This window comes from Bacillus sp. OV322 (assembly GCF_900112495.1).
Classification (GTDB): Bacteria; Bacillota; Bacilli; order Bacillales; family DSM-1321; genus Peribacillus.
The window spans coordinates 57,672-173,014 of record NZ_FOMA01000007.1 but is presented as its reverse complement, the minus strand read 5'-3'; the positions used below and the strand labels follow the sequence as shown (position 1 = coordinate 173,014).

The following is a 115,343-nucleotide window of genomic DNA, read 5'->3' as shown; positions in this document are numbered from 1 at the left end:
CGGGCAGTTCGAGTCATTTAAAAAGGAACTTGCCAAGATTGGCGTGAGCGGTATTACTGTTTCTGAAGTGAAGGGAACAGGCCTTCAAAAAGGCTTCATTGAGTCCTATAGGGGGGTAAAGCGCGAAATTACTCTTCATGACCGCATAAAGATAGAAATTGTGGTATGCGAAGTGCCTGTAAGTGATGTTGTGGATCTTGCCCGGAAGTTATTGAATACAGGAAAGCCTGGTGACGGAAAAATCTTTATTTATGAGCTTTCAAATGTTATCAAAATACGCACAGGAGATGAAGGGCATGCGGCATTGAAAAATGAAAACTGACAGCGGATGGCCATTCTCTGATGCTTTGGGAAGTTTATGATAAGCAGGAGGTATAAAATGGGGAGACTGGTGAAGATTATTGAGGCTAAGAAACATAGAATCATTAATATCCTTATTGCAGAGAATGCATATCAAGCATCTGACAGAATGTATTTATCCAATTTGCCGCTGAAAAACCTTGAAGAAATATTGAAATATCGACCTGTTAAATCAGTAAATGACAAAGAGAATAATAGCTGAAGCTGCTTTGAACGGCGTTCTGTTAACAGGAACGCTTTTTTTTTAGGGACTAATTGAAGCCGGCGGAAGTAAATCTTCATCGCATGAGACGGACATGAGGACAATGCAGCCTTATTATTGCAAAAAATGCTGTTATGGTTTTCTTCCTATTAAAAAGGATGTAAAATAGCACTGTACTTTATAGGGCAGGCACGGGCAATCGGGCTTGCAGTTTCTTTTTTACAAAATAACCCGAGGTGATTTTCATGGATCCATTTACAATGTCGTCTGTAATGAATGTAATCAGTGAATTCTTTCCGAAAGATACCTCGATTGCAGTGGCGAATGATCAAAATTTTATATACTATCAGCCGAGCAAAAAGGTTGATTTAAAAATTAGGCCAGGTGACAGAGTAAGTGAAGATACAGTGACATATAAGGCATTGACCGTACACAAAAAAACGTCCGAATTCATTGAGAGAAATGGATTCGGTGTTCCCTATTACGGGATGTCTGTTCCAATCCTTGACAATGGAAGCACAAGAGGCGTTGTTACAGCCATCTTGCCATCAAAGCCTTCTTTCATGCCTTCATCTTTTTTGACTATTAAAACCATTGACCGGTGGATACCGGTTCCATACGGGGAGGTTATGTACCTCGAAGCCCAGAATCGAAAGACAAGCGTTGTTTCAAAGCGGATCAGCGGATCGCATAAACTGAATTTGAGTGAAATTGAATGGTTTTTGCCAAATGAATTATTCATAAGAGTCCATCGCTCTTATATTGTGAATATCCATTTTATTGAAGAAATCTTGCCGGATTTCCACTCGACTTTCTTACTTGTGATGAAGGATGCTACTAGAATCCAAGTCAGCCAGACCTACGCCAGTCAGTTCAGGCGGGCACTTGGTTTTTAGATGCTCTGTGTAAGGCGGGTTTTTTTCTGCTTTATCCCTTAATTAAGGCTTTTCATTCCAAAACGGGTGAGGATACTATTCCTGGTTGGTAATATAGAAAGAAAAGCCGGAATGGGGGATACATATGGAAGGGAACATTTCTAAACTGATTAGGAATCACGATTTATTGAATAAGGTGGTAACTGCTGAGCAGGCCGCTTCATGGATTAAAGATGGGATGACACTGGGATTGAGCGGCTTTACACGTGCGGGAGATGCAAAAGCAATACCTTTGGCTTTAGTGGAACGCTCAAGAAACGAACCGCTGAAAGTGAATGTATACACAGGCGCATCTTTAGGTTCTGATGTTGATCGTTTCATGGCTGAAGCAGGTATTATTAATAAACGGCTTCCTTTCCAGGCGGATTCCTCCATGCGGCAAAAAATAAACCAGGGAGAAATGATGTATGTTGATCAGCATTTGTCACATACAGCTGAAATGATCCGCGGTGATATTTTGCAGCCCATTGACTTTGCGATTGTAGAAGCTCTTTCCATAACTGAAGATGGTATGATCATTCCGACGACTTCTGTTGGGAATTCCTCTATTTTTGCAGAAAAAGCAAAAGAGGTCATTGTTGAATTAAATTTGGCCCATCCCACAGGGCTTGAGGGAATTCATGATATATATTCGCCGTCAAAGCAGGGTGAGCGCCAGCCTATTGGAGTGACGAAGGTGAACGATATCATCGGCAGCAAGGGAATCAAAGTCGAAATCGGGAAAATTAAAGGGATCGTGATTACTAATCAGCCCGACTCTCCTTCTAATATTGTCCCCCCTGATCCGGAGACCGCCATGATTGCCAGTCATTTAATTGACTTTCTGCGCCTGGAAATCAGGCAGGGAAGGCTGACAAAAAGCCTGGCGCCGCTTCAGTCAGGAATCGGGACTGTTGCAAATGCTGTATTCCACGGATTGCTGGAATCGGAATTCACCGATTTAGAAGTGTATTCAGAAGTGCTGCAGGATTCTGTCTTTGACCTTTTGGATGCAGGGAAAGTAAAGTTTGCTTCGGGCTGCTCAATTACTCTCTCTGAGGAAAAAATGAAAGAAGTCTACAGCAATATGGACCGATACCGGGACAAGCTTGTTCTTAGACCTCAGGAGATTTCCAATCATCCTGAAATTATCAGAAGGCTTGGCTTGATTTCTATTAATACTGCTTTGGAAGCGGACATCTACGGCAATGTTAATTCCACCCATGTCTGTGGTACTAAAATGATGAATGGAATAGGAGGTTCAGGTGACTTTGCCCGAAATTCCCGTCTCGGCATTTTTGTTACGAAATCTATTGCTAAAAATGGGAAAATTTCAAGCATTGTACCATTTGCTTCACATATTGATCATACCGAACATGATGTGGATATTCTCGTTACGGAACAGGGATATGCGGACTTAAGAGGACTGGCCCCAAAAGAAAAAGTGTCTCTTATTATAGAAAATTGTGCACACCCCATGTACCGCAAGCAGCTTCACAGCTACTTTGCGGAAGCATTGGAGAGCGGGGGCCAAACCCCGCATGTGCTTGAAAAGGCATTTTCATGGCATACTAATTATTCAATTAATGGAACGATGCTTAAAGAAGAAGCCCAAAAACTGCAGCTTACATAAGTGGCATAAAGGGCAATTCCCCTAATATAGGAGCGGCATACAAAAAAACCAGCAGAATTGTTTAAGCCTGCTGGTTTTTGTCATGATAAAGTTTTTTATAGACCGAGAGAAATATACTTTACTTCAAGGTACTCTTCAATTCCGTGGTGCCCGCCTTCGCGTCCGAGCCCGCTTTGTTTGAAACCGCCAAATGGTGCCTGCGGAGTGGATGGAAGGCCATCGTTTAAGCCGACGATTCCAAATTCAAGGGCTTCGCAAACCTTGATCCCGCGGGTAATATTTTCAGTGAAAACGTAAGCGGCCAGTCCAAATATAGAATTGTTGGCACGCTCTATGGCTTCTTCTTCTGTTGTAAATGTTGCAATTGGAAGAAGGGGGCCGAACGTTTCTTCATGCATACAAAGCATATCATCGTTTATATTGGAGATTACTGTAGGCTCCATATAAAGCCCTCCCTTGGATTTCCCTCCTGTTTCCAGCTTGGCTCCAAGACTGATGGCATCATCTATATGCCTTTGGACTTTTTTTACTGCATGTTCATCAATCAGCGGGCCAATCTCGACGCCTTCTTCCATACCGTTGCCGATCTTAAGGGCCTTGACTTTTGGCAGCAATTTTTCAATGAAAGCTTGGTAAATATTTTCATGAACATAAATCCTGTTGGAACAAACGCAGGTCTGGCCTGCATTGCGGAATTTTGAGCTGATTACACCATCTGCTGCCTTATCAAGATCCGCATCTTCTATTACTATTGCAGGAGCATGGCCGCCAAGCTCCAGGGAAATTTTCTTGACCGTTTCGGCTGATCCTTTCATCAATTCCTTGCCTACTTCGGTTGAACCTGTAAACGTAAGCTTCCTGACCCGTTCATCCTCCATCCAGGCATTTCCGATTTCTTTTGACTTCCCTGTCACTACATTAATGACGCCTTTGGGTATGCCCGCTTCTTCAGCCAGTTCAGCCATTTTTAGGGCAGTAAGAGGGGTCAGGCCGGCCGGCTTGATTACGACTGTACATCCGGTAGCCAGTGCTGGAGCTACCTTGCGGGTAATCATGGCCGCCGGAAAATTCCATGGTGTAATAACGGCAACCACACCTACTGGCTGCTTTGTTACAAAGAGCCGCTTATTCTGGGCAGATGCTGGAATCATTTCGCCATAAACCCGTTTTCCTTCTTCGGCATACCAGGAAATAAAACCATTCGCATAGCTCATTTCTCCTATTGCTTCCTTAAGCGGCTTGCCTTGTTCCGCCGTCATAACACGGCCTAATTCTTCTTTGTTATCCTCAATCAAACGATGCCACTTTGACAGCAGTTCAGATCGTTCGTAGGCTGAGAGGGCAGACCAGCTTTTGAAGGCCTCATAAGCTGCGTCAGCTGCCTTTTTAGCTTCGTTGGTGCCGCCATTAGGAACAGTGGCAATCACTTCATCCGTCGCCGGGTTTTTTACTTCAATTTCCGGCAGTCCAAAATCGGACCATTCTCCGTTGATATACAAACCATACTTTTTCATAAAAAAACCTCCCCGAATAAAGTGGCGTCGCCGCAGGTGCATACGCTTTTTTTTCTATTATATACAACTTTGTCTTATCTCTTAAATCTTCTGCCTGTATGAAGCCTATTCCTTTTTATATCCCGCATTTTTATTCTGCAATGCAGGCTAGGTCCCTGTGTTTTGCTTAAACTGCAATTTCCCTTTTCAGGCAAACAGATATCAAGTATAGTTACTATATACATATAGTGAGGTTTGCCATTTGAAATTTAAAGCGAGCGGAGGGGATTTTTTGTTCAAATCAAAGCTCCACTTTTGGACATTTGAGCTTTTAATGATTTCTGTCCTGATTTATGTCAGCACAAAAATTTCTTTTTTCTTTGAACCGGTTGTCATATTCATTTCGACGCTTTTTTTCCCGATACTGATATCGGGTTTCCTTTACTTCATGTTTAATCCGGTTGTCAAGTTCCTGGTTAACAGGAAAATCCCAAGAAATGCAGCGATATTATTGATATATGTCGTATTTATTGGACTTATTGGATTGCTTGCTGCACTTGTGGGGCCGCCATTGTCGAGACAGATTACTGAGCTTGTAAATAACGTGCCAGCTTATATTCAGGAGCTTAGGCAGCTGACTGATCAATTTTCACATTCAAGCTGGTTCAAATGGGGAATGCAGCAGGAATATGTTTCTCTTGATAAAGTAGAAACAGCTCTGCAAAGATATGCTACACAGCTTCCGGGCAATATTTCCAACAGCCTGTCATCCATTTTGAGTGTAGTGACCAATATTACCTTAATAGTCGCAACTGTTCCTTTTGTTTTGTTTTATATGCTTAAGGATGGGAGCAAGCTGCCGCAGGCCATCATGAAATTTGTTCCATCTTCTTATCAAAAAGAAGGACTAGTCATTCTTGAAGAAACATCTGAAACTCTGGCGACTTATATTCAAGGGCAGCTTCTTGTTTGCTTGTTTGTAGGAATTGCCACATTTATCGGCTATTTGGCCGTTGGACTGCCGTATGCCATTTTATTTGCCATCATCGGCGCAGTTACAAACATTATCCCTTATGTCGGCCCATTCATCGGTGCAGCACCGGCAGTCATAGTGGGGCTGCTGCATTCGCCTACACAGGCCCTGCTGGTCATCGTTGTCGTAGCCGTCGTTCAGCAGCTGGATGGAAATTTCATTTCGCCATTGGTCATCGGCAAGAAATTGAATACCCATCCGCTCACCATCATTATTTTATTGCTTGTTGCCGGAAATATTGCAGGCATTTTAGGCATGATCCTTGCAGTTCCAGCCTATTCTGTCACAAAAACAATTGTTCTGAACATTGTCAGGTTTATTGCATTGAAGAAAAGATCTAAAGTTGTCCTTGAAGAGTGAAGGCCTTGCTGAATACAGCAAAGCCTTTTTTTTAGGCTTTTTTCGTAAATTATGTTGCTGAGGAACAAGGCGGTTGATCCCCGTTCCATGATGCTCGGTTTCCGCGGGGAGGGCGGTGAGCCTTCTCAGCTGCGCCTGCGGGTGCTCATATATCCCGCTGGAGTCCTGCATTTTGCGCTGCATTCTAACCAAAACAGAAAGATGCCTGCTATTTTAATAGTGAGAAATGCCAGGAGCCATGAACATATACACTTTTAATATAAAAAACTGAAGCAGGTGAGGCAAAAATAGGGTGGGACCTTGTGAATATAAAAAATTTGTACTTGTTCCAAAAGATTTTTTGTATGCAGGTCTACCAGGAGAGCAAAAAATCGGCGAATTTTCAGTGAACATGAAAAAACAGGGTCTCCCTAAATTATTTAAGATATTTCCATGCTTTTGAGGTTAAATGCACCATCCGCAAAAGGCCAGGACAGTCATCCTATTTTACAGCTTCTTTTTCATAACCATTAACAATTTGCCCCGATAATCTCTTTCTTCATAAACAGCGAAGCCTCGTTTGGCCCAGAATTCCAGTCCAACAGCATTTGCAGCAAAACAGCCTAAATGAACTTCTGCCACATTCCGCAGCTTCATCAAATCTTCATAATGCTGATAAATCTGCACTGCATATCCTTTTTTTTGATAATTTTTATGTAGAATAAATAGTCCCAGCCAGGGGTTTTTATCACGAGGGTTACACATAATGAAATCAGCAATGGCTGCGGGATTTTCATTTTCCAAAATCAGATATCGTTCCTTCTCGATTTCTTCTTCATGTTCTGCCAAGATATCCTCTTTTGTTAAAAAAGACTTATCTTCAGAAAGCTTAACAAATTCAGGGTTGGAGTTCATTACAGCCATTTCGTAAAGAATGGTATCATAATCACATGTTTTCCAAATGAACATTTCATCACCTCTCAATTATTATTTTTATTATTATTAAGTGAAACCAAATGTGGGACATTATGATTCTTTTGTTCATTGTAACTAAGAAAAAGACCCCGGAATACCAGAGCCTACTTAAAAGGTCTAAGAAAGATGCTAAATATTATAGGCTTTAGACCAATGAAATGGTTGTATTTCCTTCAGTGTTTTATATTCAAGCTTCTCACCTGAGTTAGTAATTGCTGCTTTTAAATTAGGACCCCAATAAAGCAGCCTTTCTTGACAAACCCCACAAGGTGTTAAAACTTTAAATTCAGCCTTTTCGTCATCTCTTACTACACAAACAGAATGAGTTACTTTTTTATTATGCTTATGAGCTTCAAGGATCGCCCCAGTTTCAATACACAATTCTGTCGATGCATTGATAACCTCAGGAGCAACGCTTGTGAAAATTTCACCATCTTCCGTATACATAGCTGCTGCACCGCTCCAGCCAAAAGGGTATCTTTTTTTTAGGCTGTTTTCGTAAACTTTGTTGCTATGAAACAAGGTGGTTGATTTCCGCTCCAGGATGCTCGCTTTCCGCGGGGCAGCCGGTGAGCCTCCTCGGCTACGCCTGCGGGGTCTCACCAGTTCTGCTCATCCCGCAGGAGTCTCGCACCTTACGCTCCAATCAACCTGATTTGACAATGGGAACGCCTCACATAACAAATTAAATAAACTTTCTTTAAGAAAAGAGCCTTTTTTTATCAATTCAATAGCAGCTTGGTATAGTCTTTGTTCAATGTTCATTCATCCTCGCCCCAAGTCCTTTAGCTTTAAATTTAACAGAATCTAATAGAATTTTCTTGCCAATTCGGCCTATTAGTTTAATGAAAACCATCTTATAGAAACGGGTGTTTTTTATGATAGCAAGACAGCAATCAATCTAGTTTCAATCTCAGAAATGGAAAGGTGTTCAGTCACCGACGCGATCAGGTCCTTAATTTTCAAAAGGCTTGATGATGCTATATAAAATTTCTGTGACAGGAAGTCTGATGCCCGTTCTTTCCGCGAGCCTCAATGCCCCTCCCTGGATATGTTCCAATTCAAGAGTCAGCCATTTTCTTCTGTCTTGATGCATAGAGGAGGTGGCCCCATCTGGAAGTCTCCTAAATTGTTCGAGGGCCTGCCCGACTTTATCGCTGCTGATGGAGATGCCGTTTGCTTCAGCAAGAGAACGCATTTCTTCCAGGACCCTTGTTAGCAGTTCAAAGGTTTCGGGATATTTTCGAATGGTGCCAATTGGAAGATTTAACGCAGTAGTCACTCCAGAAAACGCTGTAATAAACATATATTTGTTCCACATTTCATCTAAGATGCTGTCAGTGAGCTTTCCATTGAGATTGGCCCCTGTTAAAATAGAATCCAGCTCGCGGCATATTTCGTTCTGTGAGTGATGCAGAGGGCCAAATACGAGATCGTGCTGGCTGCTGGTATGAACAACGTGGCCTTTCTCATCCAAAGTAGCGATGATGTATGCGCTGCCGCCCAAGACAGCTTCTTCCTGCAGCTCAGCTTGGAGAATAGAAATATGCTCGATCCCGTTTAAAAGCGGAAGAATCTTAGCGCCTTTTTCTGCGAGAGCTTTTAACGAGGGGAGAGCGGCCTTTAAATGGTAGCCTTTCAAGGCAACGATGACCAAATCAGGCATTTCGATATCCTGTACATTCTCTGTAAATTGCAGATTGTTAAAAACATAGTTTCCATGCGTGCTGGTTATATACAATCCATGTTCAGAAAGCTGCTGTGCCCGTTTTTGCCTGACTAAAAAAGTTACATTCTGGCCGGCAGCCTGCAGCCTGGCCCCATAATAAGCTCCTAATGCCCCGGCTCCCAATACGGCAATATTCAAAGTAAGCACCTCTCATCCTTTAATTTGGCTATAACAGCCCAGTTTAATTTTAACAAAATTAAGAAAAATGTAAAAACTTATTTACCCGAAAAAAAGCCGGGCTACTGTTAAGCCCGGCTTTTTACTTTAACGATAAACTTTTACTTTAACGTATTTAACGCCCCATTGAATTGCTTTTGACTTTGAAGAGACAAAGATATCAATTTTGTTGCCTTTTATTGAGCTGCCTTTATCTGCTGCGACTGCGTACCCGTATCCTTCAACATATACTTTGGAACCAAGAGGAATGACCCTAGGATCAACAGATATTGCTTTAATGGAAGGGTTCTTCTTTAAATTCAATCCAGTTGATGTAATGCCGCTGCAGCCGCGGCATGTTGCGGTATAAGCAGTAGCCCTGACTGTGATGGTTTTGTAGGCTGCGGCCTTAACAGCCTTTTTTGCTGTCGGTTTTTTTACCGTTTTTGCCTTTGTGCCTGATTTAGGTGATACCTGCAGAACCTGGTTTGGTTTGATGATGTCTTTCGAAAGCTTATTCCAGCTTTTAAGCTGGCTGACAGATACTTTATGGTTATGTGCAATCTTCCAAAGTGTATCTCCTTTTTTTACATGATATGTATTTGCTGAAGCTACTCCTGAAAAACCGAATACTAGGAAACATGCGCCAGTGATATATAATAGTAGTTTTTTCAAACGTTTTGATCTCCTTTGTACTAAATCGTTAACTTATCATAACAGGTTAATATGACAATTATGTTTCAATGGGTTGCTATTTTTGTTACAAAACAAAGACTTAGGTTTAAAAACTGTAATATATGGAAAACTATGTATCTTTAAAATCATCTTTATGCATAAAATGAGGTTTTTTGCTAATATCACCGGGAAAAATTCCCGTGAATATTACGCGAAATCTGCTTGACACATCAAACAAAGCCCCGGCGTTTGCCTGAAGCTTTCTGAAATTATACCTCTTGTTCAATTCTTACATCTATATCTTCAATAATAGAATTCATTTGCAGTGAAAGAGAAGACAGTGAGCCGGTTATAATATTCAGTGCCTCCACAGTATTTAATTGGTCTTGGGCTGCAGCAGTAATATGGCTGCTTTTTAAAAGTGCGTCTCTTGTTATATGGCTGCCATGCTCGATAGACTCAAACACATGCTTGGATTCACTGACCATTTCCTGTAATACGGTATCTGCATGTTCTGCATGGCTTTCCGTACTTCCTGCGGCCTGTGCAATTTGGGAAAATACCTGCTCTGTATCGAGGATTAATGATATCCCTGTCTGAAGATCGCTATTGCCCTTCGCAAGATCACTTTTTACTTCTTTCATGTCGGAATGAATCATAGAGATCATTTCCTTGATATCCTTTGCTGCCTTATCAGATTCAAGTGACAATTTGCGGACTTCATCTGCAACCACGGAAAACCCCTTGCCATAGCTCCCTGCCCGTGCTGCTTCAATAGAGGCGTTCAAAGCAAGCATGTTAGTCTGGTCTGAAATGCCCGATAAAGTGTTTAAGGCGCGTTCTATATACTGTGTCCTATTTTCTAATTGGCTGACTGAGTTCGTCAATGTAGACATATTCCGTGTAATTATGTTCATCTGACCTGTCATATTATTGACTTTGATACGTCCTGCTTTTGCTTCTTCACTTGTTTTAAGAGATGTTTTTTTAACAAGCTGTGAATTTTCCCGGATTTGGGAGACTTTTTGCAGCATGCTGTTCAGCAATTGTACATTTTGTGTGCTGATGCCGAGCTGTTCATCACTGCCAGAATTCATTTCTTCAATGGATACTGCAATTTCCTTGCTTGATTTTGAGGTAACCTGGGAAGTTACGGAAATTTGGCTTACTGATTCCAATAGGCGTGATGAACTGAGAATAAGGCTGTCGAGCAGCTGTCTATTTGCTTTTTCATGGATCCTGTTCTGGGCTTCCATTGCATGTGCATATTTATTGCCTGAATGGATGAGCAGGACGGTTGCAAGGCATGAAAATATCAGGAAAAATGCGTGAACAAGCAGGAGCGAAAAATGATAATCTGTTGTACCGCATAAAAGCTCAGGATATAGAAAAAATCCAGTGAAATGCTGGATGGCAAAGATGGCTGTGCTGATCAGGATTAACTTAATAGATTCAAAGTAAGCGATCATCGCAAGCACCATAAAAATGCTAAAATGATATTCGGTCATTCCTTCGCTTCCTGCTATAATGCTGATGCTGCTAAAGGTGAGGCACAGCATGATTAAAAGCTGCAGGGACGGGTGATAAGGCTGTTTTTTGTAGATGGCAAATACAGATACGAGCAGGATGACTGGAACTATGAGAAGTGAATTCTGCAGGATATGTATGGAAGGAGAGAATGATCCATACCCATTTTGTGCTGTGTAATCAGCCAGGAAGCTGAACTTTCGATGCATGAGATGAACCATGATGGATAAAAGGACGGTAAAAGAAGTCAAATATATCATCATTAAATTTTTATTCTTGTTTTTCAATGTTATATACTCCTTTAGTTTGGGTTATTGATGTCAGTATAGTATTGAATAAGCAAATATATCTATTTTCAATGTGCTGATGATGTGTAAAAAAACCTCCCCGTCACGGAGAGGTTTTAAAATGTATGAATCTAGTTGTCAGGAGTGTACGAACTCCCTGGCAAAGTCAATGAGCATATTTTTATAGAGTTCTACAGACTCAAGAACAACATATTCATCATCTCCATGCCAATCAGCGCCGCTTGGCCCAAATTCAATGGCAGGAATATCAAAAGCAGCATAAAACACGGTATCTGCTGAACCATGCTGGCCGAAAATCCTGGCTTCCTTAGTGGTGTATTTTTCCACTATAGGCCGGAGCAGGGAGATGTACGGATCGTTTTCTTCTGTTTTCACAGGCTGGCTGAACATCCGGACCGAAACTTTTCCGTCTGTAATGCTTTGGATCTGCCTGATGATTTCATCCTTATTCTGTGAAGGAAGATAACGGATATCAAGGCCAATGATGCATTTGTCAGGCACCTTATTATAAACTTCTCCAGCTTTTATTTTTGCCAGGTTAACAGATGGGCCATCGTAAAGCTCGGTTCTTTCCTTTGTAAAAGGCAGGGTGAGAATATGCTGGTATACCTCATAGGCCTTTTCGATGGCATTAATGCCCTCCCATGGTCTGCTTCCGTGTGCAGGTTTTCCGCTTATTTCAATATCGGTTTGCATAACGCCCTTTGCCTGCAGGGCGATCCCCAGCTGTGTCGGCTCCGCACAAATGACAAAGTCGCCTAAATAGCCCTGTTTGGCCAGATAGCCTGAGCAATTAAATCCGCCAGTTTCTTCATCAGATACTATTTGCAGCTGAATCTTCAGCCCAAGTTTATGATTCTTTAAGGCAGCTGCTGCGGTCATCATCGCGGCAACTCCCGCTTTCATATCTGCAGAGCCTCGCCCGTACAATCTGCCTTCCCGGACCTCGGGAATGAATTGATTGGGCTTTCCGCTTACCACATCCACGTGTCCATTGAATATGAGCGTTTTTTCTCCGGAGCCTATGCTGCATACGAGCATTTTATGGCCGTTATTTTCAAACTGGCTAACAGGCAAGCCTTGCTCTGAAAGCCAAAGTGAACAATATTCGACCGCTTCATTTGCACCTTCTTTAGTAGAACTGTCAATAGAGATTAATTTTTTCAGTAAATCTTCAAGCAAAGTAATATCCTCCTTTTTAAGGCACTCCGCTTTAACTATACCCTTTACTGATAACAATAAAAAAGAAATGATATCCAAGTACTTATAGTGCAAAGAAAACGATTTCTTTTTCTCTTGACGTATATGTATATACAAGTTAGAATGAAAAGGCAATCATGTATATACAAGTTCATTTGCCAATAAATTTTAAGACGGATTGTAAACGTTCACACGGGGGGTAAGATTTATGTCTAAGAATTATCATCAAACGGCCGCCGAGATTGTAGAAGCAATCGGAGGGAAGGAAAATATCGCTTCCGCTACACATTGTGTAACGCGCCTGCGTTTTGCATTAAATGACGAAAGCAAAGTGGATAAAGAGAAACTGGAACAAGTTGATGCCGTTAAAGGCTCTTTTTCTGCCAATGGCCAGTTTCAGGTAGTCGTCGGGCAGGGGACGGTCAACGAAGTATATAAGGAAATGGTAGATGCAACTGGAATCGGATCATCCTCTAAAGAAGAAACAAAAGCGGCAGCTGAAAAAAACCTGAATCCGCTTCAGCGTGCAATAAAAACCCTTGCAGATATTTTCATTCCAATTCTGCCTGCAATCGTAACGGCAGGTTTGCTGATGGGGATTAATAACATTCTGACTAATAAGGGGATCTTTTTTGATACAAAATCCATTGTAGATGTCTACACACAGTGGAAGGACTTCGCAGGGATTATCAATTTGATTGCAAATACAGCGTTTACTTTTTTGCCTGCCCTTATTGGCTGGTCTGCGCTTAAACGTTTTGGGGGAAGCCCGCTGCTTGGGATTGTCCTTGGTTTAATGCTGGTTCATCCTGATTTGCTTAATGCATGGGGATACGCTGAAGCAAAAGCTGCAGGCAAAATCCCTACTTGGCATTTATTTGGTCTCACTATCGACAAAGTTGGATATCAAGGACAGGTACTTCCTATATTGATTGCTTCCTTTGTGCTGGCGAAGATTGAAATATTCCTTAGCAAAAGAATTCCCGACGCATTCAAGCTTTTATTAGTGGCACCAATTGCTCTGCTCGTTACAGGATTTTTATCCTTTATCGTTATTGGACCGGTTACATTTGCAATTGCTAATGGAATCACATCTGTGTTTACGGGAATTTTCTCTCATATTCCATTGCTTGGAGGTTTGATTTATGGAGCACTGTATGCCCCGCTTGTTATTACAGGCATGCATCATACATTCCTGGCCGTTGATTTGCAGCTGATCGGAAGCACCGGAGGAACATTCCTATGGCCGATTGTAGCCCTATCAAATATTGCACAGGGCTCTGCCGCTCTTGCCCTGATGTTTGCTATCAAAGATCCAAAGCTGAAGGGATTAGCATTTCCATCAGCCGTGTCAGCCTATCTTGGCGTAACAGAGCCTGCCATGTTTGGTGTTAATATCCGTTACCGTTTTCCATTCTTTGCAGCAATGGCTGGTTCAGCTCTGGCAGGGGCATTCATTACCGTCAACCATACGATTGCCTCATCAATTGGAGTAGGCGGCTTACCGGGGATATTCTCAATTATACCGAGTAAATGGGTCCCATTTGCAATCGGCATGCTGATTGCACTTGTTGTTCCTTTTGTTATAACCTTCTTCTATGCAAAAATGAGAAGAAATCAAAAACCTATATCATAAGGCATTCACTAAAGCCACAGAAAGGTTTCTTTCTGTGGTGTTTGAAATTCTATACAGAAAATAACTTTGAACAGGCGGTGGCTTACAATGAAAGAATGGTGGAGAAAATCAGCAGTTTATCAAATTTATCCAAAAAGCTTTAATGATACAACCGGCAGCGGTGTTGGTGATATAAAAGGGATTATTGATAAACTTGATTACCTTAAAACACTCGGGATCGATGTAATATGGCTGACTCCGGTCTACGAATCACCGCAGCGGGATAATGGCTACGATATCAGCGATTATTATGCCATTCATGAGGAGTTTGGAACGATGGAGGATTTTGAATGCCTGTTGAACGAGGCACATGGAAGGGGCATTAAGGTAATCATGGACCTAGTGGTTAACCATACCTCGACAGATCATGAGTGGTTCAGGCAATCAAGGATGTCAAAGGACAATCCATACCGGGAGTATTACATTTGGAAAGACCCGGCGAATGGAAGGGAACCCGCAAATTGGATATCGAAATTCGGCGGTCCTGCCTGGGAGCTTGATGAGAAAACTGGCCAATATTACCTTCATCTTTTTGATGTAACACAAGCTGATTTAAATTGGGAAAATAAAAAGGTGAGAAAAGAAATTTATGATATGATGCATTATTGGTTTGGAAAAGGGATAGACGGATTCCGGCTGGATGTCATTAACCTTATCTCAAAGGATCAGGATTTTCCGGATGATGATGGTTCAATTGCTCCTGGAGACGGCAGGAAATTCTACACGGACGGACCGCGGGTACATGAGTTTCTTCATGAAATGAACACGGAGGTTCTTTCCAAATATGACAGCATGACAGTTGGTGAAATGTCTTCTACAAGCATTGAAGATTGCATCAGATATTCTAATCCTGCCAGCGGGGAGCTCAGCATGACATTTAACTTTCATCATTTGAAAGTGGATTATCCAAATGGAGAGAAATGGGCACTTGGGGAATTGGATTTTCCTGCACTTAAAAGCATTCTCACAAACTGGCAGACAAAAATGCAGGAAGGAGGAGGGTGGAATGCGCTGTTCTGGTGCAACCATGATCAGCCAAGGATTGTTTCAAGATTTGGGGACGATGAAAATTATCCTGTTGAATCTGCTAAAATGCTGGCAACTTCCATCCACATGCTGCAGGGGACTCCATACATTTACCAGGGAGAAGAGTTCGGGATGGCCAATCCGCATTTTAATGACATCAAAGATTATCGTGATGTAGAAACTCTTAATTATTACGAAATTATGAAGGAAAAGGGACTTCCTGAAGCAAGTATAATGGAAATCATCAAGCAAAAATCAAGGGACAATTCAAGAACCCCGGTACAGTGGAATGATTCAGTGCATGGCGGATTTACGGAAGGAACTCCCTGGATGCCTGTACCTTCATCTTATAAAAGAATAAACGCCGAAAAAGCATTGGCTGACCCTGATTCAGTGTTTTATCATTACCAAAAATTAATAAAGCTCCGCAAGAAGTATGACATTATTACAGAAGGAAGCTTTGAACTTCTTTATCCGGAACATAACGAGCTTTTTGTATATAAACGGGAGTCTAAAGATGAAGTTTTGCTCGTTATCAATAACTTTTATTCTAAAGAGGCAAAGCTGTCTATCGGTAAGGAGTGGACATCTGATGCATTTGAAGCATCCACCCTGTTATCCAATTATAAAGATGCTCCCGCTATTGCAGAAGAAATGATATTCCGTCCGTATGAATCTATCATTTATCATTTTAAGAAGAAGTGATAAGATTATCTGGGTGATATTAGATGATGAATAAATTCATGAAAATATATGAGGATATATCAAATCAGATCCAGGAAGGAACTCTGCCTGCAGGCTCGCTCCTTCCCTCTGAGAATGACTTGGCTGATACCTTTCAAACATCAAGAGAAACAATCAGGAAAGCCCTTAAAATCCTTTCTGAAGACGGATATATTCATAAAGTTCAAGGGAAGGGATCCATTGTACTGGATGTGAAGAAATTTGCCTTTCCAATCTCAGGACTGGTCAGTTTTAAGGAACTTTCCAAAAGAATGGGTCACCGGGCTAAAACGCATGTGGAAATCCTGCAGGAGATTTTTCCTGATGAAAGCTTGAAGGAGCAATTAAAGCTTTCCATAGAGGATACGGCCTGGGAAATTCACCGTGTTCGGGAAATAGATAAAGAACGGGTTATTTTCGATAAAGATTTTATTGTAAAGAAAATGGTTCCCGTTTTGAATAAAGCTATATGCCAGAATTCCATTTATGAATATATAGAAGAAGAGCTTGGTTTGACAATCAGTTTTGCCAAGAAAGAAATCACTGTGGAAACACCGACTGAAGAAGATCGCAGCTATCTTGATCTAGAGGGCTTTCATAATATCGTTGTGGTAAAAAACTTCGTCTACTTAGATGATACAAGCCTTTTTCAGTATACGGAATCACGCCATCGGCCGGATAAATTCAGATTTGTCGATTTCGCCAGAAGAAAGTAAAGGAATTGAAAATTTCCCCTTTATTAATGCCAGTTTTTTAAAGCGAGGTTATCCTTCCGCTATTATGCCTTTCGGATCCCATGTTAGTTTTTTCTTAAAAAGGGTATGTAATAACCATACACACTTTTAGAGGAGCTGATGAAAATGGATAAAAGAGTAGTAGGCGTATATGATAATGGTGAAGATGCAATTCGTGCGGTAGAAGATTTGAAACGGCAAGGATATGACCGGGACGATATTTCAGTCATCGCTAAGGACCGCGATGACGTGGATATGGTCAATGAATCTACAGGAACTAACACAGAAGAAGGAATGGCGGCCGGAGCTGCGACAGGCGGAATCCTGGGCGGTGCTGCCGGGTTATTGGCCGGGGTTGGTGCCTTGGCAATTCCCGGAATAGGCCCGATTCTTGCGGCAGGCCCAATCGTTGCCACGCTAACTGGGGCGGCTGTTGGTGCAGGCACTGGAGGATTGGCAGGTGCTCTTATCGGAATGGGAATTCCTGAAGATGAAGCAGACCGCTATGAAACTGATGTGAAATCAGGTAAATTGCTTGTACTTGTTGATCCTAAGGCTAAGAGAAGTAATTCCGGTTTAACAGAAAAATATGATACAGATCCTGTACATCCTGACAGAAATGATCAGCGTGCAGGCTTTGACCAAACCGTTGATGATGTCAATTCCGGTGCCAAAAGATATTGATATTTGAAAAGAAGGAGCTGCCTTATAAGGCAGCTCCTTCTTTTCGTGCACACGCTAGCTGTCAGGGGATGGGCTCCCTTTTATTTGAAGGCTCCTGCTTTTTCTGCGTTCACCCGGCCGGAGAAGAAAACGGCGCCGCCTCCCATATCTGCAATCCTGTCCGGGGTCAGTGAGTTTACGAGCTGCTGGGCTCCGCTGTCATCTGCAAATAGTCCCTGGCTCACTAATACTCCTGGCAGTACATACTCTCCTATGGCTGCCTTTAAGACGCATTCTCCGCGGTGATTCCAGATCCTGATATCATCACCGCCCTGGATGCCCAGCTTCAAAGCATCTTCAGTGTGTATGTGGAGTCTAGGGAATTTTTCCAGAGATACATGCTTTTCATTATTGGAAAAGGTCGAATTCAAATAATTATGGTTGGGTGCCGGAACAAAAAGAAACGGCAAATCCCCATCCTCTTTCAGCGGTTTATAGACCGGAAGCGGCTGGTGTCCATCGCGTTCCATCACTTTGGAGAATAACTCAATTTTCCCGCTCGGTGTAGGCAATTCACCTGGGAACAGCGGACTGACTTTCGCTTTCAAGAACTCATTTTCCACAAGTGATTCAAAGGTGATTCCCTCGAGGTAAGGGTTCTGGCGGAAATCCAGCGCCTGACGGATCATTTCTTCGTCACTATCCTTAAACGCCTGTTCCTCAAATCCCATTCCATGTGCCAGCAGACGAAAGACCTCTGTGTTTGATTTTGATTCACCAAAAGCTTCAATTACCGGCTTTTGAATTTGCATGTAATGATGCCAATAGGAAGTGAAAAAGTCAGTGTTTTCGAAGGATGACGATGCCGGAAGGATGATATCGGCATACCGGGCAGTTTCCGTTAAAAACAGGTCATGCACAACAGTAAATAAATCCTCCCGCATCAAGCCCTTTCTGACTTTATTGGCATTTGGAGCTACTATTGCAGGATTTGAACTGTATACGAAAAGGGACCGTACGGGTTCCTCAAGATTCAGCAGGGCTTTTCCCAGCTCGTTCATGTTAATCGTCCTGGTTTGTTTATCCTTCAGTAAATCCGGACGCTGCAGCGCAGCAGTATTGAATGCCAGATATCCTGAATTTCCTTTGATGGCGCCGCCGCCCTTGATACTCCATTGTCCTGTGATGGCAGGGAGGCAGGCAATCGTCCTTATGCACATCCCGCCATTATCATGATGCTGCAAACCGTTTCCTATCCTTATGAAGGAAGGGGAAGTTTCTCCATACATTCTTGCCAGCTTGTATATGTCATCTTCAGGTATGCCAGTGATGGCTGAAACAGTTTGGGGATCATATTGAGAAACATGCTGGCTAAGCTCTTCCCAGCCGGTTGTATACTGCTTCAGAAACTCAATATCCGCCATATTTTCAGAGAATAATAGATGCATGATACCAAGTGCGAGAGCGGTATCTGTACCTGGGTGAATGGGAATGAACCAATCTGCAAACTTTCCTGTCTGATTTTTGTGCACATCAATGACAATGATTTTTGCTCCATTTTTTCTCGCCTGCTGCGCCAGTGCAACCTGGTGCATATTTGTGCTGACTGCATTGATTCCCCACATAATAATTAATTTGGAGTGTATTGTGTCTTCAGGGTCGATGCCAAAAGATCCCCCCATTGTATACGTATAGCCAGCCGATCCCGCAGAGTTGCAAATAGAGCGGAGAAGCCTGCTTGCTCCTAAACGGTTGAAAAATCTGCGGTCCATGCCCTCGGCTGTTAAATTGCCCATGTTTCCGTAAAAGCTATAAGGCAGGATGCTTTCCGGGCCATGTTCGGAGATCAGCGTTTTCCAATGTGAGGTGATGCTTGCAATCGCTTCTTCCCAGCTGATGCGTTCAAATTTCCCTTCTCCCTTGGCGCCTGTCCTTTTCATTGGATACTCAAGCCTTTTAGGATCATATAGACGTGACGCCATATGCCGCACTTTATTGCAAATATTTCCTTTTGTGACCGGGTGTTTTGGATCTCCTTCTACTTTAATTATTTTCCCTTCCCTTTTATGGATAAGAAGACCGCACTGATCTGGACAATCCAGTGAACAGACGGAAGGAAAAATCCCATCTCTTTGATTAATATATGAATTCATTTTTCGGCTCCTTATATGTTGATAGAATATTTCGTCTATTTGCTCTTAAGTTATTTCCTAAATCTGTGCAAGTTAGAGTCAAACTAATCCATTCCATTCATCCACAGGCGGAAATAACCAAGTCCTTTTACAAAGGAGATTTGATTGAGCTTTTTTTTAGGCTCTTTTCTTAAATATTGTTATTTTTAATGAGTTCTATGAGGCAATCTCATTATTAAGTCAGGTTGATTGGAGCGTAAGGTGCGAGACTCCTGCTTAGATTAGCGGGAAGGTTAGACCCCGCAGGCAAAGCCGAGGAGGCTCAACGCCCGCCCCGCGGAAAGCGAGCATCCTGGAGCGGAAATCAACCCCTTATTCCATAGCAACGAAGTTTACGAAAACAGCCTTTTTTTTATGATAGTGGAATTATACCATTCCATCAATATCGATGCTTGAAAAATAGTGGAGAAGTATGGGTATAAAGAAGGTTTTTGTGCCAAAACAAGGTAAACCGCATGATCCCGGGTTTATATTATCTGTTAATATAGGCTATTATTTATTTTAATAATGATTACGAAATATAAGGGGTGAAAGCGTTGGACTATGGAATGATTATTTCTATTGGGATTTATATGGCAGGGATGCTTTTGATTGGCTATATTGCATACCTCAGGACGTCTAGCTTATCGGATTACATGCTTGGAGGGCGGAATTTGGGTCCGGCTGTAACGGCTATGAGCGCGGGAGCCTCGGATATGAGCGGCTGGCTTTTAATGGGACTTCCGGGTTCCATGTATGCTGCCGGCCTAAGCAGCGGCTGGATAGTAGTCGGTTTGACGGCAGGAGCTTATCTCAACTGGCTGTTTATTGCACCGCGTCTCAGGATATTTACTGAAGCTGCTAATAATTCACTGACTATCCCGGATTTTTTTCACAATCGTTTTAAAGATGCTTCAAGTATTTTAAAGATAACATCCGCACTTGTCATTTTAATATTTTTTACATTCTACACATCATCAGGCATGGTTTCGGGAGGAAAGCTGTTCACTACTGCTTTTCATATGGACTATACGCTGGGGGTATGGCTTACAGCAAGCATCGTGATTCTTTATACTTTATTTGGAGGCTTTCTCGCTGTAAGCTGGACGGATTTTGTTCAGGGAACTATTATGTTTATTGCACTCATCTTAGTGCCGATTGTCACAATCCTGAATATTGGGGGCATTGACAGGACTTTTGACGAAATCCATACTGTCAATCCAAAGCTTTTGGAAGCTTTTAAAGGAACGACCCCAATCGGCATAATCTCTCTTCTTGCGTGGGGACTTGGCTATTTTGGACAGCCGCACATCATTGTCCGCTTTATGGCGATATCTTCAGTAAAGGAGATTAAAAGCGCAAGAAGGATCGGGATGGGCTGGATGATATTTTCAATAGCAGGCGCTATGTTTACAGGCTTGGTTGGTATTGCATATTTCAGCATTCATCACTCCCCTTTGGGAATAAAGGAGGCTGAGAGTGTTTTCATTCTCCTTTCTAAGCAGTTATTCCCTTCGCTCATTGCCGGTTTCCTTTTGGCAGCCATTCTTGCTGCTGTAATGAGCACCATTGCTTCGCAGCTTTTAGTCACATCAAGTGCACTTACAGATGATTTCTATAAAGCATTCATCAGGCGTTCTGCTTCAGACCGGGAGTTAGTGCTTGCGGGCAGAATTTCGGTACTGATTATTTCGGCAATTGCCTTATATCTGGCCCTGAATCCCAGCAAAACGATTTTAGAACTTGTAGGATATGCCTGGGCGGGGTTTGGTGCAGCTTTTGGTCCTGTTGTCTTATTGAGTTTGTATTGGAAGAGGATGACGGGAACAGGGGCGCTTGCTGGCATGATCGCTGGAGCGGCTACGGTAATTTTATGGGAAAAGCTTGGCATTTATCAAAATGTTTATGAAATCATCCCTGGCTTTGCTGCAGGAACCTTGGCAATCCTGATTTTTAGCCTGCTGACACAAAAACCGTCACGGGAAATCGAAAAAGAATTCGATGCAGCCGTGAAAATACTTAAGCAATGACCTAAAAGGGACCTGTTTCTTCACTAAAAATTCCAAATGCTTATATAAGCAGTCTTTTCATGGAATACTGATTAACGTATAAAGAATTCAAGCATAAGAGGAAACAATATGAGCCATTCTCGTAAAATTGCCCTGAAAATATCTATTATCTATATCATACTTGGCGTTATCTGGATTATAGGATCGGATTCGCTATCCATGGCACTTGCCCAAAAAAACCTTAATCTATATGCTTTTTTTCAGCGTTATAAGGGATGGCTGTTTATCATTCTGACCGGTATTTTCCTGTATACCGTTATCCATAACGGAACATCGAAGCTTGTGGCTTCTAAAAACGAACTCCAAAAGAAAAATCAGCAATATCAGTCCATCTTCATCCATAATCCTGACGCGGTTCTTGAATTGGATTTAGAAGGAAGAATCACTTCGATCAACCCGGCTGGAGAAGAAATACTGGGATGTACGGCAGACTTCTTAAAAGTAAACCAATCTTTCTTAAGGATGATGGCAGGTGGATATGAAAAAGTAAAAAAATATTATTATCGCGCGCTTCAAGGGGAAGCATCCTTATTTGAAACCGTCTTACATAAATTAGATGGCGAAAAAGCGATATTAAGATGCACGTTTTTGCCCAGCAGCGTGAATGACCAGATTACTGGCATTGTTGTAATTGCCCGGGATATCACGATTATGCGGCGTGAAGAAGAATTGATGATTGCATCCGAAAAATTATCGGTCATTGGCCACCTTGCTGCTTCAGTAGCCCATGAAATCAGGAATCCTCTGACCTCATTAAAAGGGTTTGTACAGATTATGGGTATGACAAAAGAAGTAAATGAAGCTCATTTGGAAATCATGCTCACAGAAATTGACCGGATCAATATTATTTCGAGTGAAATGCTCATTCTTGGGAAAAAGCAGGATGTGACATTTGCTGTTCAGGATATGAATCAAATCATCGACCAGGTGATTATGCTAATGAAGGCACAGGCCAATCTGGATAATATCGAATTGTTTTACAAGGAGAAATCAGTTGTTCCAGCCCTCGTGATGGCAGACAATATCCAGCTGAAACAGGTGCTGATTAACATTATTAAAAATGGAATAGAGGCATTGGAACATAACGGTGAAATCAGCATTACCCTTACTACTGATTATGATGAAGTTATTGTGACTGTCCAGGATAATGGAATCGGGATGGAGCCAGAGCGCCTGAACCGGATTGGCGAGCCTTTTTATTCTACTAAAGAAAAGGGAACAGGGATTGGCCTTGCCGTCTGCAAAAAGATTATCGAACGCCATAAGGGAAAAATACTGTTCCAAAGCAAAAAAAATGAGGGAACAACCGTCACAATCAGGATTCCATTGGCGGTCTCCCCATAAATAGTGATACTATGGAAGAAGGTAATATAGAAAAAACAGAACTCTAAACCAGCAATAATGATTAAAGGAGAACAATATGACAGACACACAGCCACTAACTTTAGATATGAAGCCTTTTATTATAAAAGCGTGGGAGAAATCGGAATTCCGGCAGGCGACACCCATCCAGACAAAAGCCATTCCCTTAATCGCTGAAGGGAAAGATCTTATCGCAGAATCTCCGACAGGCACTGGAAAGACGCTTGCATATCTGCTGCCCCTGTTAAATAAGATGAATGCAGAGAAAAAAGCGCCTCAAGCTGTCATTCTTGCGTCTTCAAGAGAATTGGTCATGCAGATTGCCGAGGAGGTGCGCATCTGGTCAGAAGGAAGCGAAATTACAGGAGCTGCTTTTATTGGAGGAGCCAACCCAAAAAGACAGCTTGAAAAACTGAAAAAGCATCCCCAGGTTATAGTAGGGACTCCCGGGCGCATATATGAGCTTATTGCTCAAAAGAAAATCAAAATGCATGAAGTGAAGACGATTGTCCTGGATGAGGGAGATCAGCTTATTGTTTCAGAACATATAGCAACCATCCGGAATATTGTTAAGTCTACAATGAAGGATCGCCAGGTACTTATTTTTTCTGCCACATTAACCGGTCAGGCAGAACAGCTGGCAGGAGAGCTTTTAAATGAGCCTGAAATTGTGAGAATTGATAAAAGTGAAAGAATGGAATCAAAGGTAGATCATATGTATCTGGTTGGAGACAGACGGGACAAATTTAAAATGATTGAAAAAATTACCCGTCTCGAAAATCTAAAAGGTCTTGCATTTTTAAACGATATAGCAGAATTAACCGTACTTAAGGAAAAACTTGATTATAAAGGAATTAAGCTTGAGGTTCTTCATGGTGAATCCAGCAAAATGGAGCGTGAGAAAGCGCTGAGGAATCTTCGCTCTGGAAAGTCCCCGCTGCTTCTCGCCACAGATGTAGCGGCAAGAGGACTGGATATCAAAGGACTTAACACTGTTATCCATGCTGATTTGGCGAAGGATGCAGATCAATACACACACCGTTCTGGCAGAACAGGCAGGGCTGGGGCAGACGGCACAGTCATCTCCCTGGTTACGGAAAGAGAAGAGCGGGAACTAAAAAAAATAGCCCGTGAACTGGAACTGACACTTTCAAAGAAAACCTTTTATGGCGGTAAATTAGTAGATGAACAGTAAGTGAAGGAGAAAGACAGCACTGTGATGCTGTCCTGAGACTGCAGACAAATCCGAAAAGACGGGTTTGTCTGCAGTCTTCTTTGTTTTGGGTTGTTTTCGTAAACTTTGTTGCTTTTGGAACAAGGGGGTTGATTTCTGCTCCAGGATGCTCGCTTTCCGCGGGGCAGGCGGTGAGCCTCCTCGGCTGCGCCTGTGGGGTCTCACCTGTTCTGCTCATCCCGCAGGAGTCTCGCACCTTACGCTCCAATCAACCTGGCTTGACAATGGGAACGCCTCACATAACAAATTAAAAAAACAACAATCTTTAAGAAAAGAGCCTTTAAAATAGTGGTATTCCAGTCTTGAGGTGATGATCATGCTTTTTAAACACCATTCTATTCAGCGAGAACAAATTGAAATATTTTTTTTAGTCAACAGGTGCAAGTGGACTATTAGTTCATAAATTAGAGACGGCGATTGATTTCTCTTTTATGTATGTTTTGGTGAAAGATATGTATCCAGATATCAATCGCCCGATATGGATCTGTTTATACTGATAAAGTTACATTCATGATAAAATCATTATTTTGCTTAGAACCTATATATTTAATACATTCACCTTGATTCTTTTGTTATTTCTATATAATCCGTATCAAAGTTAAGATTTATAATGTTACCATTTTTTTGATATATCATATTTGCACCTTCAATATCTATCTGTTTCCAGCCACTCTTCTTAATCATTAAACGATAACCTAAGGGTACCTCTGTACCTGTGGCTGGGTCCCATTCATAATTTTTCGCTTTTTTGTTTTCGCTTTCTAACTTTGCATCATCTGGTATTGGAAAATTATAATAGCCTTTTTCTAAGTGATAGTTTTTATCTAAATTGACATAATAATAGATACCTATTCCTAATAAAACGATAAAAACTAAGAGTAATGACATAAATCGCTTCATGTAAAATATACCACTCCTGTTATCATAGGATTTTCTTTTTCCTCATTAAAGCATAAATTGGTAAATAAAACCATATAATAATAATGGAAATTTATCTTTGTTCAAATTGGCTGAAAATCACAAAGGGGGAACGGAATATTCACACTCCGTTCCCCTTTGTCTTATTTATCACTATGGATAGTTCTGCCTGGGTAAAAGCTTTTTTCCTTATTCATGGGATTCTCTTTTGCTGTTATGCTCTGAGGCAGCAATTTATAAATGACCGTTTTGCTTCCAAGAGACGACCGATATTTATCTACATGGCTTTTTTGAAGCGGGGTTTCGTAATATCCTGGAACGTATTTATTGAGCATGTGCTGCATCACTGCTGTTGCTTCTTCTAAATCCTGCAAAAATATAATTTCACCGAATATCATTACACTCATATAGGCTGTATCTGTTCTTGCCGGTACGGGATCTGCAATGGTTCCAAAGCTTTCTGAAACCGTCAGGCTGGCCCTGTTATTATGTTTCATAATTTTTATTTTTTTGCCTTCATCTGCTCCGTGAAAATAAGCAGCTCCTTTATGCCAGATAAAATTCATAGGAACCACATAAGGGTACACCCCATCAAACAATCCCAAATATCCAGTTTCAGAACAAGCCAGAAACTTATCGATTTTTTCATCATTAGGGCAAGCCATATTACTCTGTCTCATATTTTTCCTCCTAGGCGGATTATATGAGAACATTTTACTATATATCGGGTGGTTTTCTAAGGTTTATTGTACAGTACTGCATACATCTGCATGGGGAATTGAAATTCAGCAACAGTAGGTAAAATATGCTGACTAATTGGCTGATCAAGGGAGTTTAGCGTCTGGAGAGGAAATCCACAGGCAAGTTTAACAGAGCCAAAAATATAAATCCGTGTAATTAAGTCAGAAATGAAAACGCTTCCAAATTAATTTCATTTAACATAAGATAGAAGCATACAGAGAACAAGGAGGGGAAATATGGAGAGCAAGTATAAGCATATTGAAACAGCTGTGATTCATGAAGGGTATGATTCAAAGGCTCACCTTGGGAGCCTTGCCATACCAATCTTCCAGACATCAACCTTCACATTTGAAACGGCAGAGCAGGGAGAGAGGAGATTTGCAGGTACGGAGGAAGGCTATATTTACTCCCGTCTTGGCAACCCCACAGTAAGGGCTCTTGAAGAAAGAATTGCAGTCCTTGAAGGGGCTGAGGCGGCACTTGCATTCAGTTCAGGCATGGCAGCAGTTTCTGCTGTCTTAATTGATTTGACCAAGGCCAATGACCACATTATTTGTTCCCAGGGCCTATATGGCTGTACCTTCGGATTATTGAATCTTTTAAAGGAGAAATATAGCATCAGCCATGATTTTTGCGAAATGGAAACAGAAGAGCAATTAAAAAATCTTATCCTTCCAGAAACGGTATGTATTTATGTTGAAACACCCATTAATCCAACAATGAAGGTATTGGACTTGCAGATGATTTCAAGGGTGGCGAAGGAATACGGAATACCTGTTGTAGTCGATAATACCTTTTCTACCCCATATATTCAAAGGCCAATTGAATGGGGGTGTGATATCGTTCTTCATAGCGCGACCAAATACATTTGCGGCCATGGAGATGTTGTCGCTGGACTTGTGGCAGGAAGCAGGGAATACATCAGCCGGGTTGCCAGATCTGCACAAAAAGATATTGGCGGCATCTTATCCCCCTTTGATGCCTGGCTTTTGCTGAGAGGCATTAAAACCCTGCCAGTAAGAATGGATCGCCACTCAGCGAATGCTCTTCACATTTTTAGGGAACTGCAAAATCATCCGATGGTAAAGGGAATTTACTATCCTTTAGATGATACCCTTCCAGGCTTTTCTGCCGCAAAACGCCAAATGAAGCAGGGGGGCGGCTTGGTTACCTTTGAAATCAAGGGCACCAAAGAGGATGCCCAAAGGTTCATGAATGAGCTTAACATGGTGAAGATTGCAGTCAGTCTGGGAGACGCAGAGAGCTTGATACAGCACCCTGCCACAATGACACATGCTGTTGTCCCGGAAGAATCCAGGATTATAATGGGCATTACTGATCAGATGCTGAGATTATCAGCGGGACTTGAGAATTGCCATGATATCTGGGAAGACATAAACCAGGCGCTGAATGCCCTTCATGAAAAAATTTAAGTGAATAAAGTATTGAAAGAGCAAAACCAAATAAAAAAGCAAGAATGATAAGATTAAGCTCTTATCGTTCTTGCGAATCGTCGTCTTTCTTCAAATCTTCAATCTGGGTAATAAGAATGTCACCTGTGTACTTATCATCATGCTTTTTTTTCAGTGCCAGGATAGCGGCTTTTCCGTCACTGGGACTCCCATCATTAAAGTACATAGGAAAAAGCGAAAAAAATAGTACATAGAAAGAAAAATAAATAAATTGATCCATAATAACAGATGAATCAATAATATGAGCGTATTTCAGACTGCTGACAGTATACATGCCTGCAAAATTGAAAATGGATCCTCCCAAATAAATCAGTGTGTTTGTGAACCTGTTATCAAATTTCAATTGATGGAATTTACAAGCCCCGTTCCAAAAATAATATTTCCGGATTTCAACTTTTCCAAAAGAAAATAATAGATTTCCGCTTCCGATGATCAATCTCTTTTTACTGCCGCCAAAAATGGTAACAAAAAAGAGGTGCCCCATTAAATGAATCAATGTGACAATGGGAAAAATCAAGAAGAAGGAAACTAAAAATTTAATGATATCATACATTCCCAGCATGGAAAAAAACCCCCTTCATCTAAAATGTTTGTGTGATTTTGTGTGTGAGCAGGAGGTCCACTATTCAGGTACCCGTCATAGAGCCTGAAAAACATGATTTAATTTTCCAATTGGGATTGAGGGAACCCTCTGCATTTTTAACCCTAACTCCAATGAACGCCCAGACAAAAACAAGCGGATAAAGCCAATCATCATTTTCAAACTGGAAAATGACACCCAGGGCAGAAGCAGCGAGAAGCAGGATAACGGTCCATATTAAATCAGAGAGACCGAAACTCTTCCAAATATAGTTTTTGAGCACATTGGCAATATTGGTTATTGTCGCAACGGATATCTACCCTTAGTAAATAGAAAAGGGTGCAATGTCCATGAATGTATGCTTGCTTAAAGCCTGGATTTATCTTGTTTTATATTTGCTCGTATATTCGTCAATTATTTGGCTAATGCAATTCCGATTAACGGGAATACAACGGGAGAATTATCAAAACGCATTAAAGTGCTTTTTACTCCAGCGAGCTATGTTTTTTCCATTTAGGACCTAATCTAAGTTTTGGCGGGAATTTGGGTGCTGAGGCAATTCTAAAAAATGAGCGGCAATCACCGGTATACCGTGCTTCTTTTTCGTTATTATCTGTGAGCTGCATTCTGAATATCTCACGGATATTATTGTGGCATAACGAATTTTTCATTTTGACTGTTATCGTTATGGCAGGATTGCTTCTCTCATTGATTGGGCTTTATCAAAAAATAAAGAAATGTCTTTAATTAAAGTATCTCCTTACTTTTCCTTCTTAACAAAAGTCTCTGTTAAAGAATCGCGTTGATTTTTTAATTTGGAATTAAAAAACAGCTCGGTCAAATTACCAAGCTGTTTCGTCTGATAGAAAAATGTGCAGTCTCCTCAGTCTCTTCAACCAGTTTCACTAAAAAGGTTCCACCATTTGTTGTAATGATGGCATCGTCAAAGCTGCGTTTCCAATTTCTAATAATCAGAGAGTAAGACGAAATTTCTTGTCTAAGTCTTGTATCAAAATGCCATGGAGTACAAAAGTTATTAAAATCTGATAAACCGTTGCCTTTGGAACGCCAATACTTTAGCTAGGCTGACTCGCAGTGATGCCCTCACCATTTTGGAGCTGAATAGCATGAACAACGCTGTGAACTCCCTCTTGATTACTCATAATCTATTCTCCCTTGACAAAAAATAAGTAACAATATAAATTTATTTCAATATTAATACACATGTGTCCATTATTGATACAAAATAAAGTATGGAAGAAGCAATAAGTACAGAAAAACTTATTGAAAAAGCACAAGTGAAAATATAGTAAATAGTTTGCTTCTTGTATATACAAGATTAATAGAAAGGTTGGGAAAACGTGAAACGTGGGATTTTGCTATTGATTGTAGCCACTCTTTTATGGGGAGGCAATTACATTTGTGGGAGATTTTTGGCACATGCATTACCATCAACCTTACTTAACACAGTTCGGTGGGCAATTTCAACAATCATTCTTATAGGAATTATGACAATTTCTAAAAAGAGGTTGCCTTTATTCTCGAAATGGAAGGAATTCCTGATCCTTGGCTTCTTTGGTGTATTTGCATTTTCAACGTTGAACTACTTAGGATTAAGGTCCATTAGTGCTTCTCAAGCTGGGATGATTTCAGCAGGTATTCCAGTTGCCATTTTAATATTTACTCCATTCATTCTTAAAGAACACATCAAACTAAAGGCTTGGATAGGTACTGCGGTTTCGATCATTGGTGTTGTTACATTGTTACTGGGGAAAAACCAAGCTTCTTCCGAGGGTTCCCTCATTGGTGACATGGAAATTGTCCTATCTTGCTTGGCTTGGGGATTATATACCGTACTTGGTAAACAATATGGGAAACAGATGGATCCTCTCACAATGACGGCAGGGGCATCTTTTTATGGAACAATACTAAGTGCCATCAGTTGCATAGGGACAGTACAACCAAGCATGATTCACATGTCAACGAACGCATGGCTTGCAGTACTATATGTCAGCACCTTTGCATCAGTCGGGGCATATTTCGCCTGGAACACTGGAGTGAAAATTGTTGGAGCAGGAAAAGCAGCACCATTCATCAACTTACTTCCTGTTTGGACGGTTATATTTGGTGTTATCTTATTACATGAACAAATTTCTTTAATGTCGTTATTGGGTGGAATTATCACGATTGCGGGTGCGGTTTTGGCAAGCTTATAGTGCTATTGATAATTCCTTATAAAAGTTTTTTTATAAGGAATTATTTGCAATGCTAATGTGAATTTATTATGCAATAATAAATTCACATTTTCTAAGACTATCATATGTTTCTGCCACTGGGAAAAGGCAGGCGTAAATAAGCATCTCCTTCAGATTTGCTTTTGTAGCTTCCAATTCAATTGTTTCGAGGAACCAGATGTTGCTCAGTGCTTGCCAAAACTCAAATAGAATTACAGTTAAGTTTCTGCGTGAGGTATAAAAACAGCCATTCCATTGAGAAACGGCTGTCTTCCATTTACTATTTTAAATTTTTGTTAGCACAATGCACAATTTATTTGGTTTCTTTAAGAACTTCATTTAATTGCAATGGTGATATAGTGCCTTGATGAAAATATAATTGCCATCTGCCATCAATAAGTTTCCATATAGAACTGCGAAACGTGTTACGATTTCTAGTTTTATCTACAATAAAATAAGTAGATAAAACTACATCTGGTGCTAACGGATAAATTTCATAGTTATGCAGTGACATTTCAGTCAACACAACTCCAGTTTCAAGGCATTCTTTTTTATCAAACATATACCCAGAACTACCAATTTCAAAGAACTCGTCTGCAAGTATTTCATCTAGTTTTTCACGACTTTTACGTACTTCTAGTCTTGTGTGGCTTTCCTCTAATTCCCTTAAATGTTCCTTTAAATTCGCACCCACAATATCATCATCCTTTAATTTGAATAGTTGTAATAATTATACTATATAAGGTGGGTTTTCCAGGTTATTTTTAAAAGTCACAATCTTTACGAAAGGCTCTTTTCTTAAAGATTGTTGTTTTTAAATATGTTCTGTGAAGCGATCCCGTTGTTAAACCGGGTTGATTGGAGTGTAAGGTGCGAGACTCCTGTGGGATTAGCGGGAAGGTGAGACCCCGCAAGCGCAGCTGAGGAGGCTCACCGCCCGCCCCACGGAAAGCGAGCATCCTGGAGCGGAAATCAACCCCTTGTTCCATATGAAAAAAAGCTATCCAAATTGAATGGCTAATAGCTTTTTACACAGGAACATCAATTAAATTTTTTTTACCCTAATTGGACTTACCATTAGGAGAGCGAGTATTAGGGTAATATACGCATTGCTATATAAAAAAAATCCCATACCCGCTAAAGATAATCCAGCCGCTGGAATAGGTAATCCGCTAAAATACCCAATGGTGGGTTTAATATTGAACTTAGCCAGTCTTAATGCCCCCATCGTTGGGAATAGAATAAAAGCTAAGGAAGTTAAAATGGACGTTGCTGATATTGAATGAAATAAAAGAGCAGGGGCAACACCGAAGCTCACTATGTCAGCTAAGGAATCCAATTGAATACCAAATTCACTGTTCACTTTTAATTTTCTCGCAACCCTTCCATCTAAAAGATCGAAAACCTGAAAAGAATATTAAAACGGCGGATACCTCTAAAAATCCACTCATATTACATGTAATTGCAAGAACACCGCACAATAAATTCCCAATCGTAAATAAATTAGGTACGGCCTTTACTATCTTTTTAATCAAACTACTCCCACCTTATAATCTGAATTCCTGCTTTTATATATCATAACCACACAATGTTATGAAATAGCACGATATGTAAATTAATTAATCATATTAATGAATTTTTAATGTTTTACTAAGGAACCCAAAAGATTGTTTAATATACTTTAAATGCCTAATTCAATTTCGAGTAGAGGCAACTATGTAAAGAGCCATTCTTCATTTTGGCTTGGGGAGGTATTTCACACCTGCGCTTTTTTAGTTGCAAAAATGGACAAAAACCTTGTTAAAAGCCCTGTCCGTCGTGATTGTTTGTACATAGGATAAATTGTGACACCAAGATTTTTCGCAAAGGGGTGGATAATATGGCAGATGGATATGGTGGAGGAATGGGTAGCGGTTTTGCTCTAATCGTAGTATTGTTTATCTTGTTAATCATCATCGGTTGCTCTTGCTTCATGGGCGGCTATTAATAGCAAAAAGCCTGTTAATTGGGAAAAACCCTTTTAATAGGCTTTTTAAATTCACAAAAAAACAAGCCGGAATATATCCGACTTAATCGATGCCACTGTTTTATCCGAAACTATTTTTCCTAAAATATGAGTCTTCTAAGGAAAAAAATGGAAGCTGTAAAAATGAAGGGAAAAAAGCGTCTCCTGAACCCGGTACGAATAAATACTCCCTGTGGTGGGTCAACGGCTTCCATTATCCCACGATGCTCTCTACCATCACGATCCCTCACAATCCCTCACAATAACCTCGCGGCCCATGTGTCGCATTTACTCTGGCATAGTAGTCCCGCTTTTATATAATTGCCGTAATGGACAAACTACAGCGTGTTATATCCTATTGTCGGTTGTTATTAAGTGAAACGGACGTTAGCCAAGCTTGTACGAAATATTACGCAAAAGAAAAAAGGCATCTGGGAGGGATAGCTCTCAGACTGCTTATGACAAGCCTCACAGTTGCGCTAAACTATGCAAATTTATGTAAAATTCATTCCTTGAACAATTAGGATTCGATGAGTTGAGTAATCGAATCCAGAGGAATTTAAAACAGATAAATGGTATAAAAAAAGTAAATGAGCAGAAAATTCACTAGCTTGTTGATAGATGCTTTGGGGGCTTTTTTCTTATTTAATACAAAATTTGTGAAGGGATGTACTTAAACTAAGGTCTTACATATTTCCGGCTTTTTTACATTCGAAAAACATACTGCCATAAACAGCATTTTTTAATTGCCAAAAATACTTATATTATACTCAACCATCATAGTGTTTCATAATAACACGAAACTTTGTAGTTTCGCCTTGCAAATCTTTTGTGTTGAGATTTACTTGTTCAAATATCTAATTTTTAAAAAATGCTTCAATATACATAAAATTCACCTTTACTAAGATGGAACTTAGGGCTATTGATTCTTTTGGGAGGTTTTATTACAAAGTGGTTAAAATTTGATAAGACTGTCCTTCATCAAGTCTCCCTTACGATATTATTTGTCTTTGTATTTGAACATCAAAAGAATCATTAGGTTATGGACAGAATGAGAGATACTCTTATCGGTGTAATTGTAGCTGTTTTTATACAGTTAGTTTGGTTCCGTCTAATTTTACCGAGCAAGCAAAAAGTTTCGTGGGATTTCTCCGGCAACTGGAAGTCCAATTTAACTGTTGTACATTGATGGCTACGATGAATGGCATCTTTAATATGAATATCTATTGTCAGAGTCAACAGATAAAGAAGAAGGGTTGCTACAGCTGTTACAGCAACCCATTGTTTTTATAATATATCCTTCAATTCAGTATCAGAATAAATTGAGATGAAGACAACTGCATTGCGATCACCAATGTTTTTCACGAAGTGAGGGACACTCGCATTCCAGCTAAAGGAGTCACCTTCTTCTACAATAAAGGAGTCCTCTCCTTGTTCAGCCAGAATTTTCCCTTCTAATACTAAATGACACTCTTCTCCCTCGTGTGAATTTGGCTCCCCAATGGAGGCTCCGGGGGGGAATTCAACTATCATGGTCCTTAGGCCCCCCTTTGAAGCCAAATGCTCTATCTTTAAATTATTAAACGAAGAATTTGTTCTTTCATCTTGTCTAACAACACGCATGTGTTGTTTCTTCTCTAAAAGTAAATAAGGCAAAGGAACCCCTAGAAAATTTGCAATGGTACTTAGTGTATTAATAGAAGGTGAAGTATTATTGTTTTCAACATTGCTTATGAAACCTTTAGAAAGACCTGTTCCTTCACACATTTGTGCAATGGTAATTTTCTTTCTGTTTCGTATAGCTCGAATTTTTATTCCAATATCCAGCTTAATCACCTCTAGTGTTTTTTCTTAAGAAACTTATTTATATATTAGCAAAAAAAACATTGACATTCTACCTGATTCGCTGTTATTTTATAGATAACAAATATTCATAGAAGAAAACAAATGCGCAGTAATTATTTTTTTTGACCTTTTGTTTCCTAATATGAATATTAATTCTACATTAATAAAAATTTATGTTTGGTTTCTTTAGAGTAATAATCCAAGAAGGGATGAGGTAATTTGAATTCACCCATGATTTATGAACTTCACAAACCATCACAGGTTGAGCCCGATAAAACCTATCCTGCTATTTTTGTCATGCATGGAATGGGTAGCAATGAACAAAATATGTTGCCGATAGTCGATGGGTTAGAAGAAAGGTTTTACATTTTTAGTGTTCGCGGCCCATTATCTCAACCACCGGGCTTCGCCTATTTTTCCATTCAAGGATATGGAAAACCGCACAGGGAAGTATTTGACCATGCAATCATTCAGTTGACTAGTTTTATTGATTATGCAACTGAACAATATCCACTAAATCACGATTATTTATATCTACTTGGATTTAGCCAGGGAGCCATTGTATCCATGACGCTTGGCTTAACATTAGGAAATAGAATCAAAGGAATTGTTGCTCTGAGTGGATATATTCCCGGATTCGTCAAGGAAGAATACAGTATTAAACCTGTTGATCAGCTTTCTTTGTTTATTTCTCACGGCGAACTTGACACCGTTCTGCCTTATCAATGGGGATTAGAAAGCAATGATTTCCTTCATGGATTAGGTGCACAAGTAACCTTTCAATCCTATTCTGAAGGGCATACAGTTTCATTAAAGAACCAAAAAGATTTTACGAAATGGATCCTTAATAATTTAAGTCAATAATAAAAAGATAAGGGAGGAATAGGACATGCTGCCGTCTTTATTTGTTGCTCACGGAGCACCACTTTTAGCCATTGAAAATAATGAATATACTCAGTTTTTACAATCGTTAGGCAAAACACTTCCAAGTCCCAAAGCAATTGTACTGTTTTCGGCACACTGGGAATCATCTACTCAAAAGGTGAGTGATGTAGATGAATTTGAGACGATTTATGACTTCGGTGGATTTCCAGATGCTTTATACCGCATTAAATATCCTGCTAAGGGCAAAAAGGAAGTCACTAAGGATATTACAGACAGTTTCACAAAACTGGGTATTCCTTATGGAATTGATTCCACACGTGGATTAGATCATGGAGCCTGGGTAGTTCTCAAGATGCTTTTTCCCAATGCAGATGTTCCGGTCATTTCAATGTCTGTAAACGCTCATCTTAAGCCAGAGGAGCAATATCGAATTGGAAAGTCACTAACAAAACTCAGAGAGAAGGATATCCTTATTATTGCTAGTGGAGGAACTGTTCATAACCTAAGAGCCTTAAAAATGGGTAACGATGATGGATCAATAGATAAATGGGCTCTTAATTTCGATGATTGGCTAGGTGAGCATATAAACAATTGGGATTTAGAATCATTATTTAATTATGACTCGTTGGCTCCTGCTGCTGATATGGCAGTACCTTTATACGGAAAGGAACACTTTATTCCAATCATTTATGCTATGGGGGCAGCAGATCAAGAAAGAAATGCCAGACTATTGCACCGCAGTTATCGATACGGGAATCTTAGTCATAGTGTTTGGCAGTTTGGATTGTAGTAAATTTACTAGGAGGAAAGAAAAATGAATAACCATTTTAAAATAAGCAGTTTACTTTTAAGAGTCGTATTAGGAATAACTTTCTTTATTCATGGATTAACCAAATTCCAGGGCGGAATTGAAAATACAGTTGGGTGGTTTGAAAGTATTGGACTGCCTGGATTCCTAGCTTATGGAGTTGCTGTAATTGAAGTTGTGGGCGGTCTTGCGTTAGTATTTGGGTTATTTACCAGATTTGTATCTGCTTTGTTTGTCCTGTTAATGGTAGGAGCCATCGTAAAGGTGAAATTAGATGTAGGTTTTTTAGGAAATGGAAAGATGGCCGGATATGAATTGGATTTGGCATTCTTAGCAATAGCAGTATCTCTTGCTATTACCGGATCTAATGCTTACGCACTGGATTCCTTTATTTTTAAAGGACAAGAGAAGGAAAAAACAACATCTATCATCTAATTCCCTTGAATAAGCACTTTTAATAAGGCATTACTTCATTTCCAGAGGTAGTGCTTTCTTTTTGTCATTTATTACGTGGAGGGATAGCCTATGCCGATTATTCAAATTACATTGATTGAAGGTAGAGATCAAGAAACAATTGAAACATGTATACGTAATGTTGCACGTACTGTTCACGATTCGCTTGGGGCTCCTATGAAAAGTATTCGTGTTATTGTGAATGAAGTTCCCAAGAATCGTTTTGCGGTGGGAGATATGCTAAAAAGTGAGATGCTGGAATAGGGAGGATATCAATGCTTAACTACAGGGGTATTGCTCAGAGTTTAATCAAAGCTGAGAAACAGAAACAAGCAATTTCTTGTATTACCGATCAGCATGCAGATTTTAATTTAGCAATGGGATATAAGGTACAACAGGAACTGCTAAAGTTAAAAATTGACTCTGGCCATAAGGTGACGGCTTACAAGATGGGCCTTACCAGTCGGACAAAAATGGAACAAATGAAAATCGGTGTCCCTATTTACGGGTACATTCTTGACTATATGAATATACCAAATCAAGGTCAAATCATAATGGAAGATTTCATCCATCCCAAGGTGGAGGCTGAGATTGCGTTTATACTTGGGGAAGATATTGAAGGACCAGGTATTACGGGTGAACAAGTTTTAGAAAAAACGCAATGGATTCTGCCTGCCCTTGAGATTATTGATAGCCGATATGAGAATTTTCGGTTTCAACTACCCGATGTGATCGCCGATAACACTTCTGCATCAAGGGTTATTTTGGGGAGTAGATTATACAGACCTCATGATTTTGCAGTGGATTCGATTGAGGTAACCATGGCCATAAACGGGGAGGTAAGAGCGTGCGGGAAAAGTTCAGCGGTCCTAGGAAATCCCGCAAACTCTGTTGCGATGTTGTCTACCATGCTGCATGAGGAAAAAAAGGGGAAGATTAAAAAGGGTTTCATCATTCTGACAGGAGGAATGACGGAGGCTGTCTCCTTAAAGAAAGGTGACCATGTAATAACGGAATATGATCAAATGGGTCAAGTATCTTTTCAGATTCATTGAGCTAAGAAAAGGTAAAAAAATGAATACCGCTGTGTAATTTCTTCTGCGATTTTTGGGAGATAGTTGTTTAAATTTGGAATGCTTGTCAACACTAAATTTTTGTTAAGGTGTATTTCCAATTTGAAGGGAAACTAAATATGAAAAGGGAGCGATGCCTTACAACTTTGCATTGCTCCCTTTTCATATATTTGCTTATACTAATTGTTAGTTTAACTATTAATCATGTATATACGTGGATTGCCATATACGTTTCGTTTTTAATTGTACTTAGCATAAATGCCGCTAAATCTTAAATCCGCACGAGCAATTTTTCTGAATATCGAAGGAGAAAAATCTCCGTGTTTAAATTGTCGTTTAGCAGGTTCAGTAGTCTGCCGCTCTGATTTTTTAAAGCTTTGCATATTTTGGATGTGATGTTTTTACCAGCTGCTTTCCAAGGTTGGTTCCTTTAAAGAGTCCCAGAAAAGCTTCTGGTGTATTTTCGAATCCTTCGATGATTGTTTCTTCATATTGAAGTTTTCCTTCTTGCAGCCATTTTCCTAATTGGGCTGCTCCTTCCTTGAAGCGGGAGGCGTAATCTCCAACTGTAAATCCCTTCATTAAGGCACTAGTTTTAATCATCGCTGTCTGAATGCGGGGACCAAGATCTTCACCCTCGACATTGTAGGAGGAAATAGAACCGCACAGCGGAATTCTGGCATTTTTATTCAATAAAGTAAACACAGCATCCGTTATCTCGCCGCCTACATTATCAAAATAAACATCAATTCCGTCCGGACATGCCTCAGACAATGCTTCCTGGATATTTTGGGCTGTTTTATAATTAATTGCTTCATCAAAACCAAACTCGTTCTTCAGCAAGCTGATTTTTTCTTCTGAACCAGCTAACCCTACAACGCGAGCTCCTTTAATTTTGGCAATCTGGCCAACAACGGATCCCACTGCCCCGGCTGCGCCTGAGACTACAACCGTTTCGCCTTCCTTGGGCTGCCCAATATCCAGCAGTCCAAAGTAAGCCGTTAATCCTGGCATCCCTAAAATGCCCAAATGGGTTGTAACCGGTGCAACAGATGGATCAATGATCCGGATTTCTTTTTCGGTCACCACCGAATATTCTGCCCAATTTAGATTTCCGATCACTACGTCTCCCTGTTTGAAATGTGGAGACTTAGATTCTGCCACTTCGGCAATCACTCCGCCAGAAATAGGTTCATGAAGCTTAAAAGGAGGAATATAAGATTTAGTATCCTGCATTCTTCCCCTCATATAAGGATCAACTGAAAGATAAAGAGTTCTGACCAATATTTCGCTTTCCCCGGGAACCGGGATTTCACGTGTTACAAATTCAAAGTCCTCAATACTAGGCAACCCTTTTGGACGGTTTGCAAGCTGAATTTCTTTTTGGTCCATTGTACCCATGTTATAGCCTCCCAGCTTATATTACTCTTAAATTAGCAAGAATAAAAACGATGGCATTCAAAGTGTTATTTCTACCAAAAAGCCTAACATTTTTAGAAATGCAGAGTCAAAACATATGCAGGAAAAAAACTTGGCAGTGTGCAGCCATTTTTTAAAGGTTCGAGGAAGTTCATGATCAATAACTAGATGGCGCCGTTTATTCATTTGGCTCTTTTTAAAAGATTATTGTTTTTTATGGGACGATTCCATTGTTAATCGGGTTGATTGGAGCGTAAGGTTCGAGATGGGATTAGGGGGAGTATCCAGGAGCGGAAACCAGCCCTCATGTTCCTTATTGCAAAGTTTACGAAGACAGCCATTCATTTAAAAGGAAAGCAGGTGAAAAAAGTGAGTGCAGAGAGAAAGAATCTAATAAGATCGATTATTCCAGGATGGATATTTATAGGTGGAGTTTTGGTTTATATATTAGCAGACCAGTCATATAGCCTGCCAGAAGTAAAAGGTGAAGACGGTGCCTGGCTTGCTGGGGCGGCCATAATCTTAGCAGGGGCCGGGCTTCCTGCAGGGTATATCATTTATCAAATCAGCATGTTTTTCGGATCGGTTTTGAAAAATAGAAATCTCTATTACAGCGAGGAGTATGAGCTTGAAGTGTTTTTCTCCATTCATGTGAATGGAGAAAAAATGAGAGTGAGGCACAACAGGCTTCTTGAAACTGCGGGTGATTTAAGAGCTGCGTCCTGCAGTCTTCTTCTTGCATTAATTGTAAATCTGCTGATCGGTATCTTGTACTTCAAAAATTTTGATTTTGCCTTTTGGACAAGCATAGCAGTCAATGCAGCAGTTTTGTTAATTGTTTATATGAATCAAAGGCACTATATGGGAAATCTGGAATACTTCAAAAAAAGAATTCATCATGAATATAGCTGGCTGAAGTAAGCAATTAGGCAATTTCTTTATTTCAAAGTCTTCAAAGAACAAGGACATAAGTTCCTTGTTCTTTTTTTAGTAAAGTGATAGTATCTTAGTTAATCAAATTTGACCAATCAGAAAGGACACAGAGCATGGCTTACTTACTGCTGAATCTGTCAAATTGGTGATAAGGTGCAGATTTGATTGCAATACATGAAAATTCATAAATACGCAGTCCTTCGGGGTCGGGTGAGAATCCCAACCGGCGGTGATGAAGTAATTCTAAGCCCGCGAGCCTGAATAAGGCAGGATTTGGTGAAATTCCAAAGCCGACAGTATAGTCTGGATGGGAGAAGGACGTATGGAAAAAAAAGACATAAATCGTAAGGTCTGGAGCAAAAAAATATTTTGTAATAGGCTTATTTGGTTATGACTAAAAAATCCATATTCTCCCTTAAAACCTCTTAGGAATCCCTGAGAGGTTTTTATTTTTTCAGAAGGACCTATATGGTCCGAAACAGGAAAAGAGGGTGAATGAATGAACGATCAAGAGTATATGAAGATTGCTTTAGGTCTTGCTGCCGCGGCTGCAGGCCAAACTTCGCCTAATCCGGCGGTTGGTGCTGTCATAGTCAAAGATGGGGAGATTGCCGGAATGGGAGCGCATTTGAAAGCAGGGGAAGATCATGCAGAAATACATGCTCTTAAAATGGCTGGCGATAAAGCAAGGGATGCCACCATGTATGTAACACTGGAGCCGTGCAGCCATTTCGGAAAAACTCCTCCATGTGCAGCTGCTCTTATAAAGGCGGGAATAAAAAGAGTGTATATATCCTCAGCAGATCCTAATCCTCTTGTTGCAGGAAAAGGAATCAAGATGCTTGAAGAAGCCGGCATAGAGGTTCATAGCGGACTTTTGTCAGAAAAGGGTGACGAGCTGAATGAAGTGTTTTTTCATTTTATCAGGACCGGCACCCCATTTGTCACGATGAAGCAGGCTGTGACTCTTGATGGAAAAACAGCTGCAGAATCGGGTGACAGCAAGTGGATCACTTGTGAAGAATCAAGGCTCGACGTTCACAGGGAAAGAAGCCGGCATGACGCTATCCTAGTGGGAGTCAATACAGTTTTAAAGGATAATCCGCGGCTGACCAACAGAATAAACCGGGAAGCAAGGCAGCCCGTCCGCATCATCCTGGATACTCATTTAAGGACGCCAAAAGATTGTGCGGCAATAAAAGATGAAACGGCTGAGACCCTTATTATTACAGGTTCAGAGGCTGAACAAAAAAATATAGATCGCATAGAGTCAGACAAAGTTAAAGTGTTGAGAATGCCATCTGATTCTATAAAAATTATGGATGTATTGAAGCTACTGGCAAAACGGGGAATCACTTCTCTTTATGTAGAAGGAGGCTCCGAAGTGAATGCCAGCTTTTTGAAGGAACATGCTGTAGGCAGAATGATAACGTATATCGCTCCGAAACTCGCCGGCAGAAAAGCTCACGGTATGTTCGGAGACCTGAATGTGAAGATGATGCCTGATGCATATTCCCTGGAATTTGAGAAGGTGGAGAGAATCGGGAAAGACCTTAAAATTACATCACGTTTAAAGCAGGTGGAGAAATGTTCACAGGAATCGTAGAAGATATCGGCACTGTCGGCGGTATAAAGAAAGGCCGCAACAGTATGGAATTGACCATACTTTCAAATAAAATTACACATGACATGCATCTTGGGGACAGCATTTCTGTCAACGGGGTATGTTTAACAGTTACAGAATATAAGAGTAATTCTTTTACGTTGGACGTGATGCCAGAAACGGTAAATGCTACGTCACTGATTAATTTAAAAGCCGGTTCACCTGTTAATCTTGAAAGGGCCATGGCTGCGAACGGCAGGTTTGGAGGGCATTTTGTTTCCGGACATGTGGATGGAACAGGAATGATAGTGAAAAAACAGCATAAGGAGAATGCCGTTTACTATGTAATTGAAGTTCCTGAATATGTGTATAAATACTGCATTCCAAAAGGCTCAGTTGCCATTGATGGTGTCAGTCTGACTGTCTTTGATCTGTCAGAAAATAAGCTGACCATATCCCTGATTCCGCATACTCACAAAGAAACCGTATTAGGCAGAAAAGCGCCGGGCGAAATTGTCAACATTGAAGCGGATATGATTGGAAAATATATGTACCATCAAAATAATCGGGAAAAACAGACTAAAACGTCTGTTACTTACGAACTGCTGGAGAAAAGCGGATTCTGATAAAAAGGAGCTGATTGATATGCTGAGCAGTATTGAAGAAGCACTGGCGGACATCGCAGCCGGGAAAATTGTCATTGTAGTAGATGATGAAGACCGTGAAAATGAAGGTGACTTTGTAGCCGCAGCAGATAAGGCCACTCCAGAGGTAATCAACTTTATGGCGAAATATGGACGCGGTTTGATTTGTACAAGTATCTCTGGAGAAATAGCAGAAAAGCTGGAGCTGCATCCTATGATTGGCAAAAATACCGATCCTTTTGGAACAGCATTCACTGTGAGTATTGATCACAAAAATACCTCAACAGGAATTAGTGCTTATGACCGTTCGCTCACAATCCTCGAACTTCTCAATGAAAATACTGTTCCAGAAGATTTGAAGCGGCCGGGCCACGTTTTTCCTTTGATTGCAAAGGAAGGCGGTGTCCTCCGCCGTGCCGGGCATACAGAAGCTGCCGTTGATTTAGCAAAGCTTTCAGGAACTGCTCCCGCAGGGGTTATTTGTGAAATCATGAATGAAGATGGAACAATGGCAAGAGTGCCCGATCTGGCTTTAATTGCTGAAGAACATGGACTAAAGATGATATCGATCGCTGACCTCATTGCTTATCGCAGAGAATCGGAGCAAAGCGTGAAAAGAGAAGCGGAAGTCAAGCTTCCGACATCATTTGGCGATTTCAGGATGATTGGCTATTCTAATGCCTTTGACCAGCAGGATCACTTTGCATTAATCAAGGGTGAAATCGATCCCGATAAGCCAGTGCTCGTCCGCGTGCATTCTGAATGTCTGACAGGAGATATTTTCGGCTCGCACCGCTGTGACTGCGGACCGCAGCTGCATGCCGCGCTGGCACGGATCGAGTCTGAAGGAAATGGTGTGCTGCTTTATATGAGGCAAGAAGGGCGCGGCATCGGCCTGATGAACAAACTTAAAGCTTACGAATTGCAGGAACATGGCTATGATACGATTCAGGCCAATGAGAAGCTTGGATTTCCTGCTGAGCTGAGAGACTATGGAATCGGAGCCCAAATATTGAAGGATCTCGGCATCACGAAAATGAGGCTTATGACGAATAATCCGAAAAAAATGGCAGGCTTAACCGGTTATGGACTTGAGATAACAGAACGTGTGGCAATTGAGATTCCGGCAATTAAAGAAAATGAACACTATCTACAAACAAAAAAAGTGAAAATGGGGCATCTGCTGTCATTATAGGAGGAATAAAAAATGGGTAATACATTTGAAGGAAATTTAGTAGGGTCAGGATTGAAAGTTGGAATTGTGGTTGGACGATTCAATGAATTCATTACAGGAAAGCTTCTTGGGGGAGCACTGGATGGCTTAAAGCGTCATGGCCTTAATGAGGAGGACATTGATATCGCCTGGGTTCCTGGGGCATTTGAAATTCCGATGATTGCTAAAAAACTGGTCAATACAAATAGATATGATGCAGTCATTTGTCTTGGTACAGTGATCAGGGGGGCAACTTCCCATTATGACTATGTTTGCAATGAAGCAGCCAAAGGCATTGCTTCTGTCTCCCTTGAAACAGGAGTACCGGTGATATTTGGGGTACTGACTACCGAAAATATTGAACAGGCTATAGAACGCGCCGGCACGAAAGCTGGAAATAAAGGCTATGATTCTGCTGTTTCAGCCATAGAAATGGCAAACTTGCAAAAAATGATAGGTTAAGAATAGAGAAGAATTGGATAACAGGGGATGACTTTATCCCTTGTTATCCAATTTTTTTATTGTAATATTAGCAGAGTTGTTATAAAATTTATATAATTCAAAATTTTCTAATGGAGGTGAAAGAGATGAATCATTCTATTTTGCGCGAGCAATGGCTGGACTTTATGTATATTTGCCGTGCAATTTTTCATGAGGATTGTAATCAAGGGGGAAGTCTGCCTTTTTTACAACTGAATACATGAAACGGAATGATTAGAAGTCTCTTCACCCTTAACTTATAGAATGGGAAAAAGAGAGCCTTTTGAGAGCTCTCTTTTTCTTTAACTGGCCGCGGGAAGAAGCTGCAAACTTCTTTCCTGCGGTCTTTTTTATGTCTGGAAACTAATATATGGCTTTGGCGGGAACGCCCTGGAGTATTGTGTGAAGTGCAAATCAGCAGGCAAGTTTGGCAAAGCCTAAAATAAAGAAGAGAAAGGGAGTCATAAACATGATTCTTTGCGGAATGAATCAGGTCAGCAAAATGTACGGAGGCAGCATTGTTTTTGAAAATTTATCACTGGAGATAAAAGAAAAAGAGCGAATTGGTCTGGTAGGAAGAAACGGAGGCGGCAAGACAACGATTTTAAAATTATTAGCCGGTGCAGAAACGCCGGACTCCGGTTCTATATTTGTGAAAAAAGGATTGAAAATCGGCTATTTGTCTCAGCTCCCATCTTTTCCCGAAAATACGCAGGGCAGGGATGTTTTAATGTCTGCCTTTGATGAGGCCATTTCAATTTATGAAAAAATGAGTGAGTATGAGGAATCCATGGCATCTGAAATCGATGAGTCTGCTTTAACACGTAAGCTGGAGGAATATGGCTTCCTCCAGGAACGATTTTCACTTCTTGACGGGTACAGCATAGAGGCCCAAATATCAAGGATTGCGAATGGGCTTGGCATAGAGAGCTTACTGAATTCCCCCTTTTTATCACTCAGCGGAGGAGAGCAGACCAAAATATGCTTAGGGCTCATTTTGCTTCAAAAGCCGGATTTATTGCTGCTTGATGAGCCGACCAATCACCTGGATATTTACGCGGCAGAATGGCTTGAGCGATTTATCAGGGAGTATGATGGGACAGTGGCTGTTGTATCCCATGATCGTTACTTCCTTGATGAAACAGCAACGAAAATTATTGACCTTGAAGACGGAGAAGCAACTGTTTATCATCAGAATTACTCAGGTTTTGTCATTGAAAAAGAAAAGAGGCTGCTTGAGGAATTTCAGGCTTATCAGGAGCAGCAAAAAAAAATCAAGAAAATGAAGGATGCAATCAAGAGATTGAGAGAATGGGCTAATCAGGCAAACCCTCCTAATGAAGGTTTGCATAAAAGAGCAAGAAATATGGAAAGAGCTCTTGAGAGAATCGAAAAGCTGAAGCGCCCAATTATTGAAAGAAAGAAAATGGGACTGCAGTTCGAGACGGCTGGAAGAAGCGGAAAAGATGTGATTGCTGTGAAAAATGCAGCTAAAGCATATGGAAACAAGATGCTGTTTAAGGATGCAAACCTGCAGCTTCAATATCAGGACCGCGCTAGCATTGTAGGAAGGAACGGTACCGGGAAGTCCACCTTGCTCAAGATGCTGCTTGGTGATGTTCACGCGGACAAAGGCGAGATTCGCATTGGAAGCAATGTCAAGATAGGCTACCTTTCTCAGCATCTGTATAACTCAAATGGAAATGAAACTGTTATTGAGGCTTTCCGGCAAGAAGCAATGGTAGATGAGGGGCAGGCAAGGCGTATTCTGGCAGGTTTTTTATTTTACGGAGCAGCGGTTTTCCGCAAGGTTGGACAGCTGAGCGGCGGCGAAAGAATGCGGCTTCGCCTGGCTCAGCTCATGCATCAGGATATTAACTTATTAATACTGGATGAACCTACAAACCACCTTGATATTGATTCCCGGGAAGTGCTTGAGGATGCGCTTGAGGATTTTTGCGGTACAATCCTTGCAGTGTCCCACGACAGGTATTTGCTGGATAAACTGTTCGATAAAACCTACTGGGTGGAGAATGAAAGCCTGCATGCCTTTGCCGGAAACTATAGCTGGGCAAGAAAAAAACTGGATGAATGGAGCAGTAAAAATATCAGTGAATTCGTTCAAGAAGATGTGCGGCCATCAAGAAAAAGAGAAAAAGAAAAAATGGAAACAAAAAAGGATATGGAAAAGATAGAAGCTGAAATGGAAAAAGCAGAGCTTCAGGCAAGGCAGCTGGCAGGAGAAATGGAAAAAGAAACAGATCTGCAGGTGCTGCAGAAATTGCACGAGCGCCTTATGCAGGCAGAGCAGAAGATAGAGGAGCTTTACACCGAGTTCGAAGGTTTATAATACAGCAGTCAGCTTTATCACGCATTTACTGGCTTTATCGTTTGCTGAGGATATGTAAAACTTGAAAAACCATAACTGAGCTTATAAAAAAGAGGCTGTTCCGGGACCATGACTACTAGTCCGGTTAACAGCCTCTTTATTTAGCGGCAATTAAGCAGCCGTTTTTGTCCTTCTGAATTTACTGCGTGATAAAACGGTTTTATCTAAGCGGTAAGACATGACTCCAGCCAAAACAGCTAGTATGATATCCTTCGGAAGAGGAACGGCCATCCACGCCCAAGCCATTTTATAGGTGAATCCTTCCGGTGCACTTGCCCAAAGTTTATAGGCATAATACATCCAGTTTGTGCCGATGACATAATTGATGATCATTCCTGCAAGAGCACCAATAATGAACGTAGGAAGTGTCCGGCTTTTTTCTGAGATTTTCCCTGCTGCATAAGCTGTTAATATGTATGAAAGAATAAAACCGAAAGTAGGGCTGACCACAGTTGAAACTCCGCCGCTAAATTTAGCAAATACAGGAACACCAACAAGTCCAACCAGTGTATAAGCCATCATGGTAAAAGCTCCGAGTCTGCTGCCTAAAACGGTTCCTGCTAAAATAGCGAAAAAAGTCTGCAGGGTAATCGGAACACCGCCGACAACCATAAAAGGAATGAGTGAGGTAATGTTTGCACCGATCATCATTAGAGCAATGAACATGCCTCCGAGTGTTAAATCAATCGCAGTAAACTTCCTTTTCATTTGAATTCCTCCGTTATAGTAATAGTGTTTATATATAGAGGATAATGTTTTTTTGAGCTTTATGTCAACCTGTTTTTCATTAGGGTTAACATATTTTTTTATCCCTTCAGTCTTCATGATTGAGGAGGGAGAATTATTGCGGAGAATCACTTAACTAAATCAGAGGAAACAGACTAATAAAGCCTATTTACTTCATTAAAAATACTTGTTATCATATTAAGTGATAATGATTATCAATATTAACAGGGGGTAAACCATGTTTAACAAAAAGAAAAGCCTGCTTACAATGATTTTGCTTGTTGCTTTTGCAGCTGTACTCAGCGCCTGCAGCAATGGATCTGATAAACAGGAATCTAAAGAAAACAAAAAATCAGAGATGATTACATATAAAGCAGAGAATGGAATTATTAAAATACCAAAGCACCCAAAAAGGGTGGTACTGGTGGCAGACAGTTACTATGGGGATTTCCTGACTCTTGGCATCAAGCCTGCAGGTGCACCTGACAATGTATTTAACAATCCATTCTATAAAGGTAAAACAAAGGGAGTGGCCAATCTTGGCGATGGCACTTCTATCGAAAAGATTCTTGCTCTGAATCCAGATTTAATTATTGCCTGGACGACTTACCCGGCTATCGATAAGCTTGAAAAAATCGCTCCAACAGTTGCGATAGATTATTCAAAATTGAATTCTAAGGATCAGCTTAAGGAATTCGGCAAAATGACCGGCACTGAAAAGAAAGCGGAAAAGTGGCTTTCTGATTGGGACAAGAAAATTGCAGAATACAAACCGCAGGTCCAAAAAGCAGTCGGAAACAAAACCGTTGCACTGATTCAGCCTACTGCTAAGGAAATTAATGCTTTTGGCGCCACCTTTGGCCGCGGCGGGGAAATTATATATACTGAATTCGGCTTAAAAGCTCCTGCAGCAATCCAAAGAGATGCAATTGACTCAAAAACCGGCTATGCTCAATATTCCCTTGAAAAAATACCGGAAATAGCAGGAGACTACATTTTTACAAGTCCATGGTCTGTAGATGATAATGGCAGCAAAACATATAACAGCAAGGTCTGGAAGGATCTTGACGCTGTTAAAAATGACAGAGTGTTTGAAATTGATCCAATAGGCTTTTACTTCAATGATCCTATTTCGCAGGAAGGCCAGTTAAAATTCATTACTGATAAATTAATCCATCATAAGTAAAAAAAGCAAAGTTTACGAAAACAGCTATTCAAAAAGAAAGAAACCATATTTTAATAACAAAAACAGGACCCGGTTATTGCCGGGCCATTTTCAGGAAATACACCTAAAGAAAATCTGAGGCGAAGTAAATGAATGAAGAATTGGAAAGTATAGAAAAACACAATGAAAAACTGCATACAAGGCCATGGGCAGCGACACTTATCCTGACAGCAGGCATGCTTGCCCTGCTTTTCGGTGCCGCCCTTTCCATCTCGGTCGGAGCCGCGGACATTGACCTTAAAACCGTATGGTCCGCCATTTTCAGCTACAACCCTGATATGCCAAAGCACACTATAATCAGGGAACTCCGTCTGCCAAGGTCATTGGCGGATGTTATAGTTGGCGCGGCATTTGCAGTAAGCGGGGCCATCATGCAGGGCATGACAAGGAATCCGCTGGCTGATTCAGGGCTGATGGGGCTTAATGCTGGAGCTGTATTAATGGTCGCTATATGCTTTGCCTTTTTTCCTGGAATATCCTATAACTCTCTAATTCTTTTTTCATTTCTGGGGTCGGCGCTTGCAGCCATACTGGTCTACGGCACAGGATCACTGGCCAAAGGCGGCCTCTCACCAATGAGGCTGGTTTTGGCAGGTGCTTCTGTTACTGCACTCATGACGGCAATGAGCGAGGGGATTGCTATCCATTTTAAGCTTAGCCAGGATCTTGCCTTCTGGTTTGCGGGAGGGGCAGCAGGCGTGAAGTGGGAGCAGCTGAGAATCATGTTTCCATGGTTTGTTATCGCACTTCTTTTTGCCCTCATGCTTTCGCGGTCTATCACTCTTTTGAGTCTGGGGGAAGATGTAGCTAAAGGCCTTGGCCAGAGAACTGGATTTGTAAAGCTTGCCTGTTCCCTCGTCATTCTCATTCTGGCTGGTACTGCTGTTTCTGCTGTAGGGCCAATAGGATTTGTCGGACTCGTTATTCCGCATTTGACAAGATATCTGGTAGGCGTGGATTACCGCTGGATTATTCCTTGTTCAGGTATACTTGGAGGTTTGCTGATGACCTTTGCTGATATAGGGGCAAGAATGATTAATCCGCCATTTGAAACACCCATCGGAGCTTTATTTGCCTTAATCGGTGTGCCTTTCTTTTTGTTTGTTGCGCGCAGAGAAGGGAGGTCGCTGTGATGGACGAAGTCATTTTTGCCGAAATGGAACGGAGGAAAAGAATAAGAAGGATTACTGTCTTATCTATTCTGACGCTCGCCATTTTGGTGATCTTTTTTATCAGTATGGACACGGGTTATACAAAGCTTAGCCCTTCTGAGGTCTTTAAGACTTTATTTGGAATGGGAGACGAAAAGCAGAGTCTGATTCTGTTCGAGTTCCGGCTTCCGAGGATTATCATTTCTATCTTGATTGGAAGCGGTCTGGCTGTATCCGGCTGTGTGCTTCAGGGAGTGACCCGCAATCCTCTTGCCGATCCGGGTATACTCGGAATAACGGCGGGAGCGGGGTTATTGGTTGTCTTGTTTATCTCGTTTTATCCAAACAGCATGGATGCCCCAGTCTTGTTTCTGCCTTTTTTGGCTCTGCTGGGAGGCGGCATGGCTGCAGCGCTGATTTATATGCTGACTTATAAAAAAAACGAAGGCCTGCTGCCTGGCAGGCTGCTGCTAAACGGCATTGGCGTGTCAGCAGGGATTAGTGCATTGATGATCGTCTTAATGCTTAAGCTTAACCCTAGGCAATTTGATTTTTTGGCAGTCTGGCTGGCTGGAAGCATCTGGGGTACAAGCTGGAAACATGTTCTTACTTTGCTTCCGTGGATTTTACTCTTAATTCCTTATGTGATTTTTAAATCACGCAGCTTGGATGTGCTGGGCTTTGGAGATCAATTGGCTGCAGGACTCGGAATGCCCGTTGAGAAAGAAAGATTGAAGCTTTTGGCTGCTGCAGTCTTTCTGGCAGCGGCAAGTGTTTCGGTGAGCGGCGGAATCGGCTTTATTGGTTTAATCGGTCCGCACATGGCTAAGAGGCTTATAGGTACGGGGCATAAATACCTGATCCCGGCATCTGCTCTGACAGGCTCACTGTTATTAATTGCAGCAGACACGATAGGGAGGACTGTGCTCCAGCCTTCTGAAATCCACGCAGGTATTGTTGTGGCCATTATTGGGGCGCCATATTTTCTTTTTTTATTATCTAGATCAAAAGCATAAATTCATCAAAAGGAGCTGAAATGAGATGGACAGTAATCAGGAATTATATGATGTAACCATAATTGGCGGCGGGCCTATCGGTTTATTTACGGCATTTTACAGCGGGATGAGAGAATTGAAGACAAAGGTTATTGAATTTTTGCCGCAGCTTGGGGGAAAGGTATCTTATTTTTTTCCTGAAAAGACCATCCGTGATATTGGCGGGATTCCAGGAATAAAAGGAGAAGATTTAATCAAGCAGCTTACTGAACAGGCAGGTACCTTTAAACCATCGATTGTTTTGGGACAGCAGATTGCCGGTATGGAAAGGATGAAGGATGGAACGTTTGTATTAAGCAGCACAAATGGAGAAGTGCACCGTACAAAGACAATTATCCTTACTACTGGAATGGGGACGCTTAAGACCATCAAGCTGGATGTTAAAGGGGCTTCACAGTATGAAGGAGGCAACCTTCATTATGCAATTAAAGATATGCAGGATTTTAAGGGCAAGGATGTTGTCATTTCCGGCGGGGGGAACTCTGCGGTAGACTGGGCAAATGAATTGGAGAAGGTTGCCCGAAAAGTGACCATTGTGCATAGGAAAAGTGAATTCAGCTGCCACGAAAGCGATGAATCTCTGCTGAAGAATTCTTCTGTTGAAGTTTTAACTCCCTATAGTATTGAAGAGCTTCATGGAAATGGAGAGAAAGTAAGCGGGATAACAGTCAAAAATGCAGAAACAGGCGGGGTAAGAACGCTAAGCATTGATGAGTTAATTGTCAGCCATGGCTTCTGCATTGATCTTGGGCCTATCAAAGAGTGGGGCCTGCAGATCGAAGAGGGCCGGATTGTTGTGAACGGAGATATGGAAACCAATATACCCGGAATATTCGCAGCAGGGGATTCTGTCATTCATCCGCATAAGCTCAGATTGATAACGGGAGGGTTCACGGAGGGCCCGCTTGCACTAAACAGTGCGAAAAAATACATGGATCCAGGGGCAGGAGCCATGGCGATGTACTCTACACACCATAAAGAATTTGTCGCAGAATAGAATTGGGTTCATCAGAAAGCGGGGATTTGTTTGATTAAAACAGAAAAATTGGATATTGGATATGCCGGCAAAATTATTGTCAGCCAATTGAATGTTTTTATTCCTTCCGGGAAAATAACAGCACTGGTCGGTGCAAATGGCTCCGGAAAATCCACAATCTTAAAGACCATGGCCCGTCTTTTAAAACCCGAGAGCGGCTATGTGTATCTAAATGGAAAATCCATTGCGGAGCAAAAAACAAAAGAAGTGGCCAAACAGCTGGCGATTCTCCCTCAAAATCCGGCAGCTCCTGAAGGAATAACGGTTCTGGAACTGGTCTCTTACGGACGGTTTCCGCACCAAAAAGGCTTGGGGTCGCTGAATAAAGAAGATCATAAAGTAATTCTGCAAGCTCTTGAAATGACCGGGATGAAGGAATTTGCTTCCCGCCCTGTTGACCAGCTTTCTGGAGGGCAAAGGCAGCGGGCATGGATTGCGATGGCTTTGGCCCAGGAAACAGATATATTTTTCCTGGATGAGCCCACGACTTTCTTAGATATGGGGCATCAGATTGAGGTGCTGAACCTGCTCCAGATGCTCAATAAGGAAAAGCAGAGAACAATAGTGATGGTGGTGCATGATTTAAATCACGCAAGCCGTTATGCCGAGCACATGATAGCGATAAAAAAAGGCGAGGTAATAAAAAGCGGTACACCCTCCGAGGTCATGGCAGCGGATATTATAGAAAATGTATTCGGGGTAAAAAGTGACATCATTTTGGATCCGAGAAGCGGCCAGCCGCTTTGCCTGCCTTATGAACGGATTTAGGGACATGAAAGGTTTCATTTCAATTAGGGAATGAGCCTTTTTTCATTTGGATTCAATACTGATTTTAGCTAATGATTGGAGCGGGGCCTTCTTTCCTTAATATGTTGTTGAGTGCTTGTATAGAAAATGAAGGCAAAGAGCGCCCCTGGAATTTGTAAATGGCTTTTCAATGCCCTTGAGTATTTGTTATGTTTTTTATTGTCCCTTTTATTTGTATAATAGAAGGCGGAAAAATAAAAAGGTGCTTAATAGGAAAGAATGAATATATCTGTGCTTTAGGAGGCTGCAATATGTATCGGGTGTTAACGCATAATGATCTTGATGGAGTGGGCTGCGGAATTTTAGCTAAATTGGCGTTTGGGGATAGTGTTCAGGTCATTTACAATTCGATCTCCGCTTTAAATTATCAAGTAGAAAAATTTATTCAAGAAGGGAATAAAGATGTGCGCCTGCTGATTACCGATTTATCGGTACATGCGGATAATGAAAAAAGAATTACAGAATTTGTGGAATCTGGAGGACATGCCGAGCTGATTGACCACCACCAATCAGCCCAGCATCTTAATGAACATTCATGGGCAGCTGTTACGGTTGTGCAGGAAGACGGAAAACAAACCTCTGCCACTTCGCTTTTATATGAGAAATTCCTGAAGGATAACCTGCTTGAGCGTTCACAAATCCTTGATAAATTTGTGGAGCAGGTCAGGCAATATGATACATGGGAATGGGAATTGAATGAAAATATTGCCGCCAAGCAGCTTAATGACCTGTTATTCATGATCACGATTGAAGAATTTGAAGAAAAAATTCTAAAAAAGCTTACCAGTGAGAGTGAATTTGTTTTTGATGAAATGGAATGCAAGCTATTGGACGTTGAAGAAAGAAGGGTGCAGCGCTATATTAACAGGAAAAAGCGGGAGGTATACCAGGCAAGCATAGGCGGGAAGTATGCTGGTATCGTTCATGCAGAATCCTATCATTCAGAGCTGGGTAACGAGTTATCAAAGGAATTTCCCCATTTGGATTATATCGCGATCATTATGGTGGGATCTAAAAGGATCAGCCTGCGCACCATTCATGATGAAGTGGATGTATCGGAAGTTGCGGCCAAGTATGATGGAGGCGGACATAGAAAAGCTTCCGGCTGTAATCTGACAGAAGAGGCTTACAAGAAGTATGTAGAAGGAACCTTCTTTTCTGAGCCGCTCAAACGCGACGCTTTTAAAAACCAGTTTAATCTAAAAGAATCTGAAAGAGGCAGCTTATATATGGGCAAAAATGATGAGCGCCTGTTTGTATTTTTCACCGAGGACAAGGGCTGGTCTCTCGAGATCAACCACCAGCACAATAAACAATTCTTTTCCGGGTTCCCGGAGATGGAAAAACATATCAAAAGAAAATATTATGCTTCGCTAACACGGGATGATAAGTACCTGGATTATCTTATAAAAAATTATCAAATGAATACAGGCAAAAATCTCTGATATCATACATAAAAGGCAAGAATCCCTGCATGTTAAGGGTTTCTTGCCTTTTTAGATTTCTTAATCTAGCCCTCTTAGGCCCCCAGGATGGGGGTCACAAAGACGTTGCCGCAGGACGCGGCGCCTTTAGTCTTTGATCCTCCAAACAAGGCGCTTCCGCTTTTTAGTTTACCCGCGGTATACGGGTGTTGTTTCCTTGCTTGCTTTGGCAGCAGCAGGGGAGTTTTTGTGGAATAGGGCGTTGATTTCTCCCCCAATAACAAGTGCAAGGCCGGTAAAATACAGCCAAAGCATCAGTACGATCACTCCTCCGAGGCTTCCGTAAGTAGAAGCATAGTTTCCAAAGTTGGAAACATAAAAAGAGAAGCCGAGAGAAATAATTAGCCATACAAGTGTTGCTGTAATGGCACCAGGGATTACCTGTTTGAACGGATAGTGCTTATTGGGTGCAAAGCGGTATAAAAATGCAAGAACCCCTGCAATGATTGCTACAGAAATGACCCAGCGCAGCACTAAGATCAGAATGGCCAACCCATCAGGAATAGGCACAATTTGCTTAATAAGATCCAGAATGACATTTCCGAATACGGGAAGCACTAATGCTACGATAAAGGCAATAATCAGCCCGAATGTCAGCAATATGGAGATAAGCCTTGCTTTGATAAAGTTTCTTGTTTCTGTGACATCAAAAGCGATATTCATGGAATGCATAAATGCATTCATTCCATTGGAAGCAGACCAGATTGTTCCGAGGATACCAAAAGTCAGCAATCCTCCATTGCGCTCGCTGATGATTTTTAAAATATTGTCCTGTAGCACATTGGTCGTTGCAGAAGGGATGAAGTCATTTATGAAGTCGAGTGCCTTTTGAGGCTGTATGGATAAGTACGGCAGAATGGAAAGTAAAAGAATCAGCATCGGAAAAAGTGCAAGCATATAGTAATAAGCCTGTTCAGCTGCCAATCCTGTAGCTCTGTCTTCTTTTACCTCCTTGGAAAGGCTTTTGCCAAAGGATATAAGTTTTTTCATCTTTCGTATCATCTCCCGGGTTTTCAGCTTTGTTTTCATTCCTTTTCCCCAAGTTATTGCTGTGTAACCCTCTAGTTTGCTTTTGGAAACAACAGGAATTGATGAAAACTGCAGATTTGGCTATAAACAGAGAAAGGGCCTGACCCCGATGGATCAGACCCTACGCCATTAGCGCAATATGCAATGAGCTTTAGCAGAGACTAATTTTTAATGGTAAAAGAACTATATGATATGTCTGCCTGTTTTTCGTTCCAATTGACTTCAGATACGCTTGAAAAACGGGGGCCGGCTTGGATTTTAGCCAGGAAAGCTCCTAGGCTGTTTTCTTTTCCTTCTGCCACAATTTCAACAGATCCATCTTCAGTATTTCTTACCCAGCCTTTTATGCCAAGTTCAAGTGCAGCTGCATGGGTAAAATAGCGAAAACCTACACCCTGGACGTGTCCTCCAACGATGATATGATACTGTTTCATAATTGTCAGCTCCCAAAGAACAGAGTTAGATAATGGTTTTCAGCAAATCCTGCTTGATGCTGTTCCATAAATCAGCATCTGCAGTAAACCTGCTTGTTAAGCCTTCGATGAACAGCTGGAAGCCTGCTTCATGTGCCGGATCTTCTTTTGGGGGCACATTGGCACGCAGATTGTTTACAAATTCCTGGACTTCAGGAGCGCGCGGGCCCCATTTTGCTGTTTCGTTTCCATCTTGATCAATTAAGATGATAATAGGAATAGAACGTGCAGTCCCGTTTGTTAAATACTGATCCATCAGCTCCAGATTTTCATCCCTGATTAGGTAACGGTCATCAATGCCCGCAGCCTCTGCTATCCTCATGAAAATCGGCAGGTTTACCATCGCATCTCCGCACCAATCTGCAGTGAGGCTGATGGCACGCAGTTTTTTTTCCTTCAAGGGTGCAAGAATTTGCTTATCTTCATCTGAAAGCTGAAAGCCCATATAGATTCTTTCTAAACTTTCTTTGTGCTTTTCCATACTTTCTACATAAGCGTCCCGGTTCATAGCTTTTTCAAACCAAGTGTTTAAATTGCTCATTTTATCACTCCTCCTGAATTTTTCAAAACCTTTTTCATATCATAAGCTTTTTAGCACAGTAAATGGAAGAAATATGTTTGAAGAAGAGGCTGTATAATTAGAAGGAATGAACATGTTTCCTATTCTAACTTTCATCCTGTATATAATCCGGCAGCTCACTAAAAACAAACCTTCGCTTAAGAGCTTTACATCCTGATAGATTTGTTCTTTAATGACGGTATTTTCACATTTATAATAATCATCTGTTAGTCGTTTGATTTCGCGGCAAAGCAGTTCAATACGGATCATGGCAAGCCCTCCTTTGCAGATGTGTGTAATTTGATGCAAGGGCAAAGGACGGTTTATTATCCGGCGGAAATTTATATTCGCAATTATAAAAACTCTGCCAGATTCGTTTTGCACCCCTAAACAATTTATACTATGTAAATAAAAGAATGCAAATGATTGCTTTGTTGCTATTCAACAAGTGGTTGATTTCTGCTCCAGGATGCTCACTTTCCGCGGGGCGGGTGGTGAGCATCCTCAGCTACGCTTGCGGGGTCTCACCTTCCCGCTAATCCCGCAGGAGTCTCGCACCTTACGCTCCAATCAACCTGATTTAACAATATGATTGCCTCACAGAACTCATTAAAAAACAACAATCTTTAAAAAAAGAGCCTTGTTAAAAGGAAAATGGCCATTAAACCAATCCAGTTTTTATTTTTATCAATAGGCATGAAGTACAGGCGGAAAGGATAAAAAACAGTCATTGCATTCCAAAGTAGTCTGTCTGTATTTAGGGTTTTTAATTATTAATGGTACGGTCTTTTGTTTGTCCATTAAATGACTGAATACTAGCTTAAAAATTTTCAATGTCTTTTATTATGCTTTTTAAGACATCGATAGATTCAACTATATCTTCTTCATATTCCAAACTATGATTTACATTAGGTATTAATCTAGTAGTGATATTTGGATTTTCTGCCGCCTTTAAAAATTCTTCCTCACTGTAGTGATGATCCCTATCTCCTATGATAAACAGACCTTTATTTACACTTCCTGCCATCGAACCTAAAACATCTTCCCTTTGTATCAAAGGTGTCAGCCAGATAGCTTTAGCCTTCTTAAATTCTTCTCTTTCTAACACAGAACTCATGGCAATGGTTCCAATTGATTTGCCGATAAGATAAACATTTTCATAAGTTCTCTCCGCCCGGACAGAATCCAAAACAGTATGTACATCAACTTTTATCGCTTCGCTTAATTCATCCATACTAAAGTCAGCATAAAACTCATTGTTGTATTGATACTTAACCTGTAAAACATCAAAAGATTTATTGATGAATACACCTGTTGAGTAATGGAGGATAGGGGCTTGTACCGTATATCCTGCTCCTGGCAGCAAAATCGCCAGTTTCTCAGAATCTTCTTTTTTACTTAGCATAGTAAAAGGAATGTTCATCCCTTTGTATCCTTGAACTGTATTTGTTTTTACATGTAACATACTATTTCCTCTATTCTTTATTAAATATTACCATAAATTACAAGAAAAGCAGGAGGGTGTATTTTTCATTGGCTTTGCCAAAATACATAAAAAAGGAACGGTTTTTATAAAGAGTTTATTGATAGCAACTATGGATATGTTTGAATGAGCTGAACTAATTGAAAAACGGAGTGAGGTTAAGCGGGCAGGAAGGAAAGCAGACGGTACCTCCTGCAGGGGAATTAGACCCCATAAAAAAACAAAGGGACTATTGCATGGTCTGCAGATAGTCCCTTTGAAAATGCTAATCTTTTATTTTGCTTTTTGTAATTTGTGAATGACAGAAAGAGACCGTCCAGTTCCAATCGCAACAGATTCAAGAGGGTTGGCTGCCACGTGAACAGGAACTACTATTTCGGTGCTGAGCCATTCCTGGATGCTGTTTAATAGGGCTCCTCCGCCGGTCAGTACAACTCCCTGGTCAACGATGTCTCCGCTTAGTTCAGGAGGGCAATCTTCAAGAGTGGCCCGTATGGCTTCTAAGATATGAAGCAAGGATTCTTTAATGGCTTCCTGAATTTCTTCAGAGTGAAGGGTAACGGTCTGAGGAAGACCTGTCACAAGATCCCGGCCTCTTACTTCCATTGAAACTCCTTCGTGTTTGACAAGCGCATGGCCGATTTCTATTTTAATTCTTTCGGCTGTTCTTTCGCCAATCAGCAGGTTGTATTTCTTTCTGACGTACTGAACAATGTCCTCATCCAGCTGGTCTCCGCCGATTCTTATAGAATGGCAGGAAACTACGCCTCCAAACGAGATGATGGCTACCTCGGTTGTTCCTCCGCCGATATCGACAACAACATTCGCTATTGGCTCTTCTACAGGAAGATCTGCACCGATTGCCGCTGCTACAGGTTCTTCAATTAAATGAACCTGCTTTGCCCCGCAGCTTCTCACAGCATCCTGAATTGCTTTTCTCTCTACAGATGTGGAGCCTGATGGAGTGCATACCACTACATTCGGTTTTCTTAATGTCAAACCGAGCTTCTTGCCCGCTTTTTTCATAATTTGTTTAAGCATTTGCGTTGTAATATCGAAATCAGCAATCACTCCATCCTTTAGTGGACGGACCGCAACGATATTTCCGGGAGTTTTGCCGATCATATTTTTCGCGTCTGTACCGACAGCCAATACGGTTTTTGTATCTAAATCTATCGCAACAACAGAAGGTTCATTTAACACAATCCCTTTATTTTTGCTGTAAACCAATGTATTGGCCGTACCTAAATCAATTCCAATTTCAGTGTTTGATAACATCTAGTCACCCCTTAGTAAGAGTTTGACCCCCATATAAGCATTCTACATAAAAGTGTCGATTTATGGGGGTATGAGTAAACGGTAATTTTTACCTCAATATTAAGAATGAGGCAAAAATGGGGCGGGGGATCCTAGCTTAACCTCAATTGGATAAAATTAACTATAAAAGCTGATGCACATGCATCAGCTTTTAGGGAATATCTATTAACAATTAAAGAACGGCTTTTTCTCTTTCGAATCGTTTAAACATCACCAAATAAACAAGGGCGCTGATTATGGCAAGGAGACTCAGGATCAGGAATGTCCAATTATAGCCAAACCAGTCTGTCATTGGGATGGAGAGGGGGGCAAGCATCCTTCCAATGGTGAAGCGAAGACTGGCTGCTGCGAAATATTGTCCGCGCATGTTTTCCGGAGCCAATTCTGAAATGAAGCTCTGCTGTATACCTGCTGTCATTAACTCGCCAAATGTAAAGATCATCATGGCAAATATGAGCCCCCAAATCCAGTCGGTCCTTCCGAACATCAGAATGGATGCTGCATATACAATCGATGAGGTCATAAAGACATTTCTTTCCTTATATGCTGACATCCATTTCGTTATGACAATGGTTAAAAGAGCAACCAAAAATCCGTTTTCTGCAATCAATAATCCAAATGCCTGCTCTCCTTTAATGGTAAAGGTATAATTGCCAAGTGAGATTAAAGGCTGTGTCGCGACAGTTTCTTTAACATAAACAGGGTACAAAAGATCGAGCTGCATGAACGTCTGGCCAACAAGTACGCCTGCAATAATAAATAACAGGAATGTTTTGTCCCGGACAATGACATTATAGTCCTTAAACTGATTGCCAATTATCCGTATCCAGCTTGTTTTACCTTCAGCAGAGCTATTTTCCCTTTTGAATGGGGGAGCGGTTTCTTCAATCCATCTTTTTAAAATAAGCCCTAGGGCAATATTTAGTATCCCTGCACAAAGAAGCAGCTCAAAGCGATGTTCAGCATAAAAAATGCCTCCTAAAATAGGCCCTATGACCACAGCAATATTTATGGATGTATAAAAGATTGCAAACACGCTGCTGCGGTCTTTTTCGTGTACAACGTCTGCTACCATCGCTTGGCTTGCCGGCCAGTAAAAAGATCCGAAAATGCTGACAACTGTGAAGCTGATAAAGCCCAGCACAGGAGATTCGAGCCATGGTGAGCTGGCAAATGCAAAAACCAGAAATGCGGCCCCTTGTCCCGCGGCGGAATAGACCATCATTTTCTTTCTGCCGAATTTATCCGCGTAATATCCTCCAAGCAAATTCGCCGCGACAGAAAAGAATTGTGAAAAAATCAGCAGAAGGCCTGCAGCTGTTTTTCCGAAAGAATCTGTAAAATAAATCGCCAGGAAGGGAAAGAACATCCAAAACGTAACATTTACCAGAAATTCTCCGCTTAAGCGGATTTTTAAATTTTTATCCCAATCTTTTAATCTCATAGCCATATATCTGTCTCGCTTTCTAGTAATAACCCATTTCATGATAACGTCTGGCAGAGTGTAAATACAAGATAATTCTCAAATTACTTCCAATTCAATTTGTTTGACTGAAGATGGAAAAAGCATAATTTAACGCTGCTCTAGAATATTTTAAATATATGATATGATAAAGAGGTAATTTTTTTACATATTTTACTGCATAGAAGGAGATGGCTATATGTCAGAAATCAAAAAAACCAATTCAAAGGCTATCGCGTCTTTGGTACTTGGGATTCTATCGCTCATCGTCCCATTTTTAGGGATACTGCTGGGCATTATTGGGCTTATCATTTCATTTCCGAGTTTAAAAGAAATAAAAAATACCGGAGAAGGCGGCCGGGGAATGGCAATCGCAGGACGTGTCTGCAGCATCATTGGAATCATACTCAATATCCTGGGCATTGTCCTCATTATCATTGTAATCGCAGCCTTCGGATCTGATATCTCCACTGACGTCTCCACTTTTTAATGGGGGTCAGACCCCATTTCCCGTTATTTCCCAAGTGGAGTATGTTAGGATGAAAGTGTGGTATTTTACTATTTATATGAAGAAGGTTGGTTGAAGTGGTTAAGGGATTTGTGAGCGGGAGTTTTGGGCCTTTGGTGCTGGCTGTTTTAGGCATTGCCGGAGCTGGCGGTTTTTTGTTTTATTATTCTGGTTTATATTTGCCCTGGATGCTTGGGCCGCTGTTTTTCGTTATGGCTGCGAAGATGAAGTTCGGCAAATTCATGCAGTGGAACAGCAAGCTGAGAAATGCCGGCCTGATTATGCTTGGCCTTCAGCTGGGAAGTTCATTTACCAGTGATTCTGTTGCCCAGATGGCGAAATATCTGCCTGTCATGTTTTTTACAACAGTTATCATTATTTTATTTACGGTTCTGACTGCTATTTTTTTAATGAAAAGAATGAAGCTTACATTAAATACATCTTTATTAGGGAGTTTTCCTGGCGGGCTTTCCCAGATGGTAGTGTTAAGCGAGGAAATTGAGGATGCGGACGAAAGTATTGTCGCATTTATGCAAACGCTTAGGATTATACTCGTGATTTCTATTGTGCCCTGGCTGGTTGTGCATGTAATGTCTGCACAGCCTTCTACAGGCGCAGCTTCTGCCCTTGTCCACAGAAGCACATTCAGTTTTCATTATAGCTGGATGCATGCAATCCTAATGGCTGCCGTTTTTTCATCTATAATTTTTTTCGGCAAAAAAATAAACTTTCCGCTTCCTTTTATGCTTGGACCGCTGCTGACAGCAGCCGCCTTCAATTTAACAGGCTTTGAAGCTCCGCAAATACCGGTGTTTTGGCTGAACCTTTCACAGCTGCTGATCGGTGCTCATCTCGGTTATACTCTAAAGGTAAATAATCCGAGGCTGTTCCGGAAAATGTTCGGGATGATTTTTGTCATTAATGTTTTACTGATTGGATTTTGCTATTTGGTCTCATACGGTCTCAAAAATTATCTGTCACTGCCAGTCAACGAGCTTTTTTTAAGCCTGGCACCGGGAGGAGTGGCAGAAATGTCTGTGACTGCCCTTTCTGTTCACTCCAATGTTTCGATTGTGACCAGCTTTCATCTATTCCGGATTTTATTTATTTTATTTCTGCTTTCTCCTGTAATGAAGTTTATTGCAGGCCGAAGGAAGAGAGAGCAACTCGAATAGTTCTGTTTTGCAGATATAGCGTGCTCACTGTGCAAAAGACGGAGAGCTGCAGAAAGAAAAAACGGTTTTCAGATTTTTACGGCCTAATTCGTTTTATAAGCCGGCGAGGACGCAGCTGGTCCTTGCTGGCTTTAAATTTTCTTAATTTTCAGGGATTTGGGAGGAAGGACATGAAACAGGAATTTGAACATTGGAACAACCGTGAAGATATTTTAAGGCTTATTAAACGGCTTGTTGCCATTCCGAGCATTTCCGGTACGGAAGAAGAAAATGATATGGCCTCTGAAATATTGGCCATTTTAAAGGAAATACCCTATTTTAAGGAAAATCCATCCATGATTTTTGAAGAAAGCATTGAAAATGATTCTTTAAACAGAAAGACTGTCGCAGCTCTATTAAAAGGAAAGCAAAAGAGCAGACATCAGAAAACAATCATTCTCCTCAGTCATTATGATGTAGTGGGTATCGAGGATTATGGCTATTTAAAACCATATGCATTTGATCCGGACAGGTATACAGAAATGCTGAAATCAGAAGCATTGCCTTTGGATGCTGAAAAAGACCTAAGCTCTGGGGATTGGCTGTTTGCCAGGGGCATTATGGATATGAAGGCGGGGCTTGCCCTGCAGATTGCATTGATTTCTGAATGGAGCCAAAGCGAGGACTTCGAAGGAAATCTCCTTCTTTTAGCTGCACCAGATGAGGAGAGAAATTCTGAAGGAATGTTTGCAGGCGTAAAGCTGTTAACAGCTTTAAAGGAGAAATACGGGCTGCACTATGAACTATGCTTTTGCTCTGAGCCGTCTTTTTCGAGTTTTCCTGGTGATGAATCCAAATATATTTATCTTGGATCTGCCGGCAAACTGCTTCCGCTCATTTTCTGCACCGGTAAAGAGACACATGTAGGGGAGCCCCTGGAAGGAATTAATGCATCATGGATGGCAAGCGCTTTTACCATGAATATGGAGCTTTCCCGGCATTTCAGAGAGGAAGTCAGCGGAGAAAAAAATCCTTTGCCGACAGCATTGAAGCTTGCTGATTTGAAGGATCATTATAATGTGCAGACACCGGCCCATGCTTATGTGCTTTACAATATTCTAACCCTTTCACAAAGTCCCCAGGAAGTGATGGATAAATTGGTAGTAACAGCAAAAAAAAGCTCTGAAGATATATACAGAAAACTGCAAACTGCTTTTCAAAGTGAAAATGTGGAGAAAAATGAAGCAGACCTTCATATGCTTAAACCTGCTGTGTATACATATTCCGCTTTATTTTCATTAGGATTGGAAAGGTACGGAGAATCTTTCAGGGATGAAATGCAGCATTGCTTGAATCAGGCAACGAATCCGGATTTTGATTATAGGCAGCTCACGATTGAACTTGCCAAAACTATCAGCGGATATTTTACTGATCTTGCACCGTTTTACTTGATTCTATTTGCACCCCCATATTATCCGCATGTTACTTTAAATGGACAAACAGCCAAGGAAGACAGGCTGCTTGAGCTCGCAGAAAAAACAGTCATGCAAACGGAAGAAAAATTCGGCGTAAGCTTGAAGACAAAGAATTATTTCACAGGGTTATCGGATGTCAGCTATTGCCGTTTGATGGATGCCGATAAAGTCATTCCTGTTTTGGAAAAAGAAATGCCGCTCTACGGCAGACGGTATCATGTACCGCTGTCAAAAATAATGGATCTTGATATTCCCTCAATTAATATCGGTCCATATGGAAAGGATGCACACAAACGGACTGAGCGCCTTGAAATCCCTTTTTCAACTGAAGTTATGCCAGCAATAATGAAGGAATTCTTAAAAGAGGTACTTTCAGCTGATTTTTGACAGATTATGGCCCGCCCCCCAGGTTTAAGTGGCAAAACTTGAAACAACTATTAACAGTGATTTATATGGAGGGCGTGTTTAACATTGCTCATTTTTAATTTGGAAAGAGGTTAGAAAAATCAGCAAAACATCTACAGGAAGGACTGGTATGAGTGGAATATATTATCCGGGAGATGCAGATGGAGGATATTAGCCAAGTACAGCATGTTGCTAAAACAAGCTGGAATAGCACATATCAAGGAATCATTCCTCTTGAGATTCAAGAAAGTTTCTTGAAAACAGCTTATAATGACGAGATGATGCAGAAACGATTAGAACATTCATTGTTTTGGGTTGCAGAAGTGAATGGGGAAATTGTAGGCTTTGCAAACTTTTCTGCTATAAAAGAAGAAGGCAAAACGGAACTCGCAGCAATATATTTAAACCCTGAATATCAAGGCAAGGGCATTGGCACTGCATTACTAAATGAAGGAATTAAACAATTAGATGGTGTTAAAGAGATTTATATCGATGTAGAAAAAGACAATAACATTGGAACAAGATTTTACAAGGCAAAAGGGTTCAAAATTGTTTCCGAATTTGATGATGACTTTGATGGACATATCCTAAAAACAGTGAGAATGGTTTTTAACGTATAGGCTATGTTAATCAATAGTTTGATATTTTTAGAGAAAAGAAAAGTGACCTTATAATAGGGTCACTTTGATAATTAAAAGCTCTTTTTTGCTGTTTTAATATACTGTATTAATATTGCAGTTCCTGCAATGTTCAAAATTATGCTTGTTCCGAGTGAAACTGCCCATAATAAGGTTGGCATAGATACTGTTAACGATAACATTAAGAAAGTAATGCCTATCAAGACAAAGATAAGACCCATAAACATTTTGTTCACTTTAACTGCCCCTTTTTCTAATTCTATTTTAACAATATTCACCTAATTGTGGTAATGATTACTTGGATAAACCTTTACAAATTACAAGAGTCAGCCTTCAAAAGGGCTATTAAACATAGCCAAAGTATAAAACCAAGCTGGAAAGTTACAGCTTTACAAGGATATACTAAATAAATGTTCATATTATCTGAATCACCTGAAAAAAAGGTTTTGAAACTAAAAACGGTGGTATAAAATAAAAAACAGCCAACTTTGGAGCTGGCTGCATAATTAAAATTATAATCGTCTGGCACCTATGAATTTGGATCTCCAGTAGGATGTTTTAAGAGAATCTATGCTTACACCCTTGGATGTGGAGGCATGGATAAACTTGCTGCCGCCAATATAGATTCCTGTATGTGAAGCGCCTCTTTTGGATTTTATGGTTGAAAAGAAGACGATATCACCTTTTTTTAGGCTGCCTTTGCTTACATATTGACCTGTTGAAAAAATTCCCGAGGCGGTTCTCGGCAATATCTTGCCGGTAGCATTTCTATAGGTGTAGCCAACGAAGCCTGAGCAGTCAAAACCGCTTGGAGTCGTTCCTCCATACCGATAATGAACCCCTATGTATTTTTTTCCTTCCTGAACTACTTTTTCAGATGAAAAGGCTGCTTCTGCCCTGCTGGAAGGAGCAAGCAACTCTAAAAACAAACTTAGTATAATCACAGCGGCGAATAATACCTTCTTCATGTGGTTCCTCCGAATGCTTAGAAAGACTTGCTCTTTCCTTTGATAAATTTAATATAGCAAATATAGGTAATTAGTAGGGTTACAGGCCTATTAAGTTTTATTACAAAAATATGACAAAATATTCATACATGTAATGGATTCGACATATTTATCTAAAAACTCAAACTATTCATAGAGCATATCTCTGATAACTTGTTACTTGCCAGAGGCATTGAGGATACATTTCGATAATTCCCACTCAATGCCGGGAAGAAGGAGAGATAAAGATGGACTTTGCAGGAATGGTCTCTGAAGAAAGAATCAAAAGAGCAATGGCTGAAGGTGGATTCGATCACCTGCCTGGTAAAGGGAAGCCTCTCGTACTTGAAGATCTTTCAGCAATTCCGCCAGAGCTTAGAATGGCATACAGCATGATGAAAAATGCCAAAATGCTGGAATCTGAGGAAAAGTACCGAAACGAGCTGCTTACAATTGAGGAATTAATCGCCTGCTGCCATGATCCGGAGGAAAGGGAAAAATTGCAGGCAAAGCTCAATCAAAAACTGCTTCATTTCAATAAAGTAATGGAGAAAAGAAAGGTGACAAACAGTTCCTTTTTCAAGAAATATGAAAATAAGATTGCCAGCCGTTTGAGAGATTGAATGAGAGCCCATGACAGGGCTTTTTTTTTGCTCTCTTTGTCTGTTTTTAAGGAATATGTTTCCCGGGACATATTTGTTGGACAGAATTCATGTTAATTCTCGTAAATATGATAAAATCACTCATAATTTCTCTGTCATTACCGATATAACAATAAGAGTTGAGAAGATTAAAAATGAATGGGTGAGTAATATGGATATATCGTCAATCATAGGGCTTTTGCTGGGGATCATTGCAATTGGTGTCGGGATGGTGCTGAAGGGTGTTAGTTTATCAGCGCTGGTCAATCCGGCAGCTTTTTTAATCATCATTGCAGGGACCATTGCAGCTGTTGCCACCGCATTTCCTTTATCTGAATTAAAAAGGCTTCCAAAGCTTTTCAAAATTCTTTTTACAGAGCAAAAACTGACTAAACCTGAAGAATTAATCCGCACTTTTTCTGAATGGGCAGTCGTGGCCAGAAAAGAAGGGCTGCTTGCGCTTGAAGGAATTGCCGAGCAGGTAGAGAACCAGTTTTTGAAAAATGGTCTAAACCTTGCTGTTGAAGGACAAAGTGCTGATTATATCCGGGATATCTTATCAGAAGAAATTGATGCGATGGAAGAAAGACATCTTTCAGGTGCAGCCATTTTCAGCCAGGCGGGCACATATGCACCGACTTTGGGCGTACTTGGCGCGGTACTCGGGCTGATTGCGGCTTTAAGCCATATGGATAATACAGATGAACTCGGTCATGCCATTTCAGCAGCATTCGTTGCTACCATGCTAGGAATTTATACAGGCTACGTATTATGGCATCCATTTGCCAATAAGCTTAAAAGGAAGTCCAAGCAGGAGGTTCAGCTGAAGGAAATGATGATTGAAGGAATTCTATCTATCATTGAAGGAGAAGCACCAAGGACCATTGAGCAGAAGCTTACCTCATATCTGCCTGCCGAAGACCGAAAAAAATGGCTGGAAGGCGAAGTGAAGCAGGATGCCTAAGAAACGGAAAAAGAAGCATCATGATGAACATATGGATGAGTCCTGGCTCGTGCCTTATGCAGATATCTTAACACTGCTGCTTGCTTTATTTATCGTTTTATTTGCTTCAAGTTCAGTAGATGCCACCAAGTTTCATCAGCTGTCAAATGTCTTTAATGAAATTTTTACCAGTGGATCTGGTGTCATGGATTACTCCAGTCCAGTAGCGGAAGAAGTTGCATCAGTCTCTGAGAAAAACTCTCCATCAAATGGCATGAAGCAAGCTGCTGAAAACGGCGGCCTTGGAAAACAGGATCAAAAAGAGCTTTCACAAATCCAGCAGAAGCTCAATGAATATATTCAAAAAAATAAACTGAGCAGCAAATTAAGAGCCTCATTAACTGATGAAGGCCTGCTTGTCACAATCCGCGATAATGTATTATTTGACTCAGGCAGCGCAGAGGTGCGTAACCAGGATGAAAAAATATCCAGAGAAATATCAGATCTGCTTGAGATGAATCCTCCAAGGAATATCGTCATCAGCGGCCATACGGACAATGTTCCGATTCAAACGTATCAATTCAATTCCAACTGGGATCTAAGTGTCATGAGGGCAGTGAACTTTATGAAGCTTCTATTAAATAATAACAAGCTGGATCCTGCCATGTTCAGTGCCAAGGGATACGGGGAATTTAAGCCAGTTGCTTCCAATGAGACGAAGGAAGGGCGTGCAAAAAACCGCCGTGTAGAAATACTGATTATGCCCCGGACAAGTGCTGCAGGCAATAAGTAACTTCTCAGTGTGATGGTTAGCTGCTCTTTAATAAAGGAAAAAAATAAACTCGGGACTGCCAATCCATTTTGTAAAGCAAAAAGAGCTTGCAGAAGCAGAGAGGACTCATCATGGAAAGGGAATATATTAATGTAATGGAAGAAATCGTTGTGGCTCTGGTGCAATTTTTGATGACAGGAACAGAGTACCAGACCTTTTGCAAATGTTCGAAATGCAAAACAGACATCATTGCTTTAAGTTTAAATAACCTTCCCAATCACTATGTTACAACAGAAGAAGGAAGAAAAAGAGTAATGGAGCAGCTGAATACTTTGGATAACCGGAAATGGATTAATAAGCGGATTATTAAAGCCATTCATGTGGTTGGAAAGTATCCGCAGCATGCTGAAGAAAAAAAACTAAACGTGACGTAGCATTTTAATATATGGAAAAAAAGAAGCCCTTGAAGCATCAGGGGCTTTTCTGATTTGGTTAAACCTTACCTGCTTATTTCCGGTGGGGTAGCCGAATTGAAGGTGTCATTCACCTTCCGCTTTGAACACGAATTGAGACTTATAGATTTAGCAAAACTCTTGTTTTGCTCACGCCAGTAAGTTTATTTTCCCATTGTATTTTATAGCGGAGACACAATTAAGCGGTAAAAACGTTTACTAATATTAAATAAAAAGGATGATTAATATGAGGAATATTTGGGAGGATTTAGAAGTCGACTTTTATAGACTGAAAAAACTAGACGGAAATGATTTAGATAAAGCTGAAAAATTTTTTGGAGTGAAATTCCCAGACGAATATAAGGAATTACTTAGCTTACAGAACGGTGGATATTTAAAGTTCCCTGCTTTGCCTGTGAATTTTACTACTGATTCAGTTCGTGATTTTGTTTTTATTGAATACTTAAATGGTGTTAAAGAAAATCATGGGATATATGAGAGTACAGAGACATTAAAAGATTGGGGTATTACTGAAGAGAATTTAATAGCGTTAAGTGGAGATGGTCACAGCTGGATTGTTCTGGATTATAGAAAAAGCTCTGATAATCCAGTAATCACATACATTGAAGTCGAAGAGGAACGTATGGAAGTAATAGCGAATTCTTTTAAAGAAATGATAGAAAAGTTATTTTATCCGGCTTAAGTTCATTAAAAAGGCCCCTTTAATTAGTATCCTTTCTAAAGGAAAACTAAAAAAAGGTCAAACAGCCTTAAGAAGGTGATCTCTGTATTGTACAGGGGTCATTTTTTTATCCCTTAGAGACGTGTGGTGATTATGTAATATCTATCCTTGTTGAACTCATGCTTTATTCAGCTAATGTTTTACAACTCTTAATATCTGCATCGGCTTCAGCTGAAACATCATAGCACATAACAAAGTTTTATTAACTTAATATGTGGATATAGATACCATAACTTTCATTTTAAGGAATAATAAGACTTTCCGGGCAGGGAGGTAAGGCAATGAATCTGAAGAAAAATGTTTTAATTATCGGCGGCGGTGTTGGCGGTCTGACGCTTGCCATCAAGCTTGCCTCGTGCAAGATTGATGTGGCCATAACAGAACGTCTTGAGAGGGCAGATCATTTATATAAAGGAGAATTGCTGCAGCCTAAGACTCTGCAGATCCTAGATGGGATCGGTGTGCTGCAGGAGGTTCTTGACTCCGGCCAGAAGCTTCCTGTCATAGAGCTTAAAGAACTAAAAAAGGATCGTGATGGAAGCTATGAGAAGGTCAGTGAATCAATGATGGATTATCGGGTGATTCCTGAGCCATATAACTATTCTGTGATGATTCATCACGAAAAGCTTAAGGAAATATTAAAAAAGAAAGCGTTATCTTCTCCTCGTTTTGAATATTTCTCACCTGCATCCTGTAAAGGCTATTTAGACGAAAAAGCGAGGGTGATTTTGCAGGAAGATAAAAAAGAGCTGCTGATCGATGCAGATTTTTATATAGGCGCAGAAGGCAGAAAGTCGGTAACACGGGATGAAATGGATATGAAAATTGAGCAGAATGGCTATAACCACCACTTTCTCACTGTCACATTTCCGAGGCCGGAAACGATGGTGAACGGGAAAATCATATCCACACGCAAAGAATTCCTGGGGCTTTTTCCTTTGCCGGATAACCAGGTCAGAACCGTTTTCCTGATTCCTGCAGGTTCATTCAAGGCTTTGAAGGAGAAGGGAATTGAAGCTCTTCACGGGGCATATACCGGCCTTTGCCCTGAGCTTGATGGATATGTGCAGCATCTAAAGGACTGGAAGAAAGTTCAGTTAATGATTCCGGTATCCTATCATGTTCCAGCGTATATAAAAAACAACTTTGCGCTGATAGGCGATGCGGCACATACTGTGCATCCGATGGCAGGTGAAGGAATGAACATGGCCATGCAGGATGCAGACACACTTGGCGAACTATTATGCGATATGTATGCCGCCAATAATTTAGATAATGAAAACCTGAAGTGGTATCCTTATGTCCGCCAAAAGAGAGTAAAGAAAATTCTTGAGCTTAGCCATCTATCGGCTCTTGCCTATTCCTACCCCCTTAGAACAGTCTTTTGGTTAAGAAGAAAGACCCTGAAGAGGATGGAAAAGGATGGCTTTCTTCATTATAAACAAATGCTGAATATTTCAGGCCTTGGTATCTGGAATGAAAATCTTTATGACAGAATCATTCAGCTCGGGGGAGCACCGCTGCGGAAAAAGGAAATGGATGACATCCGGAAAAATGCCTCCTTTTTCAATGTCCATGATGATTATCCCTGGAAGGAAAGGATTCGTGAGGGAGGTTCGCTATGATTAAAGAATATATGAGGCTGCTGAAAGCAAGGAATTGGATGAAAAAAAATGAACCATTTCTGTATAGCTGGCATGTGTATGTCGGATATGAACTGGATCTTTTCCACAAATTCCGTTTTCCTGTGTCAGTGAACAAAATTGCCATGGAAAACTCCTATCAAAAAGAGCTTTTTCAGCAGTGGGTGGATGTTGGGATAGCTGTGAAAAATCTGAAGGAAGGCCGGGATGGAGCGATTAAAACCGCCAAAAGGTTCATGATCCCGGACAGAAAAGACAACCCGCGCTCGACAGGCATTATTTTGAAAGAAATGATGGAGCTGCATATCCCAATCCTGCTGACTTACCCGAATCTAATCAAAAGCAACGAAAAAAATATCTTTGACCATAAAACACATGGACAAACTGTTGCGCAAACTTCTTCCCTGCTTGAGCAGCTTGCTTTTCCTAAATTCCTTAAATTAATCAAAAAGAACCATTATCACTCTGTCCTTGATATCGGCTGCGGGCATGCAGGCTATTTATCAAGACTGGCAAAATATTTTTCCGATATTAAGATGACCGGCATTGAATTGAACCAGGAGGTTGCTGCTTCAGCACAAAAGAGATGTGAAAACCTGGCCAATATACAAATTGAACAGGCTGATTTTAAGGAATTTGAACCAGCTGGCCATGTGGATTTCATCATGATGAATAATCTGCTTCATTATATTGATCCAGCTGAACGTGCAGGGGTCCTGAAGAAGGTGTCAAGGTGGGTAACAGAAAAAGGACAGATTGCCATCATGACTCCAATTGGAAAGGATGAAAAAGGAGCTCAATTCTCCAGTGCGTTCAACAGCTTTTTTTCTGCTTTTGAAAATTTGTATCCTGTTCCATCTGTGAGAGATATGAAGAAAATGGCCGAGTGTGCAGGTTTGAGAATAGCGACTTTCAAACCTATCATTAGAGAAGGGGGATGGTATCTGGTTACACTGGAGAATAAGAAAGGTGAAAAGTAATATCATTTTTCGGAATATTTAAACATTTATTCTGAGAGTACTGAAGGGTTTATGAAATGGCATAAAGGGAACTATTACAGTGAGTTCATTAATTCAATTAATTCAATTAGATGAGGAGATGGATGAATATGAGTAAAAAGATTGCTTGCGTTGTGACAGATATGGTTGAGGATTCAGAATATACAGAACCAGCCAAAGCTTTTAAGGAAGCTGGACATACTGTTGTCACCATCGAAATGGAAAAGGGAAAAACAGTAACAGGCAAGAACGGGGAAGCAAAAATTACGATTGATGAAAGCATCGATTCAGTAAATCCTTCAGATTTCGATGCACTATTTATCCCAGGCGGAAGTTCTCCTGATGCGCTGCGCGGGGATGATAGATTCGTAACATTTGCCAAATCCTTCATGGATGATAAAAAGCCTGTATTCGCCATCTGCCATGGACCACAATTGCTGATTACAGCTAAAACTCTTGACGGCAGAACTGCTACAGGGTATAAATCCATCAAGGTAGATATGGAAAATGCCGGCGTAAACTTCAAGGACGAAGAAGTGGTAGTCTGCGGCAACCAGCTTGTTACAAGCCGTACGCCTGACGATATCCCTGCTTTTGTCCGTGAATCTCTGAATTTACTTAAATAAGTCATATGTAAAATCCCGGCAGCCTGCCGGGATTTTTTGTCGTGGATCCAACCGGGAGTGCCGGCCGGAAGGAGGAATTATCAGGTTAAATTGCCTAATTAATTCATATCCGCGTTTTTTTGATATAGAATATAAATAGCTCTAAAGAAAAAGGAAGTGTCACGATTGATTGTATTAAAATCTGAACGGGAAATCCAGGCTATGCATGAGTCAGGCAAGTTATTGGCATCCTGTCATAAAGCATTGTCCAAACTAATTGTGCCGGGAGCAACTACTTGGGAAATTGAAGAGTTTGTTGAGGATTATTTAAAAAAACATGGTGCCAAGCCAGAACAAAAAGGCTATAAAGGCTATGAATATGCAACATGCGCGAGCATAAACGAAGAAATATGCCACGGCTTCCCAAGGAAATCGGCTCTAAAAAGCGGGGATATCGTCACTATTGATATGGTTGTCAATTATAATGGGGCTTTATCAGATTCAGCCTGGACTTACAGTGTAGGTAAAGTCACCAAAGAAACAGAAAGGCTTTTGCATGTGACCAAGGAAGCACTTTATAAAGGGATAGAACAGTCCATAGCCGGCAACAGAATCGGCGATATCGGCCATGCCATCCAAACCTATGCAGAAGGAGAAGGCTTTTCTGTGGTCCGTGATTTTATTGGCCACGGAATCGGAGCTTCCATACATGAAAGCCCCGAGGTGCCGCACTACGGACTTCCTAATAAAGGAGCCCGGCTGAAAGAAGGAATGGTGTTCACCATTGAGCCCATGATAAATGCTGGTACCTATAAAGCCGTCAGACATGCCAATGGATGGACTGCTTCAACTGCAGATAATAAAAATTCTGCCCAATACGAGCATACAATTGCCATTACAAAGAATGGCCCCTTGATCTTAACTGATCAGGACTAAAAAAGGGAAGGCTGCCAGTTCAGTCTTGACCAGCATAAAGTACTCCTTAAAAAGCCGGCATTCACTGAATGCCGGCTTTTGTTTTAAATGTATAAAGAGTGCCTGCTTACTTTACTGGCCTTTCTAGGGAAAAGATTTCTTCTTCCAAGCTATTCATCCGGTCTTCAATAATGCGCTTTGCATCCTTTATTCCTTCGTTATAAATAAAAGGAGCTATCTCGCGGAGTATGAATTGCAGATGATTTTCTGCAGCGAATTCTCCGATTTCCTCTCCTTGTTCCTGATAAACGTATTCCTGGATGCTGCGGATCATGGCTTTCTTTTTTTCCAAAGGAAATTGAATAAACATATGATTCCCTCCACTTTCATTAATCGGGCTTTGTTTATCGTACAATAATGATTGTTTTACTATGCTGATTGGTGTGAAATAGCTTTGCAGGCGAGCAACATGGCTAGCGTGAGCGGAAAATCAGCACGGAAGTTTATAATCATATAGTTTTAAAAAGAGGTGTTTAAATAGCTGTCAAGAAACCACTCAGTAAAAAGAGAACCGCTTATCGGGAACACAGGTATGGTGCCGCCTGAAAACTCTTCTGCCGCATGAAGCATCTGCGGCCACGCCAGAATGGCTTCTATTGAACGTAATTCTTTAAGCAGGCGCAGGTCTTCTTTATCCCGTATCAAAACTGCTTTTGGAAATTCCTCATTTTTATATCCTTCAACGATGATGATGTGAGGATGGAATAAGCTGAGGACTTCAATTAATTTGCTCAATCTATTGTCTTTATTGATATTTGCAAGAAGCTCAATAGTTCCTTCACCTTCAACCAGTGAAGCGATGGCACCCGAATGAAAATGCTTATGAGAGTCCTTCTGCAAAGGGAAATCGGGTTTCCCGCCATGTCCATGATGCTTTAAAACAGCGGCTTCGAACTGATTGGCACGCAGTTCTTTAATCAATGCTGAAATGATAGTGGTTTTGCCGGAGTTCTGGAATCCGGCAAATTGGAAAATCACTGGTTTTACCAAGGCCAGCTGCTTCCTTCCTGATCCTCAAGCAGAAGAATCTCCACTTCATCTCCTTTAGTGAAACCTCGGGTTCCGCCCGGCAGAACGGCCAGAGAATTGGCTCCTGCAAGACTCATGACTATACTGGACTTGTCCTTTCCGCTTGGAGCGGCAATGAGCCTTCCATTTTCAAAGTAATAGCGGGTACGTACAAGGCGTGTAAAAGGATTTGCTTTTGTAAAGTCGCTTCCAAGCAGGGCCTGCTCTTTTCGCAAATGAGGTTTTTCGCAAAACAGCATGGTACGGATAATCGGCCTTGCAAATAATTCAAAACCCACATAGCAGGCGGAAGGGTTTCCGGACAAGCCAAACAGGATTTTATTTTCAAAAGAAGCTACTGTTGTAACGCTTCCCGGACGCATTCCTACTTTATTGAAAAGCACCTGTGCACCAAGCATCTGATATATATCAGGAAGCAGGTCATAATCGCCAACTGAGACTCCGCCGGTAGTAATAAGGAGATCCACCTTGCTAAGGGCCTCTTTGATTGCCTGATAGCTTACATCCAGCTCATCGGCCAGTTTTCCGAAGTATATAAATTCACCGCCGGCCCTTGTTATTTGCGAGGAAATCATATGTGAATTGCTGTTCCTGATTTTCCCTGGCTCAAGAGCCTCGTTAACGTCAAGCAATTCGGATCCTGTCGCAAATAGCCCGATGACCGGTTTTTTTGCGACAGGAACAGAGTCATAGCCAAAGGTTGCAAGAACAGCTTTGATGCCTGGATTAATCTTTGTTCCTTTTTTGACGAGCATATCCCCGACTCTTGCATCTTCCCCTTTAAAAGAAACATTTTCGCCCTTTTTAATGGAACGCTTAAATGTAATGAATTTTTTACCGTCTAATTCGGATTCTGAGGTAAGCTCCAGCATGATCACTGCATCGCATTGTTCAGGCATTTGTGTGCCTGTCATAATACGTACAGCCTGGTTTGCTCTTACAGGCATGCTTGGAACCATGCCTGCTCCCAGCTCTTCAATCACTTCAAACGTAAGAGGGTAATCCAGGGAGCCGGAAGAGGTGTCTTCCGAACGCAAAGCAAACCCGTCATATGGAGAACGGTTAAAATGCGGAACATCATGGGTCGCTGTAATATCCTCTGCTAAAAATCTTCCTTCTGAATCGGCCAGTGAAACATATTCCTTTTCACCCGCTATTTTTTTTTCCATGACTAACTTGACTGCCTCGGCTATACTGATTGGTTTCCTTCGTTCTGCCAAACTTTTTCAGCTCCTGTTTTTGTGAATGATATGTCCTGATTATGCAGGTTATTATATACACTATATCAAAATCATTACTCCCATGACACGTTCACGCACTTGAAGTACCCAAAACGAATCAGGCTATAGAAAAACGCATCTTACCAAAAAAAACACTCTTTAATTAGAGTGTTTTAGAAAAATTATTAATTCCGCAATTTTCCAAGTTCTTCAGCAATGGCTTCCATTTCATTTGGGCTGAAGGTGCTTTTTTTCATAACCATTGCGTAAATTTCATGCAGTTCTTCATACATATCACCGTTAAAATGGGACGGCTTGATGGCACCGATATTCATGACCTTCAGCTTTTCTTTGATAGCTTCAATCATAAATTCTACATTGCCGGCTGTGTTTTTTGATAAATCCATGGATTTCACCCTTTCATGCACTCTTACAAGTATTCTAATTTTTTCATGATTGTCCTGATAAGTCAATGAAAACTCTCAGCTGGCATGAATACAGTCAAGCCTGTGGCGAAAAATTGGCGGCCTGCACATGCTATTTTCTGTTTTTAAGGAAACACTAATACCATAGGCCATTTTTAACAGGCCTAGCTTGTTTGCTTATGAATAAAAATGAGTTGACTATATGAAAGAATATTTGAAGAGAAAAGGATGCTGTTCAAAGGCAGCATGCATCATAAGAGGAGGATGGAAGATGGAAAATTACGCTGGGAATTACCAAGGTACAGGGAAAAGCTGGTTTTTTCAGGGGATGTTTTATGGAGCCATGGCAGGAGCGGCCGTTAGTTTATTGAATCAAAGTACAAGGCAATCTGTACTTCAGGGAAGCAGGCAATGCATGAGTAGCATGAAGGGATTTTTGAAAAATCCCACTCAAACTTTGAACCAGATAAAAGAAGCAACAGGGAATATGCGTGCTGCCATTGAGAAAATAGCGGATGACGCAGCTTTCATTTCTGAACGTGTAGAAGAAATGAAGGCTATTCCGCCTCAGGTTGCGCATGTTGTGAAGGAAACGAAGGAAGCATTTGCAGCCGATCAAAATGAGCATACACCATCTTCTTACGGAGGCAGTGAGAATGCATCACGCAGTATGTAGACTGCTTGCAGGATGCAGAAGGTGAGGGAAAAGGACACTATATGGCAAGCAGGAAAGAATGGATGAAAATTCCTTACTATAAGGAATTGATAAGGCGGTTAATGGGGGATGATGTATCAGGATTGGCAGCACAGCTGGCATATTTCTTTTTGCTTTCTCTGTTTCCGCTGCTGCTTTTTTTAATGGCTCTGCTGCCATATTTGCCAATATCCCAGGATGATATCCTGAATTTGATTCGGGGCTATGCGCCTTCACAATCCATGTCTTTGATAGAGGATAATCTTAGGCAGGTCATGAAGGGAAATGGCAAACTCCTGTCATTTGGCATTATAGCAACAATTTGGTCGGCATCTAATGGCATCAGTGCCATTGTACAGGCATTTAACCGGGCGTATGATGTGAAAGAGACCAGGCCTTTTATTACAGCAAGGGCAATGTCAATACTATTGACAATTGCCATGGTCATTGTATTTGTGGTTGCTCTTTTGCTTCCTGTATTCGGAAGGGAGCTAGGATATTTTTTATTTTCCAAGCTTGGATTTTCAGGGCAGTTTTTTGCATTTTGGAATTCATTAAGATGGCTCATCAGCTCGGCCGTTTTATTTCTTGTTTTCCTGATACTATACCTGATTGCTCCAAACAAGAGGCTTAAATGTGTCAGCGTTCTTCCTGGGGCTATTTTTGCCACTGCAGGCTGGAGCATTGTCTCGCTCGCTTTTTCTTTTTATGTCAGAAGACTTGGGCATTACACAACAACTTACGGAGGACTTGGCGGAATCATTGTGCTGATGACCTGGTTCTATCTGACTGGGCTGATTTTAATCATTGGCGGTGAAATCAACGCCATGGAGAGCGTCCGGAAGAAACCAAATTGTGAGTAGTATTCCAGCTGTTCCTTGATTTTTTCACACACGTTTTATCAAATACTAAAGCTGATGGAAACATCAAAGGAGGCTCTTTTATGGCTAAAAAAGATGGCAGTACAAAACAAAAAGGCAAAAAAAGCCCTAAACATAAAACTTCCGGTTCTGCGAATGGCAGAAACGGATATCACTAACTGATAAAAGAACCAGTGAATTTTTCACTGGTTCTTTTTATGCAGCAGTTTTACTTTATTTTTCCTAATTTCAATAATCGGAGGCTGTTCAAAATAACAAGAATCGTACTGCCTTCATGCCCGATGACTCCATAGGGGAGATCCAGAAACTGAAGGAAATTGGATAAAATGAGCAGCATGATTACACTGATTGAAAAAATAACATTTTGTTTGATGATTTTATTCATTTTCTTGGAAAGCCTCACCGCTTCTGCTAAGCGGGGCAGGTCGTTCTTCATCAGTACCACATCTGCCGTTTCAAGGGCTACATCGGTGCCTTCTCCCATTGCGATGCCGACAGAAGCTGTAGCTAATGCCGGGGCGTCATTGATGCCATCTCCAACCATGGCCACTGTTCCAAACCGTGCCATAAGCTTTTTAATTTCATCTACTTTTGTTTCCGGCAGGCATTCTGATACATACTCAATAATATGGCTTTCATCAGCGATCGCTTTTGCTGTTTTTTCGCCGTCCCCTGTAAGCATGACCGTGTAGATATTTTCTTTTTTTAATTCTTCCATGGCAGCGGCTGTTTCGTCCCGGACAATATCCTTCAGGGTGACAATGCCGGCGATGCCAAGCTCATCCTTTGCAAAAACAATTGTTTTTCCCTGCTGTGCAAGAGTAAGGGAAATAGAATCGTGAAAGGCTTCCGCATCTTTTTTTCCGACAAAGTCTGCCCTTCCGATTTTCCAAAGTGAACCATCCATATAACCCTGCACACCGTTCCCTGAGATATCCTCCATGGCGTGCGGTTTTGCCAATTGTTTCGTGACCGCTTCTTTGGCGTATTTAACGATGGCAGATGCCAATGGATGATTGGAGTAATTTTCAATGGATGCAACAGAATATAAAAAGTCTTCCTCATTAAGATCTTCTCTGATTATTACATCGGTCACCACAGGCTTACCTTTTGTAAGCGTTCCTGTTTTATCCAGGGCAATTGCCTTCAGGTTGCCTAAGTTTTCAAGATGAATGCCGCCCTTAAATAAAATACCGTGCCGCGCTCCATTTGAAATAGCTGAAAGGGTAGCGGGCATAATGGAAGCGACCAGGGCGCATGGAGATGCAACCACTAGCAGGATCATGGCACGGTACAGTGTTTCATTCCAGCTCCAATGTAAAAGGAAATGGGGTAAAAACATCATAGCGAATACTGCGAGCAGCACAACCTTCACATAAGTTCCTTCAAACTTCTCTATAAACAGCTGAGAGGGCGATTTTTCGCTTTGAGCAGTTTGGACGAGTAAAATAATCTTTTGGAAAAGCGTTTCACTGCTTGGTTTGGTAATTTCAGCAGTAATCGTGCCGCGCAGGTTTACAGTCCCGGCAAATATTTCATCATTAATAGTTTTCATTAAAGGAATGGATTCACCTGTAATGGCAGCTTCATCAATATTTGTCTGCCCTTCTGTAATGACTGCATCGGAGGGAACTCTCTCCCCAGGCTTCACGATAATGCGGTCGCCCACATTAAGTTTTGCCACAGGAACTCTTTCTTCAATTCCGCTTAATGTAATCCGAAGTGCTTCTTCAGGCTGAAGATTCATTAAGGAGGATATTTCCTTGTGGCTTTTATTCATCGTATAAGTTTCAAGCGCACCGCTTACTGCAAATATGAAGATTAAAATAGCGCCTTCTGTCCAATAGCCGATGATGCTGGAACCTATGGCTGCAAGAATCATCAGCATTTCTACATTTAATTCCCTATTTTCAATGGTTTCCTGAATGCCTTCCTTTGCTTTAGCATACCCGCCGATTATAAAAGCAAAAAGGTATGTGACAATTGAGGCGGTGTTTAAATCAGTCTTGGCAAGCAGCCAGCCGGCCAAAATCAGTATACCGCTGAATAAAGCGCAAATGAGTTCAATATGAGGTCTTGCTTTTTCCAATAGCGAGCTGTTTTTAACAATAGGCTTATCTTGCTTTAATACATTTGTTTCTGCAGACATAGTATCCCTCCAAATATTGTCAAACATTTTATCATAAAGTCATGATTGATATTTACACCGTTTTCCTTTTAGCGGTATGCTCGGGCGCCTATAGAATAGGAATGTGCGAAGATGTTTCTATACCGATATTTTTATTTAATTGAGAAAGATACTCAGCATCAATGCCCCTATAAAATGACGAAAGCTGCCATCGAAGAGCGATGACAGCATAAAACATAAATGAATGGATAATATTCTTTTTCCTGCTTTTATAATATCATATTTCATGTTAGAAATTAAAGGTATTTGACCGCAGATAGCAGGGAATTCAGCAATTTAATTATTGAGTTATTGTTGACTCGGAATGATTATGCGCCCCGGAGTTTTTTTTGAAAGATATAACGGCGAAAAAAATCATAAGAAGCATAAAACTAATCACAAAGAAAAAGCTTCCTTTGAAAAATTGTATGACGATTCCTCCGATAAATGGACCGGAAATGCTTCCGAAGCTGAAGAAAATTCCGCATAAAAGATTTCCTGTAGGCAGCAAATTCTTGGGCAGCAAGTCTGCCATATAACTGATGCCGAGAGAAAAGGTTGATCCTACCATCATGCCTGACAGCAAGAAGCATAAAAAAAGCCCAAGGGGGGAGGCGCTCAGAAACCCGGCTGCTGTAAAAATGAAGAAGCCGGCAAGAAGAACGAAAAGTAAGATTTTTCTCCTTCCATAGCGGTCGCTCATCATTCCAAGCGGAAGCTGGGAAATCAGGCTGCCTGCAGCAAATGCGGGAACAATAATGGAAACCTTGCTGAGATCAATTCCTTCCCTAAGTGCGTAAACAGGGAAATTCCCATTAAGCGACGCTTCAAGAAAACCATATCCAAAAGGAGGCAAAAATGCGACCCAGGCATATCTGCTGACCTTTGAAAATCGTTTCATCGTACTTAGAAAGGAAGCAGTTTCAATTTCATGATCATGATCCGGACGCTCATTTTTCAGTAAAAAGACAGTAAACCAAGTTAAGAGGCTAAGAGCGGATGAGATGATGAATGGCAATGCTTCATTAATTTCCAGAAGCTTTGTCATAAGCGGGCCGACTGTAAAACCAATGCTGAAAAATAATCCGTAAATGGATATATTCCTGCCGCGCTTATTCTCAGGCGAAACTCCAGTGATCCATGTTTGTGTGGCAAAATGCAGCATATGGTCACCAATGCCAATGCATACCCTTAAAAAGAACCAAAACCAAAAAGACTTCCAGACCGGAAAGAGTGCCAGAGAAATGATGACTGTCAGCCCGCCGGCGAGAATCAGGGGTTTATAACCGAATCTGCGGAGGGGATTCTCCATTAAAGGAGAAACCAGTAAAATTCCTGCATATAAGGCAGTTGCATTAAGTCCGTTCATGGAAGAGCTGACCCCATCATGTTCAAATATGACTGCAATAATCGGAAGCAGCATACCCTGTGAAAATCCTGAAATTCCAACGATACTTACCAAAACGGCAATTAATAATTTCTGGTTCATAGCATTTCTCCTAATATAATTTACACTAATGATGTTACATGGATAATAGGTGATTAGGCAAGAGATATTAGGGTATAGAAATTTATCCGCTTCAATGAGATGAAACTTTCACTTTGAGAGATTGAGAATAAAAAAGAGGAGGGTGAAGACAGGGGCATGTGAAGAATTAAGCCAATTACGATACATATAAGGGAAAAAGGTACAAAAAATAAAAAAAACAGCATTAAAGAAGTGAGGATATAAGATGGGGAATAAATTCTTTATGATTTTGCTTGCAGCAGGTCTTCCGCTTTCAGTTGCGGGCTCTCTGCTGGATTGGCCGAGTGTAATTATGTTTATTATCTACTGCTTGACAATCATCTCTCTGGCCAGTTTTATGGGGAGGGCAACAGAAAGTCTTGCCATTGTAATGGGGCCGAGAATAGGCGGGCTGTTAAATGCCACCTTTGGAAATGCAGTTGAGCTGATCATTTCCATTTTTTCTTTAAAAGCGGGGCTTATTGGAGTAGTTCTTGCTTCTTTAACGGGTTCCGTTCTTGGGAATTTGCTCCTTGTCGCAGGTTTGTCTTTCTTTCTTGGAGGAACAAAATTCAAAAGGCAGAAATTCAATATTTTTGATGCCAGGCATAATGCGGGATTGCTGATTTTTGCCGTAGTTGTGGCATTTGTGATTCCTGAAGTGTTTTCCATGAGGATGAAGCAAACAGAAACGATGACATTAAGCATCGGAATCTCGATCATTTTAATTCTTCTGTATTTGGCTGCACTATTCTTTAAACTTGTCACGCATCGCGGTGTATACTTGCCGAACAAAGAAGAGGGAAATGCAGCCGAAGAGGAAGAAGAACCGGAGTGGAGCAAAAAGACGGCAATGGCTGTACTGGCTGCCTCAACCGTTGCAGTAGCTTATGTTTCAGAAAACCTTGTACATACCTTTCATACAGTTGGTGAGGCATTCGGGTGGACGGAATTATTTATCGGGGTCATTATTGTGGCAATCGTGGGTAATGCAGCGGAACATACTTCGGCCGTACTAATGGCTCTGAAGAATAAAATGGACGTAACGGTTGAAATTGCTGTCGGCTCTACCCTGCAGGTGGCAATGTTCGTAGCGCCGGTCCTAGTGCTTGTATCACTGCTTTTCCCGGATACCATGCCATTGGTATTTTCGATGCCTGAACTGATTGCGATGATCACCGCTGTTTTTCTATTGATCATGATATCCAATGACGGGGAAACAAACTGGTTTGAGGGGCTTACCCTTATTGCCGCATATATCATCATGGGCATTGGCTTTTATCTGTTATGAAGGCGCTGCTATACTTGCCTGCTTATATCCGCCTATAACACTCAATCCGCACGCGGGTAGAGAGGTGCAAGCGGAATTTCCCAGCAATAAAAAAATGACTCTGCCTAATACATTGCAGAGTCATTTTTATGTTCCATTATCTAACGTTAAGTACATACAGTCATCCAAAATTATCATCATTCTTTTTTGCCGGAAAAGCGATTCAATAATTCTAGAATGCTCACATCCTTTTGCTTATGGTATAAAAAGATCAGCGAATTCGTTTTTATTCCTGTTAGCCTGTTATCGTGTTCTTGCGATAAACATTCCTCCCTTTAACTAAGGTGTGTTTGAACGATTTCGCCTCCTTGCTGTTAAGATAGTTTTAGTATACAACATAAATTAAAAATTGTAAATATTCAGAACTTTACAATTTTGTTACAATGAAAATATTTTTGACCTCCAGCATCTGTGCATAGAATGCCATTGCAACGAGAACGATAAGTAACAATATGATAACCTTCTTCAAAAGGAGCGCACACACCATGAAAAGAATAATAAATGTACTATTACTTAGCTTACTTATCTCGTTGGGACCTGCAGCCATTTCTGCAGAAAGCAAACATGCTGAAGACTATACAGTGCTGCAGCAAACTAAGGTGCCGCAGTCTGTGCTGAACATTGCCAAGGAAAATACCTATCCAAACCCGGCTCAGGATCTTCCTTATTTGCAGCCAAGTTCACTGGCCAAGCAATTGACGTCGGCAGCAAAAGTTAAAATTGAAAACCCTGAGCTGATTCACATGCTGAATGAATCAGCAATTGCCAAGGCACCGCTTGCATTTGGCTACCGGGCGACCATTTATTTGGGGCATTGGGCGCTGAATTATCAGTCCGCGGAAACCTCACCTAATTGGGATTATCAAAAAATAAATACCAATTACTTTGATAATCGCGGAAATACCGATATTTACAAAATTCACTACGTTCAAGAAACCCAAAAAACAGTACGCGGAGGGCTTACAGCTAAGATTCCTTCCGCGGAAGATGTGCAAAAGATGATGCTTTTGAAGGCCATCGAGAAAACAGGTTTGCCGCTATCCTTTGAAACCATCATTGGTGCCGGAACGAAAAAAGATCAGGTGTATAATATTCCGCCAAGCAGGCTTGGTTATTTGAATGCCTACGCATCGGCCGTGAACGAAAAAGGAAAAATTACGTATGGTGAAGTGTACCTTGTGCTGAAAGGAAGCAAAAAGCAGTTAATGGTAAAAAATATTACCTCTCAGGGAATTGGCGCCTGGATTCCTGTACATGATCATTTGTCCTTTAGCTTCACAGCGGCTGTACAGCCAAAATAAACTAAATCGCCCGCCCCGCGAGGGGACGGGCGATTATTTGATTAAAGAGCACGGTTTGTTTTTAGATATTTGTCTTCATACTGCGAAAATCAGTATTTGCATAGTAAGCATTTTTTACAAGTACGTTAGGGCCAAGGCATCTTACTGAAGAACAGTGGCAATTAAGCTGAGCGGCAAGCTTCGAGTTCATCCATGTTTCATAAGACTGGGACAGAGGGCTTGTTGTTATATTGCCAAGTGAAGGAGCGTCTCCGAAATCTGTTACAATGACTTCTCCTGTAAATATATTTACGTTAAGGCGTGAGCGTCCATCCGGATCATTTCGCACAGTCACTTTTTTCGAACTATATAGCCTCTTAAGCAGTTCGAGATCTTCAGGTTTGCTGCTGCACGGATAAAACGGCAAAGTTCCAAAGAGCATCCACACATCTTCATTTCTGATATCGAGTAAATGATGAATGGCTTCCCTGGTCTTTTCCAAAGGCAGGGTTTCAAGAGCTGATGCAAAATCGCTAGGATACATAGGATGAACCTCATGTCGCTGACATCCCATTTCTTCGGTGATTTGTTTATGTATGTGCTCAAGGTGCGGCAAGGTTCGCTTGTTCAGCATGGTTTCTGCTGAAACAAGAACTCCTGCCTGAGCCAGGGAACGTGAATTTTCAATCATTCTATAAAAAAGCTTAGCTCTTTGCTCGCGAGTCGGCTTTCGATCCATCATGGCGAAGCCGCCATCAATAAAGTCATCCAGCGTACCCCAGTTGTGTGAAATATGAAGAACATCGAGGTAGGGGGCAATTTCCAAATAACGATCAAGATCAAGAGTCAGATTTGAATTAATCTGGGTCCGGACCCCTCTGCTTCGCGCATATTTAAGCAGGGGCAGCACATAATTCTTTACACTTTTCAGTGATAACATAGGCTCGCCGCCCGTAATGCTTAAGGACCTTAACGCCGGAATTTCTTCAAGACGTGATAAAAGGAGTTCAAGAGGAAGGGCCACTGGATCTTTAGGCTGCAGTGTATAACCGACAGCACAATGTTCACAGCGCATATTGCAAAGTGTGGTTGTAGTGAATTCCACATTTGTCAGAGCCAGCTTGCCATACTCTTCAATATCCATATATGCTTCCCATGGGTCATGTTCAGGTGTGATAGGGTTTAAAAGGTTTCTTTCTGAAAGTTTCATTTTTTTATCTCCTTACTTTTTAGCACTCAATTATTATGGTAAAGGCGGAGAGGAATGTCAATGAATTAAAGTTAAACCTTAAAGCTTTCTAATATGGATTGCACTTTTTGCCTGATTTAGGTAGGATAAAGTGAAACTTCCATCGATGGGGGAAACACGATTAGCAGGATACAGAGAAACTATAGACAGAAGGAGACTGCAATATGGGAAAACCAATACAAAGCAAAGACGGACAGTTAAAGTACCTGAAGGAGCGCCTGAATATGTTTATGGAGGTACTGGAAAACATTGACCCTGAAAGCACGGAGCTGGATGACATCGACCGATTGATTGTTATCATTGATGAGCTTGAAACAAAAATTGAACAATTCAAAACACGTGAAGAGTAGGCTCTTCATTTTATGATATCCATGCTCAGAACATGCGAAACCCTTGTGAAGTGCCGCAAGGTTTTTCTTTTTGGCTGTTTTCGTCAACTTGGCTGTTATGAAACAATGTGACTGATTTCCGCCCCAGACAATCCCAGCGTCGTCTCTTCTTTAACGAATATCTTCCATTTCAATCAGTGCCTTAACAGAAAAACAGGACTCCCCGTCTTAGACGGGAAGTCCTGTTTGCTATTACTGAATGGAAATAATGCCCCTTTCTCCTTGTTCAGCTTTTCCTTGCTTCTTTACATGAAGCTTTGTCAGGTTCGTAAAGATAACAGGTGTAATAGTAGAAGGTGCATTATTTTTTATAAAATCAAGATTGAATGTCAGGATTTCCTGGCCTTTTGCAACTCCTTCTCCTTCATTAACATGAACAGTGAATCCCTCGCCTTGAAGATTGACTGTATCGAGGCCAACATGGATCAGGATCTCGTACCCCTCTTTGGATCGAATGCCAATTGCATGCCTGGTCGGAAAGATGTTGATAATTTCACCGTCCACAGGAGAAACTACAGAACCATTCACAGGCAATATGCCAAAACCATCACCCATCATTTTTTGTGAAAATACCGGATCGGGAATTTCCTCTATCGGAATGATTTCCCCATCGATCGGCATTACAAAATTCTCATTATTCAATGGGAGCATGCCGGCTGTTACCGGCACATCCTGGCAGTCGCTGCTGTCCATGCTTACAGCACTCATATCCAATCTCTTCATGGCATCAGCAACGAATTCCACTTCTGTACCGACGATTATTTGCAGATTTTTTTTATTTAACTTCATAACGCCTCTGGCTCCATGAGCTTTTAAGGAGGAATCATCTACCTTTTCCATGTCTTTCACATTCAGGCGAAGGCGTGTTGCGCAGTTATCAATATTTGAGATATTTTCTTTTCCTCCAATATCATTGATAAAATGATAGGCCATCCTTTCAAACTTATCGCTGCTCAATGTGACAGGTGCAGAGGTCTCCTGCTCCTGCCCGAGTTCAATGTCATCTTCGCGTCCGGGCGTTTTAAGATTGAAGGCTTTGATTAAGAAATAAAAAACAAGGAAATAAACGATTGCATAAATTACTCCGACCAGCAGGATCAATAATGGTTTTTGTGCAATATTAAAGTTCAGCACATAATCAATGGCACCCGCTGAAAAAGTGAATCCATCTTTAATTCCGAGCAGGGAAGTTATCCACATAGAAAGCCCTGTTAATACAGCGTGCACTCCATATAGAAGGGGTGCTATAAACATAAATGAAAACTCGATAGGTTCTGTTATTCCTGTAAGGAAGGATGTCAGGGCAAGTCCTATGAACATCCCTGAAACTTGCTTTCTTTTTTCTGGCTTGGCTGCTGCAATTATGGCAAACGCCGCAGCAGGAAGACCGAACATCATGACCGGGAAGAAGCCAGTCATGTAAGACCCGGCAGTCGGATCGCCGGCAAAAAATCTGGCGATATCCCCGGCTTTACCCTGATATTCACCAAACTGGAACCAAAATAGGCTATTTAAAACATGGTGCAAGCCTAATGGAATCAGCAGACGATTTAATAATCCAAAAAGACCTGATCCGACGGCTCCTAAATCAATCAGCCAATTTCCGACTGCGTTGATGGCATCCTGTACCGGCGGCCAGGCATATCCTGCGATTCCTGCTAAAATAACCATCGCAAGTGATGTTATGATCGGAACAAAACGCCTTCCGCTAAAAAAGCCGAGCCATTCAGGCAGCTTAATATCATGAAACCGATTATATAAAAGACCAGCAATGATCCCCGCTATGATACCGCCGAGAACCCCCATATTGATGCCCTTGTCCAACGATTTCGCGCCTTCTGTCAATACTAAATAACCAATGGCCCCTGAAAGTGCTGCAGCGCCATTGCTGTCCTTAGCGAATCCCATGGCCACCCCAATTGCAAAAATTAAGGGCAAATTTGCAAAAACGGCGTTTCCTGCATTTAGTATAAAGGGAATATTTAATAAATCAGGCTGTCCAAAACGCAGCAAAAGTCCGGCAGCCGGCAATACAGCAATAGGAAGCATTAGTGCTTTTCCGATTCGTTGCAAAAATCCTAACATATGTCCTCACTCCTATTCTTATTGTATTAACAGTAATGAAAGCGATTAATTAACGGAAACATCATATCATGCAAATTATGTATATGTCTATACCAATTTCAGCTAATGAAGTAATTGAAAACTGGGTTTTAACTGATTTTAAAAGGATATTATTCATGAAAATTTGTAAAACATCACCACTAATTATAAACTGCAGTGGAATTAGAGAGGGGAGAATCTGTAGGGGAATCAGCAGACAAGATGCGGCGGGCCGATAAATTAAATATTAAATAAAATTGGTATAGACGACTATAAATGGTTGATGATAAAGTAAAGATGTTGAAACTGAAAGGAAGTTATGAAGATGAATTCCATAGACAATCCTATTTTACTTAAAGACATTGAAATCTATACAGCCAGCAAAATTATCGAACATGGATTCATTAAAATAAAAAACCAAAAAATTATTGAGCTTGGACCTCTTGAAGACCTGGCAGATGAAGAAGGCTGCAAGACTATGGAGATCCCCGGCGGATATACCGCAGTTCCTGGATTTATTGATGTCCATATACATGGTGTAAATGGCGCTGATGTGATGGATTCAACCATAGAAGCGCTGGAGACGATGTCCAGCGCATTGCCAAAAGAAGGTACAACAAGCTTTCTGGCTACGACGATGACACAAGCAGTTGAGGAAATTGAGAAAGCGCTGCAAAACGCGGGAGAGTATATTTCAAACCGCCAATCTCCAGGCAAAGCTGAAGTGCTCGGAATTCATCTGGAAGGGCCATTTGTTAATGCAAATAAAGCAGGGGCCCAGCCTGTCCATCATATAAAGGATCCTGATTTAAAGCTGTTTAAAAGCTGGGAGAACCTTGCGGGCGGCACAATCAAGCTGGTCACCCTGGCACCGGAACAGCCAGGCGGCCTTGAGATGATCCGCTATCTAAAAGAAAACGGAATTATTGCCTCTATAGGACACTCTGATGCTATCTATGAGGAAGTTATGGATGCGATTGATGCAGGGGCCAATCATGTTTCACATTTATACAACCAGATGAGAGGACTTCACCATCGCGAGCCAGGAGTTGTCGGAGCGGCGTTTCTGAGAAATGAATTAAAAGCTGAACTTATTGCAGACGGAGTTCATGTACGCCCGGAAATGGCGGCGCTTGCTCTAAAGCAGAAAAGCAAAGACGGCCTGATTTTAATAACGGATGCCATGCGGGCAAAGTGCCTGAAAAATGGCCAATATGACCTGGGCGGCCAGGACGTCACAGTAGAAAATGGCATGGCGGTTTTAGCGGACGGAACGCTTGCGGGAAGCATTCTGAAATTAGGAAAAGCAGTGACAAACATGATGTCCTTTACAGGCTGCACGCTTAGGGACGCCATTGATATGGCTTCTTCAAATCCTGCCAGGCAATTAAATATATACGACCGGAAAGGAAGCATTGAAGCAGGAAAGGATGCAGATATAGTCATTCTTGATGAAAATCACGAGGTATTTCTTACATTATGCCGGGGGGAAATTGCTTATATCAGAGGAGGAATACAGAAATGAAGACAATCATAGTTAAAGATTATGAAGAAATGAGCCAAAAAGCTGCCGGATATATTATTAAAAAAGTGCGGGAAAACCCTAAGCTAACACTTGGCCTTGCAACTGGGGGTACACCTGTTGGAACATACAGGAACCTGATTGAGGACCATAAAAAAAACGGCACCTCCTACAAGCATGCCACAACCTTTAACTTGGACGAGTATGTGGGCCTGCCTCAGGAGAATCCGCAAAGCTATCGTTCCTTTATGGATGATAACCTTTTTAACCATATTGATATTATTAAAACGGAAACACATGTCCCAAGCGGAAATAAAGAGACACTTCATACAGAATGTGAAAAGTATGAAAAGTTACTGAGCGACCATGGCGGCGTGGATCTTCAGCTTTTAGGAATTGGGGGTAATGGACACATCGGTTTTAACGAACCTGGCACTTCATTTGATTCCAAAACCCATATTGTTGACCTTGCACCTTCTACTATAGAGGCAAACAGCAGGTTTTTTGAAAGCGAGCAAGAGGTTCCGACACAGGCGATTACAATGGGTATTCAAACAATCATGAACAGCAGGGAGATTCTCCTTATCGTCTCTGGAGAAAATAAGAGGGAGGCCCTGTCACAGCTTTTGAATGGAGAAGAAGTGAGTGAGAGCTTCCCTGCCTCGGTGCTCAGAAACCACCCGTGTGTTACAATCATTGCAGATGAATCAGCAAGTGCAAACATCAAATATGGTATTTAAAGGAAAGGTTCGGTTGAATGGCGAATGATAAATAAAAATTCTCCTATTCCTATCTATTATCAGCTTGAGGAGCATATTAAGGAACTAATTGAAAACGGCGAGTTAAAACCGGGAGATTCGCTTCCTGCCGAAAGAGAGTATGCCGAAAAATATCAAATTAGCAGGATGACTGTCAGACAGGCATTTACACAGCTTGTTAATGCCGGATACCTGCACAGGCTGCAGGGGAAGGGCACATTTGTATCACAGCGGAAAATAGAACAGCCGCTTCAGGGCCTGACCAGTTTTACAGAGGATATGAAGGCAAGGGGCCTTGCGCCTGGCAGCCAATTAGTGAACTTTGAAATCATTCCTGCCGCAAGCCAGATTGCCCACACTTTATCCATAGGTGAATATGGCCCTGTTTACGAAATAAAAAGAATCCGTCTGGCTGATGACGTTCCTATGGCCCTGGAGACCAACTATATTTCTGCAAACCTTATTAAAGGCCTTACAGAAGATATCGTGAACCGCTCTTTGTATGCCTATATAGAGGAACAGCTTGGCTTTCATATAGAACATGCTTCACAGGTCATTGAGTCTTCAATTGCAAGCAAAATGGAAGCGAAATTCCTCAAAATCCAAACAGGTGCGCCTGTTATGCGAATCGAGAGGAATACGTTTTTGAAAGACGGCACACCGGTTGAGTTTGTTAAATCTTCTTATCGTGCAGATCGTTATAAATTCATGATTTCTATGAAACGCTGAAACAAAAAGGTGGAAGCTCTTAACATGTTTAATCCATATTTTAAGAAAATTAAACAACTGATAGATACCGTGGAAAAAGAGGAAATTGGAGCGATTAACAACGCAGCAAACAAAATTGCAGAGTGCATCCAAGCCGATGGAATACTCCATGTTTTCGGCTGCGGCCATTCTCATTTGCTGGGTGAAGAGCTTTTTTACCGGGCAGGAGGGCTTGTGCCTGTCAGTCCGATTTTAATCGAGGATTTAATGCTGCATAAAGGCGCCGTACGTTCTTCTAAGCTCGAACGGCAAAATGGCCTTGCCAGGGAGTTTATGCAGGATATTTCCATAAAGCCGGGAGATGTCATGATTGTTGCTTCTACTTCTGGCAGAAATCCCGTCCCGATTGATGTAGCAGATACAGCAAGGGAAAGGGGAGCCTTTGTGATTGTAATCACTTCGCCCCGCTATGCCAATTCTCAATCTTCCCGGCATAGCAGCGGGAAATACCTTTATCAAGCAGGTGATCTTACAATCGACAACCACATTGAAGCTGGAGACACGCTTATGAAGGAAGAAGCATTGGATATTGGTTTTGGCTCTGGATCAACTATCATTGGCATGGCCATACTTAATGGAATCATAACAGAAGCCGTAAAAATAATGATTTCAAAAGGTTTTACACCACCTATATTTAAAAGCGGCAATGTGGATGGTGCAAAGGAGCATAACAGCAAGCTGATTGACCGCTATAAAAACAGAATTCCGATGCTGGAATCCTGAATGAAGATGGGCTGATGCTCATCTTTTTTTTTAGGCTGTTTTCGTAAACTTTGTTGTATGAAACAAGTGGTTGATTTCCGCTCCAGGATGCTCGCTTTCCGCCTCGGCTGTGCCTGCGGGGTCTCACCTTCCCGCTAATCTAAGCAGGAGTCTCGCACCTTACGCTCCAATCAGCCTGACTTAGCAAAGGGAACGCCTCACTAACAAAAAAAACAACAACAATCTTTAAGAAAAGTTCCTTTTTTATGATTCCAAGCAGCACGGCGAAAAACAGCAGACAGTCTCAAACATCATCTTTTCGAAATAAAACGTTAGATGTATAATGAAACGGGGAAATGACTAAATTTTCTTAAGTTTATGTTCAAAGCATTCAGCACAGGGGAATGACCAAGAGGGGGAAATGCAGTATGAATATCGAGAAATTTCAAGAAAGCATGTACAGCTTAATTGTGGAAACGTCTACAAACCTTCCGAAAGATGTGCGCAGAGCCATTAAACAGGCGAAGCAGCTTGAAAATGCGGGAACCCGTTCTGCCATGAGTTTATCAACCATCACTGAAAATATAACAATGGCAGATGACAATGTATCGCCGATTTGCCAGGATACAGGTCTGCCGACTTTTAAAATCAAAACGCCGGTTGGGGTAAACCAGCTAGAAATTAAAAGTGCAATCAAAAATGCAATGGTATTGGCTACAAAAGCGGGCAAGCTTCGTCCAAATGCAGTTGATTCATTGACAGGGGACAACAGCGGAGACAACCTTGGCGAAGGATTGCCAGTTATGAAATTCGAACAATGGGAAAAGGATTATATAGATGTCCGCCTGATTTTAAAAGGCGGCGGCTGTGAAAATAAAAACATTCAGTATAGCCTGCCATGCGAGCTGGAAGGACTAGGGAAAGCAGGACGTGATCTAGACGGGATCCGTAAATGCATTCTTCATTCTGTGTATCAGGCCCAGGGACAAGGCTGCAGTGCGGGATTTATCGGAGTGGGCATCGGCGGCGACCGTTCATCCGGCTATGATTTGGCCAAGCAGCAGCTTTTCAGGAGCAATGATGATATTAACCCGCATGAAGATCTAAGAAAGCTTGAAGAATATATTATTAAAAACGCCAACGAGCTTGGAATCGGGACTATGGGCTTTGGCGGGGAAACGACTCTTTTAGGCTGCAAAATCGGCGTCATGCACCGTATACCTGCAAGCTTCTTTGTATCTGTTGCATATAATTGCTGGGCTTTCCGCAGGCTTGGTGTGGCCATCCATCCGGAAACCGGCGAAATCAATGAATGGCTCTATCAGGAAGGCGAAAAAATTGATTTTGGTGCCGAAAGAGAAACAGCTGACGTTGAATCAGCAGCGGCAGCAGAAGATGCTGCTCCAGCCAGCCGTGAAGTAGTATTGACTGCTCCTATCACAGAGGAACAGATTCGTGAATTAAAAGTGGGCGATGTGGTCCATATAAATGGGATGATGTACACAGGACGCGATGCCATCCATAAATATCTGTCCGAACATGATTCACCTGTAGACTTGAATGGACAAATCATCTACCACTGCGGTCCGGTCATGCTCAAAGACCAGGAAGGCAACTGGCATGTAAAAGCTGCCGGACCTACAACAAGCATCCGTGAAGAGCCCTACCAGGGAGACATCATGAAAAGGTTCGGCATACGCGCTGTAATTGGAAAAGGCGGAATGGGCCCTAAAACGCTTGCTGCCCTGCAGGAGCATGGTGGCGTATACCTGAATGCCATCGGAGGTGCAGCACAATATTATGCTGACTGCATCAAGTCTGTTGAAGGTGTCGATTTGACACAGTTCGGTATCCCGGAAGCCATGTGGCACTTAAAGGCAGAGGGCTTCACTGCAGTCGTGACCATGGATTCCCATGGAAACAGCCTGCATAAAGATGTACAGCAATCCTCGCTTGAGAAGCTGTCACAGTTTAAAGAACCTGTGTTTAAGTAAAGAACCGTCAGTGAAATGTCAGCTTCCTTATCAGAAGCTGGCGTTTTTTATGGAAAATTTAAAACACAATTGGCTCGAATCACAGAGGAATTGGCTTGAATGTAGCTTAAATCGACATAATTATCCAATTATATGGAAAATCAGGCTAAAGAGATGCAGTTTTTTTAAAAAAAACAGCTCTCGCCCGGACAAACATAAGAGCTTGTACATAAGGTATAGAGAAAGGAGAGTGATTACTATATGAATAACAATTACAAGCATAACAATTACATCTTATACTTTCTTGCCATCTTGAGCGGCTTTGCTTTGGTTATTCTTCCGGGACTAGTGACAGCTGGTGCGCTTGCTTCCTTCGTTGCGTCCATCGCCCCTGTTGCTATTAGCATTGGCTTGATTACTGTTGTTGTTTTCTCTCTTGTTTTAATTTATTTGGCATTTAAATCACTATTTGCCTAAGAAATAAAACGGGGGCTCTATTTTCAAAATAGGGCCCTTTTCTATGCCGTATATTTTCCCTCCAACTCCAAACAATAAAAAAAAGAAATGGATGGAGGAAATAAGGTGAAGAAATATATTCTCCTGATCATGCTGTTAACGCTGCTGCCTTTGCACGCAAATGCCGGGCCGTCTAATACATCTTATAACTGGGGTTTTAATAAAGGGAAGAATGGACAGCCAGCTGAAGCAGGGGCCATGTATGATAACATGATAAAAAAATATGGTGCAGTCTATAAAGGGGATTCTGCTAAAAAAGACATTTACTTAACATTTGATAATGGCTATGAAAACGGCTATACCGGAAAAATTCTGGATGTTATGAAAAAGCAGCATGTGCCTGCCGCATTTTTTGTAACAGGCCATTACTTAAAATCAGCTCCAGACCTTGTGAAAAGGATGGCGGCGGAAGGGCATATTGTCGGGAATCACTCTTGGAGCCATCCAGATATGTCAAGAACCGCAGATGCTGTCATTAAATCCGAGCTGCAAAAGGTAAAAGATGAAACACAGAAAATCACGGGACAAAAAACGATGAGCTACTTAAGGCCTCCGCGAGGGGTGTTCAGTGAGCGGACTATGGATGTTGCCAGAAAAGAGGGATATTATCATATTTTCTGGTCTCTTGCTTATAAGGATTGGATTACCGATGAGCAAAAGGGTGCGCAATATGCACATGATGCTGTAATGAAGCAAATTCATCCTGGAGCGATTTTGCTGCTTCACACTGTTTCCAAGGATAACGCGGACGCTCTGGACTCGATCATCACGGATCTGAAAAAACAGGGCTATGTATTTAAAAGCCTTGATGATTTAATGATTAAAGATCATTTGCCGGATAAAATGCTCTATTGATGCAGCGGCATTAAAGTGAAAGAGCTGTCTCTTTGCTTTGATGCCGTTTTTTCTATTGAGCTTATTATTGAAGGGGACAAGTATTATTGCCGGAAACATGCTATAATACGTGGAAAACTGCTAAAGGAAGATGACTGTGTGGACTGAAAAATTATCGGTGCAGGCCCCTTATAACTTTGAACTGGTTCTTGAACGCCTGCTGCTTGATCCGCTGCATGCAGTGGACGCGGAAAACAAAACTGTTAAGGTCCCTCTTACTATAGAAGGAAATCCTCTGGTGTTCACAGTAAAAAGCATGGGGAGTACAGAAGAGCCGCTGTTTGAAATACAAGGTGAGACAACGGAATTTAAAGACCTGGCCCTTCAGCGTATAAAGAAAATTTTTCATTGGCATCAGCCTTTACATACAATAACTTCGCATTTTGAGGGCTCGGATTTAAAAGAAATATTCGCTGAACATCGCGGAACGGCCATCGTTCTAGATTTTGATTATTACAGCTGTTTAGTTAAATGCATTATCCATCAGCAATTGAACCTCGCCTTTGCACACACCCTGACGGAGAGATTCGTGCATGCATTCGGCTTTCAAAAGGAGGGTGTATGGTTTTATCCTGCTCCCGAAACAGCTGCTGCACTGACAGTCGAGCAGCTGAGAAAGCTTCAATTCAGCACCCGAAAAGCAGAATATGTGATTGGGCTTTCTGGCCTGATTGCAGATGGAAGCTTGAACCTGGAGGAACTGGCTCAAAAGCCAGATGAAGAAATCATCAATACATTAATAAAGATACGGGGGATTGGAAAGTGGACAGCCGAAAATTTTCTTTTATTCGGTGCAGGGCGTCCAAATCTTTTCCCGAAAGCAGATATCGGCATCCAAAATGCACTGAAGCAATTATATGGATTGGATACTAAACCAAATCAGGATGAAATGGAAAGCTACAGCAAGAGCTGGGCGCCATTTTTAAGCTATGCATCCCTTTATTTATGGAGAAGCATTGAAAAACGGAGTGAGAAGAAATGAAAACAGAAGATAACCAATTGGAAGTTAACCAGACTTTCCCCTTAACAATAAAAAGACTTGGCATTAACGGTGAAGGAGTCGGCTATTTTAAACGGAAAGTCGTCTTTGTGCCAGGAGCTCTTCCAGGAGAAGAAATTGTGGCTGAAGCTGTTAAAGTACAGTCTAAATTCTCAGAAGCGAAGATTAAAACAATACGTAAACCTTCCCCGGACCGCATCAACCCTCCTTGTCCGGTGTATGAAGAGTGCGGCGGATGCCAGCTTCAGCATATGAGCTACAGCAGGCAGCTCACAGAAAAGCGTGATATCGTAATCCAGTCCATGGAGCGTTACGGTAAAGTGCCGCTGGATTCATTGAATATAAAAGAAACGATTGGAATGGAAGATCCGTGGTTTTACCGTAATAAAAGCCAATTTCAGGTCGGCCTTAAAAACGGGAAAGTGATTGCAGGGCTATATGGATTGAATTCACATGATTTGATTGATATCCCTAATTGCATTGTACAGCATCCAAAAAGCAATAAAGCAACAAGGATGATTAAGAAAATCCTTACAAATCTTGGCATTTCAATTTATAACGAGAGAAAGAAAAAAGGCGCTATCCGGACAATCATCACCCGTGTAGGATTTGAAACCGGCGAAGTCCAGGTCGTGCTTGTCACAAACACGGAAGAGCTGCCGCAAAAGGATAAGCTGATTGAATTGATCAAAAGTCAGCTTCCTGAAGTAAAGTCCATCATTCAAAATGTGAACAATAAAAATACATCCCTGATTTTTGGCGACAAAACGATCCTGCTGGATGGGGAACAGGTAATTACCGAAACACTTGGAGACCTATCGTATGAACTGTCAGCACGGACATTCTTCCAGCTGAATCCGATCCAGACTGTTAAATTATACGATGAAGTCAAAAAGGCAGCAGCTTTGACAGGCACTGAAAAAGTTGTGGATGCTTATTGCGGAGTCGGCACGATCGGCCTATGGCTTGCTGGCGATGCCAAAGAAGTCCGTGGTATGGACACAATCAGAGAATCTGTCGAAGACGCAAGGCAAAACGCAAAGCGCCATAAAATGAACAACGTAAAATATGAAACAGGAAAAGCAGAAAACATCCTGCCGCGCTGGGCCAAAGAAGGCTGGAAGCCAGATGTGCTTGTTGCCGACCCGCCAAGAAGCGGCTTAGATGACAATCTGCTGCAAACGATCCTGAAAGTACAGCCGAAGAAAGTCATATACGTATCCTGCAATCCATCCACACTTGCGAAGGACCTGCAGATCCTAAGCAAGAGCTACAAAGTAAAATACATGCAGCCTGTCGATATGTTCCCGCAGACAGCTCATGTGGAAGTTGTAACGGAATTGGAATTGAAGATTTAATAACAAAATACCATTGCATTGCCAGAATGACCCTTATTTCGTGGAATTTTTGCGATTTCGGGGTTTTTTCCTTTTGAATTCTTGTTTTGTTCAGGGCTTTTAAGCAAAGCCAAAGCAGAGGAGGCTGGATGAATGGCAGATACTAAAAGAGATAATTTTGGTTGTAAAGAGAATATGATGCTAAAATAAATTCCGGGCCAGTTTGATAAAAAGTGCCTAAGCATGGTATAAGTGTAGATGAAGCAGGGACATGCTGCTTTTTAATTTTGGGCTGCGATTTTCGGTAACCCATTATGAGAGGATTGAAATTTGAAGATGAACGATAATTTTTGGCGTGATTTACCGCGTCCATTTTTTATACTGGCTCCAATGGAGGATGTGACGGATGTTGTTTTTCGTCATGTAGTGAGTGAAGCAGCCAGACCTGATGTATTTTTTACTGAGTTTACGAACTCTGAGAGTTATTGTCACCCTGAGGGGAAACAGAGTGTGCGCGGACGTTTGACTTTTACTGAGGATGAACAGCCGATGGTAGCCCATATATGGGGGGATAAGCCTGAAAACTTCCGGAAAATGAGTATTGGCATGGCGGAAATGGGCTACCGGGGAGTGGATATCAATATGGGCTGTCCTGTACCTAATGTGACACAAAATGGGAAGGGAAGCGGCCTGATCCTCCGTCCAGAGGTTGCAGCAGAATTAATACAAGCAGCTAAAGCAGGAGGCTTGCCTGTAAGTGTAAAGACAAGGCTTGGTTTCACGGATGTCGATGAATGGAAAGGGTGGCTGACCCACATTCTGAAACAAGACATTGTTAATCTTTCCATTCATCTGCGTACAAGGCAGGAAATGAGCAAAGTGGATGCTCACTGGGAACTGATCCCGGAAATCAAAAAACTTCGTGACCAGGTGGCACCAGGCACACTCCTGACAATCAACGGAGATATCCCTGACCGTCAAACTGGCTTACAGCTCGCCAATCAATACGGTATAGACGGGGTTATGATTGGGCGCGGCATTTTCAATAATCCATTTGCCTTTGAAAAGCAGCCAAAAGAGCATAGCAGTAAGGAATTGCTTGATCTCTTAAGGCTGCATGTGGATCTTCATGATAAATATTCAAAACTAGAGCTGCGTTCGTTCAAGGCCCTTCATCGCTTTTTCAAGATATATGTCCGCTCCTTTCCCGGCGCAAGTGAATTAAGAAATCAATTAATGAACACAAATTCAACAGATGAAGTCCGCTCATTGCTCGATAAATTTGTATCAGAAAATCTTTAAGGGTACAGGAGAGCAGGACTTGATTCCGGGAGTTTGAATGTTTCCTTAGCAGTTAATTGGCTGGTGTGAAGGCGGTATAGAACCGGATCCGTACCGCCAATTTTTTTGCTTTGTTTTTTTGTTAGTACAGTACTCTATTTCAGGATGTTTAGCAGACCGGAGGGAGCATGACTTATGACAGTCTGCTCTTGTGTTTCTTTGCAGCAGTGTAATAGTTAATTTTTTCAAGAATAAGCTCTACCGGGGCGAATTTCGTTCAAATATAGTAAAATAGATAGAGAATGTTATAGACGAAAGGAATTAACTAACATGACATACAAAATGATTGTCCTCGATTTAGATGATACATTGCTGCGTAATGATTTGACGATTTCTCCAAGGACCAAGCAGGCCTTGATGGATGCCCAGGAAATGGGGGCTAAGGTTGTACTGGCTTCAGGGCGGCCGACAAGTGCGATGCTTCCGATTGCTGAGGAACTGAAATTAAAGGAGTACGGCAGCTTTATTCTTTCTTTTAATGGAGCGAAAATAATCAATTGCCAAACAGGGGAGGAATTGTTCAGCTCTACATTGCCGACTGAAACAATCCATCAATTATATGACATCAGCCGCAGGGAAAACGTCTTGATCCATACGTATGTCGGAGATACGATTGTGACTGAAGATGCAAATCCGTACACAGATGTTGAAGGCCAGCTGACTAACCTGCCAATACACGTTGTAGATAGCTTTAAAGAGGCTGTAACAGAGCCGGTTGTGAAAGCATTAATGCTTGAAGAACCTGATTTTCTTAAAAAAGTGGAAGAAAAGCTTCAGAAAGAATTTGCAGGAAGCTTAAGCGTAATGCGGTCAAAACCATTCTTCCTCGAGTTCACTGAAGCAGGTGTAACAAAAGGGACCAGCCTGAACTCTCTTATCGGCAAGCTTGGCATCAGCCGTGATGAAGTGATAGCGGTCGGCGACAGCAATAATGACTTATCTATGATTGAATTTGCAGGCCTTGGAGTTGCCATGGGAAATGCAACTGATGAAATAAAAGCAAAAGCTGATTTTATCACAGATTCTAATATGAATGACGGCGTTGCTAAAGTAGTTGAAGAGTTTATTCTAAAAACAGTATCTGTACAATAAACCGGGTCTTTTTGCTATGGTAATTGTGAATACTTTCACATCACTTTCCTATAATGATGGAGCAGAAGCAGGGTGCCACAAGCAAAAATCTATCTGCAAGGCTGTTTTTGTAAGCTTTGTTGCTATGAAACAAGTGGTTGATTTCCGCTCCAGGATGCTCGCTTTCCGCGGGGCGGGCGGTGAGCCTCCTCTGCTGCGCATGCGGGGTCTCACCTTCCCGCTAATCCCGCAGGAGTCTCGCACCTTACGCTCCAATCAACCCGATTTAACAATGTGATTGCCTCACAGGACTCATTCAAAAACAACAATTTTTAAGAAAAGAGCCATCCGCAAAAAGAAGATTTAATATTGTAGAAAGGCAGCTTCCGTCTTATCAGCGGAGTTGCCTTTTTTACCGTTAGCTCTGTTATAGTTCTATTGCTTTTCACTGCTTTAATACATAATCGTACAGGTAAATCTGTAAAACATGTCTCTGACGTGTTAAGCTAGTTATTCAATGGCCGGCAGGTAATGGGTATTGATGAAGGATACTGGAGATACAATATTAAGGATTATACTTAATGATATTTATTACAATAAAGTATAAAGCAATAATGCTTTGACTTTCCAAGCAGGGGGAACTAAAGATGGTTATGGATAATAATGATATATTAATTAGATTGAGATATGCACTGGATATTAAAAATACAGATATGGTAAAGATTTTTAATCTTGGAGGCATCGAAACATCTAAAGAAGAAGTGCTGAAAATGCTTATTAAATCCAAGGACAGTTATTATGATGAAGCAGGCAATGATGATCCGGAAGAAGAGAATATAAAAGTCGATAATTACACGCTAGAATCATTTTTAAATGGACTTATTGTATTTAAACGGGGAAAACAAGAAACAAAACCTGGACAGCCTGAAAGACCGGCAATTACCATCAAAAATAATGGCAGCGTCAATAACGTCTTACTGAAGAAATTAAAAATAGCACTATCACTAACAAGCGAAGATATGATTGAAATATTAGATGACGCGGGAGTCGTTATATCTAAAGGGGAATTAGGCGCATTATTAAGAAAAGAAGGACATAAGAATTATAAAGCTTGCGGTGACCGGTACGCCAGGAATTTCCTGAAGGGATTAGCTTTAAGTTACAGAGCATAATGGAATGCCAGTTTTAAATTTTAGCGTGAAACATTTATTAAATAAATACTGTTTTGCTACATAGGTATGAATGAAGGCAGTCACCCACAGGGCGGCTGCCTTTTCATTGGTATAAATAAAACACTAGCCTGTGAATGGTTTGTACATAATAAACCTTAAACGCGTCAATTATGCAGGGTGCGGGTATAATATGATGTATGTTGATATTTATCAGGCTTCCTGGTTCTGGAAGAAAAAATAAGTGAGAACAATGCCGATGGTTTACTGTAAAACAAAGAAAGGGGAGAGATGATGAAAAAAGAAATAAGTGAAACAGGCTGGAATTTTGACAATAGTTATGCACGCCTTCCTGAATCGTTTTTTACAAATATCGAATTAAATCCGGTACGCTCGCCTGAGCTGGTTATTCTTAATAAACCGCTGGCTGTATCATTGGGACTTAACGCTTTGGAGCTTCAAAGTGAAGATGGTGTAGAAGTGCTGGCAGGCAACCGCATACCTGAAGGAGGTATGGCACTTGCCCAAGCTTACGCCGGGCATCAGTTCGGGCAATTGAATATGTTAGGTGATGGACGGGCTTTACTGCTGGGAGAGCAGATTACTCCTGGAGATGAGCGTGCTGATATTCAGCTTAAGGGTTCAGGCAGGACCCCTTATTCCCGCGGAGGAGACGGGAGAGCAGCACTCGGGCCGATGCTGCGTGAATATATCATCAGTGAAGCCATGCATGCACTCGGTATTCCTACTACCCGCAGTCTGGCAGTGGTGAAAACTGGCGAGACCATAAACCGCGAAACAGTGCTGCCGGGTGCAGTTATGACGCGCGTGGCTGCCAGCCATCTTCGTGTGGGAACTTTTCAATATGCTGCAGGTGCAAAAGCGGTAACAGCTGGAGAACTTCAAGTATTAGCAGATTATGCTTTGAAGCGCCATTTCCCTGAGGTGGAAGATGATGAAAATCGATATCTTTCCCTGCTTCAGGAAGTAATCATACGCCAGGCTGCCCTGATTGCAAAATGGCAGCTGGCTGGTTTTATCCACGGAGTAATGAATACCGACAATATGGCGATAAGCGGGGAAACCATTGATTATGGCCCTTGCGCATTTATGGATGTGTATGATCCGGCAACAGTTTTCAGTTCCATTGATATTCAGGGACGCTATGCTTTTGCAAATCAGCCGAATATAGGCGGCTGGAACCTTGCGCGATTCGCTGAATCCCTGCTGACTCTGCTGCATGATGATCCAAAAGAGGCTGTCAAGCTGGCCCAGGATGCAATCTCGGAATTTCCTAAGCTATATCACCAAAACTGGCTGGCTGGAATGAGAGCAAAACTAGGTTTGTTTAATGAAGAGGAAGATGATCAGGCACTTATCGAAGATCTTCTCAGCATGATGCATGAATATAAAGCGGATTATACGAATACCTTCCGTGCATTAACGTTGGACAACCTTGAGGACATAGAGATGTTTGGTGCAGAGGAATTTGCTAAGTGGCAAGCAGCCTGGAAGGGGAGGCTTGAAAGGCAGGCAGAATCGGCGCACTCATCGAAAGAGCTGATGAAAAGCAGCAATCCAGCCATCATCCCCCGTAACCACAGGGTAGAAGAGGCGCTGGAAGCTGCAAATCAAGGAGACTACAGTGTGATGGAAAAGCTGCTTAAGGCACTTTCTAACCCATACGACTATTCGCCTGAACTGGAAGAATACACGAAACTGCCTGAAACAACAAACTGTGCTTATCAAACCTATTGCGGGACATAATGAGATAAACGCATTACATCGCATCGCAATAAATTAGGTTAATATTTTATCCAGGCTTAAGGCCTCTCCTTATAAAAGGAGAGGCCTTAAATTTGTTGATCCATGATTCTGAGGATTTTTAGCTTTAGTAACCTGAATATTGCGGGTTACTAAAGCTAATCCAAATAATTCTAGCGAGATTGAAAGGTATTGGAGTGGATTAAGGAACTATCCATGCAGAATTATAGGAGTTTATGCCCCGGTGGGAAAACAAACCTAACAGATCATGAAAAAAGCCATTGTTTTACTGACGAAAATGAAGATACTGCCAATGAAGCTTCGATCCAGTTTCAGTTTTATTCATTTATATGTGACTCTTTTTTTTATCCAACTAAATAGGAGATATCCGTTTTTATCATATTAAAAAAGAAGGGGCCACGTTGAAATGTCCATTTGTCTGCTGGGTAATATCGGATGGCCTTATTTGCCGCATATGATATTCATTAAAAATATACATAATATGGTAACAATACAGTGGATTCATGTTAATATTTAGATGACTCAATTTTCTAATGTTAGGAGGGGGTTATGTGGGCGGAGATGCACTCATTTGGATAGTCCTTCTGGTATCGCTATTATGTTTAAATATAATGGCTATATCCTTACACCAAAAGAATAAAATGCCTCTATGGTTATCTGGCATCTGCATTTCGGTAATAGGGCCGATTATAGCTTTTATGTCCGGTTCTATATTTATCAAAATGGCTCATAATGAAGGTAGTACTGGAGAAGGCGCGGGAATTGGTGCCGCGTTTATAGGATTAATTATTGTAGCAAACGGAATCCTTTATTTTGTGATAGGTATCATAAGGGCCATCGTGAAGTTTGCTAAAAGAAAGGTCATATAATAATTTGGAATGACTTGGATAATATCCAAGTCATTTTTTATTCATCCCCCATTCAAGAAATAAAAAGAGCAAAGACAATAATGCTGCACTATCAAAGGAATCAGGACATTCTTTATAAACGCTCTTAATATCTCTACAAAGACTTGCTAGGTGTAAGATTTTTCGTTAGAACCTAAATTACTGCTCAATTCTATTGATACGGAAGGAGAACTGCAAGATTCGTTTTAAAGAATTCATAGAAGAAAAAGATAGTAACAGCTTATTGGAATTTTTATTAAAGAGGCTTTCGGTTAATGATGTGCAAAGAGAACATGAAAAAAGCCATTGTCGCCTCCTATGAAAAAACATGACGCATGAAGATTGGTATACCAATGCGCACTGGGTTTCGAACCCCATCGGGTCCGTTGCCTCCAATGCAATCGGCTCAAAAGGAATGGGAGCTGTCAGAATGTGCTTCCAAAGGTGTATTTCTTTTTATATAGGGTAAAAGAATGATAATGAAGGAATTTCGCAGAAGTCAGTTTCTCTGTTTTTGGGGCAGCGGTTTGGTCAGCTGCCAATCTTTCTTTATCATTCCACTCTTAAAGGGGAGAAAGCATGCATATTCATTTTGAACAGCAAAGTCAATTTGCGATAAAAAAGATTTGGGGAGAGCCCAAACAGGATATTTCTGCAATTTGCTATGATTCAAGAAAGGTTTCAGCGGGTTCTGTTTTTATTTGTATAAGCGGGGAAAATCATGACGGCCACATGTACATAGATCAAGCAATACAAAAAGGAGCATCTGTCATTGCAGGAGATAATCCTGATAAGCTGCAGGCGGGTTTTGATCATAACCCTGGCACTTTATTTATATTAACAGAGGATGCCCGCAGCTTCCTTGCACATCTTTCTATTTTTTATTTTGAACATGTTCACGAAAAGTTACATACTGTCGGAATTACCGGTACAAATGGCAAAACGACTGTCGCTTCTTATGTTCAATCCCTTATGAACAATTTGGGCAGGAATAGCGGTTATTTGGGGACGAATGGAATGTTTTCCTCGAAGGGAAGGATTAGCTTCAGCCAAACTACACCGACTACGCCTGAATCCCTGGATTTGCATTCTATCTTTCAGGAACTGTATAAACAGGGTGATCAGGTGGCTGCAATGGAGGTTACCTCAGTGGCTCTTGAGCAAAAACGTGTAGAGGGAATTGAATTTGATATTGCTGTCCACACAAGTCTGACCCCCGAGCATCTCGAATTCCATCATACCTTTGAAAATTACAAGAATGCCAAGATGAAGCTTTTCCGTCAATCTAAAAAAGCAGTAGTTAATGTGGATGACAAAGGGATGGCAGATGATATTCTGGATTCGTTCAAGGGTCCAATTTTGACGTACAGCCTCAATAAAGCTGCAAATGCTGATGTTACAGCGAATAATATCAAGATTTCTGCAGCAGGTACGGCCTTTGAATTGATTGTAGGCGGAGAATCCTATATTGCCAGTACACCCATTTTTGGCGAATATAACATTGCAAACCTCCTGGCTGCAATCTGCACCGCACTGCATTCAGGGTACTCTATGCAAGAAATTCTTCCGGCGCTTGGTTCGATTGAAAGCCCAGAAGGAAGGCTTGAGGTACTGGCTTTTGGGGAACGGAAAATTATTCTGGACTATGCCCATACACCTCCAGCTTTGAAAAACCTTATTAAAGAAGTGAAAAAGATGCCGCATCGCCGTCTGATCGTGCTGATTACTGGTATTGGAATCAGAGATCGGGAGAAAATGCCTAAAATGGCCCAGGCTATTGAAGGGGAAGCAGATGAAATTGTAGTGTCAGTGGATCACCCCGGCTTTAATGATCCGAATGAGATCATCAGCCATGTAATTGCCGGTTTTAATAAGCCGCTTGCAGGGAATATCCACAGAGCACCAACGCGGCATGAAGGGGTACTGTCCGCTCTCTCTCTTAGCGATAAAGATGACTTGATTGTTTTAACGAGCGGATGCATCAATGGAGCACAGCTGGTAAAGGGGGAGAAAATACCTCATTCCGATAAAGATATCATCCAAGAATATTTTGAACGCAAAGAAGCTGTCTCAAACCTCGATTTTGTGCACGTATAAAACAAAAAAGAGGATTGTATAAAGGATAGCCACCTAAAACTTCACGAAGTCAAATTCTTTATTTTTGAAGAATCTGGCTTTTTTGTTTTCATTAATTATTTTTCTTTTTATTGTAGAAAAATAATCTTAAACCAGCCACTAAAACGATTCCGATAATAAATAATATAAGTTATTTCTTTTGAAAAAAGACCTAAGGCTAAGCTTAAAAATAAAATTATCATTTCTAATGCTTTTTCAGTTTTGTCTTTCAGGATGCTCTCTCCTTTTTTTTATGCCCCTCATCTTACATTTTGAGTTACAAGAGAATTTGTAAGGTGTCTCTTTTTTAAATGAAAAGTAACTCTCTGCTTTTTTTCGATATTTTGAGTGGTTTTTTTGCAACGGGAATTGCTTCCTATACAGGCTAGAATGCCGCCATTTCAACCGTACACTACTATCCTTGTCCAGAAACTACCCTCCAATAGCATCAGCAACTTCTTTCTCGTATACTTTTTTCAGCTTTCCTGCGTCAGCCGTCCGATATTGCTTTTCTAATTTAGTGCGTAATAGTGACCAAACGTAGCCTTGTTCGAACATGTCTCTATCATATTTATGGTCTAATTCCTTTTTGGTTATTCCTAAGCTGTCAGCGAAGGCTGCTTTCGATGGTGGTGAATATTTTTCAAATTTATTAATATATCTATCTAGTTTTTCATTCTCTATATGCACATGATATTTATCTAATGCGATTGCTTTCCATATCTTATATGTATGTGCTTCTTGCTTTGATAATTGGACTACCTGTTTTTTGGACAAGTCTGTTTTGTCATATAATTTTTCTTGTACTAATGTGCGAATGATCCATTTTTTCTGTGAGTCATCATGCACCTTGAAATTTTGAGCTTCCGAGAGAACTTCATCATAAGCTTTTTTGTATTGACTATAAGAATAGTTTGCATGATATTTTTGTTCTTTTTTGCTTTTTAGTTTTACTGTAACTTGCTCAGATGAATTTTTTTGACATCCTGTAATTGAGACTAGGCTAAAAGACAAAAGAAATATGCCTACAAGGACCTTCATAGACGAGCTCCTTTAAAGAAGATTTTCCTTATTTTAACATATGTCTCCGATGTTGAATAGGCAATGAGGCGAAAGGCAGGTTGCTGAAAACTTCTGTAATTTTAGTAGGGAAAATGAGTATTCGAGGCGACTTTTAACGTATCTGCGTTCCTTTATTTAAAGTGAAGCGAATTTTATTGCCAGCTTACATTTACAACGCTGACATACAAATATAAATCCTCTTTACAGTATATAAATATTCGCTAAATACTCGTCCTCTATATTGAAGATATAAAATCTTACAATTAAGAAGGAGTGTTAAGTATGGTAAAAAAGAAAAAGATTATCAATGCAGCTTTATCTCTTGCTGTTGTTACCACTTTCGGATTTAATCATTTTGCAGATGCGCATGGAGTTTCAAAAACTATAAAACCTCATAATGGAAAGGCAAAGAATGTAATTGTTTTTGTCGGGGATGGAATGGGTGCGGCCCATCGTGAGGCAATCCGGCTGGCTACTGTAGGACAAACTGGTAAACTGGCAATGGATGATATGCCTTATTCAGGCATTGTACATACAAGCTCAACAACTCCCGTAACGGATTCAGCAGCAGCTGCTACCGCTATGGCATCAGGGGTGAAAACGTATAACGGTGCTATTGGTGTAGATGCTAACAAAAAATCAGTAAAAACAGTCCTCGAAATGGCAAAGGGAGCAGGTAAATCAACTGGATTGGTGACAACCAGCCAGATTACCGATGCGACCCCAGCTGCATTTGGTGCTCATGTTACAGATCGTTCAAAACAAAGCGACATTGCAAAGCAATACCTTGAAAATAGCAAAGTCGATATCCTGTTAGGCGGAGGAGAGGATTTCTGGTATCCTGCAGGAAATGCCGGAAGCTATGAAGACCACCCTGCAAAGGACCTTTCAGAACAAAGTAAAGGAACACAAGGTAATCTTGTTGAGGAAGCAAAAAAGCGCGGCTACAAGTATGTGACCAATGCTAACGAGCTTAAACGTACAAAAAGCAGCAAACTGTTAGGTCTGTTTGCAAACGAAGAAATGTTCGAACAGAGACCAGAGGGTGAAGGTGATCTATACGATCCTGTTGTGCCTCTTCCTGACATGACAAAAAAGGCAATTGATACACTATCTAAGAATAAAAAAGGGTTCTTCTTGATGGTTGAGGAAGAAGGAACGGACGAAATGTCACATGAGAACAATGCAGAAAAAATGATCAAAGCTGGTCAACAATTGGATAAATCCGTTGTGATTGCAAAGGAATATGCTAAAAAACACCCTGACACACTTGTTCTGGTTGTTGCAGATCATGAATGCGGAGGATTATCTATTGAAGATGTGGACAGCAAAGATGAGTCCGGCGATGGCATCTCTAAAGAGGACGGTCCGTTTAAGGTGGCAAACAGCGGAAATCAATTTATGATGGATTGGACAACCAGCGGACATGGCGGTGTATCTGTTCCTTTAACGGCAACAGGTGCAGGAGGGGAACTATTGTCAGGAACATATGAAAACACTCATATTTTTGATGCTATTAAACAAGCAATGGGATTGAAAAAATAATTACTGAAATCTTTAATATACTCAGGCTGCCGGCAAAGTCGGCAGCCATTTTTTGTGCAATTACCAGCTTCAAACATCTATTATTCGTAAATTTTATATATCAATCTTCTCCGTGAGTCCTGCTGATTGATTACGGTGCATGTCACATACAATTATCATGATGCTGACCGGGATAATGAAGGCAAAACCATCTTCAAATGGTTCCGAGCAGATAAAAAGAAAAAACAACTAATTATTGCAAACCAATCAAGCTGCAAATTAACAACTAAAGATCCATCAAAGCAAATTATGGTGGAAATTACCCCGATTGCTAAATCAGGAGTGAAAACTGGAACTAAAAAAATAAGCAAGGCTATCAAACCAGTAAAAATACAGTATAATGTACATCTGGAATTAGGCGTAATTAGTAGTAAGGCATATGTGGAAAGAGTAGGGTCCGTCGTTAAGGAGGATTACTATGGACAAGTATCAGGCTCTTATTATAAAATGACGGCGAACTTTAAAACGAGAGCAGAAGCAGTAAAAGTTGATAAGGATCTGAAACGAAGAAATTTAATAAACAATAATTCTCTCAATTGAATAATCGTTCCCTTTTTATGAATAGCCATTGTTTCCATTAAAGTATACGCTTATCCAAGAAGGATAACGCCTATTTTTGTTAAAGTTATAGTATGAAGGAGCAATTTTAGCCGATATTCAATTATGAAGAAAACCAAGGGGGAAACTAATATGACAAAGAGAAATAGGAAGTTATCACTAGAACAGCGTGAAGAGCTGCTCAACACTTTGAAAGCCCGCTTTGAGAAAAACATGCACAGGCATAGAGGTCTTGAATGGGATAAAGTACAAGCTAAGATTGAAGCTAATAATGAAAAACTGTGGTCGCTCAATGAAATGGAGGGAACTGGGGGTGAACCGGATGTCGTTGGACATGATAACAGGACGGATGAATACATTTTTGTTGATTGCTCAGCGGAAAGCCCTAAAGGCCGCAGAAGTGTTTGCTACGACCGGGAAGCGTTAGAGTCAAGAAAAAAGAACAAACCAGAAAATAACGCTATTGATATGGCTGCTGCTATGGGAATAGAACTTTTAACGGAAGAACAATATCGGGAACTGCAGAAACTTGAAAATTTCGATCTGAAAACTTCGAGCTGGGTTCAAACACCTGGCTATATTAGAAAGCTTGGCGGTGCCATATTTTGTGATTGCCGCTATGACACTGTATTTGTGTACCACAATGGAGCGGAATCTTACTATGCTGCAAGGAGTTTCCGTGGCATGCTCAGGGTCTGAACTTTGAACAAACATCTCAATCTGTATTTGAGGAATGGATTACCTGGGAAATTCTAATTTTCCTTCTCCAACTAGGTGTTGTAAGATGAAAAATTGGATGCTGCAGCAGCTTTTTTTTCCGCAGCGGGCAGTTAGAATATAATTGAACGCGCAGTCAATTGATGAGCAGTTTTTTTAGTCTGTACTTTGTCAACAGCGGATACGCTCGGAAAGAACCTTGAAATATTGCGTTTGGAGCAGAGCCCGCCATGAAAGTCCGGTAATGCTTTTAAAAAAAGCAATGCCTGCAATTTTACTATAATAGATACTTTTTTTAATTCATTTCAAGAGTTTATATTCAGTTCATAAATATTATATATAATCTGTTTATCAAATGTTGAAAGGGTTAGATATAAATGGAAAGCATTACAAAGTATAAGGAACCAGTTTTAGCTGTTAAGAGCAATAAAATTCTGGTGATGATGGGTTTGATAATTGGACTGATTTTTTCTGAGCTGGATGAAACAGTGGTTAATACAGCAATGCCGACAATCATCCGTGACTTAGGCGGTTTATCTGTGTATGGATGGGTCGGGGGCGTGTATATGTTAACAATGTCTGCATTTATGCCGATATTGGGAAAATTAGCGGATTTAATGGGACGCAAAAAAATATATTTAACAAGTATGGCATTTTTCATGGGAGGATCGATTGTCTGCGGGCTATCACATTCCATGACTCTTCTCCTCATTGGACGCGGGATTCAAGGGTTGGGGGCGGGAGGCTTAATGCCGCTTGCTATGACCATTTCAAGTGATCTCTTCCCCGTTGAGCAGCGGGCAAAAGTACAAGGATTCATGGGCCCGATCATGTTTATTCCGATGTTATTAGGACCATTGATGGGCGGGTATTTTGTCGATCAGGTAAGCTGGCATTGGATTTTCTTTGTTAATATTCCTGTTGGGATCATAGCAGCCCTTTTTTTGGCAAGCGGATTGAGGGAAACAGCTATTAAGAAACAAGTGGTTATTGATTGGGGAGGGGCACTGTTATTAGTTGCTTCAATCGTTTCCTTGCTGATCACACCAGTTCTTGTAGAAAACAATGGCTACACGTGGGGCTCACCTCTCATTATTTTCCTCCTTTGCCTGGGAGCTGTTTTAATTGGAATCTTCATTTGGGTTGAGACCAAGGTAAAAGAACCAATTGTACCATTGCATTTGTTTAAAAACCGCAATATTCTTGTGTTGTCATTAATCGTCTTTACTGTCGGCATCGGCTTGATGGGATCCTTTTCCTCATTCCCTTATTTTGCACAAAACGTGCTTGGACTGACTCCGACAGAAGCTGGCTATTTGACATTGCCAATGATGGTTGGAGCAGTTGGGTCAGCGATGGTAAGCGGTTTTCTGCTCACAAAAGTGCGCTACCGTGAACTATTTGGAATTGCATTTATCATGCCGATTATCGGATTTTACCTGTTTTCTCATATGAGTATTCATACAACAATTACTCAAATTATTATTTTCTTTTTCATTACAGGTCTTGGGTTAGGAGTTTTGTTTGGAGGAGATAATCTCATTGTTCAGGAGTCTGTTGAAAAAGAAAATAAAGGAATTGCCCTTGCGACTGTTCCGTTATTTCAAACTATTGGGGCAACAGTCGGAGTCAGTCTCTTTGGGAATTTGTTATCCTCCACCCTTACCTCTAAATTGAACAGCTTAGGTGATAAACTTCCTGAAAGTATGACTGCAAATATGAAAAATTTAGCTGCAGCAGGTGTTCCTCACGGGTTGCCGGCAGGGCTATTAACACAAGTTAAAACATTATTCATAGAAGCATTTCAGCATATTTACATGTACTCATTTATCATCGCGATCATTGCGTTTGTTTTGGCATGGTTTTTGAAGAAAGAAGTATTATCACCCAAATCCGATGAAGAGATTTAATAAAATTTTTTCATGTTTCATGATCGGGGAAGGTATTAATCTGTATACATCCCCATATTGTCCATACAGTATGTTATAATGAAAACAAACCTTTGAAGTCTTAAATTTTTTTACATTACCTGTTCCATCTCCCTGCTCTAATACTGAGCAGGGTTTTTTATTTCATGCTATATAAGAATAAAAAAAACAAGCTCTTAAAAAAGAGCTTGTTTGTGTCATTCATATAATATTAAGCTTTTTGAACGTTTGTAGCTTGGGGTCCGCGTTGACCTTGCTCAACGTCAAAAGTAACTTTTTGGCCTTCGTCTAAAGATTTGAATCCTTCAGATTGGATAGCAGAGAAATGTACGAATACGTCGTCTCCACCTTCGCGTTCGATGAATCCGAATCCTTTTTCTGCGTTAAACCATTTTACTGTACCTTGTTCCATTTTTGTTGCCTCCTAGTGCGTTAAAACACATTGTATTACTATCCTTGCCCAAAGTGATTCTCAAGAAGAAAAGTCCATATCTGTACTATCCCATTACACCGAACAAAAATAATTCTCTCTTATCATAACAGCATGCTGAAGATATTGCAAATTAATGGGGGCAGAACTTATCTGTTTCCTCCATGGTTTAGTTTTTTTAGAGGGACTATGACCGTTATATTTAATAGTACCTCTCCAATCGGCTGCTGAAGCCATCAGTGGATTAATGGTAAAATTAAGAAGATAAAAGAAAAAAATATAAACTGATTTCACATATGAGTTTTTATTATTAAAGGAGGTACATTACTATGGATTTCGTAACAGTTATGAAGGAGCTTGAAGCTTTGGGTAAGGAACGTACCAAGAAAATATATATATCCAATGGTGCCCATGAGCCGCTGTTTGGCACGGCAACAGGGGCTATGAAGCCACTTGCAAAAAAAATAAAAATAAATCAGAGTCTGGCTGAAGAGCTCTACGCCACAGGCAACTACGATGCCATGTACTTTGCGGGCATTATTGCAGACCCGAAAGCAATGACAGAGGCAGATTTTAATCGCTGGATGGATGGGGCATATTTTTATATGCTGTCCGATTATGTGGTTTCAGTAACTTTATCAGAGTCAAGTATAGCGCAAGACGTTGCCGATAAATGGATTGCCAGTGGTGAAGAGCTGAGAATGTCAGCAGGCTGGAGCTGCTACTGCTGGCTATTAGGGAATCGATCAGACAATGAGTTTTCAGAAAGTAAGATTTTGAATATGCTTGAATTTGTAAAAAAATCTATTCATGATTCCCAAGAACGAGCGAAATCTGCTATGAATAACTTTTTATACACCACTGGGACTTCCTATTTGCCCCTGCATGAAAAGGCAGTTGAGACTGCAAAGGCAGTAGGTACAGTTGAAATTCGGCGTGACAATAAAAAAAGCAGTTTTCTAAACGCCTGTGAAAGTATTCAAAAAGAAATTGATAGAGGGAGGATTGGGTTCAAACGCAAATATGTAAGATGTTAAAAGCAACTCACCTAAGGTTAAGTGTGAAATTAAATAAATAGATTGAAGACGCTCCTTTCGGCAATGAAAACCCCAAGATCTTTTTGTATGTCTCGCTGACTAAACGAAAATATTTCCTTCGTTTTTGTTTTTAGAGAGAAGAGCTTATATTCAACAATAGTTATAGGCTGGTTGAGCAGGTATATACGTTTATTTCTTGAATGTCTATTGTGAAAAGTAATGTTTTAGAAGGGAGATAATTATGATTATTAAAGGTTTTGGGGGAGTATTTTGGAGAACTAAAAATTTGGATGCTACAAAAAAATGGTACAGTGAAGTGTTCAAAATCAATATAGAAAATTGGAATGGGACCATTATTAAACCCCACTCAGAGAATGAAACGATCTTTTCTTTCTTTGCTGAAGATGACAGTTACTTTCCTGAAGAACAGCAAGTAATGCTGAATTTCCAAGTTTATAACATTGATGAGACAATTAAGCATCTTGAAGAGATTGGGGTACCTCTTGTAAAAGAAAGAGAGAGCAGTGAGTATGGAAAGTTTATCTGGATTGAAGATCCCGAAGGCAGACTGGTAGAGCTGTGGGAGAAATAACGGGCTGTCATTATTCATAATTTCTTGAAACGGGCACGATTCTTCATTAAGAAGAATCGTTTTTTCTTGTTTGAGTAACAGGCAGGTGATAAAGGGATTTCAAGGAAGGGTCTAGAATATACATATTTTAGAAATTTTCAGGAGGGTCAATAAAATATGGGCAAAAATCTTATGTCTTTTTCAGTGGTTTTTAAATGAAAGCAATATCATCTTATTTGATAAAAAAAGCGGAGAGTATTGGCGGAGATTTATTGAGAAGGATGCGGACCCGACTAACTGGGAAAAACAACAATCGCCAGTTTCTCAGCATTAATACATCAAACTTATCTAAAAGACAGGAATATGGCAAAGCAATCACTTTAAATTATGAATCAGCTGGCTAGAGCGGGAGAACCTGCTGCCGCTGCAGGAACTTTGCCGGTTTTATTTTGTATATTCGCAGTTTTTTATATATGACTAAATTGGGGTGAATAAATGTTAATAAAGACGGATGACGAAATTGATTTATATATAGAAGTGAGGGGGAATGGAATACCATGTATATTTCTCCACGGAGGGCCTGGATATTGGAGTAAATCGTTTAGTGAAACAGCAGGGAGTCTTTTAGAAAATCACATGGAAATGATTTATATGGACCAAAGAGGGTGCGGGCGATCTTCATCTAATACGAAAAATTATTCTTTGAAAAGATTACTGAGGGACATTGATACTGTCAGATTGAAATTAAATATTGATGAATTTTACTTAATGGGTCATTCATTCGGGGGGATTCTCGCTGTAAACTACGCTTATTATTTTAGTCAATATACAAAAGGATTAATATTATCAAATGTAACCCTAAACATGGAGGCATCCTTTCGCCATCAAATAAAAAAGGGTTCAAAAATTTTAGGCATAGAACAAATGGAAGTGGAAGGTAATGATCTTATGAGTACGTTCTATGCCATTCAAAGTGAATTATTAAAACAGGAAATTTACTTTTCTCTTCAATATAAAAACATAAAAAATAAAACAATAATAGATGAAATTGATAAAGAATTAATGCCTCACCCATATTTTCAGCAATTTATATTATCGGAGGAGGAATATTTTAAAGATTTTACTTTGCTTACGAAGAGATTAAAAAGCCCGCTTTAATTTTATCCGGGCAATACGATGATGCTATAGGACCAGAACACCATCTCTCTTTTAACTTTAGGGAAGGTATTAATTGTGTATTGGATAGCGGACATCACCCATTTATTGAAACTCCTAGTGAGTTTGCGCAGGCAATTATACAATTTTGTAAAATGAAAAATTAAACTTCGTAAAGTTGGCGAACTTCGGTGCTGTGACAAATTATGTTGAATGATGTACAGGTTAATTGTTTAAAGAATGCTCTTAAATAGATGCAAAGTACTGACTTCATTGTGTAAGTGTCATTATCAGGAAATTTGCATGATTAATAATGGAGGTGCTACTTTTTAACCATTATTCCTTGAAATGGAACAGATATCTACTATAATAGTAATGAGTATATTTTCCTAATTGAATTGAAAAAGGCAAATTCATTGAAAAGTGGAGACGCAAAACTAGAGGGACTAAGGCGTAAAAGCTATGTCAGCCAGTTGCCGGTAAGCAGCAAACGTGAGATTTATCGGTCGAGTGATAGGTCTCTTTTTTGTGTGCAAAAAAACAAAGGTTACAGGAGTTAGATGAGATTTCTTTAAATCAGCGGATCCTTTTGGAAAGCGGGGTAAACACAGAAATCTATAGGAAACAACTATGAGGACATACAGAATATAGCGAATGAAGTATGGTTCACAGCATACTATTCTCCATAATGTAAGAGTCCAGATAGTAGTTATTGCATGCAGAGCAATGGATAGATGAGCATAAATAAAGATGAAAATCGGGTAGAAAAAATACAAAATGACCAGTGAATAAAAAGTAGTTCACTATATTGGTGGTGGAATGATATATCATGGAACATATTTATGACTTAACAGAAGATGATTTAAGAAGGGCATTGGAAAACGGAGAATTTCTTCTTTACTATCAGCCTAAAGTTAACTTGTTTTCCGGGAAAATTACAGGTGCGGAGGCACTTATCCGCTGGGCATGTCCGTTAAGAGGCATTGTTTCGCCTTTAGAATTCATTCCTCTGGCAGAGGAAACAGGATTAATTGTGGAAATTGGGAAATGGGTAATCCGTACAGCGTGCAGGCAAATGAAAGAGTGGCAGGAAATGGGCTATCCTTCCATGGTCATTTCTGTGAACTTGTCTGCGCTTCAATTTGCCCAGGCAAACCTGGTGGAGACGATTACTGTTATTATCAAAGAAACTGGACTAGCTCCAGAGTTTTTAGAGATTGAAATTACTGAAAGTATGACAATGAATGTAACTGCTGCTCTCCCAGTATTAAGAGATTTAAAACAGTCCGGAGTGAAAATCAGTTTAGATGACTTCGGAACAGGCTATAGTTCTCTTTCTTATTTAAAAGAATTTCCTATAGATAAAATTAAGATAGATCAAAGCTTTGTCCGCAGCTGTACAGAAGAACCCAAGGATGCAACAATCGTAAAAGCAATAATTGCGATGTCCCATCAGCTTGACTTGGAAGTAGTGGCTGAAGGGGTGGAAACAAAGGAGCAGCTGGCATTTCTTCAGAGCAATCTTTGCGATATGGGACAAGGATACTTT

The 115,343-nt window shown here is 40.9% G+C and carries 109 protein-coding genes, 3 pseudogenes and 2 riboswitches (2 of these 114 cut by a window edge); of the genes and pseudogenes, 75 read left to right on the top strand and 37 right to left on the bottom strand.

Annotated elements, in window-relative coordinates; translation table 11 throughout:
- The 4 genes from BM126_RS17875 to BM126_RS17860 all read left to right on the top strand — a co-directional run.
- Positions 1 to 322 carry the 3' portion of a P-II family nitrogen regulator gene (locus BM126_RS17875; protein ID WP_071353261.1) on the top strand. Its footprint begins 41 nt before the window's first position, so the window shows 322 of its 363 coding nt (coding positions 42-363); its start codon lies off the left edge, out of view; its stop codon occupies positions 320 to 322.
- Between the two features lie 57 nt (positions 323 to 379).
- The gene (locus BM126_RS17870; protein ID WP_090990783.1) at positions 380 to 562 is read left to right on the top strand and encodes a hypothetical protein; all 183 of its coding nucleotides are present in this window, start codon (positions 380 to 382) and stop codon (positions 560 to 562) included.
- Between the two features lie 245 nt (positions 563 to 807).
- The gene (locus BM126_RS17865) at positions 808 to 1,458 is read left to right on the top strand and encodes a LytTR family DNA-binding domain-containing protein (protein WP_090990782.1); all 651 of its coding nucleotides are present in this window, start codon (positions 808 to 810) and stop codon (positions 1,456 to 1,458) included.
- Positions 1,459 to 1,582: 124 nt separating this feature from the next.
- On the top strand, positions 1,583 to 3,109 hold the full coding sequence (locus BM126_RS17860) for an acetyl-CoA hydrolase/transferase family protein (protein WP_090990781.1): 1,527 nt from the start codon (positions 1,583 to 1,585) through the stop codon (positions 3,107 to 3,109).
- A gap of 95 nt (positions 3,110 to 3,204) precedes the next feature.
- On the opposite strand, the gene BM126_RS17855 is transcribed toward BM126_RS17860, so the two are convergent.
- On the bottom strand, positions 3,205 to 4,623 hold the full coding sequence (locus BM126_RS17855) for an NAD-dependent succinate-semialdehyde dehydrogenase (RefSeq protein WP_090990780.1): 1,419 nt from the start codon (positions 4,621 to 4,623) through the stop codon (positions 3,205 to 3,207).
- Between the two features lie 271 nt (positions 4,624 to 4,894).
- Here BM126_RS17855 and BM126_RS17850 point away from each other — a divergent pair, with 271 nt between their 5' ends.
- The gene (locus BM126_RS17850) at positions 4,895 to 5,995 is read left to right on the top strand and encodes an AI-2E family transporter (RefSeq protein WP_090990890.1); all 1,101 of its coding nucleotides are present in this window, start codon (positions 4,895 to 4,897) and stop codon (positions 5,993 to 5,995) included.
- Positions 5,996 to 6,481: 486 nt separating this feature from the next.
- Here BM126_RS17850 and BM126_RS17845 read toward each other — a convergent pair whose 3' ends face one another.
- From BM126_RS17845 to BM126_RS17820, 6 genes are all read right to left on the bottom strand, one after another.
- Positions 6,482 to 6,943 (bottom strand): GNAT family N-acetyltransferase, encoded by a 462-nt coding sequence (locus BM126_RS17845; RefSeq protein WP_090990779.1) that lies wholly within the window; start codon positions 6,941 to 6,943, stop codon positions 6,482 to 6,484.
- A gap of 135 nt (positions 6,944 to 7,078) precedes the next feature.
- On the bottom strand, positions 7,079 to 7,471 hold the full coding sequence (locus BM126_RS17840) for a cytidine deaminase (protein ID WP_090990889.1): 393 nt from the start codon (positions 7,469 to 7,471) through the stop codon (positions 7,079 to 7,081).
- Between the two features lie 433 nt (positions 7,472 to 7,904).
- Entirely contained in the window at positions 7,905 to 8,816 is a 912-nt protein-coding gene (locus BM126_RS17835; RefSeq protein WP_090990778.1) for a ketopantoate reductase family protein, read from the bottom strand.
- 126 nt (positions 8,817 to 8,942) lie between these two features.
- Positions 8,943 to 9,509, bottom strand: coding sequence for a 3D domain-containing protein (locus tag BM126_RS17830; RefSeq protein ID WP_090990777.1), 567 nt, complete (start codon positions 9,507 to 9,509; stop codon positions 8,943 to 8,945).
- 269 nt (positions 9,510 to 9,778) lie between these two features.
- Positions 9,779 to 10,438, bottom strand: coding sequence for a methyl-accepting chemotaxis protein (locus BM126_RS23410; protein ID WP_371261472.1), 660 nt, complete (start codon positions 10,436 to 10,438; stop codon positions 9,779 to 9,781).
- A gap of 1,023 nt (positions 10,439 to 11,461) precedes the next feature.
- Positions 11,462 to 12,526, bottom strand: a complete 1,065-nt coding sequence (locus BM126_RS17820) for a M20 family metallopeptidase (protein WP_090990775.1) — start codon at positions 12,524 to 12,526, stop codon at positions 11,462 to 11,464.
- 226 nt (positions 12,527 to 12,752) lie between these two features.
- Between BM126_RS17820 and treP the strand changes: the two genes are divergently transcribed.
- From treP to BM126_RS17800, 4 genes are all read left to right on the top strand, one after another.
- Positions 12,753 to 14,180 carry a PTS system trehalose-specific EIIBC component gene (gene treP, locus BM126_RS17815; protein ID WP_090990774.1) on the top strand — a complete coding sequence of 476 codons (1,428 nt, stop codon included), beginning with the start codon at positions 12,753 to 12,755 and terminating at the stop codon, positions 14,178 to 14,180.
- Between the two features lie 87 nt (positions 14,181 to 14,267).
- Positions 14,268 to 15,950 (top strand): alpha,alpha-phosphotrehalase, encoded by a 1,683-nt coding sequence (gene treC / locus BM126_RS17810; RefSeq protein ID WP_090990773.1) that lies wholly within the window; start codon positions 14,268 to 14,270, stop codon positions 15,948 to 15,950.
- 23 nt (positions 15,951 to 15,973) lie between these two features.
- The gene (treR, locus tag BM126_RS17805) at positions 15,974 to 16,684 is read left to right on the top strand and encodes a trehalose operon repressor (protein ID WP_090990772.1); all 711 of its coding nucleotides are present in this window, start codon (positions 15,974 to 15,976) and stop codon (positions 16,682 to 16,684) included.
- A gap of 144 nt (positions 16,685 to 16,828) precedes the next feature.
- Positions 16,829 to 17,386, top strand: coding sequence for a YflT domain-containing protein (locus tag BM126_RS17800; protein WP_177201481.1), 558 nt, complete (start codon positions 16,829 to 16,831; stop codon positions 17,384 to 17,386).
- 80 nt (positions 17,387 to 17,466) lie between these two features.
- Here BM126_RS17800 and BM126_RS17795 read toward each other — a convergent pair whose 3' ends face one another.
- Positions 17,467 to 19,518 carry a molybdopterin oxidoreductase family protein gene (locus BM126_RS17795; protein WP_090990770.1) on the bottom strand — a complete coding sequence of 684 codons (2,052 nt, stop codon included), beginning with the start codon at positions 19,516 to 19,518 and terminating at the stop codon, positions 17,467 to 17,469.
- A gap of 575 nt (positions 19,519 to 20,093) precedes the next feature.
- Between BM126_RS17795 and putP the strand changes: the two genes are divergently transcribed.
- The 3 genes from putP (at position 20,094) to BM126_RS17780 (ending at position 24,162) form a co-directional block, all read left to right on the top strand.
- Positions 20,094 to 21,566 carry a sodium/proline symporter PutP gene (putP, locus tag BM126_RS17790; protein ID WP_090990769.1) on the top strand — a complete coding sequence of 491 codons (1,473 nt, stop codon included), beginning with the start codon at positions 20,094 to 20,096 and terminating at the stop codon, positions 21,564 to 21,566.
- 108 nt (positions 21,567 to 21,674) lie between these two features.
- A complete protein-coding gene (locus BM126_RS17785) occupies positions 21,675 to 22,949 on the top strand; it encodes an ATP-binding protein (RefSeq protein WP_090990768.1) in 1,275 nt (424 codons plus the stop codon).
- Between the two features lie 76 nt (positions 22,950 to 23,025).
- Positions 23,026 to 24,162: a DEAD/DEAH box helicase gene (locus BM126_RS17780; RefSeq protein WP_090990767.1), complete on the top strand. Its 1,137-nt coding sequence runs from the start codon at positions 23,026 to 23,028 to the stop codon at positions 24,160 to 24,162.
- A gap of 594 nt (positions 24,163 to 24,756) precedes the next feature.
- On the opposite strand, the gene BM126_RS17775 is transcribed toward BM126_RS17780, so the two are convergent.
- Entirely contained in the window at positions 24,757 to 25,101 is a 345-nt protein-coding gene (locus BM126_RS17775; protein WP_090990766.1) for a hypothetical protein, read from the bottom strand.
- 161 nt (positions 25,102 to 25,262) lie between these two features.
- Positions 25,263 to 25,799, bottom strand: a complete 537-nt coding sequence (locus tag BM126_RS17770) for a pyridoxamine 5'-phosphate oxidase family protein (protein ID WP_090990765.1) — start codon at positions 25,797 to 25,799, stop codon at positions 25,263 to 25,265.
- Between the two features lie 297 nt (positions 25,800 to 26,096).
- On the opposite strand from BM126_RS17770, the gene megL reads away from it, so the two are divergent.
- Positions 26,097 to 27,293 carry a methionine gamma-lyase gene (gene megL, locus BM126_RS17765; protein ID WP_090990764.1) on the top strand — a complete coding sequence of 399 codons (1,197 nt, stop codon included), beginning with the start codon at positions 26,097 to 26,099 and terminating at the stop codon, positions 27,291 to 27,293.
- Positions 27,294 to 27,354: 61 nt separating this feature from the next.
- On the opposite strand, the gene BM126_RS17760 is transcribed toward megL, so the two are convergent.
- Positions 27,355 to 27,894 carry a hypothetical protein gene (locus tag BM126_RS17760; RefSeq protein ID WP_090990763.1) on the bottom strand — a complete coding sequence of 180 codons (540 nt, stop codon included), beginning with the start codon at positions 27,892 to 27,894 and terminating at the stop codon, positions 27,355 to 27,357.
- Positions 27,895 to 29,273: 1,379 nt separating this feature from the next.
- Here BM126_RS17760 and BM126_RS17750 point away from each other — a divergent pair.
- Positions 29,274 to 30,128, top strand: a complete 855-nt coding sequence (locus BM126_RS17750; RefSeq protein WP_090990761.1) for a DMT family transporter — start codon at positions 29,274 to 29,276, stop codon at positions 30,126 to 30,128.
- A 66-nt stretch (positions 30,129 to 30,194) separates the two neighbouring features.
- On the opposite strand, the pseudogene BM126_RS22005 reads toward BM126_RS17750, so the two are convergent.
- From BM126_RS22005 to pssA, 3 genes and pseudogenes are all read right to left on the bottom strand, one after another.
- Positions 30,195 to 30,320: pseudogene (locus tag BM126_RS22005) on the bottom strand (IS1595 family transposase); the annotation flags it as partial.
- Between the two features lie 139 nt (positions 30,321 to 30,459).
- On the bottom strand, positions 30,460 to 30,840 hold the full coding sequence (locus BM126_RS17745; RefSeq protein ID WP_090990760.1) for a nuclear transport factor 2 family protein: 381 nt from the start codon (positions 30,838 to 30,840) through the stop codon (positions 30,460 to 30,462).
- Between the two features lie 351 nt (positions 30,841 to 31,191).
- Positions 31,192 to 31,681, bottom strand: a pseudogene (gene pssA / locus BM126_RS17740) (CDP-diacylglycerol--serine O-phosphatidyltransferase).
- Between the two features lie 344 nt (positions 31,682 to 32,025).
- Here pssA and BM126_RS17735 point away from each other — a divergent pair.
- The gene (locus BM126_RS17735; protein ID WP_090990759.1) at positions 32,026 to 32,133 is read left to right on the top strand and encodes a YjcZ family sporulation protein; all 108 of its coding nucleotides are present in this window, start codon (positions 32,026 to 32,028) and stop codon (positions 32,131 to 32,133) included.
- 1,149 nt (positions 32,134 to 33,282) lie between these two features.
- Here the strand turns inward: BM126_RS17735 and BM126_RS23405 are convergent.
- Together BM126_RS23405 and BM126_RS17730 are read right to left on the bottom strand one after the other, a co-directional pair.
- Positions 33,283 to 33,378 (bottom strand): annotated as a pseudogene (locus tag BM126_RS23405) (hypothetical protein); the annotation flags it as partial.
- 60 nt (positions 33,379 to 33,438) lie between these two features.
- On the bottom strand, positions 33,439 to 33,978 hold the full coding sequence (locus BM126_RS17730) for a helix-turn-helix domain-containing protein (RefSeq protein ID WP_090990888.1): 540 nt from the start codon (positions 33,976 to 33,978) through the stop codon (positions 33,439 to 33,441).
- A 237-nt stretch (positions 33,979 to 34,215) separates the two neighbouring features.
- On the opposite strand from BM126_RS17730, the gene BM126_RS17725 reads away from it, so the two are divergent.
- The 5 genes from BM126_RS17725 (at position 34,216) to BM126_RS17705 (ending at position 37,197) form a co-directional block, all read left to right on the top strand.
- Positions 34,216 to 34,860, top strand: coding sequence for an alpha/beta hydrolase (locus BM126_RS17725; RefSeq protein WP_090990758.1), 645 nt, complete (start codon positions 34,216 to 34,218; stop codon positions 34,858 to 34,860).
- A 25-nt stretch (positions 34,861 to 34,885) separates the two neighbouring features.
- Positions 34,886 to 35,671 carry a dioxygenase family protein gene (locus BM126_RS17720; protein WP_090990757.1) on the top strand — a complete coding sequence of 262 codons (786 nt, stop codon included), beginning with the start codon at positions 34,886 to 34,888 and terminating at the stop codon, positions 35,669 to 35,671.
- Between the two features lie 24 nt (positions 35,672 to 35,695).
- Positions 35,696 to 36,124, top strand: a complete 429-nt coding sequence (locus tag BM126_RS17715; protein WP_090990756.1) for a DoxX family protein — start codon at positions 35,696 to 35,698, stop codon at positions 36,122 to 36,124.
- Between the two features lie 90 nt (positions 36,125 to 36,214).
- A complete protein-coding gene (locus BM126_RS17710) occupies positions 36,215 to 36,406 on the top strand; it encodes a 2-hydroxymuconate tautomerase (RefSeq protein WP_090990755.1) in 192 nt (63 codons plus the stop codon).
- Between the two features lie 11 nt (positions 36,407 to 36,417).
- Positions 36,418 to 37,197 (top strand): 2-keto-4-pentenoate hydratase, encoded by a 780-nt coding sequence (locus tag BM126_RS17705; protein WP_090990754.1) that lies wholly within the window; start codon positions 36,418 to 36,420, stop codon positions 37,195 to 37,197.
- Positions 37,198 to 37,584: 387 nt separating this feature from the next.
- Here BM126_RS17705 and BM126_RS17700 read toward each other — a convergent pair whose 3' ends face one another.
- On the bottom strand, positions 37,585 to 38,616 hold the full coding sequence (locus BM126_RS17700; RefSeq protein ID WP_090990753.1) for an NADP-dependent oxidoreductase: 1,032 nt from the start codon (positions 38,614 to 38,616) through the stop codon (positions 37,585 to 37,587).
- 324 nt (positions 38,617 to 38,940) lie between these two features.
- On the opposite strand from BM126_RS17700, the gene BM126_RS17695 reads away from it, so the two are divergent.
- From BM126_RS17695 to abc-f, 7 genes are all read left to right on the top strand, one after another.
- The gene (locus tag BM126_RS17695) at positions 38,941 to 39,555 is read left to right on the top strand and encodes a BA5345 family protein (protein ID WP_090990752.1); all 615 of its coding nucleotides are present in this window, start codon (positions 38,941 to 38,943) and stop codon (positions 39,553 to 39,555) included.
- A gap of 204 nt (positions 39,556 to 39,759) precedes the next feature.
- Positions 39,760 to 39,890, top strand: a riboswitch (FMN riboswitch).
- Positions 39,891 to 40,066: 176 nt separating this feature from the next.
- A complete protein-coding gene (gene ribD, locus BM126_RS17690; RefSeq protein ID WP_090990751.1) occupies positions 40,067 to 41,173 on the top strand; it encodes a bifunctional diaminohydroxyphosphoribosylaminopyrimidine deaminase/5-amino-6-(5-phosphoribosylamino)uracil reductase RibD in 1,107 nt (368 codons plus the stop codon).
- Positions 41,155 to 41,796, top strand: a complete 642-nt coding sequence (gene ribE, locus BM126_RS17685) for a riboflavin synthase (RefSeq protein ID WP_090990750.1) — start codon at positions 41,155 to 41,157, stop codon at positions 41,794 to 41,796. Before ribD ends, ribE (BM126_RS17685) begins: the two co-directional genes overlap by 19 nt.
- Positions 41,797 to 41,815: 19 nt before the next feature.
- Entirely contained in the window at positions 41,816 to 43,009 is a 1,194-nt protein-coding gene (locus BM126_RS17680; RefSeq protein WP_090990749.1) for a bifunctional 3,4-dihydroxy-2-butanone-4-phosphate synthase/GTP cyclohydrolase II, read from the top strand.
- A 12-nt stretch (positions 43,010 to 43,021) separates the two neighbouring features.
- Entirely contained in the window at positions 43,022 to 43,489 is a 468-nt protein-coding gene (gene ribE, locus BM126_RS17675; RefSeq protein ID WP_071351652.1) for a 6,7-dimethyl-8-ribityllumazine synthase, read from the top strand.
- Positions 43,490 to 43,599: 110 nt separating this feature from the next.
- A complete protein-coding gene (locus BM126_RS23400) occupies positions 43,600 to 43,731 on the top strand; it encodes an RAxF-45 family protein (RefSeq protein ID WP_371261471.1) in 132 nt (43 codons plus the stop codon).
- 245 nt (positions 43,732 to 43,976) lie between these two features.
- Complete coding sequence (abc-f, locus tag BM126_RS17670) at positions 43,977 to 45,857, top strand: ribosomal protection-like ABC-F family protein (RefSeq protein ID WP_090990748.1); 1,881 nt, start codon at positions 43,977 to 43,979, stop codon at positions 45,855 to 45,857.
- Positions 45,858 to 46,007: 150 nt separating this feature from the next.
- On the opposite strand, the gene BM126_RS17665 is transcribed toward abc-f, so the two are convergent.
- Positions 46,008 to 46,604, bottom strand: a complete 597-nt coding sequence (locus tag BM126_RS17665) for a biotin transporter BioY (protein WP_090990887.1) — start codon at positions 46,602 to 46,604, stop codon at positions 46,008 to 46,010.
- A gap of 256 nt (positions 46,605 to 46,860) precedes the next feature.
- Between BM126_RS17665 and BM126_RS17660 the strand changes: the two genes are divergently transcribed.
- From BM126_RS17660 to BM126_RS17635, 6 genes are all read left to right on the top strand, one after another.
- Positions 46,861 to 47,808, top strand: coding sequence for an iron-hydroxamate ABC transporter substrate-binding protein (locus BM126_RS17660; RefSeq protein ID WP_090990747.1), 948 nt, complete (start codon positions 46,861 to 46,863; stop codon positions 47,806 to 47,808).
- A 128-nt stretch (positions 47,809 to 47,936) separates the two neighbouring features.
- A complete protein-coding gene (locus BM126_RS17655) occupies positions 47,937 to 48,980 on the top strand; it encodes a FecCD family ABC transporter permease (protein WP_090990746.1) in 1,044 nt (347 codons plus the stop codon).
- A complete protein-coding gene (locus tag BM126_RS17650) occupies positions 48,980 to 50,014 on the top strand; it encodes a FecCD family ABC transporter permease (protein ID WP_090990745.1) in 1,035 nt (344 codons plus the stop codon). Before BM126_RS17655 ends, BM126_RS17650 begins: the two co-directional genes overlap by 1 nt.
- A gap of 25 nt (positions 50,015 to 50,039) precedes the next feature.
- Complete coding sequence (locus BM126_RS17645; protein ID WP_090990744.1) at positions 50,040 to 51,050, top strand: NAD(P)/FAD-dependent oxidoreductase; 1,011 nt, start codon at positions 50,040 to 50,042, stop codon at positions 51,048 to 51,050.
- A gap of 24 nt (positions 51,051 to 51,074) precedes the next feature.
- Positions 51,075 to 51,857 (top strand): ABC transporter ATP-binding protein, encoded by a 783-nt coding sequence (locus BM126_RS17640; protein WP_090990743.1) that lies wholly within the window; start codon positions 51,075 to 51,077, stop codon positions 51,855 to 51,857.
- A 290-nt stretch (positions 51,858 to 52,147) separates the two neighbouring features.
- Complete coding sequence (locus BM126_RS17635; RefSeq protein ID WP_090990742.1) at positions 52,148 to 53,341, top strand: DHH family phosphoesterase; 1,194 nt, start codon at positions 52,148 to 52,150, stop codon at positions 53,339 to 53,341.
- 168 nt (positions 53,342 to 53,509) lie between these two features.
- On the opposite strand, the gene BM126_RS17630 is transcribed toward BM126_RS17635, so the two are convergent.
- The 7 genes from BM126_RS17630 to BM126_RS17600 all read right to left on the bottom strand — a co-directional run bounded on the left by BM126_RS17630 (position 53,510) and on the right by BM126_RS17600 (position 59,685).
- Positions 53,510 to 54,370, bottom strand: coding sequence for a YihY/virulence factor BrkB family protein (locus BM126_RS17630; protein ID WP_090990886.1), 861 nt, complete (start codon positions 54,368 to 54,370; stop codon positions 53,510 to 53,512).
- 200 nt (positions 54,371 to 54,570) lie between these two features.
- Entirely contained in the window at positions 54,571 to 54,843 is a 273-nt protein-coding gene (locus BM126_RS17625; RefSeq protein WP_090990741.1) for an acylphosphatase, read from the bottom strand.
- A gap of 25 nt (positions 54,844 to 54,868) precedes the next feature.
- Complete coding sequence (locus BM126_RS17620; protein WP_090990740.1) at positions 54,869 to 55,423, bottom strand: thioredoxin family protein; 555 nt, start codon at positions 55,421 to 55,423, stop codon at positions 54,869 to 54,871.
- A gap of 39 nt (positions 55,424 to 55,462) precedes the next feature.
- Positions 55,463 to 55,711: a hypothetical protein gene (locus BM126_RS17615; protein WP_090990739.1), complete on the bottom strand. Its 249-nt coding sequence runs from the start codon at positions 55,709 to 55,711 to the stop codon at positions 55,463 to 55,465.
- Between the two features lie 550 nt (positions 55,712 to 56,261).
- Positions 56,262 to 56,906: an alpha/beta family hydrolase gene (locus tag BM126_RS17610; protein ID WP_090990738.1), complete on the bottom strand. Its 645-nt coding sequence runs from the start codon at positions 56,904 to 56,906 to the stop codon at positions 56,262 to 56,264.
- A gap of 291 nt (positions 56,907 to 57,197) precedes the next feature.
- The gene (mreBH, locus tag BM126_RS17605) at positions 57,198 to 58,202 is read right to left on the bottom strand and encodes a rod-share determining protein MreBH (RefSeq protein ID WP_090990737.1); all 1,005 of its coding nucleotides are present in this window, start codon (positions 58,200 to 58,202) and stop codon (positions 57,198 to 57,200) included.
- Positions 58,203 to 58,413: 211 nt separating this feature from the next.
- The gene (locus BM126_RS17600) at positions 58,414 to 59,685 is read right to left on the bottom strand and encodes an MDR family MFS transporter (protein ID WP_090990885.1); all 1,272 of its coding nucleotides are present in this window, start codon (positions 59,683 to 59,685) and stop codon (positions 58,414 to 58,416) included.
- 217 nt (positions 59,686 to 59,902) lie between these two features.
- On the opposite strand from BM126_RS17600, the gene BM126_RS17595 reads away from it, so the two are divergent.
- The 4 genes from BM126_RS17595 (at position 59,903) to BM126_RS17580 (ending at position 63,865) form a co-directional block, all read left to right on the top strand.
- Entirely contained in the window at positions 59,903 to 60,193 is a 291-nt protein-coding gene (locus BM126_RS17595; protein ID WP_090990736.1) for a DUF4190 domain-containing protein, read from the top strand.
- Positions 60,194 to 60,288: 95 nt separating this feature from the next.
- A complete protein-coding gene (locus BM126_RS17590; protein ID WP_177201480.1) occupies positions 60,289 to 61,386 on the top strand; it encodes an AbrB family transcriptional regulator in 1,098 nt (365 codons plus the stop codon).
- Between the two features lie 170 nt (positions 61,387 to 61,556).
- On the top strand, positions 61,557 to 63,227 hold the full coding sequence (locus BM126_RS17585) for a M20/M25/M40 family metallo-hydrolase (protein ID WP_090990734.1): 1,671 nt from the start codon (positions 61,557 to 61,559) through the stop codon (positions 63,225 to 63,227).
- A gap of 152 nt (positions 63,228 to 63,379) precedes the next feature.
- Entirely contained in the window at positions 63,380 to 63,865 is a 486-nt protein-coding gene (locus BM126_RS17580; RefSeq protein WP_177201479.1) for a GNAT family N-acetyltransferase, read from the top strand.
- Positions 63,866 to 63,936: 71 nt separating this feature from the next.
- Here the strand turns inward: BM126_RS17580 and BM126_RS17575 are convergent, their stop codons facing one another.
- Entirely contained in the window at positions 63,937 to 64,161 is a 225-nt protein-coding gene (locus BM126_RS17575) for a hypothetical protein (RefSeq protein ID WP_256213169.1), read from the bottom strand.
- A 234-nt stretch (positions 64,162 to 64,395) separates the two neighbouring features.
- Positions 64,396 to 64,851, bottom strand: a complete 456-nt coding sequence (locus BM126_RS17570) for a C40 family peptidase (RefSeq protein WP_090990732.1) — start codon at positions 64,849 to 64,851, stop codon at positions 64,396 to 64,398.
- A gap of 266 nt (positions 64,852 to 65,117) precedes the next feature.
- Between BM126_RS17570 and BM126_RS17565 the strand changes: the two genes are divergently transcribed.
- The 9 genes from BM126_RS17565 (at position 65,118) to map (ending at position 72,601) form a co-directional block, all read left to right on the top strand.
- On the top strand, positions 65,118 to 65,492 hold the full coding sequence (locus BM126_RS17565) for a DnaJ family domain-containing protein (RefSeq protein ID WP_090990731.1): 375 nt from the start codon (positions 65,118 to 65,120) through the stop codon (positions 65,490 to 65,492).
- Between the two features lie 190 nt (positions 65,493 to 65,682).
- On the top strand, positions 65,683 to 66,474 hold the full coding sequence (gene motA / locus BM126_RS17560) for a flagellar motor stator protein MotA (protein WP_090990730.1): 792 nt from the start codon (positions 65,683 to 65,685) through the stop codon (positions 66,472 to 66,474).
- Positions 66,467 to 67,246, top strand: coding sequence for a flagellar motor protein MotB (motB, locus tag BM126_RS17555; protein WP_090990729.1), 780 nt, complete (start codon positions 66,467 to 66,469; stop codon positions 67,244 to 67,246). Before motA ends, motB begins: the two co-directional genes overlap by 8 nt.
- A gap of 110 nt (positions 67,247 to 67,356) precedes the next feature.
- On the top strand, positions 67,357 to 67,659 hold the full coding sequence (locus BM126_RS17550) for a late competence development ComFB family protein (RefSeq protein ID WP_256213168.1): 303 nt from the start codon (positions 67,357 to 67,359) through the stop codon (positions 67,657 to 67,659).
- Positions 67,660 to 67,924: 265 nt separating this feature from the next.
- Complete coding sequence (locus tag BM126_RS17545; RefSeq protein WP_177201478.1) at positions 67,925 to 68,380, top strand: SMI1/KNR4 family protein; 456 nt, start codon at positions 67,925 to 67,927, stop codon at positions 68,378 to 68,380.
- A 320-nt stretch (positions 68,381 to 68,700) separates the two neighbouring features.
- On the top strand, positions 68,701 to 70,044 hold the full coding sequence (locus BM126_RS17540; RefSeq protein WP_090990727.1) for an FAD-dependent monooxygenase: 1,344 nt from the start codon (positions 68,701 to 68,703) through the stop codon (positions 70,042 to 70,044).
- Positions 70,041 to 71,042 (top strand): class I SAM-dependent methyltransferase, encoded by a 1,002-nt coding sequence (locus tag BM126_RS17535; RefSeq protein ID WP_090990726.1) that lies wholly within the window; start codon positions 70,041 to 70,043, stop codon positions 71,040 to 71,042. The genes BM126_RS17540 and BM126_RS17535 overlap by 4 nt, the downstream gene beginning before the upstream one ends.
- 128 nt (positions 71,043 to 71,170) lie before the next feature.
- On the top strand, positions 71,171 to 71,686 hold the full coding sequence (locus tag BM126_RS17530) for a type 1 glutamine amidotransferase domain-containing protein (protein WP_071351626.1): 516 nt from the start codon (positions 71,171 to 71,173) through the stop codon (positions 71,684 to 71,686).
- A 165-nt stretch (positions 71,687 to 71,851) separates the two neighbouring features.
- A complete protein-coding gene (map, locus tag BM126_RS17525) occupies positions 71,852 to 72,601 on the top strand; it encodes a type I methionyl aminopeptidase (protein ID WP_090990725.1) in 750 nt (249 codons plus the stop codon).
- A gap of 106 nt (positions 72,602 to 72,707) precedes the next feature.
- On the opposite strand, the gene BM126_RS17520 is transcribed toward map, so the two are convergent.
- From BM126_RS17520 to BM126_RS17505, 4 genes are all read right to left on the bottom strand, one after another.
- The gene (locus BM126_RS17520; protein ID WP_090990724.1) at positions 72,708 to 72,950 is read right to left on the bottom strand and encodes a DUF2164 domain-containing protein; all 243 of its coding nucleotides are present in this window, start codon (positions 72,948 to 72,950) and stop codon (positions 72,708 to 72,710) included.
- A gap of 149 nt (positions 72,951 to 73,099) precedes the next feature.
- Complete coding sequence (mobB, locus tag BM126_RS17515; RefSeq protein WP_177201477.1) at positions 73,100 to 73,630, bottom strand: molybdopterin-guanine dinucleotide biosynthesis protein B; 531 nt, start codon at positions 73,628 to 73,630, stop codon at positions 73,100 to 73,102.
- Positions 73,624 to 74,889, bottom strand: a complete 1,266-nt coding sequence (gene glp, locus BM126_RS17510; protein WP_090990722.1) for a molybdopterin molybdotransferase MoeA — start codon at positions 74,887 to 74,889, stop codon at positions 73,624 to 73,626. The genes mobB and glp overlap by 7 nt, the downstream gene beginning before the upstream one ends.
- A 185-nt stretch (positions 74,890 to 75,074) precedes the next feature.
- Positions 75,075 to 75,296 (bottom strand): DUF1128 domain-containing protein, encoded by a 222-nt coding sequence (locus BM126_RS17505; protein ID WP_090990882.1) that lies wholly within the window; start codon positions 75,294 to 75,296, stop codon positions 75,075 to 75,077.
- 289 nt (positions 75,297 to 75,585) lie between these two features.
- Between BM126_RS17505 and BM126_RS17500 the strand changes: the two genes are divergently transcribed.
- Both BM126_RS17500 and BM126_RS17495 read left to right on the top strand, forming a co-directional pair.
- A complete protein-coding gene (locus BM126_RS17500) occupies positions 75,586 to 75,990 on the top strand; it encodes a hypothetical protein (protein WP_090990721.1) in 405 nt (134 codons plus the stop codon).
- Positions 75,991 to 76,052: 62 nt separating this feature from the next.
- Positions 76,053 to 76,871 (top strand): YihY/virulence factor BrkB family protein, encoded by an 819-nt coding sequence (locus tag BM126_RS17495; protein WP_090990881.1) that lies wholly within the window; start codon positions 76,053 to 76,055, stop codon positions 76,869 to 76,871.
- 226 nt (positions 76,872 to 77,097) lie between these two features.
- On the opposite strand, the gene BM126_RS17490 is transcribed toward BM126_RS17495, so the two are convergent.
- Together BM126_RS17490 and BM126_RS17485 are read right to left on the bottom strand one after the other, a co-directional pair.
- Positions 77,098 to 79,038 carry a heavy metal translocating P-type ATPase gene (locus tag BM126_RS17490; protein WP_090990720.1) on the bottom strand — a complete coding sequence of 647 codons (1,941 nt, stop codon included), beginning with the start codon at positions 79,036 to 79,038 and terminating at the stop codon, positions 77,098 to 77,100.
- A 319-nt stretch (positions 79,039 to 79,357) separates the two neighbouring features.
- Positions 79,358 to 80,545 carry an MFS transporter gene (locus tag BM126_RS17485; protein WP_090990719.1) on the bottom strand — a complete coding sequence of 396 codons (1,188 nt, stop codon included), beginning with the start codon at positions 80,543 to 80,545 and terminating at the stop codon, positions 79,358 to 79,360.
- A 244-nt stretch (positions 80,546 to 80,789) separates the two neighbouring features.
- Here BM126_RS17485 and cax point away from each other — a divergent pair, with 244 nt between their 5' ends.
- Positions 80,790 to 81,854 (top strand): calcium/proton exchanger, encoded by a 1,065-nt coding sequence (gene cax / locus BM126_RS17480; RefSeq protein WP_090990718.1) that lies wholly within the window; start codon positions 80,790 to 80,792, stop codon positions 81,852 to 81,854.
- A 524-nt stretch (positions 81,855 to 82,378) separates the two neighbouring features.
- Positions 82,379 to 83,194: a YfkD famly protein gene (locus tag BM126_RS17475; protein WP_090990717.1), complete on the top strand. Its 816-nt coding sequence runs from the start codon at positions 82,379 to 82,381 to the stop codon at positions 83,192 to 83,194.
- Positions 83,195 to 83,255: 61 nt separating this feature from the next.
- Here BM126_RS17475 and yfkAB read toward each other — a convergent pair whose 3' ends face one another.
- The gene (yfkAB, locus tag BM126_RS17470) at positions 83,256 to 84,383 is read right to left on the bottom strand and encodes a radical SAM/CxCxxxxC motif protein YfkAB (RefSeq protein WP_090990716.1); all 1,128 of its coding nucleotides are present in this window, start codon (positions 84,381 to 84,383) and stop codon (positions 83,256 to 83,258) included.
- A gap of 203 nt (positions 84,384 to 84,586) precedes the next feature.
- Here yfkAB and BM126_RS17465 point away from each other — a divergent pair, with 203 nt between their 5' ends.
- Positions 84,587 to 84,772, top strand: coding sequence for an SE1561 family protein (locus BM126_RS17465; RefSeq protein ID WP_071351615.1), 186 nt, complete (start codon positions 84,587 to 84,589; stop codon positions 84,770 to 84,772).
- A gap of 231 nt (positions 84,773 to 85,003) precedes the next feature.
- On the opposite strand, the gene nagE is transcribed toward BM126_RS17465, so the two are convergent.
- Positions 85,004 to 86,896, bottom strand: coding sequence for an N-acetylglucosamine-specific PTS transporter subunit IIBC (gene nagE / locus BM126_RS17460; RefSeq protein WP_090990715.1), 1,893 nt, complete (start codon positions 86,894 to 86,896; stop codon positions 85,004 to 85,006).
- Positions 86,897 to 87,239: 343 nt separating this feature from the next.
- Here nagE and nagA point away from each other — a divergent pair, with 343 nt between their 5' ends.
- From nagA to BM126_RS17380, 16 genes are all read left to right on the top strand, one after another.
- A complete protein-coding gene (nagA, locus tag BM126_RS17455) occupies positions 87,240 to 88,439 on the top strand; it encodes an N-acetylglucosamine-6-phosphate deacetylase (RefSeq protein ID WP_090990714.1) in 1,200 nt (399 codons plus the stop codon).
- On the top strand, positions 88,436 to 89,176 hold the full coding sequence (gene nagB / locus BM126_RS17450) for a glucosamine-6-phosphate deaminase (protein ID WP_090990713.1): 741 nt from the start codon (positions 88,436 to 88,438) through the stop codon (positions 89,174 to 89,176). Before nagA ends, nagB begins: the two co-directional genes overlap by 4 nt.
- 24 nt (positions 89,177 to 89,200) lie before the next feature.
- Positions 89,201 to 89,923 carry a GntR family transcriptional regulator gene (locus BM126_RS17445; RefSeq protein WP_090990712.1) on the top strand — a complete coding sequence of 241 codons (723 nt, stop codon included), beginning with the start codon at positions 89,201 to 89,203 and terminating at the stop codon, positions 89,921 to 89,923.
- A 24-nt stretch (positions 89,924 to 89,947) separates the two neighbouring features.
- Positions 89,948 to 90,685 carry an SIS domain-containing protein gene (locus BM126_RS17440; RefSeq protein WP_090990711.1) on the top strand — a complete coding sequence of 246 codons (738 nt, stop codon included), beginning with the start codon at positions 89,948 to 89,950 and terminating at the stop codon, positions 90,683 to 90,685.
- Between the two features lie 407 nt (positions 90,686 to 91,092).
- The gene (locus BM126_RS17435; protein ID WP_090990710.1) at positions 91,093 to 92,658 is read left to right on the top strand and encodes a fumarate hydratase; all 1,566 of its coding nucleotides are present in this window, start codon (positions 91,093 to 91,095) and stop codon (positions 92,656 to 92,658) included.
- A 240-nt stretch (positions 92,659 to 92,898) separates the two neighbouring features.
- On the top strand, positions 92,899 to 93,114 hold the full coding sequence (locus tag BM126_RS17430) for a hypothetical protein (RefSeq protein ID WP_090990709.1): 216 nt from the start codon (positions 92,899 to 92,901) through the stop codon (positions 93,112 to 93,114).
- Positions 93,115 to 93,243: 129 nt separating this feature from the next.
- A complete protein-coding gene (pdaA, locus tag BM126_RS17425) occupies positions 93,244 to 94,008 on the top strand; it encodes a delta-lactam-biosynthetic de-N-acetylase (protein WP_090990880.1) in 765 nt (254 codons plus the stop codon).
- A gap of 136 nt (positions 94,009 to 94,144) precedes the next feature.
- On the top strand, positions 94,145 to 95,029 hold the full coding sequence (locus BM126_RS17420; RefSeq protein WP_090990708.1) for a DNA-3-methyladenine glycosylase family protein: 885 nt from the start codon (positions 94,145 to 94,147) through the stop codon (positions 95,027 to 95,029).
- Positions 95,026 to 96,405, top strand: coding sequence for a 23S rRNA (uracil(1939)-C(5))-methyltransferase RlmD (rlmD, locus tag BM126_RS17415; RefSeq protein WP_090990707.1), 1,380 nt, complete (start codon positions 95,026 to 95,028; stop codon positions 96,403 to 96,405). Before BM126_RS17420 ends, rlmD begins: the two co-directional genes overlap by 4 nt.
- Before the next feature lie 315 nt (positions 96,406 to 96,720).
- Positions 96,721 to 97,686, top strand: a complete 966-nt coding sequence (locus BM126_RS17410) for a tRNA dihydrouridine synthase (protein ID WP_090990879.1) — start codon at positions 96,721 to 96,723, stop codon at positions 97,684 to 97,686.
- 309 nt (positions 97,687 to 97,995) lie between these two features.
- Positions 97,996 to 98,817 (top strand): Cof-type HAD-IIB family hydrolase, encoded by an 822-nt coding sequence (locus BM126_RS17405; protein WP_090990706.1) that lies wholly within the window; start codon positions 97,996 to 97,998, stop codon positions 98,815 to 98,817.
- 25 nt (positions 98,818 to 98,842) lie between these two features.
- Positions 98,843 to 99,094 carry a hypothetical protein gene (locus tag BM126_RS22540; RefSeq protein ID WP_177201475.1) on the top strand — a complete coding sequence of 84 codons (252 nt, stop codon included), beginning with the start codon at positions 98,843 to 98,845 and terminating at the stop codon, positions 99,092 to 99,094.
- Between the two features lie 349 nt (positions 99,095 to 99,443).
- A complete protein-coding gene (locus BM126_RS17395; protein WP_090990704.1) occupies positions 99,444 to 99,968 on the top strand; it encodes a YehS family protein in 525 nt (174 codons plus the stop codon).
- Between the two features lie 288 nt (positions 99,969 to 100,256).
- Entirely contained in the window at positions 100,257 to 101,732 is a 1,476-nt protein-coding gene (locus BM126_RS17390) for a protein adenylyltransferase SelO (RefSeq protein ID WP_090990703.1), read from the top strand.
- 569 nt (positions 101,733 to 102,301) lie between these two features.
- Positions 102,302 to 102,619 (top strand): ABC transporter permease, encoded by a 318-nt coding sequence (locus BM126_RS17385; protein ID WP_090990702.1) that lies wholly within the window; start codon positions 102,302 to 102,304, stop codon positions 102,617 to 102,619.
- Between the two features lie 597 nt (positions 102,620 to 103,216).
- Positions 103,217 to 104,734 (top strand): UDP-N-acetylmuramoyl-L-alanyl-D-glutamate--2,6-diaminopimelate ligase, encoded by a 1,518-nt coding sequence (locus BM126_RS17380; RefSeq protein WP_090990701.1) that lies wholly within the window; start codon positions 103,217 to 103,219, stop codon positions 104,732 to 104,734.
- Between the two features lie 450 nt (positions 104,735 to 105,184).
- Here BM126_RS17380 and BM126_RS17375 read toward each other — a convergent pair whose 3' ends face one another.
- Positions 105,185 to 105,793 (bottom strand): hypothetical protein, encoded by a 609-nt coding sequence (locus BM126_RS17375; RefSeq protein WP_090990700.1) that lies wholly within the window; start codon positions 105,791 to 105,793, stop codon positions 105,185 to 105,187.
- 303 nt (positions 105,794 to 106,096) lie between these two features.
- Here BM126_RS17375 and BM126_RS17370 point away from each other — a divergent pair, with 303 nt between their 5' ends.
- The 4 genes from BM126_RS17370 (at position 106,097) to BM126_RS17355 (ending at position 110,583) form a co-directional block, all read left to right on the top strand.
- The gene (locus tag BM126_RS17370; RefSeq protein ID WP_090990699.1) at positions 106,097 to 107,359 is read left to right on the top strand and encodes an alkaline phosphatase; all 1,263 of its coding nucleotides are present in this window, start codon (positions 106,097 to 106,099) and stop codon (positions 107,357 to 107,359) included.
- A gap of 126 nt (positions 107,360 to 107,485) precedes the next feature.
- Positions 107,486 to 107,938, top strand: a complete 453-nt coding sequence (locus BM126_RS17365; protein WP_090990698.1) for a hypothetical protein — start codon at positions 107,486 to 107,488, stop codon at positions 107,936 to 107,938.
- Between the two features lie 150 nt (positions 107,939 to 108,088).
- Positions 108,089 to 108,655: a DUF4256 domain-containing protein gene (locus BM126_RS17360; RefSeq protein WP_071351597.1), complete on the top strand. Its 567-nt coding sequence runs from the start codon at positions 108,089 to 108,091 to the stop codon at positions 108,653 to 108,655.
- Positions 108,656 to 109,050: 395 nt separating this feature from the next.
- The gene (locus tag BM126_RS17355) at positions 109,051 to 110,583 is read left to right on the top strand and encodes an MDR family MFS transporter (protein WP_090990697.1); all 1,533 of its coding nucleotides are present in this window, start codon (positions 109,051 to 109,053) and stop codon (positions 110,581 to 110,583) included.
- Between the two features lie 229 nt (positions 110,584 to 110,812).
- Here the strand turns inward: BM126_RS17355 and BM126_RS17350 are convergent, their stop codons facing one another.
- Positions 110,813 to 111,013 carry a cold-shock protein gene (locus tag BM126_RS17350; RefSeq protein ID WP_026694422.1) on the bottom strand — a complete coding sequence of 67 codons (201 nt, stop codon included), beginning with the start codon at positions 111,011 to 111,013 and terminating at the stop codon, positions 110,813 to 110,815.
- A gap of 347 nt (positions 111,014 to 111,360) precedes the next feature.
- Here BM126_RS17350 and BM126_RS17345 point away from each other — a divergent pair, with 347 nt between their 5' ends.
- From BM126_RS17345 to BM126_RS17325, 4 genes are all read left to right on the top strand, one after another.
- Positions 111,361 to 112,068: a DNA alkylation repair protein gene (locus BM126_RS17345; RefSeq protein ID WP_090990696.1), complete on the top strand. Its 708-nt coding sequence runs from the start codon at positions 111,361 to 111,363 to the stop codon at positions 112,066 to 112,068.
- A gap of 244 nt (positions 112,069 to 112,312) precedes the next feature.
- A complete protein-coding gene (locus tag BM126_RS17340; RefSeq protein ID WP_090990878.1) occupies positions 112,313 to 112,660 on the top strand; it encodes a VOC family protein in 348 nt (115 codons plus the stop codon).
- Positions 112,661 to 113,134: 474 nt separating this feature from the next.
- Positions 113,135 to 113,797, top strand: a complete 663-nt coding sequence (locus tag BM126_RS17330; RefSeq protein ID WP_090990694.1) for an alpha/beta fold hydrolase — start codon at positions 113,135 to 113,137, stop codon at positions 113,795 to 113,797.
- A 393-nt stretch (positions 113,798 to 114,190) separates the two neighbouring features.
- Positions 114,191 to 114,275: riboswitch (cyclic di-GMP riboswitch) on the top strand.
- Between the two features lie 348 nt (positions 114,276 to 114,623).
- A protein-coding gene (locus tag BM126_RS17325) for an EAL domain-containing protein (RefSeq protein ID WP_090990693.1) crosses the window boundary here: on the top strand, positions 114,624 to 115,343 show its start. The gene runs 897 nt beyond the window's last position; the window shows 720 of its 1,617 coding nt (coding positions 1-720); it begins with the start codon at positions 114,624 to 114,626; its stop codon lies off the right edge, out of view.

Bases quoted from the DNA above. Each gene is read 5' to 3' on its own strand.
- BM126_RS17535 (WP_090990726.1), top strand. From the start codon at position 70,041: ATGATTAAAGAATATATGAGGCTGCTGAAAGCAAGGAATTGGATGAAA.
- megL (WP_090990764.1), top strand. From the start codon at position 26,097: ATGGAGAGCAAGTATAAGCATATTGAAACAGCTGTGATTCATGAAGGG.
- BM126_RS17490 (WP_090990720.1), bottom strand. From the start codon at position 79,038: ATGTCTGCAGAAACAAATGTATTAAAGCAAGATAAGCCTATTGTTAAA.
- BM126_RS17435 (WP_090990710.1), top strand. From the start codon at position 91,093: ATGAATATCGAGAAATTTCAAGAAAGCATGTACAGCTTAATTGTGGAA.
- treC (WP_090990773.1), top strand. From the start codon at position 14,268: ATGAAAGAATGGTGGAGAAAATCAGCAGTTTATCAAATTTATCCAAAA.
- BM126_RS17865 (WP_090990782.1), top strand. From the start codon at position 808: ATGGATCCATTTACAATGTCGTCTGTAATGAATGTAATCAGTGAATTC.
- BM126_RS17495 (WP_090990881.1), top strand. From the start codon at position 76,053: ATGAAAATTCCTTACTATAAGGAATTGATAAGGCGGTTAATGGGGGAT.
- BM126_RS17405 (WP_090990706.1), top strand. From the start codon at position 97,996: ATGACATACAAAATGATTGTCCTCGATTTAGATGATACATTGCTGCGT.
- pdaA (WP_090990880.1), top strand. From the start codon at position 93,244: ATGCTGTTAACGCTGCTGCCTTTGCACGCAAATGCCGGGCCGTCTAAT.
- mreBH (WP_090990737.1), bottom strand. From the start codon at position 58,202: ATGTTATCAAACACTGAAATTGGAATTGATTTAGGTACGGCCAATACA.
- BM126_RS17485 (WP_090990719.1), bottom strand. From the start codon at position 80,545: ATGAACCAGAAATTATTAATTGCCGTTTTGGTAAGTATCGTTGGAATT.
- BM126_RS17595 (WP_090990736.1), top strand. From the start codon at position 59,903: ATGTCAGAAATCAAAAAAACCAATTCAAAGGCTATCGCGTCTTTGGTA.
- BM126_RS17390 (WP_090990703.1), top strand. From the start codon at position 100,257: ATGATGAAAAAAGAAATAAGTGAAACAGGCTGGAATTTTGACAATAGT.
- BM126_RS17600 (WP_090990885.1), bottom strand. From the start codon at position 59,685: ATGAGATTAAAAGATTGGGATAAAAATTTAAAAATCCGCTTAAGCGGA.
- BM126_RS17520 (WP_090990724.1), bottom strand. From the start codon at position 72,950: ATGTTTATTCAATTTCCTTTGGAAAAAAAGAAAGCCATGATCCGCAGC.
- BM126_RS17375 (WP_090990700.1), bottom strand. From the start codon at position 105,793: ATGAAGGTCCTTGTAGGCATATTTCTTTTGTCTTTTAGCCTAGTCTCA.
- BM126_RS17845 (WP_090990779.1), bottom strand. From the start codon at position 6,943: ATGTTCATTTGGAAAACATGTGATTATGATACCATTCTTTACGAAATG.
- BM126_RS17530 (WP_071351626.1), top strand. From the start codon at position 71,171: ATGAGTAAAAAGATTGCTTGCGTTGTGACAGATATGGTTGAGGATTCA.
- BM126_RS17710 (WP_090990755.1), top strand. From the start codon at position 36,215: ATGCCGATTATTCAAATTACATTGATTGAAGGTAGAGATCAAGAAACA.
- BM126_RS17770 (WP_090990765.1), bottom strand. From the start codon at position 25,799: ATGAGACAGAGTAATATGGCTTGCCCTAATGATGAAAAAATCGATAAG.
- BM126_RS17505 (WP_090990882.1), bottom strand. From the start codon at position 75,296: ATGGATTTATCAAAAAACACAGCCGGCAATGTAGAATTTATGATTGAA.
- BM126_RS17655 (WP_090990746.1), top strand. From the start codon at position 47,937: ATGAATGAAGAATTGGAAAGTATAGAAAAACACAATGAAAAACTGCAT.
- BM126_RS17585 (WP_090990734.1), top strand. From the start codon at position 61,557: ATGAAACAGGAATTTGAACATTGGAACAACCGTGAAGATATTTTAAGG.
- BM126_RS17630 (WP_090990886.1), bottom strand. From the start codon at position 54,370: ATGAAAAAACTTATATCCTTTGGCAAAAGCCTTTCCAAGGAGGTAAAA.
- BM126_RS17465 (WP_071351615.1), top strand. From the start codon at position 84,587: ATGGGAAAACCAATACAAAGCAAAGACGGACAGTTAAAGTACCTGAAG.
- BM126_RS17500 (WP_090990721.1), top strand. From the start codon at position 75,586: ATGGAAAATTACGCTGGGAATTACCAAGGTACAGGGAAAAGCTGGTTT.
- BM126_RS17370 (WP_090990699.1), top strand. From the start codon at position 106,097: ATGGTAAAAAAGAAAAAGATTATCAATGCAGCTTTATCTCTTGCTGTT.
- BM126_RS17395 (WP_090990704.1), top strand. From the start codon at position 99,444: ATGGTTATGGATAATAATGATATATTAATTAGATTGAGATATGCACTG.
- BM126_RS17650 (WP_090990745.1), top strand. From the start codon at position 48,980: ATGGACGAAGTCATTTTTGCCGAAATGGAACGGAGGAAAAGAATAAGA.
- BM126_RS17665 (WP_090990887.1), bottom strand. From the start codon at position 46,604: ATGAAAAGGAAGTTTACTGCGATTGATTTAACACTCGGAGGCATGTTC.
- BM126_RS17720 (WP_090990757.1), top strand. From the start codon at position 34,886: ATGCTGCCGTCTTTATTTGTTGCTCACGGAGCACCACTTTTAGCCATT.
- BM126_RS17355 (WP_090990697.1), top strand. From the start codon at position 109,051: ATGGAAAGCATTACAAAGTATAAGGAACCAGTTTTAGCTGTTAAGAGC.
- BM126_RS17360 (WP_071351597.1), top strand. From the start codon at position 108,089: ATGACAAAGAGAAATAGGAAGTTATCACTAGAACAGCGTGAAGAGCTG.
- ribE (WP_071351652.1), top strand. From the start codon at position 43,022: ATGGGTAATACATTTGAAGGAAATTTAGTAGGGTCAGGATTGAAAGTT.
- BM126_RS17330 (WP_090990694.1), top strand. From the start codon at position 113,135: ATGTTAATAAAGACGGATGACGAAATTGATTTATATATAGAAGTGAGG.
- BM126_RS17410 (WP_090990879.1), top strand. From the start codon at position 96,721: ATGAACGATAATTTTTGGCGTGATTTACCGCGTCCATTTTTTATACTG.
- BM126_RS17785 (WP_090990768.1), top strand. From the start codon at position 21,675: ATGAGCCATTCTCGTAAAATTGCCCTGAAAATATCTATTATCTATATC.
- yfkAB (WP_090990716.1), bottom strand. From the start codon at position 84,383: ATGAAACTTTCAGAAAGAAACCTTTTAAACCCTATCACACCTGAACAT.
- BM126_RS17795 (WP_090990770.1), bottom strand. From the start codon at position 19,518: ATGAATTCATATATTAATCAAAGAGATGGGATTTTTCCTTCCGTCTGT.
- BM126_RS17565 (WP_090990731.1), top strand. From the start codon at position 65,118: ATGGACTTTGCAGGAATGGTCTCTGAAGAAAGAATCAAAAGAGCAATG.
- BM126_RS17380 (WP_090990701.1), top strand. From the start codon at position 103,217: ATGCATATTCATTTTGAACAGCAAAGTCAATTTGCGATAAAAAAGATT.
- BM126_RS17715 (WP_090990756.1), top strand. From the start codon at position 35,696: ATGAATAACCATTTTAAAATAAGCAGTTTACTTTTAAGAGTCGTATTA.
- BM126_RS17705 (WP_090990754.1), top strand. From the start codon at position 36,418: ATGCTTAACTACAGGGGTATTGCTCAGAGTTTAATCAAAGCTGAGAAA.
- BM126_RS17570 (WP_090990732.1), bottom strand. From the start codon at position 64,851: ATGAAGAAGGTATTATTCGCCGCTGTGATTATACTAAGTTTGTTTTTA.
- BM126_RS17345 (WP_090990696.1), top strand. From the start codon at position 111,361: ATGGATTTCGTAACAGTTATGAAGGAGCTTGAAGCTTTGGGTAAGGAA.
- BM126_RS17610 (WP_090990738.1), bottom strand. From the start codon at position 56,906: ATGTTACATGTAAAAACAAATACAGTTCAAGGATACAAAGGGATGAAC.
- BM126_RS17680 (WP_090990749.1), top strand. From the start codon at position 41,816: ATGCTGAGCAGTATTGAAGAAGCACTGGCGGACATCGCAGCCGGGAAA.
- BM126_RS17440 (WP_090990711.1), top strand. From the start codon at position 89,948: ATGTTTAATCCATATTTTAAGAAAATTAAACAACTGATAGATACCGTG.
- treP (WP_090990774.1), top strand. From the start codon at position 12,753: ATGTCTAAGAATTATCATCAAACGGCCGCCGAGATTGTAGAAGCAATC.
- BM126_RS17615 (WP_090990739.1), bottom strand. From the start codon at position 55,711: ATGATCCGTATTGAACTGCTTTGCCGCGAAATCAAACGACTAACAGAT.
- BM126_RS17760 (WP_090990763.1), bottom strand. From the start codon at position 27,894: ATGCTGGGAATGTATGATATCATTAAATTTTTAGTTTCCTTCTTCTTG.
- BM126_RS17775 (WP_090990766.1), bottom strand. From the start codon at position 25,101: ATGAAGCGATTTATGTCATTACTCTTAGTTTTTATCGTTTTATTAGGA.
- rlmD (WP_090990707.1), top strand. From the start codon at position 95,026: ATGAAAACAGAAGATAACCAATTGGAAGTTAACCAGACTTTCCCCTTA.
- ribD (WP_090990751.1), top strand. From the start codon at position 40,067: ATGAACGATCAAGAGTATATGAAGATTGCTTTAGGTCTTGCTGCCGCG.
- BM126_RS17635 (WP_090990742.1), top strand. From the start codon at position 52,148: ATGTATCGGGTGTTAACGCATAATGATCTTGATGGAGTGGGCTGCGGA.
- abc-f (WP_090990748.1), top strand. From the start codon at position 43,977: ATGATTCTTTGCGGAATGAATCAGGTCAGCAAAATGTACGGAGGCAGC.
- BM126_RS17645 (WP_090990744.1), top strand. From the start codon at position 50,040: ATGGACAGTAATCAGGAATTATATGATGTAACCATAATTGGCGGCGGG.
- BM126_RS17870 (WP_090990783.1), top strand. From the start codon at position 380: ATGGGGAGACTGGTGAAGATTATTGAGGCTAAGAAACATAGAATCATT.
- BM126_RS17780 (WP_090990767.1), top strand. From the start codon at position 23,026: ATGACAGACACACAGCCACTAACTTTAGATATGAAGCCTTTTATTATA.
- cax (WP_090990718.1), top strand. From the start codon at position 80,790: ATGGGGAATAAATTCTTTATGATTTTGCTTGCAGCAGGTCTTCCGCTT.
- ribE (WP_090990750.1), top strand. From the start codon at position 41,155: ATGTTCACAGGAATCGTAGAAGATATCGGCACTGTCGGCGGTATAAAG.
- nagE (WP_090990715.1), bottom strand. From the start codon at position 86,896: ATGTTAGGATTTTTGCAACGAATCGGAAAAGCACTAATGCTTCCTATT.
- BM126_RS17430 (WP_090990709.1), top strand. From the start codon at position 92,899: ATGAATAACAATTACAAGCATAACAATTACATCTTATACTTTCTTGCC.
- nagA (WP_090990714.1), top strand. From the start codon at position 87,240: ATGAATTCCATAGACAATCCTATTTTACTTAAAGACATTGAAATCTAT.
- nagB (WP_090990713.1), top strand. From the start codon at position 88,436: ATGAAGACAATCATAGTTAAAGATTATGAAGAAATGAGCCAAAAAGCT.
- BM126_RS17855 (WP_090990780.1), bottom strand. From the start codon at position 4,623: ATGAAAAAGTATGGTTTGTATATCAACGGAGAATGGTCCGATTTTGGA.
- BM126_RS17620 (WP_090990740.1), bottom strand. From the start codon at position 55,423: ATGAGCAATTTAAACACTTGGTTTGAAAAAGCTATGAACCGGGACGCT.
- BM126_RS17475 (WP_090990717.1), top strand. From the start codon at position 82,379: ATGAAAAGAATAATAAATGTACTATTACTTAGCTTACTTATCTCGTTG.
- motB (WP_090990729.1), top strand. From the start codon at position 66,467: ATGCCTAAGAAACGGAAAAAGAAGCATCATGATGAACATATGGATGAG.
- BM126_RS23410 (WP_371261472.1), bottom strand. From the start codon at position 10,438: ATGACAGGTCAGATGAACATAATTACACGGAATATGTCTACATTGACG.
- BM126_RS17695 (WP_090990752.1), top strand. From the start codon at position 38,941: ATGTTCCTTATTGCAAAGTTTACGAAGACAGCCATTCATTTAAAAGGA.
- BM126_RS17735 (WP_090990759.1), top strand. From the start codon at position 32,026: ATGGCAGATGGATATGGTGGAGGAATGGGTAGCGGTTTTGCTCTAATC.
- BM126_RS17660 (WP_090990747.1), top strand. From the start codon at position 46,861: ATGTTTAACAAAAAGAAAAGCCTGCTTACAATGATTTTGCTTGTTGCT.
- BM126_RS17550 (WP_256213168.1), top strand. From the start codon at position 67,357: ATGGAAAGGGAATATATTAATGTAATGGAAGAAATCGTTGTGGCTCTG.
- BM126_RS17350 (WP_026694422.1), bottom strand. From the start codon at position 111,013: ATGGAACAAGGTACAGTAAAATGGTTTAACGCAGAAAAAGGATTCGGA.
- BM126_RS23400 (WP_371261471.1), top strand. From the start codon at position 43,600: ATGGAGGTGAAAGAGATGAATCATTCTATTTTGCGCGAGCAATGGCTG.
- BM126_RS17700 (WP_090990753.1), bottom strand. From the start codon at position 38,616: ATGGGTACAATGGACCAAAAAGAAATTCAGCTTGCAAACCGTCCAAAA.
- BM126_RS17445 (WP_090990712.1), top strand. From the start codon at position 89,201: ATGATAAATAAAAATTCTCCTATTCCTATCTATTATCAGCTTGAGGAG.
- BM126_RS17800 (WP_177201481.1), top strand. From the start codon at position 16,829: ATGGATAAAAGAGTAGTAGGCGTATATGATAATGGTGAAGATGCAATT.
- treR (WP_090990772.1), top strand. From the start codon at position 15,974: ATGATGAATAAATTCATGAAAATATATGAGGATATATCAAATCAGATC.
- motA (WP_090990730.1), top strand. From the start codon at position 65,683: ATGGATATATCGTCAATCATAGGGCTTTTGCTGGGGATCATTGCAATT.
- BM126_RS17540 (WP_090990727.1), top strand. From the start codon at position 68,701: ATGAATCTGAAGAAAAATGTTTTAATTATCGGCGGCGGTGTTGGCGGT.
- BM126_RS17625 (WP_090990741.1), bottom strand. From the start codon at position 54,843: ATGAAACAGTATCATATCATCGTTGGAGGACACGTCCAGGGTGTAGGT.
- BM126_RS17860 (WP_090990781.1), top strand. From the start codon at position 1,583: ATGGAAGGGAACATTTCTAAACTGATTAGGAATCACGATTTATTGAAT.
- BM126_RS17545 (WP_177201478.1), top strand. From the start codon at position 67,925: ATGAGGAATATTTGGGAGGATTTAGAAGTCGACTTTTATAGACTGAAA.